At 34.0% G+C, this 115343-nt stretch carries 101 protein-coding genes, 4 tRNA genes and 2 pseudogenes (1 of these 107 cut by a window edge); 73 read left to right on the forward strand and 34 right to left on the reverse strand.

Annotation, left to right across the window (positions count from 1 at the left end; genetic code table 11):
• From gyrA to dnaA, 6 genes are all read right to left on the reverse strand, one after another.
• A protein-coding gene (gyrA, locus tag LMD38_RS26245; RefSeq protein ID WP_001282851.1) for a DNA gyrase subunit A crosses the window boundary here: on the reverse strand, positions 1-1169 show its beginning. It extends 1303 nt beyond the left edge of the window; only the first 1169 of its 2472 coding nucleotides appear in the window; its start codon is at positions 1167-1169; its stop codon lies off the left edge, out of view.
• 88 nt (positions 1170-1257) lie between these two features.
• Positions 1258-3180, reverse strand: coding sequence for a DNA topoisomerase (ATP-hydrolyzing) subunit B (gyrB, locus tag LMD38_RS26250; protein WP_000435991.1), 1923 nt, complete (start codon positions 3178-3180; stop codon positions 1258-1260).
• Positions 3181-3218: 38 nt separating this feature from the next.
• The gene (recF, locus tag LMD38_RS26255; RefSeq protein ID WP_000470750.1) at positions 3219-4346 is read right to left on the reverse strand and encodes a DNA replication/repair protein RecF; all 1128 of its coding nucleotides are present in this window, start codon (positions 4344-4346) and stop codon (positions 3219-3221) included.
• A gap of 12 nt (positions 4347-4358) precedes the next feature.
• The gene (yaaA, locus tag LMD38_RS26260) at positions 4359-4571 is read right to left on the reverse strand and encodes a S4 domain-containing protein YaaA (protein WP_000821367.1); all 213 of its coding nucleotides are present in this window, start codon (positions 4569-4571) and stop codon (positions 4359-4361) included.
• 127 nt (positions 4572-4698) lie between these two features.
• Positions 4699-5838 carry a DNA polymerase III subunit beta gene (gene dnaN, locus LMD38_RS26265; protein WP_001212895.1) on the reverse strand — a complete coding sequence of 380 codons (1140 nt, stop codon included), beginning with the start codon at positions 5836-5838 and terminating at the stop codon, positions 4699-4701.
• Positions 5839-6017: 179 nt separating this feature from the next.
• Positions 6018-7358, reverse strand: coding sequence for a chromosomal replication initiator protein DnaA (gene dnaA, locus LMD38_RS26270; protein WP_000428025.1), 1341 nt, complete (start codon positions 7356-7358; stop codon positions 6018-6020).
• 565 nt (positions 7359-7923) lie between these two features.
• On the opposite strand from dnaA, the gene rpmH reads away from it, so the two are divergent.
• The 10 genes from rpmH (at position 7924) to spo0J (ending at position 16967) form a co-directional block, all read left to right on the forward strand.
• The gene (rpmH, locus tag LMD38_RS26275) at positions 7924-8058 is read left to right on the forward strand and encodes a 50S ribosomal protein L34 (RefSeq protein ID WP_000831901.1); all 135 of its coding nucleotides are present in this window, start codon (positions 7924-7926) and stop codon (positions 8056-8058) included.
• Between the two features lie 76 nt (positions 8059-8134).
• On the forward strand, positions 8135-8482 hold the full coding sequence (gene rnpA, locus LMD38_RS26280; protein WP_000726627.1) for a ribonuclease P protein component: 348 nt from the start codon (positions 8135-8137) through the stop codon (positions 8480-8482).
• A gap of 52 nt (positions 8483-8534) precedes the next feature.
• The gene (spoIIIJ, locus tag LMD38_RS26285) at positions 8535-9302 is read left to right on the forward strand and encodes a YidC family membrane integrase SpoIIIJ (protein ID WP_000726761.1); all 768 of its coding nucleotides are present in this window, start codon (positions 8535-8537) and stop codon (positions 9300-9302) included.
• The gene (gene jag, locus LMD38_RS26290) at positions 9299-9916 is read left to right on the forward strand and encodes an RNA-binding cell elongation regulator Jag/EloR (RefSeq protein WP_227585677.1); all 618 of its coding nucleotides are present in this window, start codon (positions 9299-9301) and stop codon (positions 9914-9916) included. The genes spoIIIJ and jag overlap by 4 nt, the downstream gene beginning before the upstream one ends.
• Before the next feature lie 225 nt (positions 9917-10141).
• Complete coding sequence (gene mnmE / locus LMD38_RS26295; protein WP_000393772.1) at positions 10142-11518, forward strand: tRNA uridine-5-carboxymethylaminomethyl(34) synthesis GTPase MnmE; 1377 nt, start codon at positions 10142-10144, stop codon at positions 11516-11518.
• A gap of 46 nt (positions 11519-11564) precedes the next feature.
• Positions 11565-13454 (forward strand): tRNA uridine-5-carboxymethylaminomethyl(34) synthesis enzyme MnmG, encoded by a 1890-nt coding sequence (gene mnmG, locus LMD38_RS26300; RefSeq protein ID WP_061183116.1) that lies wholly within the window; start codon positions 11565-11567, stop codon positions 13452-13454.
• Positions 13455-13475: 21 nt separating this feature from the next.
• Positions 13476-14195, forward strand: coding sequence for a 16S rRNA (guanine(527)-N(7))-methyltransferase RsmG (gene rsmG, locus LMD38_RS26305; protein ID WP_001019615.1), 720 nt, complete (start codon positions 13476-13478; stop codon positions 14193-14195).
• 104 nt (positions 14196-14299) lie between these two features.
• The gene (gene noc, locus LMD38_RS26310) at positions 14300-15172 is read left to right on the forward strand and encodes a nucleoid occlusion protein (protein WP_000799023.1); all 873 of its coding nucleotides are present in this window, start codon (positions 14300-14302) and stop codon (positions 15170-15172) included.
• 189 nt (positions 15173-15361) lie between these two features.
• Positions 15362-16123: a sporulation initiation inhibitor protein Soj gene (gene soj / locus LMD38_RS26315; RefSeq protein WP_000516114.1), complete on the forward strand. Its 762-nt coding sequence runs from the start codon at positions 15362-15364 to the stop codon at positions 16121-16123.
• The gene (spo0J, locus tag LMD38_RS26320; protein ID WP_001051838.1) at positions 16116-16967 is read left to right on the forward strand and encodes a stage 0 sporulation protein Spo0J; all 852 of its coding nucleotides are present in this window, start codon (positions 16116-16118) and stop codon (positions 16965-16967) included. The genes soj and spo0J overlap by 8 nt, the downstream gene beginning before the upstream one ends.
• A 20-nt stretch (positions 16968-16987) precedes the next feature.
• Here the strand turns inward: spo0J and yyaC are convergent, their stop codons facing one another.
• Positions 16988-17584, reverse strand: a complete 597-nt coding sequence (yyaC, locus tag LMD38_RS26325; RefSeq protein WP_001020717.1) for a spore protease YyaC — start codon at positions 17582-17584, stop codon at positions 16988-16990.
• Positions 17585-17843: 259 nt separating this feature from the next.
• On the opposite strand from yyaC, the gene LMD38_RS26330 reads away from it, so the two are divergent.
• The 38 genes from LMD38_RS26330 (at position 17844) to LMD38_RS26515 (ending at position 53562) form a co-directional block, all read left to right on the forward strand.
• Positions 17844-18725 carry a mechanosensitive ion channel family protein gene (locus tag LMD38_RS26330; protein WP_000365102.1) on the forward strand — a complete coding sequence of 294 codons (882 nt, stop codon included), beginning with the start codon at positions 17844-17846 and terminating at the stop codon, positions 18723-18725.
• A 20-nt stretch (positions 18726-18745) separates the two neighbouring features.
• Positions 18746-18943 (forward strand): DUF951 domain-containing protein, encoded by a 198-nt coding sequence (locus tag LMD38_RS26335; protein WP_000436051.1) that lies wholly within the window; start codon positions 18746-18748, stop codon positions 18941-18943.
• A gap of 115 nt (positions 18944-19058) precedes the next feature.
• The gene (ychF, locus tag LMD38_RS26340) at positions 19059-20159 is read left to right on the forward strand and encodes a redox-regulated ATPase YchF (RefSeq protein ID WP_000524669.1); all 1101 of its coding nucleotides are present in this window, start codon (positions 19059-19061) and stop codon (positions 20157-20159) included.
• A gap of 191 nt (positions 20160-20350) precedes the next feature.
• On the forward strand, positions 20351-20641 hold the full coding sequence (gene rpsF / locus LMD38_RS26345; protein WP_001233778.1) for a 30S ribosomal protein S6: 291 nt from the start codon (positions 20351-20353) through the stop codon (positions 20639-20641).
• 26 nt (positions 20642-20667) lie between these two features.
• Positions 20668-21180, forward strand: coding sequence for a single-stranded DNA-binding protein (gene ssb / locus LMD38_RS26350; protein WP_000981966.1), 513 nt, complete (start codon positions 20668-20670; stop codon positions 21178-21180).
• Between the two features lie 45 nt (positions 21181-21225).
• Positions 21226-21459: a 30S ribosomal protein S18 gene (gene rpsR / locus LMD38_RS26355; protein ID WP_000918873.1), complete on the forward strand. Its 234-nt coding sequence runs from the start codon at positions 21226-21228 to the stop codon at positions 21457-21459.
• A 134-nt stretch (positions 21460-21593) separates the two neighbouring features.
• The gene (locus LMD38_RS26360) at positions 21594-22475 is read left to right on the forward strand and encodes a YybS family protein (RefSeq protein ID WP_074567402.1); all 882 of its coding nucleotides are present in this window, start codon (positions 21594-21596) and stop codon (positions 22473-22475) included.
• 78 nt (positions 22476-22553) lie between these two features.
• Positions 22554-24527 (forward strand): DHH family phosphoesterase, encoded by a 1974-nt coding sequence (locus LMD38_RS26365; protein WP_001113898.1) that lies wholly within the window; start codon positions 22554-22556, stop codon positions 24525-24527.
• Positions 24524-24970, forward strand: a complete 447-nt coding sequence (gene rplI, locus LMD38_RS26370) for a 50S ribosomal protein L9 (protein WP_000864231.1) — start codon at positions 24524-24526, stop codon at positions 24968-24970. Before LMD38_RS26365 ends, rplI begins: the two co-directional genes overlap by 4 nt.
• A 27-nt stretch (positions 24971-24997) precedes the next feature.
• Positions 24998-26359, forward strand: coding sequence for a replicative DNA helicase (gene dnaB / locus LMD38_RS26375; protein ID WP_001286244.1), 1362 nt, complete (start codon positions 24998-25000; stop codon positions 26357-26359).
• A gap of 215 nt (positions 26360-26574) precedes the next feature.
• The gene (locus LMD38_RS26380) at positions 26575-27864 is read left to right on the forward strand and encodes an adenylosuccinate synthase (RefSeq protein ID WP_000100224.1); all 1290 of its coding nucleotides are present in this window, start codon (positions 26575-26577) and stop codon (positions 27862-27864) included.
• Between the two features lie 140 nt (positions 27865-28004).
• Positions 28005-28080, forward strand: a tRNA-Lys gene (locus LMD38_RS26385).
• A 13-nt stretch (positions 28081-28093) separates the two neighbouring features.
• Positions 28094-28165, forward strand: a tRNA-Glu gene (locus tag LMD38_RS26390).
• A 21-nt stretch (positions 28166-28186) separates the two neighbouring features.
• Positions 28187-28262: transfer RNA gene (locus LMD38_RS26395), tRNA-Asp, on the forward strand.
• Positions 28263-28303: 41 nt separating this feature from the next.
• Positions 28304-28376: transfer RNA gene (locus tag LMD38_RS26400), tRNA-Phe, on the forward strand.
• 403 nt (positions 28377-28779) lie between these two features.
• A complete protein-coding gene (gene walR, locus LMD38_RS26405; protein WP_000971872.1) occupies positions 28780-29487 on the forward strand; it encodes a cell wall metabolism DNA-binding response regulator WalR in 708 nt (235 codons plus the stop codon).
• 3 nt (positions 29488-29490) lie between these two features.
• A complete protein-coding gene (gene walK, locus LMD38_RS26410) occupies positions 29491-31332 on the forward strand; it encodes a cell wall metabolism sensor histidine kinase WalK (RefSeq protein WP_000755380.1) in 1842 nt (613 codons plus the stop codon).
• Entirely contained in the window at positions 31329-32645 is a 1317-nt protein-coding gene (locus tag LMD38_RS26415; protein WP_029141246.1) for a YycH family regulatory protein, read from the forward strand. The genes walK and LMD38_RS26415 overlap by 4 nt, the downstream gene beginning before the upstream one ends.
• The gene (locus tag LMD38_RS26420; protein ID WP_000383736.1) at positions 32626-33468 is read left to right on the forward strand and encodes a two-component system regulatory protein YycI; all 843 of its coding nucleotides are present in this window, start codon (positions 32626-32628) and stop codon (positions 33466-33468) included. Before LMD38_RS26415 ends, LMD38_RS26420 begins: the two co-directional genes overlap by 20 nt.
• Complete coding sequence (locus LMD38_RS26425; protein ID WP_000522836.1) at positions 33452-34246, forward strand: MBL fold metallo-hydrolase; 795 nt, start codon at positions 33452-33454, stop codon at positions 34244-34246. Before LMD38_RS26420 ends, LMD38_RS26425 begins: the two co-directional genes overlap by 17 nt.
• 63 nt (positions 34247-34309) lie before the next feature.
• On the forward strand, positions 34310-35485 hold the full coding sequence (locus tag LMD38_RS26430; RefSeq protein ID WP_000008058.1) for a S1C family serine protease: 1176 nt from the start codon (positions 34310-34312) through the stop codon (positions 35483-35485).
• A gap of 53 nt (positions 35486-35538) precedes the next feature.
• Positions 35539-35724, forward strand: a complete 186-nt coding sequence (locus tag LMD38_RS26435; protein WP_001052835.1) for a CxxH/CxxC protein — start codon at positions 35539-35541, stop codon at positions 35722-35724.
• Positions 35725-35783: 59 nt separating this feature from the next.
• Positions 35784-36263 carry a 23S rRNA (pseudouridine(1915)-N(3))-methyltransferase RlmH gene (gene rlmH / locus LMD38_RS26440; RefSeq protein WP_001027003.1) on the forward strand — a complete coding sequence of 160 codons (480 nt, stop codon included), beginning with the start codon at positions 35784-35786 and terminating at the stop codon, positions 36261-36263.
• Positions 36264-36763: 500 nt separating this feature from the next.
• Positions 36764-38137: a reverse transcriptase domain-containing protein gene (locus tag LMD38_RS26445; RefSeq protein ID WP_228920041.1), complete on the forward strand. Its 1374-nt coding sequence runs from the start codon at positions 36764-36766 to the stop codon at positions 38135-38137.
• Between the two features lie 165 nt (positions 38138-38302).
• Positions 38303-39244, forward strand: coding sequence for a ParA family protein (locus tag LMD38_RS26450; RefSeq protein WP_098878661.1), 942 nt, complete (start codon positions 38303-38305; stop codon positions 39242-39244).
• A 15-nt stretch (positions 39245-39259) separates the two neighbouring features.
• Positions 39260-39646 carry a hypothetical protein gene (locus LMD38_RS26455; RefSeq protein WP_000507066.1) on the forward strand — a complete coding sequence of 129 codons (387 nt, stop codon included), beginning with the start codon at positions 39260-39262 and terminating at the stop codon, positions 39644-39646.
• 151 nt (positions 39647-39797) lie between these two features.
• Complete coding sequence (locus tag LMD38_RS26460; RefSeq protein ID WP_228920042.1) at positions 39798-40256, forward strand: hypothetical protein; 459 nt, start codon at positions 39798-39800, stop codon at positions 40254-40256.
• Positions 40257-40468: 212 nt separating this feature from the next.
• Positions 40469-41802, forward strand: a protein-coding gene (locus LMD38_RS26465; RefSeq protein ID WP_228920043.1) for an IS3 family transposase whose coding sequence is annotated in 2 segments (ribosomal slippage) — positions 40469-40856 and positions 40856-41802 — 1335 coding nt in all. Because the reading frame shifts where the segments join, the coding sequence is not laid out codon by codon here.
• Between the two features lie 502 nt (positions 41803-42304).
• Positions 42305-42676, forward strand: a complete 372-nt coding sequence (locus LMD38_RS26470; protein ID WP_228920045.1) for a helix-turn-helix domain-containing protein — start codon at positions 42305-42307, stop codon at positions 42674-42676.
• A gap of 74 nt (positions 42677-42750) precedes the next feature.
• Positions 42751-43950 (forward strand): hypothetical protein, encoded by a 1200-nt coding sequence (locus LMD38_RS26475; protein WP_228920046.1) that lies wholly within the window; start codon positions 42751-42753, stop codon positions 43948-43950.
• Positions 43951-44095: 145 nt separating this feature from the next.
• Positions 44096-45973: a hypothetical protein gene (locus LMD38_RS26480; protein WP_228920047.1), complete on the forward strand. Its 1878-nt coding sequence runs from the start codon at positions 44096-44098 to the stop codon at positions 45971-45973.
• Between the two features lie 136 nt (positions 45974-46109).
• Entirely contained in the window at positions 46110-47720 is a 1611-nt protein-coding gene (locus LMD38_RS26485) for a recombinase family protein (RefSeq protein WP_228920048.1), read from the forward strand.
• Positions 47721-47761: 41 nt separating this feature from the next.
• Positions 47762-48316 carry a lecithin retinol acyltransferase family protein gene (locus LMD38_RS26490; RefSeq protein ID WP_228920050.1) on the forward strand — a complete coding sequence of 185 codons (555 nt, stop codon included), beginning with the start codon at positions 47762-47764 and terminating at the stop codon, positions 48314-48316.
• A 447-nt stretch (positions 48317-48763) separates the two neighbouring features.
• Positions 48764-49333, forward strand: coding sequence for a hypothetical protein (locus LMD38_RS26495; protein ID WP_228920053.1), 570 nt, complete (start codon positions 48764-48766; stop codon positions 49331-49333).
• Between the two features lies 1 nt (position 49334).
• Positions 49335-49763: a hypothetical protein gene (locus LMD38_RS26500; RefSeq protein ID WP_228920054.1), complete on the forward strand. Its 429-nt coding sequence runs from the start codon at positions 49335-49337 to the stop codon at positions 49761-49763.
• Positions 49764-49781: 18 nt separating this feature from the next.
• Positions 49782-51116, forward strand: a complete 1335-nt coding sequence (locus LMD38_RS26505; protein WP_228920056.1) for a hypothetical protein — start codon at positions 49782-49784, stop codon at positions 51114-51116.
• A gap of 15 nt (positions 51117-51131) precedes the next feature.
• Positions 51132-52463 (forward strand): hypothetical protein, encoded by a 1332-nt coding sequence (locus tag LMD38_RS26510; RefSeq protein WP_228920057.1) that lies wholly within the window; start codon positions 51132-51134, stop codon positions 52461-52463.
• Between the two features lie 220 nt (positions 52464-52683).
• Positions 52684-53562: a radical SAM/SPASM domain-containing protein gene (locus LMD38_RS26515; protein ID WP_000713634.1), complete on the forward strand. Its 879-nt coding sequence runs from the start codon at positions 52684-52686 to the stop codon at positions 53560-53562.
• 37 nt (positions 53563-53599) lie between these two features.
• Here LMD38_RS26515 and pepF read toward each other — a convergent pair whose 3' ends face one another.
• Both pepF and guaC read right to left on the reverse strand, forming a co-directional pair.
• Complete coding sequence (gene pepF / locus LMD38_RS26520) at positions 53600-55417, reverse strand: oligoendopeptidase F (RefSeq protein ID WP_016719070.1); 1818 nt, start codon at positions 55415-55417, stop codon at positions 53600-53602.
• 137 nt (positions 55418-55554) lie between these two features.
• Entirely contained in the window at positions 55555-56538 is a 984-nt protein-coding gene (gene guaC, locus LMD38_RS26525; RefSeq protein ID WP_000432432.1) for a GMP reductase, read from the reverse strand.
• Between the two features lie 476 nt (positions 56539-57014).
• Between guaC and dbpA the strand changes: the two genes are divergently transcribed.
• Entirely contained in the window at positions 57015-58460 is a 1446-nt protein-coding gene (dbpA, locus tag LMD38_RS26530; protein WP_073530933.1) for an ATP-dependent RNA helicase DbpA, read from the forward strand.
• 39 nt (positions 58461-58499) lie between these two features.
• Here dbpA and LMD38_RS26535 read toward each other — a convergent pair whose 3' ends face one another.
• Positions 58500-59060, reverse strand: coding sequence for a DUF1836 domain-containing protein (locus LMD38_RS26535; protein ID WP_016719068.1), 561 nt, complete (start codon positions 59058-59060; stop codon positions 58500-58502).
• Positions 59061-59224: 164 nt separating this feature from the next.
• On the opposite strand from LMD38_RS26535, the gene trhA reads away from it, so the two are divergent.
• On the forward strand, positions 59225-59872 hold the full coding sequence (trhA, locus tag LMD38_RS26540) for a PAQR family membrane homeostasis protein TrhA (protein ID WP_000995364.1): 648 nt from the start codon (positions 59225-59227) through the stop codon (positions 59870-59872).
• A gap of 98 nt (positions 59873-59970) precedes the next feature.
• Here the strand turns inward: trhA and istB are convergent, their stop codons facing one another.
• Together istB and istA are read right to left on the reverse strand one after the other, a co-directional pair.
• On the reverse strand, positions 59971-60735 hold the full coding sequence (gene istB / locus LMD38_RS26545) for an IS21-like element helper ATPase IstB (protein ID WP_000980839.1): 765 nt from the start codon (positions 60733-60735) through the stop codon (positions 59971-59973).
• A complete protein-coding gene (gene istA / locus LMD38_RS26550; protein ID WP_002073783.1) occupies positions 60732-61994 on the reverse strand; it encodes an IS21 family transposase in 1263 nt (420 codons plus the stop codon). The genes istB and istA overlap by 4 nt, the downstream gene beginning before the upstream one ends.
• A gap of 255 nt (positions 61995-62249) precedes the next feature.
• On the opposite strand from istA, the gene galE reads away from it, so the two are divergent.
• A complete protein-coding gene (galE, locus tag LMD38_RS26555; RefSeq protein ID WP_000996533.1) occupies positions 62250-63266 on the forward strand; it encodes a UDP-glucose 4-epimerase GalE in 1017 nt (338 codons plus the stop codon).
• A gap of 50 nt (positions 63267-63316) precedes the next feature.
• Here galE and pelG read toward each other — a convergent pair whose 3' ends face one another.
• From pelG to LMD38_RS26580, 5 genes are read right to left on the reverse strand one after another with little or no spacing between them, the layout of a single operon-like run.
• The gene (gene pelG, locus LMD38_RS26560) at positions 63317-64771 is read right to left on the reverse strand and encodes an exopolysaccharide Pel transporter PelG (protein WP_016719067.1); all 1455 of its coding nucleotides are present in this window, start codon (positions 64769-64771) and stop codon (positions 63317-63319) included.
• Positions 64759-66180 (reverse strand): GT4 family glycosyltransferase PelF, encoded by a 1422-nt coding sequence (gene pelF / locus LMD38_RS26565; protein ID WP_016719066.1) that lies wholly within the window; start codon positions 66178-66180, stop codon positions 64759-64761. Before pelF ends, pelG begins: the two co-directional genes overlap by 13 nt.
• Before the next feature lie 3 nt (positions 66181-66183).
• The gene (locus tag LMD38_RS26570) at positions 66184-68016 is read right to left on the reverse strand and encodes a DUF2194 domain-containing protein (RefSeq protein ID WP_016719065.1); all 1833 of its coding nucleotides are present in this window, start codon (positions 68014-68016) and stop codon (positions 66184-66186) included.
• Entirely contained in the window at positions 68000-68920 is a 921-nt protein-coding gene (locus tag LMD38_RS26575) for a tetratricopeptide repeat protein (protein WP_044791870.1), read from the reverse strand. Before LMD38_RS26575 ends, LMD38_RS26570 begins: the two co-directional genes overlap by 17 nt.
• Entirely contained in the window at positions 68920-70143 is a 1224-nt protein-coding gene (locus tag LMD38_RS26580; protein ID WP_100633460.1) for a GAF domain-containing protein, read from the reverse strand. Before LMD38_RS26580 ends, LMD38_RS26575 begins: the two co-directional genes overlap by 1 nt.
• A 290-nt stretch (positions 70144-70433) precedes the next feature.
• Here LMD38_RS26580 and LMD38_RS26585 point away from each other — a divergent pair, with 290 nt between their 5' ends.
• The 3 genes from LMD38_RS26585 to LMD38_RS26595 all read left to right on the forward strand — a co-directional run bounded on the left by LMD38_RS26585 (position 70434) and on the right by LMD38_RS26595 (position 73265).
• Positions 70434-71252: an endo alpha-1,4 polygalactosaminidase gene (locus LMD38_RS26585; RefSeq protein WP_000455000.1), complete on the forward strand. Its 819-nt coding sequence runs from the start codon at positions 70434-70436 to the stop codon at positions 71250-71252.
• 435 nt (positions 71253-71687) lie between these two features.
• Positions 71688-72278 (forward strand): AmiS/UreI family transporter, encoded by a 591-nt coding sequence (locus tag LMD38_RS26590; RefSeq protein WP_000542569.1) that lies wholly within the window; start codon positions 71688-71690, stop codon positions 72276-72278.
• Positions 72279-72383: 105 nt separating this feature from the next.
• Positions 72384-73265, forward strand: a complete 882-nt coding sequence (locus LMD38_RS26595; RefSeq protein WP_033678606.1) for an NAD-dependent epimerase/dehydratase family protein — start codon at positions 72384-72386, stop codon at positions 73263-73265.
• Between the two features lie 88 nt (positions 73266-73353).
• Here the strand turns inward: LMD38_RS26595 and sodA are convergent, their stop codons facing one another.
• Positions 73354-73980: a superoxide dismutase [Mn] gene (gene sodA / locus LMD38_RS26600; RefSeq protein ID WP_073530936.1), complete on the reverse strand. Its 627-nt coding sequence runs from the start codon at positions 73978-73980 to the stop codon at positions 73354-73356.
• 215 nt (positions 73981-74195) lie between these two features.
• Here sodA and LMD38_RS26605 point away from each other — a divergent pair, with 215 nt between their 5' ends.
• Both LMD38_RS26605 and LMD38_RS26610 read left to right on the forward strand, forming a co-directional pair.
• Complete coding sequence (locus LMD38_RS26605) at positions 74196-75266, forward strand: nitric oxide synthase oxygenase (protein WP_016719061.1); 1071 nt, start codon at positions 74196-74198, stop codon at positions 75264-75266.
• 363 nt (positions 75267-75629) lie between these two features.
• Positions 75630-77198 carry a BCCT family transporter gene (locus tag LMD38_RS26610; protein WP_016719060.1) on the forward strand — a complete coding sequence of 523 codons (1569 nt, stop codon included), beginning with the start codon at positions 75630-75632 and terminating at the stop codon, positions 77196-77198.
• 108 nt (positions 77199-77306) lie between these two features.
• Here LMD38_RS26610 and LMD38_RS26615 read toward each other — a convergent pair whose 3' ends face one another.
• Entirely contained in the window at positions 77307-78605 is a 1299-nt protein-coding gene (locus LMD38_RS26615; RefSeq protein ID WP_029141244.1) for an MFS transporter, read from the reverse strand.
• Positions 78606-78933: 328 nt separating this feature from the next.
• On the opposite strand from LMD38_RS26615, the gene lytS reads away from it, so the two are divergent.
• From lytS to msrB, 6 genes are all read left to right on the forward strand, one after another.
• Entirely contained in the window at positions 78934-80703 is a 1770-nt protein-coding gene (gene lytS, locus LMD38_RS26620; RefSeq protein WP_061184143.1) for a two-component system sensor histidine kinase LytS, read from the forward strand.
• The gene (locus LMD38_RS26625) at positions 80681-81421 is read left to right on the forward strand and encodes a LytR/AlgR family response regulator transcription factor (RefSeq protein ID WP_000921835.1); all 741 of its coding nucleotides are present in this window, start codon (positions 80681-80683) and stop codon (positions 81419-81421) included. Before lytS ends, LMD38_RS26625 begins: the two co-directional genes overlap by 23 nt.
• Before the next feature lie 132 nt (positions 81422-81553).
• A complete protein-coding gene (gene lrgA, locus LMD38_RS26630) occupies positions 81554-81985 on the forward strand; it encodes an antiholin-like murein hydrolase modulator LrgA (RefSeq protein ID WP_000104901.1) in 432 nt (143 codons plus the stop codon).
• A 34-nt stretch (positions 81986-82019) separates the two neighbouring features.
• Entirely contained in the window at positions 82020-82712 is a 693-nt protein-coding gene (gene lrgB, locus LMD38_RS26635) for an antiholin-like protein LrgB (RefSeq protein WP_227585502.1), read from the forward strand.
• Between the two features lie 325 nt (positions 82713-83037).
• Positions 83038-84072 carry an AI-2E family transporter gene (locus LMD38_RS26640; RefSeq protein WP_001166015.1) on the forward strand — a complete coding sequence of 345 codons (1035 nt, stop codon included), beginning with the start codon at positions 83038-83040 and terminating at the stop codon, positions 84070-84072.
• 99 nt (positions 84073-84171) lie between these two features.
• A complete protein-coding gene (gene msrB, locus LMD38_RS26645) occupies positions 84172-85137 on the forward strand; it encodes a peptide-methionine (R)-S-oxide reductase MsrB (protein WP_227585501.1) in 966 nt (321 codons plus the stop codon).
• Between the two features lie 28 nt (positions 85138-85165).
• Here the strand turns inward: msrB and LMD38_RS26650 are convergent, their stop codons facing one another.
• Entirely contained in the window at positions 85166-88282 is a 3117-nt protein-coding gene (locus tag LMD38_RS26650; RefSeq protein WP_016719056.1) for an efflux RND transporter permease subunit, read from the reverse strand.
• A gap of 142 nt (positions 88283-88424) precedes the next feature.
• On the opposite strand from LMD38_RS26650, the gene LMD38_RS26655 reads away from it, so the two are divergent.
• Positions 88425-89297, forward strand: coding sequence for a TetR/AcrR family transcriptional regulator (locus LMD38_RS26655; RefSeq protein ID WP_061184145.1), 873 nt, complete (start codon positions 88425-88427; stop codon positions 89295-89297).
• Positions 89298-89326: 29 nt separating this feature from the next.
• On the opposite strand, the gene LMD38_RS26660 is transcribed toward LMD38_RS26655, so the two are convergent.
• From LMD38_RS26660 to LMD38_RS26675, 4 genes are all read right to left on the reverse strand, one after another.
• A complete protein-coding gene (locus LMD38_RS26660; RefSeq protein WP_016719054.1) occupies positions 89327-90298 on the reverse strand; it encodes a glycosyltransferase family 2 protein in 972 nt (323 codons plus the stop codon).
• A 36-nt stretch (positions 90299-90334) separates the two neighbouring features.
• Positions 90335-90724: a GtrA family protein gene (locus LMD38_RS26665; RefSeq protein WP_016719053.1), complete on the reverse strand. Its 390-nt coding sequence runs from the start codon at positions 90722-90724 to the stop codon at positions 90335-90337.
• A 201-nt stretch (positions 90725-90925) separates the two neighbouring features.
• Positions 90926-92377 (reverse strand): ArnT family glycosyltransferase, encoded by a 1452-nt coding sequence (locus tag LMD38_RS26670; RefSeq protein ID WP_016719052.1) that lies wholly within the window; start codon positions 92375-92377, stop codon positions 90926-90928.
• 92 nt (positions 92378-92469) lie between these two features.
• Entirely contained in the window at positions 92470-94023 is a 1554-nt protein-coding gene (locus LMD38_RS26675) for an ABC-F family ATP-binding cassette domain-containing protein (protein WP_029141243.1), read from the reverse strand.
• Positions 94024-94111: 88 nt separating this feature from the next.
• Here LMD38_RS26675 and LMD38_RS26680 point away from each other — a divergent pair.
• Positions 94112-94579: pseudogene (locus LMD38_RS26680) on the forward strand (short chain dehydrogenase); the annotation flags it as partial.
• Positions 94580-94641: 62 nt separating this feature from the next.
• On the opposite strand, the gene LMD38_RS26685 reads toward LMD38_RS26680, so the two are convergent.
• From LMD38_RS26685 to LMD38_RS26705, 5 genes are all read right to left on the reverse strand, one after another.
• A complete protein-coding gene (locus LMD38_RS26685) occupies positions 94642-96054 on the reverse strand; it encodes an oligosaccharide flippase family protein (RefSeq protein ID WP_016719048.1) in 1413 nt (470 codons plus the stop codon).
• A gap of 95 nt (positions 96055-96149) precedes the next feature.
• Positions 96150-97130, reverse strand: a complete 981-nt coding sequence (locus LMD38_RS26690; protein WP_016719047.1) for a glycosyltransferase family 2 protein — start codon at positions 97128-97130, stop codon at positions 96150-96152.
• A gap of 343 nt (positions 97131-97473) precedes the next feature.
• Positions 97474-97824 carry a DUF2304 domain-containing protein gene (locus tag LMD38_RS26695; protein WP_001121774.1) on the reverse strand — a complete coding sequence of 117 codons (351 nt, stop codon included), beginning with the start codon at positions 97822-97824 and terminating at the stop codon, positions 97474-97476.
• Between the two features lie 6 nt (positions 97825-97830).
• A complete protein-coding gene (locus tag LMD38_RS26700) occupies positions 97831-98559 on the reverse strand; it encodes a glycosyltransferase family 2 protein (RefSeq protein WP_000151538.1) in 729 nt (242 codons plus the stop codon).
• Between the two features lie 212 nt (positions 98560-98771).
• Positions 98772-99284, reverse strand: coding sequence for an acyl-CoA thioesterase (locus tag LMD38_RS26705; protein WP_000412121.1), 513 nt, complete (start codon positions 99282-99284; stop codon positions 98772-98774).
• A 298-nt stretch (positions 99285-99582) separates the two neighbouring features.
• On the opposite strand from LMD38_RS26705, the gene LMD38_RS26710 reads away from it, so the two are divergent.
• The 5 genes from LMD38_RS26710 (at position 99583) to LMD38_RS26730 (ending at position 105664) form a co-directional block, all read left to right on the forward strand.
• The gene (locus LMD38_RS26710; protein ID WP_073530942.1) at positions 99583-100896 is read left to right on the forward strand and encodes an ArnT family glycosyltransferase; all 1314 of its coding nucleotides are present in this window, start codon (positions 99583-99585) and stop codon (positions 100894-100896) included.
• A gap of 252 nt (positions 100897-101148) precedes the next feature.
• A complete protein-coding gene (locus tag LMD38_RS26715; RefSeq protein ID WP_061654197.1) occupies positions 101149-101700 on the forward strand; it encodes a helix-turn-helix domain-containing protein in 552 nt (183 codons plus the stop codon).
• Positions 101701-101734: 34 nt separating this feature from the next.
• The gene (locus LMD38_RS26720; RefSeq protein ID WP_061654196.1) at positions 101735-103081 is read left to right on the forward strand and encodes a tyrosine-type recombinase/integrase; all 1347 of its coding nucleotides are present in this window, start codon (positions 101735-101737) and stop codon (positions 103079-103081) included.
• 2 nt (positions 103082-103083) lie between these two features.
• A complete protein-coding gene (locus tag LMD38_RS26725) occupies positions 103084-105225 on the forward strand; it encodes a site-specific integrase (RefSeq protein ID WP_061654195.1) in 2142 nt (713 codons plus the stop codon).
• The gene (locus LMD38_RS26730) at positions 105191-105664 is read left to right on the forward strand and encodes a hypothetical protein (RefSeq protein WP_061654194.1); all 474 of its coding nucleotides are present in this window, start codon (positions 105191-105193) and stop codon (positions 105662-105664) included. Before LMD38_RS26725 ends, LMD38_RS26730 begins: the two co-directional genes overlap by 35 nt.
• Positions 105665-105902: 238 nt before the next feature.
• Here LMD38_RS26730 and tet read toward each other — a convergent pair whose 3' ends face one another.
• The 5 genes and pseudogenes from tet to LMD38_RS26745 form a co-directional block, all read right to left on the reverse strand.
• Complete coding sequence (tet, locus tag LMD38_RS26735; protein ID WP_061654193.1) at positions 105903-107279, reverse strand: Tet(L)/Tet(K)/Tet(45) family tetracycline efflux MFS transporter; 1377 nt, start codon at positions 107277-107279, stop codon at positions 105903-105905.
• Between the two features lie 37 nt (positions 107280-107316).
• Entirely contained in the window at positions 107317-107379 is a 63-nt protein-coding gene (locus tag LMD38_RS28870) for a tetracycline resistance efflux system leader peptide (RefSeq protein WP_106081929.1), read from the reverse strand.
• A 387-nt stretch (positions 107380-107766) separates the two neighbouring features.
• Positions 107767-108507, reverse strand: a complete 741-nt coding sequence (locus tag LMD38_RS28875) for a methyl-accepting chemotaxis protein (RefSeq protein WP_370530095.1) — start codon at positions 108505-108507, stop codon at positions 107767-107769.
• A 63-nt stretch (positions 108508-108570) separates the two neighbouring features.
• A pseudogene (locus LMD38_RS28880) lies at positions 108571-109101 on the reverse strand (protoglobin family protein); the annotation flags it as partial.
• Between the two features lie 98 nt (positions 109102-109199).
• On the reverse strand, positions 109200-109832 hold the full coding sequence (locus LMD38_RS26745) for a trimeric intracellular cation channel family protein (RefSeq protein ID WP_000924376.1): 633 nt from the start codon (positions 109830-109832) through the stop codon (positions 109200-109202).
• 494 nt (positions 109833-110326) lie between these two features.
• Here LMD38_RS26745 and LMD38_RS26750 point away from each other — a divergent pair, with 494 nt between their 5' ends.
• From LMD38_RS26750 to LMD38_RS26765, 4 genes are all read left to right on the forward strand, one after another.
• On the forward strand, positions 110327-111799 hold the full coding sequence (locus LMD38_RS26750) for an O-antigen ligase family protein (protein WP_228920058.1): 1473 nt from the start codon (positions 110327-110329) through the stop codon (positions 111797-111799).
• Between the two features lie 95 nt (positions 111800-111894).
• Complete coding sequence (locus tag LMD38_RS26755; RefSeq protein WP_227585500.1) at positions 111895-113004, forward strand: glycosyltransferase family 4 protein; 1110 nt, start codon at positions 111895-111897, stop codon at positions 113002-113004.
• A 21-nt stretch (positions 113005-113025) separates the two neighbouring features.
• Entirely contained in the window at positions 113026-113766 is a 741-nt protein-coding gene (locus LMD38_RS26760) for a WecB/TagA/CpsF family glycosyltransferase (RefSeq protein ID WP_073530943.1), read from the forward strand.
• Between the two features lie 293 nt (positions 113767-114059).
• Positions 114060-115259: an MFS transporter gene (locus LMD38_RS26765; protein ID WP_100633462.1), complete on the forward strand. Its 1200-nt coding sequence runs from the start codon at positions 114060-114062 to the stop codon at positions 115257-115259.
• Positions 115260-115343 lie beyond the last annotated feature (84 nt).

Consider the following 115343-nt stretch of genomic DNA (forward strand, 5'->3'; position numbering starts at 1 on the left):
TGGTCTAAGGCAATTCGTAATCCTTCTAAAATATGAGCACGCGCTTCTGCTTTTTCTAGTTCATAAGCTGTACGTCTACGAATTACTACCTTTTGATGTTCCAAGTAATGATATAAATTTTGTTTTAAGTTCAGTACTTGCGGCTCTCCATTTACAAGAGACAGCATGTTAATACCGAAACTTGTTTGAAGTGCTGTATGTTTATATAGGTTATTTAATAATACATTAGCATTGGCATCACGACGTACTTCCATAACAATACGCATACCATTTCGATCTGATTCATCACGTAAATCTGTAATACCTTCAATTTTCTTATCGCGAACTAATTCTGCAATTTTTTCAATTAATCGCGCCTTATTTACTTGATAAGGTAGTTCCGTTACGATAATAGATTGTTTGCCATTTGACTTCTCTTCAATTTCAACTTTAGCACGAAGTATAATAGAACCGCGTCCTGTTTCATAAGCTCTACGAATACCACTTCTTCCTAAAATTAAACCTGCCGTTGGGAAATCTGGTCCTGGAATGCACTCCATTAATTCTGCAATAGTAATATCGGGATTATGACTTAATGCCAATACGCCATCAATTACTTCGCCAAGTTGATGCGGCGGAATATTCGTTGCCATACCTACTGCAATACCTGTCGTACCATTTACTAGTAAGTTAGGAAAACGCGCTGGTAATACAATCGGCTCTCTTTCAGAACCATCGTAGTTATCTTGATAATCAATCGTATTTTTTGAAATATCTCGTATTAATTCCATAGAGATTTTAGACATTCTTGCTTCTGTATAACGCATTGCTGCCGCTGAATCACCATCGACAGATCCAAAGTTACCATGCCCATCAACAAGCATATAACGTTGACTGAAATCTTGCGCCATACGTACCATTGTTTCATAAACAGCTGAATCACCATGAGGGTGATACTTACCGATTACTTCACCAACAATACGTGCTGATTTCTTATACGCTTTATCAGCCGTAATTCCTAAATCATTCATCGCATATAAAACCCTACGATGCACAGGTTTTAATCCATCACGAACATCTGGTAATGCACGAGATACGATAACACTCATTGCGTAATCTAAAAATGAGGTACGCATTTCATGACTAATATTAATTTCTCGAATTCGTGCTTGTTGTTGATTGTCTGACATCAACGAGCACCTCCTCTTACATTTCCGTTACACATACATTGATTTATATGTAGAAGACAGGAATACTCAGATTCCTGTCATTACTCATTTAAATATCAAGGTTTTTCACGTATTTTGCATTTTCTTGGATAAAGTTACGACGTGGCTCTACTTTATCCCCCATTAAAATTTCAAATGTTTCATCTGCTTCAATTGCATCTTGAAGGGAAACTTGAAGTAATGAACGCACTTCTGGGTCCATTGTCGTTTCCCAAAGCTGGGTTGGGTTCATTTCTCCTAAACCTTTGTAACGTTGGATACCAGGTTTAGGTTGAGCTGGTAATTCAGCTAAAATCTTTTCAAGCTCTTTTTCATTATAAGCATATTGAATTTTTTTACCTTGTTGTATTTTAAACAACGGTGGCTGTGCAATATAGATATAACCATGTTCAATAATTTGACGCATATAACGATAGAAGAACGTTAATAATAGGGTACGAATATGCGCACCATCTACGTCGGCATCCGTCATAATAATAACTTTATGATAACGAGCTTTCTCGATATCAAAATCGCCGCCAATGTTCGTACCAATTGCAGTAATAATTGTACGCACTTCATCGTTAGATAAAATTTTATCCAATCTTGCTTTTTCAACGTTAATAATTTTACCTTTTAGCGGTAAAATCGCTTGGAAGTGACGATCACGCCCTTGTTTTGCTGATCCACCGGCAGAGTCACCCTCTACAATGTAAATTTCACTAATTGCTGGATCTTTCGAAGAGCAATCTGCTAATTTACCAGGTAAACTTGAAACTTCTAATGCGCTCTTGCGGCGTGTCAATTCACGCGCTTTTTTCGCTGCAACACGTGCACGTGCTGCCATCGTACCTTTTTCTACGATTTTTCGTGCAACATTCGGGTTTTCTAGTAAGAACTTTTCAAATGCCTCTGAAAACACAGACTCTGTAATCGTTCTTGCTTCACTATTCCCAAGTTTCGTCTTCGTTTGTCCTTCAAATTGTGGGTTTGGATGTTTAATTGATACAATTGCAGTTAAACCTTCACGAACATCCTCACCCGTTAAGTTACTGTCTGCATCTTTTAAAATACTATTTTTACGTCCATAATCGTTAATCACACGAGTTAAAGCTGTTTTAAACCCTACTTCATGTGTTCCACCTTCATACGTATGAATGTTATTCGTAAATGAGTAAATATTATTTGTATATCCTTCGTTATACTGTAAGGAAACCTCAACTTGAATACCATCTTTTGATCCTTCTACATATACAGGTTCTTCATGGATTGGTTGTTTTGAGCGATTTAAATGCTCGACGTATGATTTAATTCCACCTTCATAATGGAATTCTTTCTTTTGCTTATGTTCACGTTTATCTTCAATTGTTAATTTAATATTACGATTTAAAAATGCTAATTCACGCATACGAGTTGCGAGCGTATCAAATTCATATACTGTTGTTTCCTGAAAAATTTCTGGATCTGGTTTAAATCGAGTTATCGTTCCTGTTTGATCTGTGTCACCAATGACTTTTAAATCCGCAACCGGAATACCTCTTTCGTATTTTTGATAATGGATTTTACCTTCACGATGTACAAATACCTCTAGTTCTGTTGATAGGGCATTTACTACAGATGCCCCAACACCATGCAAACCACCAGAAACTTTATAACCGCCGCCGCCAAACTTACCACCAGCATGAAGAACGGTCATAATAACTTCTACAGCAGGACGTCCCATTTTTTCTTGTATACCAACTGGAATACCACGTCCATTATCCGTTACACGAATACTATTATCTTCTTCGATACTAACGTTAATTTCATCACAGTACCCTGCAAGTGCCTCATCAATACTATTATCGACGATTTCCCATACAAGATGGTGAAGTCCTTTTCCGCTTGTAGATCCAATATACATACCAGGGCGTTTTCGAACTGCTTCTAGTCCTTCAAGTACCTGTATTTGACTTTCATCATATGAATTTTCTTGCATTTGCTTTTGTTCCATTGACACAAAGATCACCTACTTTTCCATTTAAACAGGGATTACGCCCTATCTATTTCACAATCTACCGTGCCGTTCGTTACATGAATTGTTTTCGCTTCTTTTAATGTTTCGTGTTCAATTCCGTCGACACTCGTCGTTGTCACAAATGTTTGCACTTTTCCTTGAATTGTATTTAACAGATGCGATTGACGATAATCATCTAATTCTGATAATACATCATCTAATAGAAGAATCGGATATTCTTTAACTTCTGAGTAAATCAATTCAATTTCAGCTAATTTTAGGGACAGTGCGGTCGTTCGTTGTTGTCCTTGCGAACCAAAGACTTGAACATTTTTACTATTAACGAAGAATTGTAAATCATCACGATGAGGACCAATTAAAGTCGTACCACGGAAAATTTCACGTTGTTTCACGGATTGAAAACTTTCATAGTATACTTCTTTTATTTTCGACAAATCCATTGATTCTGATACATCTACACTCGGTTTATAGACAATTTCTAATTCTTCTAACCCACGGCTTATACCACGATGAATTGGAGCTGCCCATTCTTGTAGTAAATGCAAAAATTCAAAGCGTTTTTGCAAAATTTTTGTACCATGCTCAATAAGTTGAAGTGTAAATACATCCAACATCGTTTCCTCATTCTTACTATTCCCTTGCATCTTTTTTAGCAAGTGATTTCGTTGTGTGAGCACCTTTTGATATTGACTCAGTTCATACAAATAGACCGGAGCTATTTGGCCTAATTCCATATCTAAAAAGCGTCTTCTTACTTGAGGGCTTCCTTTTACAAGATTTAAATCTTCTGGGGCAAACATGACAACATTCATCACGCCAATATATTGACTCAATTTTTGTTGTTCAAGTTGATTTAATTTTGCCTTTTTACCTTTTTTCGAGATATTTAATTCCAAAGACAAAGAACTATTTCTCTTTTGTAGCTTTCCTTTAATTTGACCGAAATCTTCATCCCAACGGATAAGCTCGCGATCATTAGAGGTTCTATGAGATTTCGCCATCGCTAAAACATAAATAGCTTCCATCAAATTCGTTTTCCCTTGCGCATTCTCGCCGATAATTACATTTACCTTATCTTCAAAGGAAAGCTCTAACTTTTCATAATTGCGATAGTTTTTTAATTGTATTTCTGAAATAAACAAAGGGCTCCCCCTTTATGACTGAACTTGGAAACTTCCGCTTCCTGGAATTTCAATAATATCGTTCGCATATAGTTTGCGACCTCTTCTATTTTCAAGTTCTTGATTCACGTACACTTCATATTCTTGTAAAAACCATTTTACAGCGCCACCTGTATCAATTACATCGGCTAACTTTAAAAATTGCCCTAGTGTAATATACTCTGTTGAAATTTTAATACGTTTCATAAAATCGCTCACTTTCTGAAAGTGTTCATTCTTTCATTGTACTAAATAAACTAGCATTAGGAAAGTAATACCCAAAAATCAAATAAGGGCTACTAGCATCTGAAAACTAGCAACCCTTATTTCTTACTTAGTAAGTACGAACCGGTAAAATTAATTGAATAATGGATTCATCATTTACTGTACGAATTAAGAATGGTCTCATTGCTCCAGTAAAGCTAATCTTAATTTCAGTACTATCTAATGCTTTTAGTGCATCCATCATATATTTTGCACTAAAAGATATTTTTAACTCTTCCCCATCTACTTTTTCACATTGAACTTCTTCTACTACTTTTCCGATTTCTGGTGAATTCGAGGAAATTTCTAGCATTGCCTGCTCTAAAGTTGATAATTTTACAACATTATTACGACCATCTCTTGCTAAAAGAGATGCACGATCAATTGCTTGTAAAAATTCTTTTGTATTTACAAAAATATCTGTTTTGCTCTCCGCTGGAATTAAGCGAGTTGTATCAGGGTAATTTCCTTCTAACAATCTTGAGAAGAATAATAAATGTTTTGTACGGAATAATACTTGATACTCCGTAATAACGATATCTACCATTTCTTCAGACTCATCTAGAATTTTACTTAATTCATTTAAACTTTTTCCTGGAATAACAACATTTGCTTGGAACTCATCTGCAATGCCTTCGATTTTTGCTTTTCGAAGAGCTAGTCTGTGACTATCTGTAGCAATGCCAGTTAGTTCGCTGTTATATACCTTCCAGTTTACACCTGTCAAGATTGGTCTTGTTTCAGAAGTGGAAACTGCAAATACAGTTTGTCTAATCATATGTTTAAGTAAATCCGTTGGAATCTTAAAAACATGATGTTCTTCAATTTGTGGTAACAATGGATATTCTGCAGAATCTAAACCATTTAAATTAAACTCTGATTTTCCAGAAGTTATTTTTGTCATCAAATGATTTTCCACAGAAATTTCTACAGTTTCTTTAGGTAATTTCTTTACAATTTCACTAAAATATTTAGCCTGTAAAACAATACTTCCTGATTGTTTCACTTCTACGATTTCTTTTCCATTCTCTTCAACTGGAATGAAAGATTCAATTGAAATATCAGCATCGCTTCCTGTTAATGTAACTCCTTCTTCCGTAGCGACAACTTTAATCCCCGTAAGGATCGGAATTGTTGTACGAGAAGAAACAGCCTTCATTACATCTTGTACACTTCTTACAAGATAGTCTTTTTGTATTGTAAAACGCATAAAGAAAAACCTCCGGTAAGTATAAGATTTTATTTAATTAATAAAGATAAAAAAATAGTAGTAATAGTAATAGGGCTTGTGGATATGTGGATAACCCCGTTGAAGGATGTAAAAACAGTCTATCTACATGTGGATAGACTGTGCGTAAAACAAGGAAAGTTATTCACACTATTCAGCTACTACTTTAAAATATCGTTAATTTCTTCAACTTGCTTTTGTAATTGCGTATCCGTCTTAAGTAGCTTAGAAATTTTTTCATGAGCATGGATAACTGTTGTATGATCACGTCCACCGAATTCCTCACCTATTTTAGGTAAGGAGGAGTCTGTCAGTTCACGTGATAAATACATTGCAATTTGGCGAGGAAAGGCAACTGATTTCGTTCGCTTTTTCGCCTTGAAATCTTCCAATTTTACTTGATAAACATCTCCGACAGCTTTTTGAATATCATAAATGGAGATAATTTTTGGTTTAGAATTTGGAATAATATCTTTAAGTGCTTCGGCAGCTAAATCAGCATTAATATCTTTGTTAATTAAAGATGAATAAGCTACAACTCGGATGAGTGCACCTTCTAGTTCACGAATATTTGAATCGATTTGATTTGCAATATAAAGCATGACCTCATTTGGTATATCAAGTCCTTCAGCCTTTGCCTTTTTGCGCAAAATTGCAATCCGCGTTTCTAAATCTGGTGGCGTAATATCCGTAATGAGTCCCCATTCAAAGCGAGAACGAAGACGATCTTCTAAAGTTGGAATTTCTTTTGGTGGCCGATCACTGGAAATTACAATTTGTTTACTTTCTTCGTGTAATGCATTGAATGTATGGAAAAACTCTTCTTGAGTTTGTTCTTTTCCCGCTAAAAATTGAATATCATCTATCAATAAAACATCCACATTGCGGTATTTATTACGAAAATCGACAGCTTTATTATCACGAATAGAATTAATGAATTCATTTGTAAATTTTTCTGATGATAAATATACAACCTTGGCATTTGGGTTATGTTCAATTACATAATGACCAATTGCATGCATTAAATGGGTCTTTCCAAGTCCAACTCCCCCATAAATAAAGAGGGGATTATATGCTTTAGCTGGCGCTTCGGCTACGGCCAATGAAGCAGCGTGAGCAAAACGGTTACCAGAGCCAATAACAAACGTATCAAACGTATATTTTGGATTTAGCATACTCTGTGGTAAATGATTAGAATCATCTTGTGCTGAATTCGGTTTAGAAGGAGGAAGATCAATCTCCTCTTCAGCTTGACTTTGGGGAATAATAAAGCGAATAGCTAATTTTGCCCCTGTTAAATCATAAAGTGTTTCTGAAATTAGCTCTGAATAATGAGATTCTAGCCAATCGCGGGCGAATTCATTTGGAGCCGTAATTGTTAATACATCTTTCTTTAAATTATGTGCGGTCGTTGATTTTAACCATGTTTCATAACTTGGTTTACTGACCTTTTTTTCTAGTTCTTTTAAGGCGCTGTTCCATAAATCAGAGATGTTTTCCAAAGGTGTCCCTCCTTTACTAAGATGGTAAAAGAATAAGGTTGCGCAACAAATGTACAACCTAAATAAATATAAAATGTATATTTATACGAAACGTATTTTAAAACCTAAAAACGTCGTTTGTATATGAGATAGGGTTTTCGACAAAAAAAGCGAATGTGGATAATCATTTACCCACATGTGATTAAAACTGTCCACATGTTATACACAAATTGTGGATAAGATAAAGATGTGGAAAACTTATTCAAAGTGAAAACACAACTATAATATCAAAAAAAAGTAGCTATAGCAATGAAATTAAGAAAGTTATCCACAAAATCAATACCTTGTGGAATAAACTTGTCCACAACACGATATACTGTGTAAAAGTACGAAAAGAGTTTGTGGATATAAAAAACAAGAAAAATTATTTATCCACAAGGAAATATAGCGTCTGTGAAAAAGTATGTGAATAGGTTCAAAATGAATATTTGATGAAAATTTCTAGAACCATTGACATTTTCCTAGTTGATTAACTATAATTTATAAGACTGTCTTTAACAGATATTCCTCAGGGAGGTGTCATATAATGAAAAGAACTTACCAACCAAATAAACGTAAGCGCAGCAAAGTACATGGTTTCCGCAGCCGTATGAGCACAGCGAACGGACGTAAAGTGCTAGCAGCTCGTCGTCGTAAAGGAAGAAAAGTATTATCTGCGTAGACCACTGATCGTTCAGTGGTCTTTTTTTCTAATAATAGTGAATTTCCGCTGATGAACTACAGGAGTGTCAATTGATATGAAGAAAAAACATCGTATAAAAAAGAATGATGAATTCCAGACGGTTTTTCAAAAAGGAAAATCGAATGCAAATCGTCAATTTGTTGTCTATCAACTAGATAAAGAAGAACAGCCAAACTTTCGTATTGGCCTATCTGTCAGCAAGAAAATAGGAAATGCAGTAGTGCGTAATCGAATTAAACGTATGATTCGCCAGTCGATCACAGAATTAAAAGATGAGATAGATTCTGGAAAAGATTTTGTTATAATAGCAAGGAAGCCTTGTGCAGAGATGACATATGAAGAATTGAAGAAAAGCTTAATTCATGTCTTTAAACGCTCTGGTATGAAAAGAATAAAAAAGTAGCGTAAGGAAATGAATTACACTATATACATACCGAAACAAGGAGGAGCAGGCTTTGAAAAAGAAAATAGGTTTACTAGCCATGGTTATTGCATTAATGGCAATTGCTACTGGCTGTAGTGAAGTCAATCAGCCGATTACACCGAAAAGTACTGGAATTTGGAATGAATATTTCGTATACCCGCTTTCTCAGTTAATTACGTATTTTGCCAACTTATTTGGTAGTAATTACGGTTTAGCAATCGTTGTTACAACTCTTATTATTCGTTTTGCATTATTACCGTTAATGATTAAACAAACGAAGAGTACGAAAGCAATGCAATCGTTACAACCAGAAATGGTGAAGTTAAAAGAGAAATATAGTTCTAAAGATCAAGCGACACAGCAAAAATTACAACAGGAAATGATGCAGTTATATCAAAAAAATGGTGTAAATCCATTAGCCGGTTGTTTACCAATCTTCATTCAAATGCCAATTCTATTCGCTTTTTATCATGCGATTATGAGAACGGCTGAAATTAAGCAGCATAGTTTCTTATGGTTTGATTTGGGACATGCAGATCCGTACTATATCTTACCGATTGTTGCGGCAATCACAACATTTATTCAGCAAAAGCTTGCAATGGCAGGAACTGCTGGTCAAAACCCGCAAATGGCAATGATGATTTGGCTTATGCCTATCATGATTTTAATCTTTGCAATTAACTTCCCAGCTGCATTATCACTTTACTGGGTTGTTGGTAATATCTTTGGTATTGCTCAAATGTATTTTATCAAAGGGCCAGAAATTAAGGCTAGTAAGGCTGAGGGATCAGGCAAGTGAGTATAATCACTGCTAAAGGTCATACAGTCGAGCTGGCAGTAGAGGATGCTTTAAGACAATTAAATGCTTCAAAAGACCGAGTAGATATAAATATTATCGATGAGGGTAAGAGAGGTTTCTTAGGCTTATTTGGAAACCGACCTGCAGTAGTAGAAGTTGTATTGAAGAAAGATCCAATTCAAGAATGTGAAGAATATTTAAAAAATGTTATTCACGATATGGGTGTGGAAGCTGAGATTAGTAAAATTGTAAAAGGACGCGAAGTTGAATTTACAATTTACGGCGAAAATGTAGGTGTTTTAATTGGGAAAAGAGGAAACACCTTGAATTCTTTACAGTATTTAATAAAACTTGTGGCGAATCGTAATACGAAGCAGTACATTGGTATCACACTAGATGTGGAAAATTATCGTAGTAAAAGAAAAGCTACGTTAGAAGCACTTTCTTATCGATTAGCAAAACAAGTAGTAAGTACGAAAAAAAGAGTTGTGTTGGAGCCTATGCCATCTTTTGAACGAAAGATTATCCACCAAGCATTATCTAATCATCAAAATATCATTACAACTTCTGAAGGAAAAGAACCACATCGACATGTTGTAATATCTTCCAAGTGACCGGTTACTCAATTGAGTGCCGGTTTTTTTGAGGGGAAAATAGGTGTGGATAACTAAAAACACTAAACTTATCCACTGTGAATAAGTTTAGTGTTTTTTACATGAGGACATAATAAAATGAGTTATTATTCTTTTGTAGATAGGTTCGTTATGGTATTCTAATAATTTAGTGAAGAAAATAATCATGTTGAAATAGAGATAAATAAGCAAGTGAGGTGAAAGGACATGGAATTTGATACAATTGCCGCGATTTCCACAGCGCTTGGAGAGGGTGCAATTGCCATTGTTCGAGTAAGTGGGGATGATGCGGTTGAAAAAGTTAATCGTATTTTTAAAGGGAAGGATTTAACAGAGGTTCCTTCTCATACAATTCATTATGGTCATATTGTTGATTTAGATACAAATCAGGTTATTGAAGAAGTAATGGTGTCCATTATGCGTGCACCAAGGACTTTTACACGTGAAAATATAGTAGAAATTAACTGTCATGGTGGACTTGTTTCAGTAAATAAAGTATTGCAGCTTATTTTAGCGCAAGGAGTACGATTGGCGGAACCTGGTGAATTTACAAAACGTGCTTTTTTAAATGGCCGTATTGATTTATCACAAGCAGAAGCTGTTATGGACTTAATCCGTGCAAAAACAGATCGTGCAATGAATGTAGCAATTAATCAAATGGAAGGTCGATTATCTAAATTAATCGGCCGTTTGCGTCAGGACATATTAGAAACGTTAGCTCATGTTGAGGTAAACATAGATTACCCGGAATATGATGACGTGGAAGAAATGACACATAATATTTTAATTGAGAAAGCTACACATGTTCGTGCTGAAATTGCAAAAATATTAGAAACATCGAAGCAAGGAAAGATTTTACGTGAAGGTATTGCTACTGCAATCATCGGTAGACCTAATGTTGGGAAATCATCGCTATTAAATAGTCTCGTTCAGGAGAAAAAGGCAATTGTAACTGATATTGCAGGAACAACTCGTGATGTTATTGAAGAGTACGTTAATGTGCGTGGTGTACCACTTAAACTTATAGATACAGCCGGAATTCGTGAAACAGAAGATGTTGTTGAACGAATTGGTGTAGAGCGTTCAAAAGAAATGATGAGTCAAGCTGATTTAGTGTTAGTTGTCGTTAATTATAGCGAAGCTTTAACGAATGAGGATGAAGATCTATTCCGTGCCGTACAAGGAAAAGATTTCATTGTTATTGTAAATAAGACAGATTTACCGCAAGCAATTGATATGGAACGTGTTATAGAATTGGCAGCGGGGAATCGTATTATTACAACGTCGTTAATTGAGGAACAGGGGATAGATGAGCTTGAAACGGCAATCGCTGATTTATTCTTTGAAGGAACAATTGATTCTGCAGATGTAACATATGTTTCTAACGCGAGACATATTGGATTATTAACACAAGCAGGAAAAACAATTGGAGATGCAATTGAGGCGATAGAAAATGGTGTTCCAATTGATATGGTGCAGATTGATTTAACAAGAACGTGGGAAATACTTGGTGAAATTACTGGTGACACCGTTCATGAAAGCTTAATTGACCAGTTGTTCTCTCAATTTTGTTTAGGAAAATAATATAGTGATGTTTCAGAAAGATAGAGATTATTAGGAGGAATAAACAATGGGATACAATGCCGGTTCATACGATGTCATAGTAATCGGTGCAGGTCATGCAGGATGTGAAGCTGGTCTTGCGGCAGCACGAATGGGCTCCAAAACATTAATGTTAACAATTAACTTAGATATGGTAGCGTTTATGCCATGTAACCCTTCTGTTGGTGGACCAGCAAAAGGGATTGTTGTTCGTGAAATTGATGCATTAGGCGGAGAAATGGGACGCAACATTGATAAAACGCATATTCAAATGCGTATGTTAAATACAGGTAAAGGGCCAGCTGTACGTGCACTTCGAGCACAAGCAGATAAGTTCTCTTACCAGCATGAATTAAAGAAAACAATTGAAGAAACACCAAACTTAACGTTGTTCCAAGGAATGGTAGAGCGTTTAATCGTTGAAGACGGCGAATGTAAAGGGGTAATTACGCAAGCTGGTGCTGAATATACAGCAAAGACAGTCGTAATTACGACTGGAACGTTTTTACGTGGTGAGATTATTATGGGAGATTTAAAATATTCGAGTGGTCCAAATAATCAACAACCATCTATTACTTTATCGGAACATTTAGAGGAGCTTGGATTTGATCTTGTTAGATTTAAAACAGGTACACCTCCGCGCGTAAATAGTAATACGATTGATTACAGTAAAACAGAAATTCAGCCAGGTGATGATAAGCCACGAGCTTTCTCTTTTGAAACGACAAAGTTTATTATGGATCAAATTCCATGTTGGTTAACGTATACAAGTACGGAAACACATCGTTTAATAGATGAAAACCTACATCGCTCAGCTATGTATTCTGGTATGATTAAGGGAACAGGTCCTAGATATTGTCCTTCAATTGAAGACAAGGTAGTAAGGTTTAATGATAAACCACGTCATCAAATTTTCTTAGAGCCAGAAGGACGTAACACACAAGAAGTGTACGTACAAGGTTTATCCACAAGCTTACCAGAAGACGTACAGCGTGATATGCTTAGAACAATCCCTGGTCTAGAAAATGTTGAAATGATGCGTACAGGTTATGCAATTGAATATGATGCAATTGTGCCAACGCAACTATGGCCAACACTTGAAACGAAAAAAATTAAAAATTTATATACAGCAGGACAAATTAACGGAACTTCTGGTTACGAAGAGGCGGCAGGACAAGGGCTTATGGCCGGAATTAATGCAGCATGTCGTTCTTTAGGTAAAAAAGAAGTTATTTTAGGTCGTGAGGATGCTTATATTGGTGTCTTAATTGATGATCTTGTAACGAAAGGGACGAATGAACCATATCGTTTATTAACGTCTCGTGCAGAGTATCGTCTATTATTACGCCATGATAATGCGGATCTTCGTTTAACTGAAATTGGTCATGAAATTGGATTAATTAAAGAAGAACGCTATGAGCGATTTACAAATAAAAAATTAAAAATTGAACAGGAAAAGGAACGTTTAAGTAGCATTATTATTAAACCACGTCCTGAAGTTCAAGAATTAATTCGCAATATTGGTGGAAGTGAATTGAAAGATGGAATACGTGCAAGTGACTTATTACGTCGTCCAGAGATGACATATGAGCATATCCATCTTTTAGTACCAAGTGAAGTAGAATTAAGTGATGAAGTTACAGAACAAGTTGAAATTCAGATTAAGTACGAAGGATATATCGAAAAATCTTTACAGCAAGTAGAGCGTATGAAGAAGATGGAAAGCAAAAAAATTCCTGTCGATATTGATTATGATGCGATTTCTAGCCTTGCATCAGAAGCTAGACAGAAATTGAAAGATGTTCGTCCACTTTCAGTGGGGCAGGCTTCACGTATATCGGGCGTAAATCCAGCGGACATTTCCATTTTACTTGTGTATATTGAACAAGGAAAAATTGCGCGAGTATCGAACCAATAAATAGTAAGGAGATATTGTTAGATGAACATAGAACAATTTCAATCTATGCTAGAAGAGAAGGGTATCATCCTCTCTTCTAGACAGTTAGAGCAGTTCGAAATCTACTTCGAAACATTAGTAGAGTGGAATGAAAAAATGAACTTAACGGCTATTACGGAAAAAGAGGAAGTATATTTAAAACACTTTTTTGATTCTATTACAGCTGCTTTTTATTACGATTTTTCAAAACCATTCTCAATTTGTGATGTTGGCGCAGGAGCTGGATTCCCAAGTATTCCTTTAAAAATCTGTTTCCCGCATTTAAAAGTGACGATTGTAGATTCATTGCAAAAACGTATTAATTTCTTAAATCATTTAGCACAAAAGTTGGAATTGAGTGACGTCGCGTTTTGTCATGATCGTGCTGAAACATTTGGAAAAAAAGAAGGTGTACGTGAAGCGTACGACATTGTAATGGCACGTGCAGTCGCGCGTCTTTCAGTGTTAAGTGAGCTATGTTTACCACTTGTAAAAGTGGGGGGAACATTCATTGCAATGAAAGGTGCTGCAGCAAACGAAGAAATTGAAAATGGCAAGTATGCTTTAGAGGTGCTAGGCGGGGATTTAAAAGAAATGTCTACGTTCCAATTACCGTTTGAAGAAAGTGAACGTAATATTTTATTAATCGAGAAAAAGCGCAAGACACCAAAGAAATATCCACGCAAACCGGGAACACCCAATAAATTACCTATTGAAAAATAAATCTTATTAGACGTAAGATTAAATTATATAAATGAAAACGTAAATGTTTCATAGGAAACATTTTATGGAGAATAGTCAATAGGCCTAAAGGTGGTGGAATATGTATGAAAAATACGTTTTCTCGTTTATTTGGCTTTGGAGATAAAGAGAGCGAATTCGAATTACAAGACGAAAGCCATGAAGAAATAGATAAAAAGGTATATGAAGAAATACAAGAAATTCCGATAGTAAATATTACCCCTAACCGTTATCAACCACGAACAGTTTTTGATGATGCGCGTATTGAGGAACTAGCATTAACGATTCGTACACACGGACTTATTCAGCCAATTGTTGTGAGGCAATATGAGGATGATAAGTACGAGATTATTGCTGGAGAAAGGCGTTTCCGTGCAGCAACAAAGTTAGGGTGGGAAAAGGTTCCTGCAATTATAAAAAACTTAAATGATACAGAAACAGCTTCTGTGGCTTTAATTGAAAACTTGCAACGTGAGGAACTAACAGCAATCGAGGAAGCTGTGGCATATCAAAAGCTAATTGAGTTACATAATTTAACGCAAGAAGCATTGGCACAAAGACTCGGAAAAGGACAATCCACAATCGCAAATAAGTTGCGATTGTTAAAGTTGCCTGAAGAAATAAAAAATGCGTTATTAGAAAAAAGTATTACAGAACGCCATGCCCGTGCGCTCATCCCTTTAAAGAATGAGGAATTACAACTGAAGGTTTTACAGGAAATTGTGGAGAAACAACTGAATGTAAAGCAAACAGAGGAGCGAATTGCGAAATTACTAGAGGAAGCAAAACCGAAGCGTAAGGCAAAGCAAAAAGCAGTAAGTCGAGATACGAGAATTGCCATGAATACAATTAGGCAGTCATTACAAATGGTTGCTGACAGTGGTTTAAATGTTAATTCTGAGGAAGAAGAGTTTGACGAATACTATCAAATTACAATTCAAATTCCGAAGAAAAAATAATAATGGCGTGTTAGAGACCTGATCCTATTGGATAGGTCTCTTTTACTATATTTTCTTGTTAGATGAAGAAGGAGTTTACAAATAAATTTTGAAGTTTAATAAGGACGTAAAAGAAAAACTTTTATTTCATGTTACAATAAACGTAATTGTTACTAGAATAAGATAGAAAGGTTGAAAGTAGGTGACATCATGGGAAAAATCATTGCTATAGCCAATCAAAAGGGTGGCGTTGGAAAAACAACAACATCTGTTAATTTAGGGGCTGGATTGGCACAAGTAGGTAAAAAGGTCCTTCTTGTAGATATTGATGCTCAAGGAAATGCAACGACGGGTGTGGGAATTGAAAAATCCGAATTAGATCAATGTATTTACAATGTTCTTGTGGAAGATGCAGATGTTCAAGGGGTTATACAGAAAACCGCAACTGAAAACTTAGATGTTCTACCCGCTACAATTCAATTAGCAGGTGCTGAAATTGAATTGGTACCGACTATTTCCCGGGAAGTACGTTTGCAAAGGGCATTACAGCCAGTTCGTGATGAATATGATTATATTATTATCGACTGTCCCCCGTCCTTAGGGTTATTAACGATTAATGCATTAACTGCAGCAGATTCTGTTATTATTCCTGTTCAATGCGAATATTACGCACTAGAAGGGTTAAGTCAGCTATTAAATACAGTTCGACTTGTGCAAAAGCACTTAAATAAAAATCTAGCAATTCAAGGCGTATTGCTAACAATGTTAGATGCCCGTACAAATTTAGGGATTCAGGTTATAGATGAAGTGAAAAAATACTTTAGAGATAAAGTATACCGTTCGATTATCCCTCGTAATGTTCGTTTGAGTGAAGCACCAAGTCATGGGAAACCAATTATGCAGTATGACGCTAAATCAAGAGGGGCAGAAGTATATATAGATTTAGCAGAGGAAGTGATTGCAGGTGGCTAAAGGATTAGGAAGAGGAATCAATGTGTTTTTTCCTGATTTAGATGTGAAAGAAGAAGAGACAATTCAGGAGATTACGATAACTGAATTAAGACCGAATCCATATCAACCACGTAAACACTTTAATAAAGAGGCGATTCAGGAATTATCGGCCTCTATTAAAGAGCACGGCATATTACAACCATTAATTGCTAGAAAGAGTATTAAAGGATATGAAATTGTTGCAGGTGAAAGAAGATATCGTGCTGCTAAAGAGGCGGGACTCGAAAAAGTACCTGCCGTTGTAAGACAATTAAATGAGCAGCAAATGATGGAGTTTGCATTGCTTGAAAACTTACAACGAGAAGATTTAAATCCAATGGAAGAAGCAATGGCATATCAAATGTTAATGAATGAGCTAAATGTGACGCAAGAACAATTAGCAAAACGTCTTGGTAAGAGTAGACCTTACATTGCAAACTATACGCGATTATTAAGCCTCCCTTCTTTTGTGCAAGATATGATTGCAAATGGTCAACTTTCAATGGCTCATGGGAGAACTTTACTTACGATAAAAGATGAAGAGCAGTTGAAATCTTTACTGAAACGAATTGAAAAAGAAGGGTTAAATGTTCGTCAATTAGAGAAAATTGTTCAGGAGATTAATCAACGCGTTTCACGTGAAACAAAACAAGTAAAAAAAGAGAGAAATATATTTTTCGTAGAACGCGAAACGTTCTTAAGAGAAAAGTTTGGCACAGAGGTAAAAATTAAAGAAACAAAAAAGGAAAAAGGTAAAATCGAAATTGAATTTTTCAATAAAGAAGATTTAAATCGTATTTTAGAATTATTAGCGCAGCAAAACTAAAAAGCAAACCATCTTATTATTTATAGATGGTTTGCTTTTTTTAATACAGATAATTTTTGGTCTGTTTCTTTTATGCTTTGTGCAATTACGTCAGCCATTTTCATGACTAAACTTAATCTTGTATTTTGCAGGACGAAAAACTCCATAAAACCGTTCAGATTTACGATGCCATGAATATGTAAGTCACCAACTGCTGGTAATTTCTTATTCATCGCAGCTCCGGGTTTACTAGGTCCCATTCCGGTAGTGATGGAACCGATACTTTGAGATTTTCCTAAACAAGCATCAACCGCAATTATAAATGAAGCAGGATTATCTTTCTGTATATTCTGAATTTTTTCTTCTAAGTTTAGCGCATGTACTGGTTCATCCAGTGTGCCGAACACTTGGAAGTTTGTAATTCCTACTTGTTCTAGTTTCGTACCGACTAATGGCCCGAGTGCATCGCCTGTAGAACGATCTGTTCCGATACAAACGAGAATAATTGGTATATGGTTTTTAATAGGGATATGGGAAAGTAAGAAGTTACTAATTGTCTCGGAGGCTTCTAAATCTTGGTGCATAACATTTTGAGTTTCTTTTTCGAAAAAAGGTAAGCGAAAACTTCCAATATTCATGAAGCACCCATCCTTTTAATAAATTTTCAAAATATGTTATATGTTGAGTGAAATGGAAAACTATAAGTGCATATGTGATGTAAAACTTAAATGAAGACGGAAATAATAGTACTAGTATATATATATTTGTTCCATTTTATACCTGCATGGAAGTTAATAAATAGAATTAAAGTCATAAAATTTTTTCAGCAATTAGGAGACTTCTGATACAATAAGAAAGATAATTAAAAAGAAATTTTGGCTGGAGAGGTAGAGGTACATGGATTTATTAACGAAGTGGTTTAATGCTACGAAACAGTATTTACTAGATGCTGATCGTTGGGCTCATATTGGAATTGCGACATTAAAAATATGTATCATTTTAACAATTGGTGCAATTGTAGTACGAATTGCGAGAGCGGTTGTACGGAATGCGTTTCGTATGGGAAGTCGTTCGCCAATTCAAATTTCAGAACGTCGTACAGTTACAGTAGCGAAGTTACTTGAAAATATTGTGGCATACGTTGTTATGTTTATTATGTTAATTGCGATTTTAGGTGTGTTTGATATTAATGCATCAGGTTTATTAGCCGGTGCAGGGGTAATTGGTTTGGCAGTCGGATTTGGTGCTCAAAGTTTAGTGAAAGATGTTATTACAGGGCTATTTATCTTGCTAGAAGATCAATTTTCAGTCGGTGACTACGTAAAAATTGGTCAGTTTGAAGGAGTCGTTTTAGAGATTGGACTTCGTACAACAAAAGTAAAAAGTTGGACAGGTGAAATTCATACTTTACCAAATGGAAGTATCATTCAAGTTACGAACTATTCAGTTAGTAATAGTGTAGCATTTGTTGATGTATCTATTTCGTATGAGGCTGACATAGCGAAAGCAGAGCAAGTCATTGAAGACTTATTACAAGAATTACCTGCAAAGTACGAAAAAATGGTAACAACACCGCAATTGTTAGGTGTACAAACATTAGCTGCTTCAGAAGTTATATTACGTGTTATTGCTGAAGTAGAGCCAATGCAACATGCAGTTATTGCAAGAGCACTTCGTAAAGAAATTAAAAATCGTCTAGATCTACATGGTATTGAAATTCCGTATCCACGTATGGTTTTATATAATCGTGAAGAATTAGTGAGTGAAAAAGCAATTTAGTATGGAGAGGGGTTTGGAGAATGGAGCAAAAGCAGTATAACTTGTACGATGTTGTGGAAATGAAGAAAGCCCACCCATGTGGGGAGAATCGTTGGAAGATTATTCGTATGGGAATGGATATCCGCATTAAGTGCGAGGGATGTGACCATTCAGTAATGATTCCTCGAAGAGAGTTTGATCGTAAGGTGAAAAAAATACTTGTGAAGCACGAAGAATAGAGAGAAAGTAACAGTTGCAGTGGGTAGCTGTTACTTTTTTTCGTTTGGAGGAAACTTGTCATTTTTTTCGTTACTATCTATAATGATGAAAGATTGAGACATAGGAGTGAAAAATATGGGATTAACGGCTGGGATTGTTGGATTACCTAACGTAGGGAAGTCCACTTTATTTAATGCAATTACACAAGCAGGAGCAGAATCTGCAAACTATCCATTCTGTACAATTGATCCAAACGTAGGAATTGTAGAAGTACCAGATGAGCGTTTAAATAAATTAACGGAATTAGTAGAACCGAAAAAAACTGTTCCGACTGTATTTGAGTTTACTGATATTGCAGGTATCGTAAAAGGTGCTAGTAAAGGCGAAGGTTTAGGAAATAAATTCTTATCTCACATTCGCCAAGTAGATGCAATTTGCCAAGTTGTTCGTTGTTTTGAAGACGAAAATATTACGCACGTTTCAGGGAAAGTAGATCCAATTGATGATATTGAAACAATCAACCTAGAACTAATCTTAGCCGATTTAGAATCAGTTGATAAACGTATCGAACGTGTTGCGAAATTAGCAAGACAAAAGGATAAAGAAGCAGTATATGAGCATGAAATTTTAGTTCGTTTAAAAGAAGCTTTTGAAGAGGGAAAACCGGCTCGTACTGTTGAATTTACAGAAGAGCAAATGAAGATTGTTAAAGGCCTTCATTTACTGACAACGAAAGAAATGTTATATGTAGCAAACGTAAGCGAGGACGATGTAATCGATCCTTCTGAAAACAAATATGTACAAATGGTAAAAGAATTTGCTGCGAATGAAAACTCTCAAGTAATCGTTGTATGTGCAAAAATCGAATCAGAAATCGCCGAGCTAGACGAGGAAGAGAAAAAAGTATTCCTTGAAGAACTAGGTATTGAAGAATCTGGTTTAGATCAATTAATTCGTGCTGCATATGATTTATTAGGACTTGCTACTTACTTCACAGCTGGTGTACAAGAAGTACGTGCATGGACATTCAAACAAGGTATGAAAGCACCACAATGTGCTGGTGTAATTCATACAGACTTTGAGCGTGGATTTATTCGTGCAGAAACAGTTTCTTACGAAGACTTAATGACAAATGGTTCTATGACAGCTGCAAAAGAAGCTGGTAAAGTTCGTTTAGAAGGAAAAGAGTATATCGTAAAAGACGGAGATGTTATGCACTTCCGTTTTAACGTTTAATTTAATATTTCCTAGGAAAAATAAAGATATGAGCTTGGCAAATATATTATATGTTTGCCAAGTTTTTTATGTATGGGTGAGTTGATTCATCTAACTTACTATGATATAATCTAAACTCGTGAGTAATTACTATAAATTAATTGCTCCTTGCCCATTATGGGCCGTTTAGACCAAAAGGAGGTGAAAGTGTAATGAGAAAGTACGAAATTATGTACATCATTCGTCCTGGCGTTGAAGAAGAAGCTCAAAAAGCTTTAGTTGAACGTTTTGCAGGTGTTTTAACAAACAATGGTGCAGAAATCATTAACACGAAAGAGTGGGGTAAGCGTCGTTTAGCTTACGAAATCAACGACTTACGTGAAGGTTTCTACATGATCTTAAACGTGAAATCTAACGCAGAAGCGATTAACGAATTCGACCGTTTAGCTAAGATCAACGAAGACATCCTTCGTCATATCGTTGTTAAAGAAGAAGAAAAATAATTGATATATAAGGGAGAGTGGTTCGATTGATGAATCGTGTTATCCTCGTTGGTCGTTTAACTAAGGACCCTGACTTACGTTACACGCCCAATGGTGTTGCAGTAGCTACTTTTACGTTAGCTGTGAATCGCGCATTTGCCAATCAACAAGGTGAGCGTGAAGCTGACTTTATTAATTGTGTAATATGGCGTAAACAAGCAGAAAACGTAGCAAATTATTTGAAAAAAGGTAGCTTAGCAGGCGTAGATGGACGTCTTCAAACTCGTAATTACGAGGGACAAGATGGTAAACGTGTATACGTAACAGAAGTTCTTGCGGAAAGCGTACAATTTTTAGAGCCGCGTAATGGCGGTGGGGAGCAACGCGGTTCATTTAATCAGCAACCATCAGGAGCTGGTTTCGGTAACCAAGGCTCTAACCCATTTGGTCAATCTAGTAATTCAGGTAACCAAGGTAACTCTGGATTTACGAAGAATGACGATCCATTTTCAAATGTAGGTCAACCGATCGACATTTCCGACGACGATTTACCGTTCTAATACAGTAAATTTGTTAGTTTTAACAAAGAATGGAGGGAAATAGACATGGCAGGACGCAAAGGTGGACGTGCGAAACGTCGTAAGGTGTGTTTCTTCACAGCTAACGGCATCACTCGCATCGATTATAAAGATGTTGATTTATTAAAACGTTTCGTTTCTGAGCGTGGTAAAATTTTACCTCGTCGTGTAACAGGAACAAGCGCAAAATACCAACGCAAACTTACAGTTGCAATTAAACGTGCTCGTCAAATGGCACTTTTACCATATGTTGGTGAATAATAGCGTATGAAATGCACAGTAGAGTCGGACTCTACTGTGCATTTTGCTATGCTTTTCTTTTTTGAAAGAGAGGTTAAAATGTGAGGCAAGCGAGATTTATTACTGAAGGAGCCGCGTTGTTGGCTATATATGTAATGTTATTGTTTATATCTATGTATGTTCCGATTTTAGGTACAGTTGTAACGTTTGCATTGCCGTTGCCATTTATATTGTTAACGATAAGATATAAATTATCGAATGCATTTGTAATTTTTACGGCTGCATTTTTAATTGTTGTTTTTGTAAGTCAGCCGATAGGTCTAGTAAAGACGGTCGTATTTGGGTTGATGGGTATTGTTTTAGGGTGCATGTATAAAAAACAAAGAAAGCCATTGGAGATTTTAATAACCGGTTCACTTGCATACTTAATCAGTATTATGCTCATTTATGTTGCCAGTATAAAGTTTTTTAACATAGATTTTATAAAGCAAATACAAAATATGTTTAATAAAAGCGTAGTGCAAAGTGAAAAGATAGCAAGTGTTGCTGGTATGCCGATTAGTAAAGAGCAAAAAGAGTTATTTGTACAAATGAATGATATATTACAAGCGGTATTCCCGAGTATACTTGTGATGGTTTCTGTATGTCTTTCTTGGATTACCATAATAATATCAGGTAGTGCTTTAAAAAAGCTAAAGCATGATGTTATACCTTGGCCTAAGTTCAAAGATATACAATTACCAAAGAGTATTGTTTGGTATTACGTTATATTTATTTTGCTATCAACTTTTATAAAAGTAGAACCGACATCATATTTACATATGGTATTTTCTAACCTATATGTCATATTTGCTTTATTACTAGTGCTGCAAGGCCTGACGTTTATCACTTTTCTAGCGCATAGCAAAGGTTTTACGAAAGGGGTTCCTATTATTAGTTTTATCGCCTGCATGTTTATCCCGATGCTGTTTCCTCTTGTGACAATCTTAGGTATAATTGATTTAGGGATTTCATTGCGTTCTAAAATAGGAGGATAAAATAATATTCCTTATACTATTTTAATCTGTATTACTAACTGGAAGGTGAGTTAGTTTTACTTTATAGGAGTTGTATACATGCCTGAATTTTATAAGAAACAGTGGTTTTTATATCCTGTTTACGTATTGGCATTTTTTGTGTTTGTGCTCATTTCAATTCTCTGTTATTTTCATTTACTAATGGGGATAGTCTCCTTCTTTATTTTTTGTATCGTCCTTTTTGTTGTTGTACGATTTGAACTTACTTTCCAAAAGAATTTTGAAAAACATACGACAGATATGATTACAAGGGTAAAGAAAGTGAGTAATGAGGCATTTAACCAGATGCCAATTGGTATTTTGTTATACAATAAGGATTATGGGATTGATTGGGCAAATCCTTATTTATCTTCATGTCTGGGGCAGCATGCATTAGCTGGATGGCACCTTTATGATGTATCAGAAACGTTACTTCTTTTTATTAAGGGAGAAACGTCCGATGATATAGTCTCTTTAAATAATCGAAAGTTTCGTGTCTTTGTAAGGAAAGAAGAAAAGTTAATTTATTTCTTTGATGTAACAGAACAAACAGAGATTGAAAAGATGTACGAGGATCAACGTACTGTTTTAGCTGTCATTTATTTAGATAATTATGATGAAGTTACACAAGGGTTGGATGATCAATTACGTACGAATATAACAAGTCTTGTAACATCAAGACTAAATGAGTGGGCCGTTAAGTATGGGGCATATTTAAAACGTGCATCTTCAGAAAGATTCTTCGTTGTGTTAAATGAAAGTATTTTAGCGCAGATGGAGAAAGGGAAATTTAGCATTTTAGATCAAGTACGTGAAGAAACATCTAAAAGGAATATACCACTTACATTAAGTGTAGGTGTTGGATCCGGTGATTTACCTTTATCCGAGCTTGGGGCAATGGCTCAATCAGGTTTAGATCTTGCGCTTGGGCGTGGTGGAGATCAAGTAGCTATTAAACAAGCGACAGGTAAAGTTAAGTTTTATGGTGGTAAGACAAATCCGGTGGAAAAACGTACTCGTGTACGTGCCAGAGTGATTTCGCATGCATTAAAGGATTTAGTATTAGAAAGTAGCAATGTCATTATAATGGGGCATAGGGCTCCTGATATGGACGCAATTGGTGCTGCGATTGGTATTTTAAAGGTAGCGCAATTAAATGAGCGCAAAGGATATATTGTGCTCGATGAAAATGATTCTGATAAGGGAATTAAGCGTTTAATGGATAAAGTGAAACAAAATGAAGAGTTATGGTCTCACTTTATTACACCAGAACAAGCGATGGAATTTGCAAATGATGATTCCTTACTTGTTGTTGTTGATACGCATAAACCTTCAATGGTGATGGAAGAAAAGCTGTTACGCAAAATTGAAAATGTAGTTGTGATTGACCATCATCGCCGAGGAGAAGACTTTATTGAGGATCCGTTGCTTGTTTACATGGAGCCATATGCTTCTTCTACGGCAGAGCTTGTTACGGAATTACTTGAATACCAACCGAAAAATTTAAAAATGACAATGTTAGAAGCAACAGCATTATTAGCAGGTATTATTGTTGATACGAAAAGCTTTACATTCCGGACAGGTGCTCGTACGTTTGATGCGGCTTCTTATTTACGCTCACACGGTGCAGATACTGTACTTGTACAAGAGCTTTTAAAAGAAGATATGAATCAGTATTTACGGGTTGCAAAAGCTATTAAAAATGCGTACATTTATACAAATGGAATTGCGATTGCAAAAGTTGATAGCGATGATTACTACGATCAAGTGCTTATTGCGCAATCAGCGGACACATTATTAACAATGACAGGAATTATTGCATCGTTTGTTATTGCAAAACGTGGCGAGAATTTCATTGGAATTAGCGGCAGGTCTTTAGGTGAAGTGAATGTGCAGCTAATTATGGAAAACTTAGGTGGTGGCGGGCATTTAACGAATGCAGCCACACAAATGAAAAATGTTACAGTAGATGAAGCTGAGGAGAAGCTTCGATTTGTTATTGATGACTATTTACAGGGAGGCACACAATCATGAAAGTAATTTTTCTAAAAGACGTAAAAGGTAAAGGGAAAAAAGGGGAAGTAAAAAACGTACCAGATGGTTATGCAAATAACTTCTTACTAAAACAAGGATTAGCTGCTGAAGCGACAAATAGCAGTATGAAAACTTTAGAAGCTCAAAAGCGCAAAGAAGAAAAAGATGCAGCAGCAGAGCTTGAAAATGCAAAACAATTAAAAGAAACGTTAGAGAAATTAACTGTAGAATTAAAGGCTAAATCTGGAGAAGGCGGCCGTCTATTCGGTTCAATCACAAGTAAACAAATCGTAGATGCAATGCAAAAATCTCACAATATTAAACTTGATAAGCGTAAATTTGAAATGGATGATGCAATTCGTGCGTTAGGCTATACAAACGTTACTGTGAAATTGCATCCGCAAGTAACAGCAACAGTAAAAGTTCATGTTAGTGAACAATAAAACTAAGTTAAGCAAGGAGGATTGCGTATGAGTGATGTAATGGCTGATCGTACCCCTCCGCATAATATAGAAGCTGAGCAGGCAGTCTTAGGTGCTATATTGATTGATCAGGATGCATTAACTTCAGCATCGGAACTGTTGGTACCTGACTCATTTTATCGAACGAAACATCAAAAGATTTTTGAAGTCATGCTTGGGCTATCTGATAAGGGGGAGCCAATTGACTTAGTAATGATGACGTCAGCGATGGCTGATCAAGGATTACTAGAAGAAGTTGGTGGGGTTTCTTACTTAGCAGAATTAGCAGAAGTTGTTCCGACTGCTGCTAACGTAGAGTATTATGCAAGAATCATCGCTGAAAAAGCACTGTTACGTCGTTTAATTCGAACGGCGACTCATATTGTGTCTGATGGATATGAGAGAGAAGATGATGTGGATGGTCTTTTAAATGAGGCTGAGAAAAAAATATTAGAAGTATCTCATCAGACGAATGCGAAAGCATTCCAAAATATTAAAGACGTTCTTGTAGATGCTTACGATAAAATCGAACTTTTGCATAATCAAAAAGGTGAAGTGACCGGGATACCGACTGGATTTACTGAATTAGATAAGATGACGGCAGGGTTCCAACGAAATGATTTAATCATCGTGGCGGCACGTCCGTCGGTAGGTAAAACGGCATTTTCATTAAATATCGCACAAAACGTAGCGACGAAAACGGATGAAAATGTAGCGATTTTTAGTCTAGAGATGGGTGCTGATCAGCTTGTTATGCGTATGCTTTGTGCAGAAGGGAATATTGATGCACAAAGACTTCGTACCGGATCGTTAACTTCTGATGATTGGGCGAAATTAACGATGGCAATGGGTAGCCTTTCTAATGCTGGTATTTATATTGATGATACGCCGGGGATTAAAGTAAATGAGATTCGAGCAAAATGTCGTAGATTAAAACAGGAACAGGGTCTTGGTATGATCTTGATTGACTACTTACAGCTTATTCAAGGAAGTGGGAAATCAGGAGAGAACCGTCAGCAGGAAGTATCTGAGATTTCTCGTACACTAAAAGGGATTGCGCGTGAATTACAAGTTCCTGTTATTGCCTTGTCACAGTTATCTCGTGGTGTAGAATCTCGTCAAGATAAACGTCCGATGATGTCTGATATTCGTGAATCGGGAAGTATCGAGCAGGATGCCGATATCGTAGCCTTTCTATATCGTGAAGATTACTATGACCGAGAAACGGAAAATAAAAATACGATTGAAATTATTATTGCAAAGCAGCGTAATGGTCCAGTAGGCTCAGTAGAGCTCGCATTCGTTAAAGAGTTCAATAAGTTCGTTAACTTAGAACGTCGCTTCGAAGATGGACATGCGCCGCCGGCATAACGATAGTATAAAAAAGAAACGCATTTCTTATAATAAGATGTGTTTCTTTTTTTTTATAGAAAAGATAAGGCTTTCATAGTGTGAAAATATAATTCTTACGAACGAAAAAGTTTTTTGGTAAAAAAATGTTCGTTTTTTGGTTGACTTCTTTTTCGGTTTTGGTACAATTATATTGTTTGAATAGATCGTTTGAAAATTGCGGAGGTGCTTTAATAATGTCTTCAGTAGTAGTTGTAGGAACACAATGGGGCGACGAAGGAAAAGGTAAAATCACTGATTTTCTTTCTGAGCATGCGGAAGTAGTTGCAAGATATCAAGGTGGAAATAACGCAGGACATACAATTGTTTTTGGCGGAGTTAAATATAAATTACACTTAATTCCATCTGGTATTTTCTATAAAGAGAAAATTTGTGTAATCGGAAACGGCTTAGTAGTAGATCCGAAAGCATTACTTGAAGAGTTAAAATACTTACACGATCGTGGTGTAAGTACTGATAATTTACGCGTAAGTAACCGTGCGCACGTTATTTTGCCTTATCACTTAAAACAAGATGAGTTAGAAGAAGCAAGTAAAGGTGATAACAAAATCGGTACAACGAAAAAAGGTATCGGTCCTGCATATATGGACAAAGCTGCTCGTATTGGTATTCGTATGGCTGATCTTTTAGACCGTGAAGCATTTAAAGAGAAGCTTGAGCGCAATTTAGCACAAAAAAATCGTTTGTTTGAAAAAATGTACGATACAGAAGGTTTCAGTGTAGAAGAAATCTTCGAAGAGTACTTCGAGTACGGACAACAAATCGCGCAATATGTGTGTGATACGTCTGTTGTATTAAATGATGCATTAGATAATAATCACCGTGTATTATTTGAAGGTGCACAAGGTGTTATGCTTGATATCGACCACGGTACGTATCCGTTTGTTACATCTTCTAACCCAATTGCTGGTGGTGTAACAGTTGGAACTGGAGTTGGTCCTGCAAAAGTTACTCGCGTTGTAGGTGTATGTAAAGCATATACAAGCCGCGTAGGTGATGGTCCATTCCCTACGGAGCTTCATGACGAAATTGGTCATCAAATTCGTGAAGTTGGTCGTGAGTATGGAACGACAACTGGTCGTCCACGCCGCGTAGGTTGGTTTGATAGCGTTGTTGTAAGACATGCGCGTCGTGTTAGTGGTTTAACAGATTTATCATTAAACTCTATCGACGTTCTAACTGGTATTCCAACTCTTAAAATTTGTGTTGCTTACAAATACAATGGCGAAGTTATCGATGAAGTTCCAGCAAACTTAAACATTTTAGCGAAATGTGAGCCTGTATACGAAGAGCTTCCAGGTTGGACAGAAGATATTACTGGTGTAAGATCATTAGACGAGCTTCCTGAGAATGCAAGAAAATACGTAGAACGTGTTTCTGAGTTAACAGGAATTCAATTATCTATGTTCTCAGTTGGACCAGATCGTAACCAAACGAATATCGTTCGTAACGTATACGAAGCTTAATTGATATTTTTAAGAAAAAACTCATGTCCGCATGAGTTTTTTCTTATTTTTTATAAAAAAATAAAAAAGGTATTGCAAAAAATAAATAAAACATGTTATGATACATCTTGTCGTCACGAAAATATGACGTTGGTGAGTATGAGCCATTAGCTCAGTTGGTAGAGCATCTGACTTTTAATCAGAGGGTCGAAGGTTCGAGTCCTTCATGGCTCACCATTTTATTTTTCGTGGCCCGTTGGTCAAGTGGTTAAGACACCGCCCTTTCACGGCGGTAACACGGGTTCGAATCCCGTACGGGTCATGTTTTTTTATGTTCATTTTTGGTCCCGTGGTGTAGTGGTTAACATGCCTGCCTGTCACGCAGGAGATCGCCGGTTCGACCCCGGTCGGGACCGCCACTTTTGTTTATACCACCATTAGTGGTTTTATATATAGTTTTGGCTCGGTAGCTCAGTCGGTAGAGCAGAGGACTGAAAATCCTCGTGTCGGCGGTTCGATTCCGTCCCGAGCCACTCTCAGGATATTAAGTGGGCCCACTTAATATCCTTTTTATTTGTGTAATTTTACAAAATTGAGTAGTTATTTTAAAATAGAATGAGGAGCCTCTAGCAGTTGAAGCTAGAGGTTTTTCTATAGATCGTATAGGATTCCGTGTAAAAGTGGATCATACATGAGTCTGTGAGAATAGAGGAGAAAGTACTTAAGCAAAAGATGCGGTCATATAGGGACATACTATGTAGACATCAATGTGTTTAGGGATATTGACCATATTTTTACCCCGCTATTTAATGGGCAGTAAGGCCTCCACCTTAAAATTCAGCGAAAGCAAAGAAGCTAGGTGGAGGGAGGGCTGCCCGTAAAAGCCCAATTGGTGAGGGCTGATTAAAGCTTCACTTTATAAGGAGGAAATAAACGATGATGGGAAAGAAAATTTTAGTAGTTGATGATGAAAAGCCGATTGCAGATATTTTGAAGTTCAACCTAGAAAAAGAAGGTTTTGAAATTGTAATGGCGCATGATGGTGATGAAGCAATTGAAAAAGCAACTGAAGAACAACCAGATATGGTTTTATTAGATATTATGCTACCAGGTAAGGATGGCTTAGAGGTTTGCCGTGAAATACGTAAAAGCTCAGAAATGCCGATTATTATGCTTACAGCGAAGGACTCTGAAATCGATAAAGTATTAGGACTTGAGCTTGGGGCAGATGATTATGTAACGAAGCCATTTAGTACGAGGGAATTACTTGCTCGCGTGAAGGCGAATTTACGTCGCCATCAGCAAGGTGGTGCGGCAGAAAAAGAAGAAAATACGGAAATGGTTATTGGACCAATTGTTATCAATCCAAATGCGTATAGTGTAACGAAACGTGAGGAAAATATTGAGCTTACACACCGTGAATTTGAGCTATTACATTATTTAGCAAAACATTTAGGACAAGTTATGACACGTGAACATTTATTGCAAACAGTTTGGGGTTATGACTATTTTGGAGATGTACGTACAGTGGATGTAACAGTACGTCGTCTACGTGAAAAAATTGAAGATAATCCAAGTCATCCTACATTAATTGTCACTAGACGTGGAGTAGGGTATTACTTGCGTGACCCAGAGCAGGAATAGTATATGAAGAAAGTCGGTTTTTTTCAATCTATTCATTTAAAATTTGTACTCATATATATGCTATTAATATTGATAGCTATGCAAGTTATTGGGGTATATTTCGTAAGAGAGTTAGAAAAGAGTCTTGTACAAGGTTTTAGAGATTCTTTAACGCAACAAACGAACTTATTATCGTATAACTTGAAACAAGAGTTTAAAAAAAGTTATACAAAAGCAGAGACAGAATCAACAGGTGAAACGATTAAAACTTCCATTCGAAAATTTGCCTCTGATCGAAAGAAGGATATTCAAGAGGTAAGTGTATTTGATGCGAATAGAAAGCTGCTCGCTATTTCAGATGAGTCAAAGCAAAACAAGGTAAATAGAACGTCAACTGATATAGCTGTTCAGCGGGTATTGGTACAAAAAAAACCAGAAGTGAAAATTGAGAAGGATGGTCGTACAGGTCACCGTGTACAAGTTATGATTACTCCTATTATGGATGATAACAACAAAGATGCACTTGGTGCTATTTACGTTGTTGCATCCATGGAAGATGTTTATAAGCAGATGAAGGATATTAATCAAATCTTTGCGACTGGAACCGTTATTGCATTACTCGTAACAGCTGTACTTGGAATTTTGTTAGCTCAAACGATTACGAGACCAATCTCTGATATGCGAAGACAAGCAATTGAAATGGCAAAAGGAAACTATTCAAGAAAAGTAAAAGTGCATAGCCATGATGAAATTGGACAATTAGCATTATCTTTCAATAATTTATCAAAAAAATTACAACAAGCTCGTTCTTCAACAGAAAGTGAAAGACGCAAATTGTCATCCGTATTATCACATATGACAGATGGAGTAATTGCTACTGACCGAAAAGGGGACATTATTTTATTAAATGATCCTGCGGAAAAGATGCTAAATGTTTCGCGTGAAACGGCGCTCGATCAATCTGTTTTAGAAGTATTGGGAATACAAGAAGAATTTACGCTCGATCATTTATACGAAGAGCCGGATTCTGTTTTATTAGATTTTAGTACGAGAAATGAGCCATATATTTTACGCGCTAGTTTCTCTGTTATTCAAAAAGAGACAGGGAAAGCAAATGGTTTAATTGCCGTATTATATGATGTGACTGAGCAGGAGCGTATAGAAAGAGAACGCCGCGAGTTTGTAGCAAACGTCTCTCATGAATTAAGAACGCCATTAACGACAATGCGCAGTTACTTAGAGGCACTTACAGACGGTGCATGGCAAGATCCAAATATTGCACCACAATTTTTAACAGTTACACAAGAAGAAACAGAAAGAATGATTAGACTTGTAAATGCGTTATTGCAACTATCTAAACTCGATAGTACAGAACATCGTTTAATGAAAGAATGGGTCGACTTTACTGACTTCTTTAATAACATTATTGATCGTTTTGAAATGTCTAAAGAGCAAAACGTAAGCTTCAAACGATCTTTCTCTAAAAAATCTCGATTTATTGATATGGATACGGATAAAATTACGCAAGTATTGTATAACATTATTTCGAATGCATTAAAGTATTCGCCAGAAGGTGGAACCGTAACATATCGTTTACGTGATCGTGGAGAATTATTAGAGATTAGTGTAAGTGACCAAGGAATGGGTATTCCGAAAGAAAACGTTGATAAAATCTTTGAACGTTTTTATCGCGTAGATAAAGCACGTTCAAGACAAATGGGCGGTACAGGACTTGGATTAGCGATTGCGAAAGAAATGATTGAGGCACATGGTGGCTCGATTTGGGCAAAGAGTGAGGAAGGAAAAGGGACAACGATTTATTTCACATTGCCTATGGCAGCAGATGAAGAGGACGAATGGGAATGAGTATGGAGAATGTTAAAACGATAGTTTTAATTAATTTAGTTGTAATTAGTCTATTTCTTACTTTTAACTTATGGACGTATGTGCCAGATTCCACATCTATGCAAAATGCAAAATTTGTACAGGGGAATGAGGGAAATACTCAAACTAAAATCGCTGATGTTGTCCGTCCTACTTCTATCATCGTGCATAAAGATAAAAATCATTACGGGAGCAAAAGAGAGGGAGATATAGAATCAATCTATAGAACTTTGGAAGCAGGGGAATTACATGAGTTCAAAGAGATATCGATTGCTAAGGCTGACTTCCTTTCTTATGTTCATGGTGAAGGGAAAATTGAACTTATTTTCCCTACCAACATCCCATTTGATGCAGTTAAATCTATGTTTAGTATGAAAGAAAAAAGTATAGCTAAGCCTAAACACTTTAATCGAATTATTCTTGATCCTTCTAGAAGTAGGGATCAAGAAATTAAAATTAATTTTGTTTCTGATGGTGATAACTCTAGAATATATGAAGCAAAATTAAGTGGTGTGTATTTAAAAGATATTGTAAATGCACAAAATCAATTTATAGTATCAGCGAAACCTTATTTTGACTATCAAATTAATGATATGAAAAAGTTATTTTTACCAGATGGAACGACAGAATTAAGTAATATAACATATATTTCATCTAATTTGGCGGTTGATACATTTAAGAATGCTCTTTTTAGTGATCCACGTTATTTAAGCCCTATTATCGAGAGATCGAAAGAAATATTTACAGATGGTATTAGGTCTATGGAGATTGAAAACGATCAGCATATGCTAAAGTATAAAAATTCTTCTGTTTTAAGTGAGAAAAAGCCAGATAATTTAATGCTTTTACAAAAAAGTTTTGATTTTGTAAATGGTCACAGTGGGAGTTTGGATTCATATCGTTTGGACTATATGAATAAAGGACAGACAGTATTCCGCTTACAGGAAGATGGATATCCCGTATTCAATACAGATGGATTAGCTGAATTGAGACAAGTATGGGGATCGGAAGAAGTAATGGAATATGAAAGACCGTTGCTTTCTTTAAATACGAAAGGTATAGAGCAGAAGGTTACTCTTCCGTCAGGTCATGTTGTAATAGCATCCTTAGAAAATAATGCCGCGGTAGATAAAAGATCTATTAAAGATATTGGGATTGGATACAAATTATCACTAGATGGGCAAGTAGCGCGACTACAGCCAATTTGGTATGTAAAGTTTGTTGAAGATGAAGCTGGCAAACAAAAAATATATGAGTGGAATGAGGGAGGACTAAATGGATTGGGATCGGATTAAAACCATATTTATTGTGACCTTTTTTGTTTTGGACCTCTTTCTCATTTTTCAATTCATTCAAAAGCAAGATAGTAATCAATTGGAGCTTATTGCAGAAACAAAGATAGATCAAGAATTAAAAGCAAACAAAATTACTATGGGTAATTTTCCTAAAGAACCGAAAAAAGAGTCATTTATTAGGGCTGAAAACAAGACATTTAAAGAAGAAGACGTACAGTCTTTAAAAAATCAAACGGCGCATATACAAAATATGTACAAGATAGAAAGTAAGCTAAAAGAGCCCTTTTTAAATACAAAATCTTTATCCAAAGATAAGTATAATGATTTTTTGAAGAACTATGTATTAGATGGACAAAAGTATGAGTTTGGGGCGATGAAAGACTCTAAAATTTACTTCTTCCAAAAATATAAAGATAAGCCTATTTTCTATAACGATCAGGCAATGATTGTTGTGGAATTAAATGAAAAAAATGAACTTGTGTCGTACACGCAGACGATGCTAACAGGTTTAAAAGAAATGGGCGAAAGTGAAAAAACGAAACAGCAAGAAATTATTACTGCCCAAACTGCTTTAGAAAATCTGTATTTAAAAAATAAAATTCATGGTAATACACATGTAAAAGAAGCGCAAATTGGTTATGCAAACCTTACCGCATCTACTTCTAATAACCAAGTACTTGCTCCAACGTGGAACTTAAAGACGGAGCAGAAGCAGGACTTCTTTGTAAATGCAATTGAAGGACAAGTTATGGAATTAGGGGAAAAGGAAAATCAAGTGGTTGATGAACATACTGGAGTGAGAAAGAATGGGATTGCATTTTAGCGTACTTGCAAGTGGAAGTACAGGGAATATGCTATATGTAGGAACAGATGAAAAGAAGTTACTTGTCGATGCAGGTTTAAGTGGTAAAGCAACTGAGGCTTTATTTAAACAGGCAGAATTAAATATAAACGATGTATCGGGTATTCTTGTAACACATGAACATAGTGATCATATTAAAGGATTAGGTGTATTGGCACGTAAATATGATTTACCTGTTTATGCAAATGAGAAAACATGGAATGCAATGGAACACTTAATAGGAAATATCCCAACTGAGCAAAAGTTTATTTTCTCAGTTGGTGATGTAAAAACATTCGGTGATATTGAGGTCGAGTCATTTGGAGTTTCACATGACGCGGCAGAGCCGATGTTCTATGCTTTTCATAACAATAATAGAAAGTTAGCTCTTATTACAGATACAGGATACGTGAGTGACCGTATGAAAGGTGTTATTAAGGGGGCTAATGCTTTCGTGTTTGAAAGCAATCATGACGTGGAAATGCTTCGTATGGGACGCTATCCATGGAGTATTAAGCGACGTATTTTAAGCGATGTGGGGCACGTTTGTAATGAAGATGCTGCATTAGCGATGGCGGATGTAATTACAGATGAGACAAAGCATATTTATTTAGCCCATTTAAGTTTAGATAATAACATGAAAGAATTGGCGCGTATGTCAGTATCACAAGTATTAGAGGAAAAGGGATTTGGAGTGGGAGAAGCTTTTGAAATCCACGATACAGATCCAAAAATGCCTACAAAAATTCAATACGTATAATTCTCCATTTTAGTAAACAATAAAGGTGAATATAGTTGTTTTCAGGAAGATGGGTGAACAAATATGTCCTTTATTGATGGAGAAAATTATCGTATGAAACGTGCAAGGAAAAAGAAGCATAAAGGTATTGTTATTTCTAGCATAGCAGGAACAATTGTAGGAGCTTCGTTATTTGCATTTGGAGCTCCTTTATTTTCAAATGATACGGACGCGTTTCCGCAAGCTGAAGCAAGTGGAAGTAATATGGCGGAAGCTCAAGGCATTAAACAGATTAGTTTTGTGGATGCTGTTGATCGTGCGTCTGAAGCTGTTGTTGGAGTTATTAATATTCAACGAGATAATTTTTCAGAGGCAGATTCAGAAGCAGGTACGGGATCAGGTGTAATTTATAAGAAGACAGATGGTCAAGCTTATATTGTAACGAATAATCATGTTGTTGCTGGAGCAAATCGTATTGAAGTAAGTTTAAGTGACGGTAAGAAGGTTCCAGGAAAGGTATTAGGAACCGATGTAGTCACAGATTTGGCTGTACTAGAGATAGATGCAAAGCATGTGAAAAAAGTAATTGAGATTGGCGATTCTAATACTGTTCGTAGAGGAGAACCAGTCATTGCAATTGGAAACCCACTTGGGCTCCAATTTTCTGGAACTGTCACACAAGGTATTATTTCAGCTAATGAGCGTATTGTCCCTGTAGATTTAGATCAAGATGGACATTATGATTGGCAAGTAGAAGTGTTGCAAACAGACGCAGCAATCAATCCAGGTAATAGTGGTGGTGCGCTTGTAAATGCAGCGGGTCAATTAATTGGTATTAACTCAATGAAAATTGCGGCAAAAGAAGTAGAAGGAATTGGGCTAGCTATTCCTGTTACTAGAGCTGTTCCAATTATGAATGAATTAGAGAAGTACGGAAAAGTAAGAAGACCGTATGTTGGAATTGAACTGAGATCATTAAATGAAATTCCAAACTACTATTGGTCAAAAACATTGCATTTACCAGGCAATGTAACAGAGGGAGTTTGCATTTTAGATGTGAAAAGTCCTTCGCCAGGTACAGATGCTGGTTTGCGAGAACACGATGTGATTGTAGCAGTAGATGGGAAACCAGTTCGCGATATTATCGGATTCCGTACGGCCTTATATGATAAAAAAATTAATGATAAAATGACTCTTACGTTTTATCGTGGTACAAAACGAGCAACAACAACGGTTAAACTAGGCATTCAAAAGTATTAAAAACAGGAGGGCCTACCTCCTGTTTTCTATTGTAGAAAAGTGAGGTGAAGAATATGAACTTACCTTGTTGTTTAGAACATGTTGAATTAGCTTTAGATATTATTGTGGATGAGTGTGAAGTGCCACCGGTTATTAACAATGTGGATAACTCAGAAAAAGAGAAAAAAACATGTGAATTTTGTCAAAATGAGGCGACATATGTTGTATCGAACACAGATTCTCACACAATATGTGGGTAACAATTGTGGATATGTGGATAAGTTATGTGGATAACATGTTTGTAAGGTGGGGAATACGTGTGAATATCTCGATTATTTCAATTGGGAAATTAAAAGAAAAATATTTAAAACAAGGTATAGCAGAATACTTAAAACGATTATCTGCATACGCAAAAGTAGAAGTAATTGAATTGCCAGATGAAAAGGCACCAGAAAATTTAAGTGAAGCAGAAATGTTAATTGTAAAAGAAAAAGAAGGTATACGTATACTAGATAAAATTTCTGATGATACGCATGTCATTGCGTTAGCGATAGAAGGAAAGCAAAAATCATCAGAAGAATTTGCAGTAAGCTTAGATCGTCTTGCTACATATGGGAAGAGTAAAGTTGCCTTTGTAATTGGTGGATCACTTGGACTAAGTTCAGAAGTAATGAAACGTTCAAATGAATCTCTTTCTTTTTCAAAGATGACACTACCACATCAATTAATGCGATTAGTATTGCTTGAGCAAGTGTATAGAGCATTTCGTATTAATCGTGGGGAACCGTATCACAAATAACGGTAAACTTTACTTCTGTTCAATATGATGGTCAAACATACATTTTTATGGAACTGCCACTTTTTCGCAGGTTTCAAAAAGCACATCATTCTTTGATGTGCTTTTTGATTCGATTTAGATTTCTATATTTATTGTGGGAGAGTTAAATAAAATTTCTAGAGTCTAGTACCGATAAATAAATTTTTTAAGAAGGTTATAATTAAATATAATATTGCTTAAATTTAATGAAATATTTTGACTGTTACTAAAATAAAGTGCTAAAATTAGTATAGTTAATGCCTCATAAAAGTAGTTATGAGGGAAATTGGTGAACTTCTTGCAAGCCTTATCTCAATTGTCACGGTAAGATTTACCGAGCTAAGTACAATCGATAATGCTTCTAAGTAACTTGGCATTTGGAAACCTCCATTCGTCATAAGCAACCAATTCAGTATACTAAGTATAGTATAAACTGTTAGTGAGTTTAGTGGCCCATTTATAGGTTAGAAATAGTCTGTAATTTGAAAGGAGAGTATGCTTGCAAGGGTTTCTTAAAAAGAGTAATAGGCTACGATTACATACCCTTGTTAGCTCTACCAGATATGGACAAAAAAAAATACAGTATTAAGCGTTATAAACATCTTGATAAGAAGAAATCTATTGAAAAAGTTAAGGATAAAATTCAAGATCCTCAGTGGGTTGCTAAACATGGATTTTATCCATTTATTCATTTTGAGATTAAATTTCAAAAATATAGTAGAAAAGAGAAACAAGCAAAAGAAAAAGTTCGGAAAATTTTCTATGCTTCTCATATTGATAGCTATATTTACAAGTATTATGGTGATAAGCTAAATAATCATTATAATTGTATCGCTGATGAATTAGGTATTAGTGACATTGCAACTGCATATAGAAATAATTTATCTGGAAAAAGTAATATTGATTTCTCTAAAGAAGTCATTGATTTTATAAAGTCACAGAAGGCGGCATATATTTTTGTCGCTGACTTTACTAATTTTTTTGATACGCTAGATCATAAGTATCTTAAAAATAAAATCCGTCAGGTTCTTAAAGAGGATACTTTACCTGATGATTATTATAATGTCTTTAAAAATATAACGAGATTTAGCTACTTTTTTAAAGACGCAATTGAAATGGATCTAGAGACTAAATATACTGAAAGTGAAATTAAAGGAAGTTATAAGTATTTTACAGAAGAAGAATTTAGGGATTTTAAGCATAAGAATATTTATAGGAATACCAAGGGCTATGGAATTCCTCAGGGGGCAGGAATTAGTTCGGTTTGTTCAAATATTTATTTGTTAGATTTTGATAAAGAAATACAAAATTATATTAATGAACAGAATGGGATTTATAGAAGATATTGTGATGACTTAATAATAGTAATTCCGATCGAGGGGGAATTTAAAGATTATGATTATACAATTCCCCAAAAAATTGTGGAAAATATAAAGATGAAAATACCGAATTTAAAGATTCAACCTGAAAAGACAGGGAATTATTTCTATACTAATGATAAAATTATTGATTTAGAATTTAAAAATACAAAGTTAGATTATTTAGGATTTAGTTTTAATGGTGAGGAAGTTCGAATTAGAGAGAAAAGCCTTTTTAAATATTATACAAGAATGTATCGTAAAATAAGAATGTGCAACCGTAAATCAAAAGAGTTTGGACGCAAGTCTTATAGAAAAGCATTATATAGAAATTATTCACATCTTGGCAAGAAGAAAAAAGGATATGGAAACTTTCTTAGTTATGCGTCAAAGGCACAAGAAATTTTTGATAAAGAATCTAGTACTGTAAATCTTATGGAAACTCAAGTGAAAAAACATTGGAAAAATATTAATGCTCGATTAGAAGACCCAGAATGATGGATATAATTCTGGGTCTTTATTAATTACCGATCATCAATTTAACTCGGAGTAGTAATTTAGTAACTTTGTTTAATAGTAAATAGATCAAAATTAAGGTTGTTACGGGTATTTTTATAGTAAAATAAGATTAAAATTATAATTATAATATGGGGGGATTTGTTTATGACAAGAGTAATTTCAATTATAAACTATAAAGGTGGAGTGGGGAAAACTACCTTAACGGCTAACCTTGGGGCGGAATTAGCTTTTCAGGGTCATAAGGTATTATTAATTGACTTAGATCCCCAAACAAATTTAACATTCTCTTTTGTCCAAGTTGATGAATGGGAAAACAATTATGAAAATCGAACGATAAAAAAGTGGTTTGATGCCTTTATTGATGAAGACTCTGATTTTAATTTAAGGGATTTATTAATTAGCCCGGAACGTGTGAATAGAAGGCTCAATGAATTTAGAACTTCAGGATCCATTGATATTATATCTTCACATTTAGGTTTAATTAATGTTGACTTAGAGTTGAGCGCAAAATTATGGGGAGGAAGTGAGAGACAAAATCGTCGTAACTTTGTTAGAGTACACTCGCGTCTTAAAGATGGATTAAAACAGCTAGAAGAGTTAGAATATGATTTTGTATTAATTGATTGTCCTCCTAACTTTAATATAGTTACGAAAACAGCTATAGTTGCTAGTGACGTTGTATTATTGCCAGCTAAAGCAGACTATCTCTCAACTATCGGTATTACACAAGTTGATAAAAATGTAAATGAGCTAGTAGAAGAGTATAATGATAAAATTAAACTAGGCGAATTTAATGAATATGAACTAATTAATCCGGAGTTAATGGGTGTGGTATTTACCATGGTAGGTATCCGAAGTGGTGGCCCTATTAGTGCTCAGCAACAATATATTGCACAAGTTGAAAGGTTAGAGGGAATACGTGTATTTGAGACGAAACTACGTGAAAATAAAACATTGTATGCAAATGCACCAGAAGCTGGTATCCCAGTGGTGTTAAAAGATGTACAAGGTGGGGATACTTATTTAAATGTACGTACAGAATTAGAAGAGCTTGTGGTAGAATTACAAGACAAAATATTAAATTAGAAAAGGAGAGATTCTATGGGTTTCACCAAAACTGATTTTGATCTCCTATTTAGTATTATCAATAAAATGTTAACTGAATTAAAACCAGACCAAATTAAGGGCTTAATTGATGGTGATTTAGAAATTACTCTTAAAGAAAAGAGTAATGAACATGATCATCTAAGGGAATTAAAAGAGCTTGTTAATAATATTTCTACTTTTAGTAGTAGAAAAGCTGCGGAAGAATATTTATTAAAAAATAAATTATTAAAAAAGGATTTAGTTGCATTAGGAGAGTATCTACAGATACATGTAAGCGGTAGTGATACAAAAGAACAAATTATGGAGAAAATTATTGATGCTACCTATGGGGTCAAGTCACGTTCAAAGGCTATTAAAGGTTTGGATTTAAAAAGAAAATAATGTATAAAAATAGGTGTTAGATATTTTATTAACACCTATTTTCTATTTAGATTATGGACGTCTATAAATTTATTTATTTTTATATAAAGATTGAATTGTATATGGTATTTTTTGGGTTTTGAATATGTATTTAATGGATTGGGGGTATATTATGAATACTGATAAGATAATAAATAAAATTTTATTATCTTCTAATGAAGAGTTGATAGAATTTATAGAGACAAATTTTACACTTGAAAATATGGATGATTTTTTAGATATAAAAGAAAAAGAGGAAATGTTATTTAAATTAGATACAGATGTGATTAGACATTGTTTATTTAGACTAGAGAGTTTAGAGGAAATTTATGATACATCAAAGGGAGCATCTAGTGGATTTAGTTTAGTTGGTGTAATTTGTGGATTTATATTAAAGGATTACATTTCTATCTTTATAGATATTAAAGAACATCAAATATTATATGTTTTTGGTCAAATTGTAATGTTTGGTATGATTTCTTATTTGCTAGTTAATATATTGAGGACGATGGGAAGTAAAAGTAAAGATAAGTCTAAAATTATATATTTTAAGCGGTTATTAGAATATGTATTAAAAGAAAAGGAAAAATAAATTAAACAAAAAAGATTAATTACATACAATTGTCCTATAAATATTAAATGTACCGTACATAATTCTGCACTTCGTAATAAAGGATAAGCTAAATATAAAAAGGGAGTCTTTTAAATAAACTGTACCCTATAGAATAGACACTTAAAAAAAGTCTATTCTATAGGGTATTTCTTGTATAATGAGAGAAAAATGAGAATCGGAGAAATTTCAAAATGACGAAAAAATTGCTTACAGAAAAGGAAATTCAAATATTATCAAAAAATCGATACGTAAAATCGGTAAGCCAAAAAGGAATTACCTATACCGATGAATTCAAGCGTATTTTTATTAAGGAAAATGAACAGGGTAAACCACCTCGTATTATTTTTGAAGAATGTGGTTTTGATATAGATATCATCGGTCTACAACGTATTGTGTCATCAGGAAATAGATGGCGTACGTCCTATAAGCAAAACGGTGTATGGGGCTTAAGAGACACACGTAAGGAAAACTCAGGAAGAAAGTCAGAAAGAGAACTTACATTAGAGGAGAAATATGCACGTTTGGAAGCGGAACGAAACTTATTAAAAGCTGAAAATGAACTGTTAAAAAAGATCAAATTTATGGAAGGGAGGATGGGAAAGAAATAACGTTACACGCTAGTCAAAAGTACCTATTAATTCGTTCTATCATTGAAAAATACCGCCTGAAAAATATGGTGAGATATTTGTGTCAGGTCGCAGGCGTTTCACGTTCTGGATACTATAATTATTTTTTAGCCATTTCTCAAAGTCGGCGAGAGAAAAGAATACATCAAGATGAAATAGGGAAAGAGATTATATTAAAGGCATTTCGATTTAAAAACCGAAAAAAGGGGGCTCGTCAGATCAAAATGACATTGGCGGGTCAATTTCAAGTTGTCTACAATTTGAAACGCATCCGTAGAATCATGAAAAAATATGGGATAATCTGTCCTATTCGTAGAGAAAATCCCTATAAAAAAATGTTGAAAGCGACGAAAGAACACTTCGTGGTACCCAATCGATTAAAACGCGAATTTAGGCAAGGTGTACCGGGAAAGGTACTTCTTACAGATATCACATACCTGTTTTATGGTAAGAATCAAAAAGGATATTTATCTACTATTCTAGACGGGTCTACGAATGAAGTTTTGGCGTATCATGTTTCAGAACGACTTACCTTAGATATCGCAACGACGACGCTGCACAAACTAAAGAAGAATAAGAAGGTACGATTAACGCAAGATGCCTATATTCATTCTGATCAAGGTGCTCATTACACAAGTCCTACCTATCAAAAATTAGTCAAAAAATTAAAGCTGGGACAATCTATGTCAAGGCGAGGAAACTGTTGGGATAATGCCCCACAAGAATCTTTTTTCGGGCACTTTAAAGATGAAGCACACATCAAAACTTGTACATCTTTCACACAGTTAAAACAAGAAATTAAAGACTATATGAAATACTATAATCAGCACAGATATCAGTGGAATTTAAAGAAGATGACTCCTGTCGAATACAGAAACCATCTTCTTGATGCCGCCTAACTTTTTTTAAAATGTCCTTTACAAAGGGTACAGATTATAAATAAGGACTCCCTTTTTATATTTAAAATTCAACCCTCTTTTTGTTGAGAAAATAATTTAAAAATCATTATTAGTGTAAATAGTATAATTGCAAAAATAGGATGCATTTCAATTAGGATAAGGGTAATAAACCAAGTACCTAGTATACTACCGAGAATTCCCATAAAACTATCTAGTATTATGAAGTTACGAAAAATTATTTTCCAAATATAATACGTTAAAATTATGCTTGAAATTATTATAAACAGTCCATAGATCAAATTTTATCATTCCTTTATAATAATATTTTTTACTTATATAGCTGAATTTCTAACTATAAAATACTTAAAGATACTATTATATAAAATATTGTATATATAAATGCTTTTTTATATATTTATAGTATATATTTTGTTTCGTATAGTATCAATAGTATATCGAAAGTTTTACATTAAAAGGTTAATTTTAACCTGAGGTGTATTATATGGGAAACTTAATTGAAGCGGTTGGCTATAATATTAGAGTGATTAGGAAGGGCCAGGGGTTAAGTCAAGAAGGGCTAGCTTTTAAGGCTAATTTGCATCCTACTTATATAGGACAGGTTGAGAGAGGAGAAAAAAATATAACAATTACAACTCTAAGTGTAATTGTTAAAGCTTTAGGAATTACTTTAGGGGATTTTTTTTCCATTATAGAGCCTAATGATTTTAATAAGGGACTTTATACATTTTCAAAAGAAGATGAACATTATTTGCCCTATAAAGAACTTGTGAAAATATTACAAGGGTTAAATGAGAAAGATCAGGATAAAATATTGGAGATTGTGGGGCAATTAGTGGATTGGAAGAAAAATTAAATAAAGGTGCCCACTTGTCCACATTTTATTAATGTATATTATAAATATAATAGGTTTAAAAATGGAGAAAGTTAATGAGGAAAGCAAATTTAGTAAAATATATTAATGATACTTATAAGTTAGATATTAGTCAAAAAGTTATTCAGGAAAGAATTGATAAAATATATAAATTTATTAGGAAACAGATTATATCTAATAAGGATGAATTTAATATAAATGATTTAATGCTATTTCAAAAATATATAAAGGCTATTGAACAGAAAGATTTTAATTCTTATACTGGAGCGATATTTTATTCTTTATTACTTTTATATCAAAACGAGAGGCTTTTTAGGAGTAGATTAAAAGGAAAAATTATTAATAGCATATATATTGAAGATCTTGTAATCAGTCTTGATACCTATATAAGGAAATATTTAGCTGAAATTTATAAAAAAGAACCATATGAGGAATATGAGAATAATGGAACATACTTTATTTCTGCATTTAAGGAATTTTTTATCAAGATATTTGATACGGAGAAAATATTAGAAGAAGAATTGGATAACAAATTAAAGAGTAATGATATTTTTATGCAGAGGGTTAAAGAACTTCCGTTATATAGAAGGAATGTATTAATGGGAAAACTAAATAAGGGGTTAGAGAAACTCATTCAGAGGGAGGAATGGATTCTAAGGGAAGAGCTAAGGGAAGCCATTATATGCGATGACCCAATTGCTATTACAGGAATTATAGCAGAGTTGCGTGTATACCATTGCCTTGAGAAGAATAATATTGTAAGTGAACAAGAATTATTCGAGGAATTAGGAAAAGTCTTATCAAATTCCAAAATTTACAATCTAACTAAGGCAATGGAACAAATTAATCATTTTAGAAGAATTATTGCAACATATGAGGATGAAAAAGCTCTTCAGATTATAAATATTACAAAGGAATTATTATGTGAAAAAGAAGATATTCTTATTTCCTTTATAGAAGAAAATATTAGCTTGTATGAGCAAAATCAGGAAATTGAATCTCAGATTATAAAAGAACGACAAAATAGCATGAAAGATGCACTTTTTCGTTCTGGACGTCTTAGAAGTAAAACTGAATTGAAAGAGCTATTAGAGCAGAGAGAAGAGTATTTATATATAAGGGATAATGATAAACAGTTATTTGAAGCATTAAAGAAACTACAAAATAAAGTAACTGAATATGAAAATAAGGAAATGTTATTAAATATAGATTTTATTCTAAAAAACTATAAACAATTTTTAATGAAAAAGCACTAAGTGATACTTTTATATCACTTAGTGCTTTTTTGTATAAGGAAGATTCTATTTACTTTTTTAATTTAAATATTTTTAAAAAAGTAAATTTACTAGTGGCATTTAAGGGTTAACATTGAGTTATAAAGCAACTAGGAGGAGATAAATTATGGCAGATAAAAAAACTCGAAAAGTAATAGTAAAGCATTTAGATAAAAAAAATCAGGAAAACTCTAAAGAGCAGCCTGCATTGAAAAAATTAGAAGAAAATATCTTTAAAAATAAAAAACAAAATAAAGAGAAACTTAATTTCAAAAAGTTTAAAAATCTATATGAAGCCAATGAATACTTTATTAGTGAGGAAGGGATACTTTGTTATAAGAAAGATAAAAAAATGATTAAATTATGCAATGTGGTAATAATCCCCTTAGCACAACTTATTATTACTGATGGAATTCATGAAGAAAAGTATCTAGAATTAACAGGAATTTTAAATGGTGATAAGAAATTGCCGAATATTAGAGTGAAATTACATGATCTAAGAAATTCAAATTGGATAGAAAACAGATGGGGAATTCAATGTATCCTATTTCCCACAAGCAAGTGTTATGAAAAAATTTTATGTGCAATAAAAATTGCGTGTAAAGACATAGAGACCAAAAGTATATATAAAACTATCGGATGGTCTAAAATAGGGAAAGATTATTTTTATTTACATGGCCATGGTGCTATAGGAAAAGAAAATTCCATATTGGTACATGACAGTTTAAATAAATTTACTTTAGTTGTTGATGAGGAAGTTAATAAAAGTAAAGTATATAAAAAATCATTACAGTTGTTAGAAATAGCTCCTATAGATGTAACGTTACCTTTATTTTGTTTTACGATTCTTTCAACTATCAATACACTGTTAAAACTTAATAATTTAGAACCTAAATTCACCTTATGGCTATATGGAGAAACAGGGAGTAGGAAAACGACACTAGCAAGTTTGTTTTTTAATATATTTAATCAACAAATGGCTCCAGAGATATCAGCTAATTTTAAGGATACTAAGACGGCTTTAGAGATAAAGATGTTCGAATACAAAGATTGTGTGTTACTAGTAGATAATTACCATCCGACAGATAAATTATCTGAGAAAAAGGATATGGAGGATAAAGCAGAATTTATCTTAAGAATGTATGGGGATAGAATAAAAAAATCACGTAGTAATATTAATTTAACAAAACAGCGAGAATTTATGACAAGAGGATTATGTGCAATAACGGCTGAAGATGCAATTAGTATTCAATCTAATATGGCAAGGTGTATTAGTGTACCTTTGGAGAGAAATTGTGTGGATTTAGAAAAGTTAACCAAATTTCAAAAGAATTCTCTTATGTTTCCAACAGCAATTTATAATTTTATAAATTGGTTAACGGATTATTTAAATAAGGAAAAATGTTTACCTAATTTAGATTTAGATGAATTTCGAGATAAATATAGAAATACAGATATTCATGCTAGGTTAATAGATAGTGTATGGTCTTTAAAATATGCATATTATTTATATTTAAAATATGGGATAGCCATCGGGAAAATGGGGATAGATGAGGCAGAAAAAAGATTGGAAATAGCTGAAAAGATATTTATTAGTCTTATTGAGAGTCAGTACATAGAAATGAAAACAGAAAATCCTTTGAATATGTATTTAAATACAATTCAAGAATTAATAATTTCTAATAAAATGCCCTTAAGGAAATTAGGGAAAGAGAATGGATCACAACAATACGGTTGGTATGATGATGACTATTACTATTTGATACCTGGAATGACATATAATAATGTACTCGCGTTCTGGGAGAGGAGAAATAAGGTTTTCCCTTTAACAATAAAAAAGCTACATGATCGGTTATATCAAATGGGAATTATTGAGATTGATGAAAGTTCTAATAGAAAGTGTCCAAAAGTTACTGTAGCAAAAGGCGAAAGAATTAGGGTATTAAAAATAAATAGAAAAAGACTAGAGCTATATATAAATCAAAGTGGGCAAGTGGACTTATAAGTAACAATAGTATATTCAAGTAAATATTATATATGTGAAAGGTGATAAATTATGCAAGATCCTTCGTATAGTTTGTTAATTGACTTATTAAGTAATTTATTAGAGGAATCACTAAAAAAAACTGGGGGAGAGTAAGATGATACGAGTAGTAATTTATGCAAGGGTATCTACAGCTGAACAGGCCGAGGAAGGATATTCAATTGATGCACAATTAGATGTAGTAAAAAAGAGATGTGAACAGGAAGGAAGGATAGTGGTAGGACAGTACATTGATAGAGGGATTAGTGGAAAGGCCATGGAGAATCGTCCCGACTTACAAAGATTATTAAAGGATGCAAAAGAAGGTAAGTTTCAGGAAATATGGGTATGGAAAACTAACAGATTAGCCAGAAATCACTTAGATCTTTTAAAAATTGTAGATGAATTAGATAAAAATAATGTGGGCTTTAAGAGCTGTAGTGAAGCATTTGATACTGCTACTCCGACTGGAAAACTGCTTATGAATGTGCTAGCTTCTATAGGAGAATTTGAACGGGAAAGTATTGTAGAGAATGTAAAAATGGGGATGAAGCAACGGGCTAGGGAAGGAAAATGGAATGGAGGTATTGTATTAGGATATAAAACTGTAAAAATAAATGAGGCTGAAAATAAAACAAAATTAGAAATAGAAGAAGAGGAAGCATTTATTGTGAAGGAAATATTTAGGTTATATGTAGAGGGACGTGGCCTAAAATCAATTACAAACTTAGTGAATAAGTTGGGATATAGGACTAAGAAGGGGAATTTTTTCACACCTATTGCTATTCGTACCATTCTATTAAATCCTATTTATATAGGGAAGATAAGATATAATGTAAGGGAAAATTGGAGTGAGAAAAGACGTAAAGGAATAAATAAAAATCCCATTTATACCACTGGAAATCATGAGCCTATAATCCCAGTAGATTTATGGAATAAGGCACAAGAGTTATATAAGAAAAAATCTCAAAAACCTAAACGGTTATTTGATGGTACTTTTCCTTTAACAGGTTTAATTAAATGTCCGATGTGTGGGGCACCTATGGTAGCTGGTAGGGTGAAAAGAAGGTTAAAAAACGGGAACATAAATATTATTAGATATTATCAATGTGGAGCCTGGAGAAATAAGGGAACGGCAGTATGTCGCTCAAATGGGGTGAGAGCAGATAAAATAGAGGAAGTGGTTTTTAAAAGAATAAATCAAATAGTATCAAATGATAAAATCTTAAGAGATACTGTAAGTAAATTAAATGATAATGCACATAATAAGATTAAACCATTGGAAGAAGAATTGAATATATTTAACAAAAATATACGGAATTTTGAGAAAAAGAAGGATAGGATTTTTGACTTATATGAAGAAGGGATGATTGCGAAAGAGGTGCTAACAAGTAGACTCGAACATATTTCAAATAAAATAGAAATGAATTTTGCTCAGAAAGCTCGTATTGAAAAGGAATTACAGCAAAATACATCTAATCCAGTTTCTGCGGATGCTGTAAAAAAATTATTAACAAGATTTCATGATTTAATAGAGAAAGTAGAACCAATGAAACAAAAGTTAATATTACAGCTTATGATAACTAAAATAAATATCAATAGTAACAGAGAATTAGATTCTATAGTTATACATATTAATGAACAAATTGAAAAATATATTTTGGGTGTAGAAGAAGATGGGGCCTTACAACAGGTTCCATCTTCTTTTGGTTTTACGATAATAATTTAGGTTGTTTTTCAAATATAAGTGATAAGAAGGAGCGAATATTGATGAATAAGGGAACTATCATTAGGGTTTCAATTTTAAGGGGCACAAACTTACTTCCAGAACATTATGGTATATACGATGGTGATGGATGGGTGTATCATTTTACAGGGGATAGTATTGGCAATGCTAGAATCAAATTTACTACTTTAAAAGATTTTGAAAAAGGTGGAATAGCATATATAGAAAATGTATATGGTGCAAGATATGATGTAGAAGAAATTATTAGGAGAGCATCGAGTCAAGTAGGTAGTGATTTTGGTGGATATAATTTATTAAAAAATAATTGTGAGCACTTTGCATATTGGTGTGTGACAGGAATTAGACAGTCTAGGCAAACTTTTAATATGAATCCAGAAGATGATAAAAGGGATGTAGTAGAAAAGACAATAGATGCAGTTTTTGATCCTTTAATGCTCGTTGGTAAGGCTCTTGATAAAAAATTAGGGTTGGAAGATAAAGTAGGAGAAGAAAGAGATGTAGTAGAAAAAGCGATAGATGTAATTTTTAACCCTCTAATTAAATTGGGGCATCGATTAGACAATTTATTTAAGCTGTAAAAAAATACGGTTATATAAAGAGAACCTCTTTTATAAGATTCCCCTTTATATAACTAATGAAAAGGGGGGATTTCACAAAGAAATCATCTCCTTTTCAATTTTTTATACTCATAAATCATTATAAAGGGATGTAAAATTCAAAAAGGAATAAATGGAATTGATTAAAAGGGGAGCCCATAGATGGATTAAAAAGTTTAGTTTTAAGATAGAAATTTTATAAAACTTAATATCAATTTAATGATATTACCATTAGTTAGTTTTATTGAATAGAAAAAAGTATTAAAATTAGGTATGTTAAAGAATTTGTAATGAAAATATGAGGATGAATTTTAAGTTATAAGGTACATATAATTACCCCCTGTGAAGAATATGCTTATTCTTAAGTTTTAAGTGGTTAATAATATGTATCTAAAAGGACTAACACGTAAACACAAGAGGAGTGGTGTTATGGATAAAATGCTAAAGGGTGCAGATTACTTACTTCTTCTTTTTTATTTACCAGGTAAAACCTCAGTGAACTGTGAGCCTATTGAAGGAAGAACTCGTATTACTAAAATGATGTTTTTATTTAATGAAGAGGTGTACAAATATATTGATCTTTATACATTAACACCTAGTGAGTATCTACCTAAATTTGAGGCGTATCATTACGGGCCGTTTTCAAAAGATGTTCATCAACAATTAGACCTTTTTGTGAAAATAGGCTTCTTAGAGGAAAAAGAGCGAGAGATATCTAATGATGAAGAGGTAGATTTAATGGATGATCGTATGGAAATTGAGGATGATGATGATTTTCTTACTGATAAGTTATATGTGACTGAATACGTTTTAACGGATAAGGGGAAAAAATTTGTGGAAGAGAGAATATTAAACCAATTAGAGGAGTTTCAAATAGAGTATTTAACTATGTATAAGGAAAAGATAAACTCTATAGCACTTAGTGAACTTCTTAGTTATGTTTATAATAAGTATCCAAACTATGCTGAAAAATCAAGGATTCGTAATAAGGTGAAATGATGTGAGTAAAACACTATTTAATATATCAGAACAACAACTAGTAGAGACATCGGAAATGATTTTGAATAAGAAGGGTTTTCAAACCTTTAAGGAAGTACCATTATTTTCGTCTTCTATAGATATGATTGTAATAAAAGATCAAACCATAAATGCTATTGAATTTAAATTAAGAAATTGGAAAAAAGCAGTGCAACAAGTATTAAGGCACTCAATTTGTGTGGATTACATGTATGTATGTGTACCAAGATTTAAAAAAAAGGAAACAAGAGAGAATATTGAACAGACTGTATTAGTACATGGCGTAGGATTATTTTATTTTTATTATAATGAAAATGATGAAGCCATTTTAGAAGAGAAAATTAAGCCTCAGAAATCAAGAACTGTATGGGAAAAGAAAAAAAGTGATTTAATGACTACATTAATGAAATAAAAGTTGGGATGGGGAAATATGAAAAAAAATATGAAAATTATTAGATATGGGACTGTTGCTGAGCAAAAATATATTAACGAATTCTCGGATATGTTTGATTTGTTAGTAATAAATGCCAATATGATATCGTATGCTTCTGCTTCTATTTCAAAGTTTGTTTCAACTCAAAGCAATCTAAATTATATAATTGATCCCATCACACATGCTTTGCAACATAAGATAGAATTAATTACATCAAGTAAAGGGGAAATAAAAAAATCTTTTGCGAAAATGATTGGTAGTTATGCTGAATTTGTTCAAGAGAAAGTTTTAGAAAGAAAAAATGTTTTAACCCCACTTGATTTTGAAAAAGAGGATAATATAGAGAAATTCGTTGAAAGTGTAATTGATTTCCAGAAAAATCATGTGATAGAAAATGTAAGGGATCAAGATTTCTACGAGTATCTAGAATATGCGGGGGTTGACTTTCAACCACTATGGTATATTATCCCGTACTTTAGTATGAATACGTTAACAATGAATAAATGGTTACCTGTTAACTTGAGGCTTATTGAGTATGCAATTTCAAAGTATCCGAAAGATAAATTGGCAATGCAAATCGTGATTGAAAAAGATATTTTAAGAGAGAAAAGTAGTATTGAAGAATTAGTAGGTTATTACAAGGATACAGGTGTAGAAAGAGTCTTAATTTGGATAGATGATTTTTCAGCATTTGAATCATCAGAGGAATTAATTCATAATTTTTGTTATTTGATTAAACTATTTAATCAAGCCAATATAGCTGTATATAATTTATATGGAGATTTCTTCTCTATACTATTATGTCACGAGGACTCACCTTATCAGCTGAATGGGGTATGTCATGGTATTGAATATGGAGAAAAGCGAGCGGTAGTTCCTGTTGGTGGTGGAATACCAATCAACAAGTATTATTATTACCCACTACATCAGAGAATTTCATATGGAGAGAGTGCCACAGCTTTAACCGTGTTAGGATATATTCCAGATAATAACTATTTAGGGTACTACGATGATATATGTAGATGCGAAACTTGTAAAAGTGTTATAGGGAAAAATATGAATAACTTTGAACAATATGGGGGATCAAAAGCAATTGAAATAAAAAGGAAAAATGGGATAGTTAATAGGGAGTTTCCGACTACAGAAGCAAAAGGACTCTGTATTAAACATTTCTTAAATTCCAAGAATGAGGAATGGAAAGAACTTAATTTAAAGTCGTTAGATGAGATTTTAATGGAATTGTTAACGACAGGGGAGAAATATAAGGAAATTCGCTATGATACTTCTGTAATATTTGATTTATGGAATCGTAGTTTGAAGAGTGAAGAGTAATAGGGGGATATGGTTATGGGAAAAACCGTGTACGTTTTGGGAGCTGGGTTCTCAACTTTAGCTAAATTGCCTCCACAAGCAGATATTATAAACCGGATCTTTAGTCCTACTACTGAGCAGTTTATGTCAAATAAAATATTAATTAAAACTATTACTAGATTTGAAAATGCTAGGAAAAATATCGCAAAATTTTTATTGACACTTTTCTCCAATCAAAGTATAGAGAAATTTGCTGCTGAAAAAATAGGAAATAGTTTAGATGAGTTAAGTCCCTCGGAAAGAGAAGAGGTTTTTAATGCATTGGCAGAGGATTTATCATTTTGGCAGGAAATTTATAAATTTATTAGAGAGAAATTAAGTGGGGTTACATTGGAGGATATATTTACCATTCTGGATAAGGCAGTTGTATCTAATGAACATATACAAGGTTATAACTTATCAAAAATTATAGCTCTTAGGGAGGATATTATCTTTTGTATAATTAGGTTATTTGTGGCTGAATTAAGTGATTATAAATATGATACATCTGTATATATAGAGTTTGTGAAGAAAATTTTAAATTTAAGATTTAAGGAAGGACAAGAAAAGGATCCAGTTTCTATTATTACACTTAATTGGGATGCGCTTTTAGATATATATTTCAATGAGGTAATTAAAACAGATAAAAAGTATGAAAATGCTAGATTGGATTATTGCATATATGATTATGAATATGATCATTTTTGTGAAAAAAAGGGTGAGGAAAAACCTATTCCTTCAACTTTACTCAAAAACTTAAACTATTTTAACATTAAATATATTAAACTCCATGGATCAATGAATTGGTTAATTTGCAAAAATTGTAGGCGCCTTTTTTATTCAGTAGATGAGTATATAGCATTAAAGGAGTTTGAAAAAAATTCTCCTCAGTGTCCATTTTGTAAGGAAAATTACTCCTCTATAAGTAATGATGATCAAACAAATTTAAAAAGTGAGTTAATAACACCGACATTAATAAAAAATTTAGATAATGTAAACTTTAAAAGTATGTGGAAAAATGCTTTTGTAGAGCTCTCAGAGGCAGATAAAATTGTGTTTATAGGATATTCTTTACCACAAGCGGATTTTGAATTGAGATATATGTTGAAAAAATCCATAAAGCCGAATACAGAGATAGAGGTAGTATTATATTTATATGATGATCCTGATAGATTAAATACATATTTGAAAGATGAAGAGGGTATTAGGTTATATAATTCGTTAGCAGGAAATTTTGCTGGAACAAGGTTTACATCATTTTTCGGAGGGGAACAAATTAAATTTTATTATGAGGGTTTAGAAAGTTATGTTAGTGATTATATGGAATAGCATTGGAGTCTATTATAGGAATACAGATGCAATATCCTTATAGTTTACAGTTTGATATGATACGGTGAACCGTATCATAAATAGTAATAGTACATTCAAACGGCTACAGATGTGGCCGTTTTCTATATTTCCTAAAATAAGTATGTTTCTATTTCTAAAAAAGTATGCTGTAATATGAAGAGGAAAAAGTATAAGTAGTCATAGAAGTGAGGAGTTAAAGGTGAAGAAGTTTAAGAAATTTTACTTGGAGATTACGAGTGTATGTAATCTTGCGTGCAGCTTTTGTCCGCCGACGGAAAGACAGAAGCAATTCATTTCTGTGGAGGATTTTGCAAAAAGGTTAGACCAAATTAAACCACACACAGACTACATTTATTTGCACGTGAAGGGTGAGCCGTTGCTGCATCCAAAAATAGATCAATTGTTAGATTTAAGCCATGAAAAAGGGTTTAAAGTTAATATTACAACGAACGGAACGTTAATTAATAAGAGAAGGCATAGATTGTTAAATAAGCCTGCTTTAAGACAAATGAATTTTTCACTGCATAGTTTTGATGGGCACCCAGGTTCACAAGACAAAGAGGGGTATGTAAGAAGTATACTTTCCTTCATTAGAGAGGCGACAAGTCAATCAGATTTAATTGTTTCACTAAGATTATGGAATTTAACGCAGGATAATAAAACGAATGCTGAAATTCAGAAGAATAGAGAGTTATTATCCATCATTGAAAATGAGTTTGATCTATCTTATCAAATTGAAGAGAAGCTTACACCAGGAAAAGGTATAAAAATTGCGGAACGTGTCTTTATTAATCAAGACTATGAATTCCAGTGGCCAGCATTGCATGAAGAAGAGGATGATGGAAAAGGATTCTGTCACGGGCTTCGAAATCAAGCTGGTATTTTAGCGAACGGAACGGTTATTCCTTGTTGTTTAGATGGTGAGGGAATCATTAATCTTGGGAATATTAATAATGACTCATTTTCTAACATTATAGAAGGTGAAAGAGCAACAAACATTGTTGATGGATTTTCTAGAAGAGTTGCAGTTGAAGAGCTATGTAGAAAATGTGGATACCGTAAAAGATTTGGAAAGTAAATATGAAATAAGCCCTCATAAAGCGAGGGCTTATTTTTTATTCTTGATAAGAGCGCTCTAATTCATCAATTAAGGAACCAACGTAAGAAACAGCTCTGCGGATTGCATCTGGTTTTGACATATCGACTCCGGCATGTTTCATTAATTCAAGTGGTTTCATCGTACCACCAGCGCGAAGTACATCTAACCAGCGATCAACGGCAGGTTGTCCTTCTTCTTTAATCATTTGAGCTACTGCAGTAGATGCAGTGAGGCCTGCGGAATACGTGTAAGAATATAAGCCCATATAATAATGAGGTTGACGCATCCAAGTTAAGCCAGCACCTTCATCAATTTTTACGGAATCTCCCCAGAATGTTGAAAGGACATTTGTTTTTATTTCAGTTAAAGTTGTAGCTGTAAGTGCTCCACCTTCTTCTGCTAGGCTGTATACTCTTCTTTGATATTCTCCCTCAAGTAAGTGAGTAACAAAGTTGTGATAATATGTGCCAAGTAGTTGCAGGATTACCCATCTGCGCATTCTCTTATCGTCATTCGTCGCTAATAAATGCTGGGCTAATAGTAATTCATTCATTGTAGATGGTGCTTCAACGAAGTACATAGATGGACGTACATTCATAATACGCTGGTTTTTATTTGCTAAATAAAAATGACCAGCGTGCCCAAATTCATGAGCTAATGTGAAGCAGCCGCGCATCGTATTTTGCCATGTAATTAAAATGTATGGATGAGAACCGTATGGACTTGAACAAAATGCTCCAGTTGATTTTCCTACGTTATCTGCAAGGTCGACCCATCTTTCTTTGAATCCTTTTTCGATAATGGCACTATATTCATCGCCAAGTACTTGTAAAGATTCTTGAATGATTTTTCCTGCTTCTTCGTAAGTAATTGCTGGATTAAATTCGGGATCTAAAGGTGCATGTAAGTCGCAGAACAGCATTTGATCGAGTCCTAATACTTTCTTTTTTAAATTTGCAAAACGGCGCATATGAGGCGCCAATTCTTTATAAATAATATCGAGTTGATTGTTATACATTTCAAGTGGAACTTTTTGAGGTTCTAAAAGCATATGAGTAACAGATTCAAATTTGCGTAAACGAGAGAGTGTTACTTGTTTTTTTACCTCGGTAGCATATGTTGTTGCCACGGTATTTTTATATCGCTTCAAAGTGGACACAAATGATGAGTATGCCTTTCTGCGTATGTCTACGCTTGGAGAAAACTCATATTTACTTTCAAATAATGCAAATGAGACAGGAAGTTCATTTCCTTGTTCGTCTTGTATGGAGTTAAAATCCATATCGGCTAATTTAGTCATACCGTAAATTTTGTATGGAGAACTATGTACTTCGCCGAGTGCAGCAAGTGCTTCTTCAGTTTCAGGAGAGAGCGTGTGCTGCCTTTTTTGTAATATGTCTAGTAATGATTTACGGAAAGGTTCAAGTTTTGTTTCTTGAGTTAAATATTTTTCAATTGTTCCTTCTTCTAATGAGAGAATTTCATTATGAATAAAGGATAGCGCCGTATGTACTTTCGTCCATAAAGCGGAAATTTTGGAAGAGTTCGCTTGAATAACTGGATTTGTACGGTCGGTAGATTCTTTTAAATTTGCGTAGGAGTATAGTTTTGTTAACTTCATTAAAAGCTCTTCTTCTAAAAGTAGGCAATGTAATAAGGTCGTGGGACTAGTGTGTAATTGACCTTTAAACGCATCAAGTTTTTTTATATCATCTGTTAATACACGTAATGCAGTTTCCCACTCTTTATCAGATTCGTATAAATCAGAGAGGTCCCATGTTAATTCAGTAGGAACGTCTGCACGAATATGACGTTTCTCAATAGTTTTTTTCATTTGCTATATCCCCCTTATTATAAGTATTTAAAAACATAATACTAGAAAATTCAGTAAAATGAAAATATTTTACATTTCTATATATGAAAAAGAAGGACAAGCATAAAACTGCTTGTCCTTCGAGTTAAATTTAAAAATTAATATACTTTATCACCGTTGAAAATAGAGTTTTTCACGACTACATAATCCACAGTACGAATAGAGTCTAATTTTGTTCCACCAGCGTAAGAGATAGAAGATTGAAGATCTTGTTCCATTTCGATTAAAGTGTCTTCTAAAGAACCTTTATGCTCAACGAACATTTTCTTACCTTCAACGTTTTTCTTCTCACCTTTTTGGAATTCAGAAGCTGAACCGAAGTACTCTTTATAAAGTTTGCCGTCTTTTTCGATTGTTTCCCCTGGAGACTCTTCATGACCAGCGAATAGAGAACCGATCATAACCATAGTCGCCCCAAATCGAATAGATTTAGCTACGTCGCCATGTGTACGAATACCACCGTCAGCGATAATTGGTTTACTTGCAGCTTTTGCACACCAGCGAAGTGCAGCTAGTTGCCAACCACCAGTTCCAAAGCCTGTTTTAATTTTAGTAATACAAACTTTACCAGGTCCAATACCAACTTTTGTTGCGTCAGCACCAGCGTTTTCTAATTCTCTTACCGCTTCTGGAGTTCCAACGTTTCCAGCGATAACGAAGCTTTCTGGTAAATGCTTTTTAATATGTTGAATCATGTTGATTACAGCATTAGAATGTCCATGCGCGATATCAATCGTGATGTATTCAGGTGTAAGGTGTTCAGCAGCTAACTGTTGTACGAATTCATACTCGTCCGCTTTTACACCAACGCTAATAGAAGCGATTAATCCACGTGATTGCATATCTCTAATGAATGAGATTCGTTTCTCTGGTTGGAAACGATGCATGATATAGAAGTAATTATTTTCAGCTAAATAAGTTGCAATTCTTTCATCAATAATCGTTTGCATATTTGCAGGTACGACAGGTAATTTAAATTTATGTTTACCTAAAGTGACAGTTGTATCACATTCAGAGCGGCTGTTCACAATACATTTTGCAGGAATTAATTGAATATCTTCATAGTCGAATACGTTTTCCATCATTTACACCCCTAAAATACGAATATTTTATTTTTATTAATCAAAAATGTTCGTCCATATGATAATTTACATTGTTTTCATTAAAAAGTCAAAGGATTTCTTAACGTTTTTTTAAAAAGTAGATTTTATATCTAAAAAACAACGTTAAAAACGAATTTAAAACGTTTTTTTGTTTGTATTGTTCGTTTATAAAAAAGGTTGAAAAATTAAGATAATTATACAAGGGTGTATGTATTCTTTTTATTTTTTGGAGTGGATGTAGGATTCTATGAAAAGGTTAATGCTAACAATACGAGCAAAAGATGTTATCAAGTAGTTGAACAATATATGAAATGATAAGGTTTATTTCTATGTAAAAAGATGAATCTGGCATAATCCATCTTTTTATGTGAGGTTTCAAGTATAATAAGTAGGGCGATAGTAACGTATACAAAAGATAAAAAAGAAAATAATACAGAATAAAATGAGGTTAATATATGAGTAAAAAAGAGTTTTTTGAGTATAAATTAAGTAAAGAAATTGTAAGGGCACTTACTGGGTTAGGGTATGATCATCCAACAGAAGTACAAGGTGAGGTTATTCCAGTCGCATTACAAAAGAAGGATCTTGTTGTGAAGTCCCAGACGGGAAGTGGAAAAACAGCTTCATTTGGTATTCCACTTTGTGAGATGGTGGAGTGGGAAGAGAATAAACCACAAGCATTAGTTTTAACACCAACGAGAGAGCTTGCGGTACAGGTGAAAGAAGATATTACAAATATAGGGCGATTCAAAAGAATTAAAGCCGCCGCAATTTATGGTAAGTCCCCATTTGCACGTCAAAAATTAGAGTTAAAGCAAAAGACGCATATTGTAGTAGGGACTCCAGGGCGTGTATTGGATCATATTGAAAAAGGGACCCTTTCTTTAGAGCGATTAAAATATTTAGTGATTGATGAAGCGGACGAAATGCTAAACATGGGCTTTATCGATCAAGTAGAGGCAATTATTGATGAATTACCTACAAATAGAATGACAATGCTATTTTCAGCAACTTTACCGGAAGATGTTGAAAGGTTATCACGTACATATATGAATGCACCAACTCATATTGAAATTAAAGTGGCTGGGATTACGACGGATAAAATTGAACATACCCTTTTTGAGGCGATAGAAGACGAGAAGCTTTCACTACTTAAAGATGTAACAACGATTGAGAATCCTGATAGCTGTATTATTTTCTGCCGTACACAAGAAAATGTAGATCATGTATATAGACAATTAAAACGAGCTAACTATCCTTGTGACAAAATACATGGTGGTATGGTACAAGAAGATCGTTTTGAAGTCATGGATGATTTTAGAAAAGGAAAATTCCGTTATTTAGTAGCAACAGACGTAGCTGCGAGAGGAATTGATATTGATAATATTACACATGTTATTAATTATGATATTCCACTTGAAAAAGAAAGCTATGTACATCGTACTGGAAGAACGGGACGAGCTGGAAATAGTGGAAAAGCTATTACATTTATAACACCATATGAAAATAGATTTTTAGAAGAGATTGAGGAGTATATTGGCTTTGAAATTCCAAAGGCAATTGGACCTTCAAAAGAAGAAGTTATGAAAGGGAAAGCTGCATTTGAAGAAAAGATACATGCTAAACCAATTATAAAGAAAGATAAAAATGCAGACATCAACAAAGGCATTATGAAGCTGTACTTTAATGGCGGGAAGAAAAAGAAAATTAGGGCGGTAGATTTCGTCGGTACAATTGCTAAAATTAAAGGTGTTACAGCAGAAGATATAGGTATTATTACGATACAAGATAATGTTTCTTACGTCGAAATATTAAATGGAAAAGGACCACTTGTCTTGAAAGTCATGAAGACTACAACGATTAAAGGGAAACAACTAAAAGTTCATGAAGCAATTAAGTAAATAAAAACTATCCACTTTAATAGGTGGATAGTTTTTTATTTATGATTCTTTTAAATCATCCACTAGTTGCTCCGCTAAACGTCTATACATATTACTCATAGTCACGAAGGATGTTAGTAGTAGAAATTTTTCTAGCTTTGTGTCTTCTAAGGAAGAAATCTCATTTACTTCTGTAACACGGTTATTTACGTCTTGTTTAAAGCTTTCGACATTGCTTTTAGTAAGAGCAAGATAATTTTTGTATAACGTATTTAATTCGAATGAATCATCATTTAATAAGGAGTCATTTATAGTTTCTAATGAACTTTTTATGTCGTTAATGGAAAGAGCACCTTTTAATTGATAAATTAGGCTAATTAAAATCATATGCTCTTTTGAATATTTTTTATTTTTGATAGGGATGAATAGTTTCCCTTTTGCGTAATTATTAATCATCGTTTTTGTTAATACTTTTTCATCATCAGTTCTCGTTGTATCTGCATAAGTATTCTCAAATAGTTGGACAACTTGATCTACATATAAGTCAACATTTGGAATATCCTCAAGTTTAATATTTTTTTCTAAATGCAATGTCTCAAGTAATTCATTTATATTTTCCACGTAGAATCCCTCACTTTTATAACTTAGTGGAACTTAATGTCTAATACATCCTTAAATATGGTATTACGAAACAAATAAAATGTAAATGTTGACCTTAAAAAGAAATGTGTATATAATTACATGTAGTTATTGAAACTACATGTAATTATATGAGGGGTGTTATTATGAATGCTTATGTAAGGGAACCAGTTAATGCATTTACTCACTTAGGTGGAGCGATATTATCATTTATTGCCTTATTAGCTATGCTTGTGAAAGTTTCTATCAAGATGCCATCATTTGCTGCAATTACAGCTGTTATTTTGTTTGGGATTGGAATGATGGTCCTTTATACGGCATCAGCTGTATATCATAGTGTTGTGGCCAATGAACGTGTTATTTACTTCTTTAGAAAGCTAGATCATTCTATGATTTTTATATTAATTGCAGGTACATATGCACCCTTTTGCTTAATTACATTAAATTCAGCAAGTGGTTTGTTATTATTTTGTTTAGTCTATGCAACTGCGATTTGTGGCATTGTGTTTAAAATGTTTTGGTTTAATTGTCCAAGATGGTTATCGACAGCAATTTATATTACGATGGGTTGGTTAATTGTTTTATTCTTTGCACCGTTAGCTGAGAATTTAAGTACAGGAGGCATTGTTTTCTTAGTACTTGGGGGCATTTTTTATACAATTGGTGGATTTATTTATGGAACAAAGCCAAAATGGCTAGAGTTTAAATATATGGGACATCATGAAATTTTTCACGTTTTTGTATTATTAGGTAGTCTTGCACATTTTCTAAGTGTATATTGTTACGTAATTTAATAAGAAAAACGCCACATAACAAAAATTATGTGGCATTTTGTCAACAACGATTCAAATTTCCCCAATTTCAACGAAATGAAATTCCCCATTATGAACGGCTAAATCGTTGTTTGGGCAGGATAAATTCCTGCTTTTTTCTTTTCTCGCAAACGGTAGGAGTCACCCTTGATGTTAAATGTAATCGCATGATGTAAGAGGCGATCCAAGATAGCCGTTGCCAATACATCGTCACCAAAAACTTTTCCCCATTCAAGGTACGATTTATTAGATGTTAAAATCATTGCTCCTTGTTCGTATCGCTTTGAAACAACCTGGAAGAAAACATTGGCGGTTAGTTCATCAAAAGGAAAATAACCTACTTCATCTACAATTAACACGTCTGGACGACTCCAACGATTTACGAGTCGCTGGAGTGTCCCTTTATCATTGGCCTTGCGGCACTGAGCCACTAAGTCGTCGGCCGACAAAAATAGGGCTGTATATCCTTGGGTAATCGCTTCAATCGCAAAGGAGACGGCTAAATGAGTTTTTCCTACACCCGGAGGACCCAGTAATATGCGATTTTCCCCATTGGCAATAAAGCGACATGTTAAGGTTTCCTTGACCCTTTTCTCGCTCAGACTTGGTTGAAATGTAAAGTCAAAATCATGAATCGTTTTGGTGTAAGGCAGCTTTGCCCGTTTCATTCGCTTTTCTAGTTGATCAGAATCTTGTTGCTCCGTTTCATGCAAAACGATAGTGTGAAGAAACTCAGAATATGATACATTATCCTTAGAAGCGTCTTCTAGTAAACTATCAAGTTGGTTGGCTGTATGATGCCAGCCGAGCTTCTTTAAACGCTCCAATAAGAGTTCGTTCATCATACAGACTCACCTTCTTCCAGTGCTGCGTAAGCAGCGAGAGGGCGTTTTTCCACATTTGGAGATGGGGTATGAGAGTGAAGACCGTCGGTCGCCAAATCTTCAACGTTCTTCGCTTTCTGCCCTTTTTCTTTTGTATGTAGCCCATCATAGTGTTCCATTCGGATATGAGTAGTTGCTTTTCCTGTAAGAACCGGATGTTTTGCGATACATTCACGTTCATCGTAAATCTCTAAATGATGATCGAGTGTTTCTTTAATCTTAACCATTTGTCCAGCGTAACGGTAAGGAACTGAATACCTTTTTCCGCGGTACGACACCACACAGTCCCGACTGACTTCTCTGGTTTCCCAATGTGAAGTGGGAAACAGAGGCTTCACTCCCCATATCTGCAGGAACTTCTGTTCCTGCTCAAATCGTTGAAATGGTGACTCATTAGTAGTCTGATTGGTTTTCTTGTTAGCTATCTGATCCAACCATGTACGTACGGCTTCATTTAATGCATGTAAAGTTGGTTCGTGTTTTCGCTGAAAGAAGTTATCTTTCAAATACTTAATGGTTCTTTCTACTTTCCCCTTTGTTTGCGGACGTTTAGGACGACAGGCTTTTGGCACAATCCCATAGTAGGCTAAGAAATCCTCAAACTTGCGATTGAAACGAATCTCTACAGGACTATGCTTGATTACAACGGTTTTCATATTATCATAGAGAATTTGTTCTGGTACCCCATTAAAGTAAGAAAAAGCATTCATATGACACTTCATGAGGGTTTCGAGATTCATGTTGGTTGTAAACTCTACGTACTTCATTCGGGAATAACCTAATATCATCACAAATGCATAAATGTCTTGCAGATTGCCATTCACTAAGTATTTTCCCACGTACGCCCAATCCATTTGGGCTTGTTTCCCTGGTGGTGTTTCAAACCGTAAGGTTGCCTGTTTCTTTGGCTGTTGACGAAGAGGACGAACAAAGTCTCTTAAAATTGTCATCTTCCCCTCGTAACCCATCGTTTGAATTTCCTCTAACAGTACGACACAGTTGGTTGTTCCTTCTTTGACTCGTTGAAGGATGTAGGACTTATAGGGTTCGAGCTTACTCTCTTTCTGCTGCTCGCTTGCCTTACGTTCCGGCAACTGATTGCTTTTTAGATATTTGCTGATCGTTTTACGATCGAAGCCTGTTGCTTCTGCAATGGCTGTTTTCGTCCACCCTTTCTGAAATAACTCTCTAATCATAAAAAACTCCCCAATCTTCAGCACCGTTTCTTCACTCCATCTTTGATGTTTGTTTCGAAACGATTATCTGTTATTTTTGGGGAATTTAAAACCGTTGTTATTGGGTATTTTACAATCGTTGATTACAATTTTTCTTATTACTTGATTGGAATCGTATATGTTATAAAATTATTATGGGATAAAATGTAAGTTTCTGTGTTCGCATATTAAACATAGGATAAGAAATATGTGATATACTTTGAGAAGTTTATAATGAATGAAATATGGAGGACTATAATTATGGCAATACTTGTAACAGGTGGAGCAGGGTATATTGGTAGTCATACATGTGTAGAATTACTAAATAGCGGTTACGAAATTATAGTAGTTGATAATCTTTCGAATAGCTCGGTAGAATCTATAAATCGAGTGAAAGAAATAACAGGAAAACAATTTAAGTTTTATAAAGAAGATGTTTTAAATCAAGAAGCACTTGACGCAATTTTTGAAGAAAATGCAATCGAAGCAGTTATTCACTTTGCAGGATTTAAAGCTGTAGGGGAATCAGTAGCAATTCCATTAACATATTATCATAACAACATTACGAGCACTTTAGTGCTATGTGAAGTAATGCAGAAACATAATGTAAAGAAGATGATTTTTAGTTCATCCGCAACTGTATATGGTATCCCGGAAACGTCACCGATTACAGAGGAGTTTCCATTAAGTGCAACAAATCCATATGGTCAAACGAAATTAATGATTGAGCAAATTATGCGTGATGTAGCATTTGCAGATAGAGAATGGAGTATCGCGTTACTCCGCTATTTCAACCCATTTGGTGCACATGAAAGTGGACGTATTGGAGAGGATCCAAATGGAATTCCAAATAACTTAATGCCATATGTTACACAAGTGGCAGTAGGTAAGCTAAAAGAATTAAGTGTATTTGGAAATGACTACCCAACGAAAGATGGAACAGGCATCCGTGACTACATACATGTTGTAGACTTAGCAAAAGGTCACGTAAAAGCGCTAGAGAAAGTACTGAATACAACAGGAGTAGATGCTTATAATTTGGGCACAGGTACAGGGTATAGTGTACTTGAGATGGTTGAAGCATTTGAAAGGGTTTCAGGAAAAAAAGTTCCTTATAAAATTACAGAGCGTCGTCCTGGTGATGTGGCAATATGTTTTGCAGATGCATCAAAGGCAAAACGTGAACTAGGATGGGAAGCAAAACGTGGATTAGAAGAAATGTGTGCAGATTCTTGGAGATGGCAATCAAATAATAAAAATGGCTATTTGGAAGTTTAATATGTAGATACAAAAAATGCCCTTTGCATGAGCAAAGGGCATTTTTGTATTTATTTCCCGTTAAGTTTATTAGCTAATTTAGTAAAAAAGGTCCGCTGTTTTATAGGAATATTTGACTGGCAAAATGTATAATAATCAATATCTTTAATGTAAGTAAAGAGCCTAGAAATAGCATATAGGAATGTAATAGAAGATCCAACTGCGAAACTAATGCCGTAACCATTGAATCCAAATGGAAGCAGGATAAGGCTTAATAACAAGTTTGTAAAAAAGAAAATAGCTGATGTTCGAAATGCCCCTTTACGATCCTCAAAGTATAGGAGTAGTAATGTAATAACGAGCACCATTCCATTTGCATAAGCACCAACTATAGTTAATTGCAGAATAGAGTAATTAAGTGTTGTCTTTCCAGATTGCGAACTAAACATCCATATTATAAAAATAATAAGTAAGGAAAAAATACCTTGATTACGAAGTATACGTTCCATTTCCTGCTTTAAGACAAAGTTCATGGAATCTTTCAATTGTAAAAGCGTATGTAATGTTCCACCATTGTTTACCGAACCGAAGAACTTTTTATATCTTTCATAAAACCTCGTTTCAATGGATACTACAAAGAAAATATAGGTTGGGATAATACTTAAATACGCCCAGAAAACAGAAGTATCATAAATTTGATGATAAATAAATGTGTCTTCAATATTTCCCCGACCGTCTCCAAACCAAATAACAAAATTACATACCCAAATACCCACATTGTAAAAGAGGCTTGACCAAAATAATTCTGGATATTTATCTAAATAAGACAGAAAGGTAAATTGTTCAGTAGCATCACTATTTGGAAACATTCGTACAATAACGATACTTAACCATACTAGTGTAATGAAAGTACCGAGTGTAAAAGAAATTAAAAGCAATAGGGCAGATCCATGTTCTAACCCAAGTGTAGGGTGCCAGTAAGCTACTAGGATAATTCCTAATAGGGAAAAAATGGATCCGATTAAAAATGCCAGTGCAATTGATTGATAATCTTTAGCTGCTGTTAAATAAATGGACTGAATCCAGATGATATTTAAAGCTAAAAATAAAAATAGCATCACGATTTTATAATATAAAGCTAACGGTGTGAAAAATGCAAACAAAAGCCATAACATAATAGCTAAAAAAAGTGTGATCTTCGTCATTCCTAAAAATGAAGAAAATACTTTATCAGCTTTTTGTTCGTATAAAAGGTCAGCTACATATCTAGTTACAATGAGCTGCAATGCTCCGTAAATAATTTGAGAAAAAATAAAGCAATATGAAATTGAAATAGTGAAAAGGCGCTGTTCTTCAATTGAAATAGAATGAAATAAATTCAAAATGAATCGAATAGTTGTTACTGCTAAAATAACGACTAACCAAGGACCAGCTGTAACAAATAACGAAAATCCATAAGCTTTTACCCTTGAAGAATAGTAGTCTTCCTGAAATAATTTTTGTAATCGAAATCCTATACCTGCCATGTTTTCGCACCCCTTTCTAAATAAAGCTTACGATAACTATCAACAACACCTGATAATTGATAATATGCTTCAATACGATTACGCCCATTGTTTCCGAATTGTTGAATGGATTCAGGGTGGCGATAATACCATTCTAAGTGGGTGGCAACTTGTTCAGGAGATACAGGTGGTACAACAAAGCCACATTGGCCGTAAGGATCTTCATCTTGTCCATAAATTAACTCCTTACAAGAACCAACGTCTGTAACAACCCATGGTAATCCCGATGCCATTCCTTCTAACATAGCTAGTGGTTGCCCTTCAGATATGCTAGTTAATACGAGAATATCCGTTTGTTTTAAGTAATCTTTAATGTTTACTCTGCCAGTCATTATTACATGTTCTTTTAATCCAAGTTGCTGAATTAAATCACGACATTCTTGGGCATACTCTGGTTCTTCTGTATCAGGACCTAATAAGTAGAAGATAAACGGAATATCTTTTTCTAATAATAATTTAGCTGCATAAATCATTGTTTTTACGTCTTTAATTGGCACAACTCGTATAATAGCAGAAATAATGAGTTTATCTGAATTATGTTTTGGCTTACGTAGCCCCTTATAGTCAGATAAAGTAACACCATTTGGAACAATTTTTAGTTTATGGGCCGGAGCTCCTAGTTCTTTTTGATATGCACTATTCCGTCCGAATAACGTAATCACATCAGCAGCTTGTTCATATGCTTGGTGAGATAAATGATGGAAGAAAGAAACCCATCTTTTTTTGTATTCGATTGGTATCCAAGTTGATTGGAGTATTTCCTCTTCACGTTCCCGAGAATAAATACCATGCTCTGTTAGAATAAATGGTATGTCAGATTTGGCACTAATTGCAGCTCCAAGAAGCCCACCATAGCCTGTAGATACAGAATGGATAAGATCTAATTCAGGAAAATCAATTTGTAAAATTTGAATGATTGGTGTGAACATAGATCTCCACATCCAAAAGTAATTTAAGAAAGAACCGCTACTTTCTTCATACAAATAGCTTTCTTTCACTATTTCATAAAATTCACGACTTTCGAAGAAGGAATGTAGTGTTCCTAGCTTTTGCTTGTTCCCTAATATTTGTAATGCTTCTGTGTCGTTAGCTTGGAATGTAAACCATTTTTGAAGTGTTTGTACTTCATCAGTCGTTAAATTGGTTTTTATATGTTTTGGGTCACTTTCTGATTGTAAGGGAATCATAATGATATCTTTTACATTGTTAGGAATTTCATATTGATATTCCTCTTCTGTTTTTATTTGCGGTACGATCGCAAAAATGGTGAATTCATGTTCTTTAAATTGTTGGATGATCATTTGTACCCAACTTGCTACTCCGCCACTGACAAAAGGATAACTTCCTTCAACGACTAAACCTATTCTCATCTGCTATACCCCTTTAATTGGAATTGTAGCGTTAGCTTGTTTTAATATAACGCTATAAATTTGTGAATCTAGCTTTGTAACTGTGCCGTATGGGAATGAACCGGTTTTCAATTTTTTCCCTTCTTCCACACGTATAATCGTTGCAGTGTGGTTTGGTAATCCTTTATATGCAATGTGAACAGCATCATCTTCATAAGAAACAGTTAAATCACCAGTTTGATAAATTTTCATGGAAGCAGTTGCTTCACTTTGTGTCATACTTTTTATATAAGGATATCTTTCTCGTATTTCTTTAATTGTCGTTTTATAAGCTTTAAATAATTCTTCCCACGTTAAATTACCCGAACGTTTTTCATCAAGGATATCATCTGGATGGACGAAATGTGAGATAACCCCTAAATTTGCGGTAACATCAGCTAAAATAAATTGTTCTTCATCTGAAATAGCATAGCCACTCGTAATACGTGGGAAGTGATAAATATTTTTGTTGTGCTCGTCTGGTCCAAATTCTTGAATTAAACTGCCGTTACTTTTACTTCCCACATATAGGGAAGCAACTGTTTCCATAGTTGGAACTGCGTCGTTTAATGCACTTAATCCAGTTGTATTTATAATATTGGATGGTGGTACATAGGTTTTTAGTTTTTCGTTTGGAAAGAAGTTATACACGAGTTTTTGTAAAGCATCTAAGGATCTCTCCATGTCCTCTTTTGAATTCCATGGAACATATTCAAGTGCTTTATCTACTGGGTCTGGTGGTAATAATAAAGGTTGATGGTTATAGCCATGAATACCGATTTCTCCACCGTGACTTAATAATTCTCTCCCAAATAATAAATAGGTATTTCTATTTTTACCTGTAAAATTTTCAAAGGGTGGCGTTACTTTATTTTGGTATGTGCCAATTGCAACCCCTGTATATTTAATATCAAGCTCTTCAGAGATATCCTTCATATTTTTCCACCAATGTTTTTTATAAAATTCTTCAACAGAAATTTTTTCTGTTGTTAAGTTTTTTAGTTCTCCACTTGGAATTGGAGATGGGAAGTCATCGATATACATAATCTCCGCTCCAAGTTGTACTGTAGCGAAAGTCGGGAAAATAGTACCCAGTGATTGAACGAACATACCTCTACCTAATTTATCGTTCAATGCTGTTGTATTCCAATATAAGACTTTTCCTTCACCGTAGTCATTGGTCCAAAGGATGGGAGTATCTTCTGCAGTAATCCAAGTATTAGTTGTATTCTCATCTAGCGTAATATTCATTGAGCTATGAGTGAACAATGGAGAAGAACTTGAGAGATCAGGATAACCAGGGAATAAAACTTCTTCAAAGGTTAATCCTTTCACATCTTTGAAGCCTTCTTTTTTTGTAATACCAAATAATGTGTTCCAGGAAGGATCTGAATCAAGTCGGTTTGCGATAATAATCCTTCCGCCCATTTGTACAAAATTTTGAATATCAGCTTGTGGAAGTTGTGCCATTATTTCACCTGTAATAATAATTCCTGTATAGGGAGAGGGAGTAAGTCCCTTAATTTCATTAGCTGTAATATCTTTGTAGTGTAGGTGTGCGTAATCCATTGCCTTTTTCGTATTAAATTCGACTTGTTGCCCTAATGTATTATCCGTTTTTAAAACGTATAATTGCATTTTTTGTCCATTTTGGGCTACATCTTTTGCTTTGAGTGTTTTAACAGTATCTGTTTCTTTAGTTTTAGGAACAGAAAACTTTTGATAGAAATTTTCTGTTCGATATATAAGGATAGATATAATTAAGAGAAATAAAATGATACTAACAATTCCGATATATATATTAATCCCCTTTTTCAATGTGTGCGCCTCCAAACTGTCTTACAAATAATTGATATTTACGCGGTAGTATATGAACTCTTTTTGCAGCTGCTAGATTATTGATTAAGTTATAGAGCTCGTCCCATAACTTTTGTTCATAATATATTTCAAGTAACCCAACGTAACCGTAATATGATTCAGGATAGAAATGAATAAGATTTAAAAATTGTTCTTCAGACTTTGCATATTGTTTTGTATGTAGAAACAGATTTCCAAGGTGGAAAGGATAAAGAGGTTCGGTAGGGAATAGTTCTACACTTTGTGTAATAAAATTCATAAATTCGGCGATTATTTTTTCCTTTTGCTGATTAGAAAGAAGACCACTGTCTATATATCTTAAATAGTTAGAAACCAACTCTTTTGCAATTTCATTTTGTGGATTTTGTAGAAATTGCTTATTTAAGTATTCGATCTGTTTTTCGTACCGTTCATTTAGTAAATTAATAGTAGTTGCTGCGTAATGTACAGTTTCAGGATCTTTATGATGAATGGCTTCTTTCAATAAGCCTCCTTCATTGGAAATAGGGGAGGAGCTTAACTGTACAATGAGTTGTTTATGTAATTCAGGCTTATCTAGTTCTAATCCAGAAGAAAATGAAATTAGGTCCATATCTTGTTTTGCTGATGCCAAAATATCTTCATAATGATCAACTTGAAAGGAAACATACTCAGAGTATTGCTGTAACCACTCGGTCTTGGAGCGTCTTATATTCAGTAATAACATGATTGCTGATACAATAAGTCCGACAAGCGGGAAAAGGAGAGAGATAATCAAGCAAAACTCAATAATTCCTTTCTTATCTTCAGTAATCAAACCTTTCGTAAATCGAAATAAAAGAAAAACCAAAATAGCATAAATAAAGTAAAGAAGGAGTAAAATCATTAGCATAGCACTCCTTTAGAAGAAAGAGCGTTTTGTATACGAGTTTGGACTGGTAATAAAAACTTTTCTTCAGTGCCAGGTAATAGAATCATAACTTTTTGTTTGGTCGTGCTATAACCGAATATATCAATATCACGCAAATGATCTTTTAAAATAGAATTTATCATTTCTAAAGAATCTTGTGGAACAGTAAATTCAAAATAGGAATATGGATAAGATAATGTTTCGTACCGTTTCTTTTCTATTTTTAGTAAATGTTCAAATTCATCTTCATAATAAATACTCGTTTTAGGGAATGTACGATCCTCTTGACTTGATAGCCAAAGATTAGAAGCGTTTTGTAAACGATCACCCATCCAGCGCAAATACCATGTGAAAAGTTCGAATTGCTCAGAAGTTACTTTTGAAAATTCAATTTCGTCTAATATAATGACGTATTGTACATCATCTTGGAATAGGACGGGACCAACTAAAAGTGGAGCGTCTTGAAAATCCTCTTCTGTACGGAAAAAAGGTCGATTATGCGCTAGAGCGTTTTTGATGACTAGCGAAGCATTTTTAACAAAAATGGATTGAGGTAAGGTATTTTTACCAGTTTCTGCTCTTAATTTAATACGAAGTGATTGTTTATTGTTATCGACGTGATAGATACCAATTTTTTTTGCTCCGAAATACATTTTTAATACATTTATTCCCTCATCGAGTACAATTTCAGGATGTGTATGATTTAAAGCTTTAAACATATGATACATTTTAGATAAGTGATTATTTGATTCAAGTACACGAGAACGTAGTGTAATACGTGTTTCATCCAATTGTTTCACAACATATTTTAATTCTTTATTTTCGGCTTTTAGCTCATTATTTATCATATGTACATCTTCATACCGTTCTTTTTGTGCAGTACTCATTAGTCCACAACATAAACTAATAACAAGTAAGAAAATCCAATTAATCCAGTAATCTAATGAATAAAAGTACAGTAATATATCATCTTCTTTATATATACCGCTTATAAAAATATAAATCATTGCTTCTAGAAAGGTGAAAAGGGCGATAGATATGCCATACCGGCTAGAAATAATTAATGTAATAAATAAGAGTAAGAAGTATTCATACGTTGGTGTTAGAAAATCAGTTAGTATTGAGAGAAAAAATAGAGCAATAAAGAGAATCGTAGGTTCAATCATTTTTTGTAATAAATTAGATTGTCTATAGTGCATAAAAAATCCCTTCTTTCGTTTGCAAATTTAATTTTGAGGAATAGTACACTGAAATAAAATACATAATTTAAAAGAATTATTTTAAATTATATAAAGCCCAAATCATTTTATCAACAGAGATGTAGTAAATTCAAGTGAAATAAATTCTAATTTTTGTTAATGTATTGTATTTATTGGAATTTTTTATTAAATATCGAGCTTGAAAAAATGTAAAATGTTATTGTATTACTATACTTGTATTAATATATAAAATGATAAAAAATTACAGTTTTATAGGGGGTAATATTATTATGGAGTGGAAACGTTCCATGTACTTTTTAGCTATATTTTCTTTTATTTTTTCCTCAAGTACATCCGCCCAAGCAAATGTCGTGGAACCAGTTTTAAAAAATGTACGAAGTTATAAAATTTATTATGGTGAAGCAAATGAGCAAGTAATTGAGGGACTTTCAAAGTATGACATGGTCATTATAGAGCCATATGCATTTACGAAAGAGCAAGTTCAGCAATTAAAAAAATCCGGAACAGTAGTCCTTGGGTATGTTAGTGTTTTAGAATTAGAATCGTGGCATAAATCGCAAGTAGTTGAATCAGACTATTATTATCGAGACGGTAAGAAAATGAAGATTGAGCAGTGGGATACATATATTATGAATTTAGCTGATGAACATTACCGGCGGATTGTTGTAAATAAAGTGAAACAGCAAGTTATTGGAAAAGGAATAGACGGTGTGTTTTTAGATACCGCTGGTGATATTGATGACTATTTTTATGATCAGCCAGTTACACAAGGGAAATTTCGCGAAGCATATGTAAATTTATTAAAAGAAATAAAAGGTGTTGATTCTGATTTGCTTCTTATACAGAATTGGGGATTTGACACAATCAAAAATACATCCTTGAATTTTATACATGGTGTATTGTGGGAGGACTTCAATAAACAAGTTATTACGAAAGATGAATGGAGTCAAAATTGGATGCGCTATTTTAAACAACAAAGTAATAAGATTGTAACGTTTACCGTTACTCCAAATACCGTATCTAAAAAATATAGTTCTATAAATGGATTTATTCCTACAATTAATCCGAATGATATTTATGATAAATAGCAATTATTAGGGATGAGAAACTATCAATATTGACTATGAAAGTTTAGGTCAGTATACGATTATCTTATAAAGATGAATGTATTACTGACTAGCTCATTTTATAATATTCCATGTTAGAAATTAGTAGAATAAGATAGAAAAAGTGCATTATCCTATTAATTTTTATAGAAATAAAAAACGTGATATTTAAAATAACATCAATACTTGTGTCATGGTTAGAGTACGTTTATAATCAAGGAATCCTATTAATGTTCTGATAGGGTTATTTATGATTGAAAGCGTTTTAAATTTGGCGTTCTTCAAGGTAGGAAGTCTGACCTATTTAGATTAAAAATTATGTATGTAGTTTGAAATAGGAAGAAAAATAATAAAGAATCACTTTATATTGTGGGGAGGTTAAAAGTGTGAAAGGGAAAGAATTTCACACGAATACATATGGGTTACGTAGGATTATTACTTTCGGGTGCAGCTTTATTTTTAAATAGTCTTGTTATATTAGGAAAAGCAGAGATGAAAAGTGCAGGTGTTTTTAATTTATTTGTGGGTGCACTACAAATTATTATTCCGTTCTATTTAATCATGATTTCTGATCAAAGTAATTGGACGGTATATTCATATGCAGCTACTTTCTTATTCGGATTAACCTATTTATATGTAGGTGTTACTTTTATAAAAGGAATGGACAGTAGCGGTTTAGGGTGGTTCTGCATTTGGGTAGCAATTATTGCTTTATTCTATATGGTTGTTTCATTTGTTCAATTCCACGATGTTGTGAATGCGTTAACGTGGTTTATGTGGGCATTACTTTGGTATTTATTCTTTGTATTAAATACACAAAAAAAGAACATCAATCAATATCTTGGAAGGATTGCCTTCGTACAATCATGGGTAACATTGACGTTACCTTCACTCTTTTATTTTATGGGAGTATGGGGAGAGGGATTCGTATATGAATTATGGGTTTATGTATCTGTAATTTCTATTTTATACTTCTGTTATTGTATTTATAAATATCGAGTACGTTAATATATTTTTTGTAGAAAAGCATGGAATCGTTAAACGAGTTCCATGCTTTTTATATGTTAGCATTTATAATAGAGAGGTAGTATTTTACAATTTATCGAAATGGGGATGATAAAGTTGAAAAAAGTATTGGTGCTAGGGGGAACAAGATTTTTTGGTAAACATTTAGTAGAAGCACTTTTGCAAGATGGGCACGATGTAACGATTGCGACGAGAGGAATTACGGAAGATTCTTTTGGGAGTAGAGTAAAAAGACTTATTGTAGATAGAGAAGATGAAAAACAACTAGCAGAGCGTCTAGCAGATAAAAGTTATGATATTGTATACGATAATTTATGCTATAGCTCGAACGCAGCGAAGATAATATGTGAAGTGTTACGAGGGAAAACGACAAAATACGTTATGACATCTTCAATGGCTGTCTATGAACCAGCACTAAGTTTATCAGAAGAGGACTTCGATCCGTACGAGTATGCAATTGCGTATGGAGATAGGAATGACTTCAATTATGGTGAAGGAAAGAGGTTAGCCGAAGCAGTTGTATTTCAGCAAGCAACATTTCCAGTTGTTGCAGTTCGTTTTCCAGTTGTTATTGGAGAAAACGATTATACGAAAAGGTTACAATTTTACGTTGAACATATTGTGAGAGAAGAACCTGTCGCAGTGAATCATCTAGATGGAAAATTGTCGTTTATACATGAAGAAGAAGCCGGGGAATTTTTAGCTTGGTGTGGGATGAAAGACATAGAAGGGCCAATTAATGCTTGTAGCAACGGGGTAGTTTCTACTCGGGAAATTATTCATTTTATAGAAGAGAATACGGGAATAAAATCACTCATTCAAGAAGTAGGAGATCATGTAGCACCTTATAATGAATTGACTAATTGTACATTACATAATGGAAAAGCTAATGAATTAGGGTTCCCGTTCCGAGGGTTGAAAATAGAAATAGAAAAAGTATTACATTATTACATACATGCAATGAAATGATCATAAATCCCCCGGTGGCAATCCGGGGGATTCTGGAGGATTTCGACAATACTAATTTTACATTACCAAACTTACCTTATACGCACGACTAATGTTTTTGTGATTGAATTGCTTGTAAATACTTTTCATTTACCCGGTCCCAGTTCACTGTATGCCACCAGTTGGTAACAAATTCTGGGCGACGATTTTGGTACTTTAAATAATAGGCATGTTCCCATACATCAATGACAAGTAATGGAATTTTGCCTTCTTGCAAAGGTGTATCTTGATTAGGTGTACTCATTACAGTAAGTTCTTCACCATCAAGGACAAGCCATCCATAACCACTTCCAAAACGGCTAATTGCTGCTTTAGACAGTTGATCTTTTAAGTTGTCAAAGGTATTGAAATAATAATCAATTACTTTTGCAACGTCTCCATTAGGCTCGCCGCCACCCCGTGGGCTCATTACTTCCCAAAAAAGACTATGACAATAATGTCCACCACCGTTATTTCTGACAGCTGTAACAATTTCCTTTGGTAAAGCTTCTAAATTACATAGTAACTCTTCTAAAGATTTATTATGTAATTCCGAATGGTTTTCTAATGCGGCATTCAAATTATTTACGTATGTCGCATGGTGCTTTCCATGATGAATAGAAAGTGTATTGCTATCGATATATGGCTCTAGTTCATCATAGTCATATGAAAGCTTTGGCAATTGAAATGAAGACATGACATTTCCTCCTTTCTCTCTAAAAGTTGGTCTAGGTAAAAATAATTTACATGAGTAAAAAATACACCTATTTTTCATGAAAGTCAATAGTAATCTCTTAATTTTCTGAAAGATAGTACAATAAAAGTAACACTTCGACTTTCGTTTGTGACTCTTATTCTTTTTGCTTATACTGTAAAGTAGTAACGTTTTGTTGAAATAGAAGGAGATCGCTTATGAGTAAAACGAAGCAATTAATAGAGGAAGCGAGTCATTTTATTACGATTTGCTATAAAGAGCTTAATAAAGAACAATTCATAGAAGAACGCATGAAAGAAATTCGAGTTGAAATAGAGAAGACGGGGACGTATGAACATACATTTGAAGAACTTGTTCACGGATCGCGAATGGCATGGCGCAATAGTAATCGATGTATCGGAAGACTATTTTGGAGTAAGATGCACATATTAGATGCACGTGAAGTAAATGATGAGGAAGGTGTATATAATGCATTAATTCATCATATTAAATATGCAACGAACGACGGAAAAGTGAAACCGACCATTACAATTTTTAAGCAATATCAAGGTGAAGAAAATAATATACGAATTTATAATCACCAATTGATTCGGTATGCAGGATATAAAACAGAAATGGGAGTGATTGGTGACTCTCATTCCGCTGTGTTTACAGATTTTTGTCAAGAACTTGGCTGGCAAGGAGAAGGTACGAATTTCGATGTATTACCACTTGTGTTTTCTATAGATGGAAAAGCGCCTATATATAAAGAAATTCCGAAAGAAGAAGTAAAAGAGGTACCAATTGAACACCCAGAATACCCAATTTCGTCACTTGGAGCAAAATGGTACGGGGTTCCAATGATTTCAGATATGCGCTTAGAAATTGGCGGTATTTCCTATACAGCAGCTCCGTTTAATGGATGGTATATGGGAACAGAGATTGGGGCACGTAACTTAGCGGATCATGATCGCTATAATTTACTTCCAGCAGTTGCGGAAATGATGGATTTGGATACATCGAGAAACGGTACGTTATGGAAAGACAAGGCGTTAGTTGAATTAAACGTGGCTGTTTTATATTCCTTTAAAAAACAAGGAGTGAGTATTGTTGACCATCATACTGCGGCACAACAATTTCAGCAATTTGAGAAGCAAGAAGCTGCCTGTGGTCGTGTTGTAACGGGCAATTGGGTGTGGCTCATTCCGCCGTTATCTCCAGCTACCACTCATATTTATCATAAACCGTATTCGAATGAAATTTTGAAGCCGAATTTTTTTCATAAATAGTTTGTAGTATAGGGCATTTTCTGTAAAAATATAAATTTTTTTAACTACTGTTACGTAGCAAATGGAAGCCTTTACCCTCGGTTATTTTTGGAAGGAGCTTTTTGAACCAAGGAGTTCCTTATGTTATAATCAAATTTCTGTTTCGAAGACCTTATAGAAATATAAGGTCTTTTATTTTGCTTTTTTATGTAAGAGGAATAGAAATTTTCTTTTAAATAAGGGATTTAGCATATTTTTAGGGACAACATAAGTGTGTAGGAAATAGATGAATTATTATGCTTATATAATCATTGTGTTTTGGGTGTAAACAATAAAACATAATAAAGTTGTTTTTTTAGATTGCTGAGGAAGGAGGAAGTGTAAATGAGGATGAAGAGTCGAAAAACGGATTGGCCTGTATTTCTTATTAGTGGTGGTTCGCTTTTATTATTTGTAATTGCAGTTTTCTTAAATAAAAATTATGTAGAGGGAGTCATTAATAGCAGTTTTGCAGCTTCAATTAAATATTTTGGTGCCTTCTGGCAAGTTTTGTTAATTGGTACATTTATTGTTGCAATGTGTATGGCATTCTCGAAATATGGAAGAGTTAAACTTGGGGGATTAGAAAAACCTGAGATTAGTACGGCAAAGTGGCTTGCTATTATTATGTCGACATTACTTGCCGGAGGTGGCGTTTTTTGGGCAGCTGCAGAGCCAATGTACCACTTGATGACGGTGCCGCCGATACATGAAGGTATATCTGCTGGAACGAAAGAAGCAGTAATGCCTGCTTTAGCACAAAGTTATATGCATTGGGGTTTCTTGGCTTGGACGATTTTAGGTACAATCAGTGCGGTAGTTATGATGTATGGGCATTATCATAAAGGTATGCCGTTAAAACCTCGAACGCTTTTATATCCTATTTTTGGTGAGAAATTGCGAAAGAGTTTGCTTGGAACAATGATTGATGCATTTGCCATTATTGCGGTAGCTGCAGGGACGATTGGACCGATCGGATTTTTAGGCTTACAAGCAAGTTATGGCCTACAGGCATTGTTTAATATTCCTGATGTTTTTACTACTCAATTAACAATTATTATTTGTGTAGTTGCGGTTTCTACTATATCTGCAGTAACAGGAATTAATAAAGGGATTCAAATTATAAGCGATTTAAATGTTAAATTAGCGATTTTATTAATGGTATTTGTATTATTATGTGGACCAGGTGGATTTATTATTGATTCGTTTGTATCTTCGTTTGGATTTTATATAAATGAATTTATTCCAATGAGCACATACCGCGGTGATACAGGTTGGTTAGGATCGTGGACAATCTTTTTCTGGGGATGGTTTATTGGATATGGACCGATGATGGCAATTTTAGTGAGCCGTATTTCAAGAGGAAGAACGATTCGAGAAATCATCGTTGCAATTGGAATTATTGCACCTATTATTACAACATTTTGGTTTACAATTCTGGGAGGATCAGGTGTGTTTTATGAATTAATGAAGCCTGGTTCTATTTCAAGCGCATTAAGTGAATCGGGTATGCCAGCTGCTATGATTGCAATTACAGAACAACTGCCACTCTCTCATATTATTGGACCGGCATTTCTTTTACTAACAATTTTATTTGTAGTGACAACAGGAGATTCAATGGCTTATTCGATTTCGATGGCAGTGACTGGAGACGGAGATCCTAGAATTAGCTTACGAATTTTTTGGTCGCTTATTATGGGAGCAGTTGCGGCAATTCTGTTATACATGGGTGAGGGAAGTATTAACGCCTTGCAATCATTCATCGTAGTAACAGCTGTCCCGGTATCCATTCTGTTACTCCCAATGCTATGGCTAGCGCCTAAAGTTGCAGGGGAACTAGCATTAAAACAAGGCATTGTAAAAGAAGAAGATAAAACTAGCTTCTTGTTCCAAAAAGCTAGTAGATCAAAATAAATAATTGTATTTATATAAAAAGAGGAAGCATTTCATTTGAAATGCTTCCTCTTTATTATTTATTTAACTACTTTTCTCGAAGTGGATAGTACTCTGTACAGTTTCAATCTATTCTAATACTTTATCTTTCGTCTCTGGGACACATAGTAGCATTGTAATTAAACCGATTGGATAGATAATGAAGATAAGAGATAATGCGCCCATTAAATTACCACCTGCAGCAAGTAATCCGATAATAACAGGTCCAAAGCCAGCTAAACCACGTCCTGTACCGAAAATAAAGTTTTCTGCTGTAGAGCGAGCTTCAGCAGGATAGTTTTCAGCTAAAATTGCTCCGAATCCTCCCATCATGCCATTTGCGAAGAATCCAAGCAATGCGCTGCCCCATAACAATAATGTTGGATTTGTGAATAAGAAGAAGTAAATGAGACAGTATATAGTACCACCGACATAATAGATTGTAAAAGTTTTACGGCGACCAATTTTATCAGCTAGAATTCCAAAAATTGCAATTCCAATTAACATACCGATCGTAGAGATGAACATCCAACCACTAGCTTTTGCTAATGTATAGTTATATTTATTCGCTAAAATAGTTGGCATCCATGTAAAGATACCATAATATCCGAAGTTCTGGATGAATGACATAATAATAAGGCCAATAGTTGTTACTGTTACTTTTTTATTTGCAAATAGCTTTCGAAGTGGGAACTTTTTCATTTGTTTTAGTTGTTCAGCCTCAGTAGTTGTTAAACTGCCTTCAACCTCTTTTTGTAACAATTCTTTTTTGTATCGTTGTTTTTGTTCCCATATTTTCGGTTCACTTAAACTTTTTCGTACATAAACAGCTAATAAAGCGGGAATAAGTCCAAATAGGAAAACAGCTCTCCATCCAAAATGCGGGACGATAAATGCTGGAAGGAGTGAAGCTACTAGTACGCCAAATTGCCATCCAAGTGCAACAACAGATGTCGCCTTAGCACGCATTTCTTTAGACCATGTTTCAGTTACGATGGCCATTCCAATCCCGAATTCACCACCAACTCCCATCCCCACTAAAAAGCGAAGAATTAATAATTGCCAATAATCTGTTGCGAAATAAATAAGTGCTGTTGCGAGTGAAAATAGTAAGATTGTGAAGGCCATCGTACGGATACGCCCAAATAAATCAGCAATAAATCCAAATAAATAAGACCCAATTAGCATTCCTATTGTGGTAGCTAAAGTTAAGTTTCCACCTTCAACAGGGCTTAAATGAAATTCTTTTAAAATGTAGACGAGTACGAAAGATAAGAGCAACATATCTAAGCCTTCTGCTGCATATCCTAACGCAGACCCAAATAATGTTTTATATCTTTTCTCTTTCGTTTCCTCTGTTGTTGATTGTACATCAGTAGTGACGTCCATCATTACTCCCCCTTATTTTCTTCTACAGTCGCTATGGAAGAATAACAAAAGGCCTTCTCACCTGATATGATGAGAAGGCCAAAAAAGCATACGTATTCCTAAAATAGGTCATACGTATAGTATATTCCGACTTCCTTCTCAACCTCACGGGGTTGGGTTAAAGGACTGTATTATATTACTTTATTTTTAGCACTCTTCTATTAGATTGTCAAATAGAGCGGGAATTGTTATGTGTAAAATATTGCAAAAGATATTTCATTCTTCTTGACGCCCACTTCATTATTTTCCGATAATAAAACTAACTCATATAAAAAGGAATGAATCACAGATGCTAAATTTAGTACTTATGATGATTGAACGTGTCGGGCTTATTGTTATTTTAGGGTTTTTACTTTCTCATATTAAAACGTTCAGGCGCCTTCTTCATAAGCAAGATGGGTATGTAGATAAGCTTAAGCTTATTTGTATTTTTTCAGTGTTTACAATTGTAAGCAATTACACGGGAATTGAAATTGCTGGGAATACGATTATGAATGAAAATTGGTTACAAGGTGTTTCATCATCGAGTACCATTGCGAATACACGTATTATGGGTGTTGGAATTAGTGGCTTGCTTGGTGGCCCTATCGTCGGAATTGGAGTAGGATCAATTGCTGGTATTCACCGTTATATGCTTGGCGGGACGACTGCACTAAGTTGTGCAATCTCTTCAATTTTAGCGGGGGTTATAACAGGTTATATTGGATACATTTTTAAAAAGTATAATCGTACAATTACGCCTAAATTTTCAGCGGTTTTAAGTGTGTTTATCGTTTCTTTAGAAATGATTATGATCTTATTAATTGTAGAGGATGGAATGAGTATTGTGAAAACAATTGCGATACCAATGATCCTTGTAAATAGTTTTGGAAGTTTTATTTTACTTTCTATGATACAAGCTATATTGCGTCAGGAAGAGAACGCAAAGGCACTTCAGACTCATAAGGTATTACGTATTGCAGATAAAACGTTACCGTATTTTCGCCAAGGCTTAACAGAAAAATCATGTAAGCATGTGGCACAAATTATTCACCGTTTTACAGGAACAGATGCGGTATCCTTAACAGATACAGAGAAAATATTAGCTCATGTTGGATTAGCATCAGATCACCATATTCCTTCACATAGTTTAATAACTGGTTTGTCGAAAGAAGTGTTACAAACAGGGAAAATAATGAAAGCAAAATCACGTGAGGTCATTAATTGTCAACATGAAGGATGCCCTTTGCAAGCGGCGATTGTTATTCCGCTAACTTCACATGGAAATACGATAGGGACATTAAAACTGTATTTCAAAAATCCTAATCAGTTAAGTCGTGTGGAAGAGGAATTAGCAGAAGGGTTAGCAAAAATATTCTCTACACAACTTGAATTAGGGGAAGCCGAGTTGCAAAGTAAATTATTGCAAGATGCGGAAATAAAGGCATTACAAGCACAAATTAACCCGCACTTTTTATTTAATGCGATTAATACAGTATCAGCTTTATGCCGAACAGATGTAGAGAAGGCAAGGAAGTTATTATTACAACTTAGCGTGTATTTCCGTTGTAATTTGCAAGGCGCACGTCAGTTACTGATTCCACTAGAACAAGAATTAAACCATGTACAGGCATACCTATCGCTAGAACAAGCAAGGTTCCCAAATAAGTATGAAGTAAAGATGTATATGGAGGATGAGCTAAAGACAACTTTAGTACCACCATTTGTTCTTCAACTATTGGTTGAAAATGCGTTGCGACACGCTTTCCCGAAGAAGCAACCAGTGTGCGAAGTGGAAGTGCATGTTTTTGAAAAAGAGGGTATGGTTCATTTTGAAGTAAAAGATAATGGGCAAGGAATTGAGGAAGAACGTTTAGAACAATTAGGAAAGATGGTAGTTTCGTCCAAGAAAGGGACTGGAACAGCTTTATATAATATTAATGAACGTCTTATTGGGTTATTTGGAAAAGAAACGATGCTTCATATCGAAAGTAAATTAAATGAGGGGACAGAGATTACTTTTGTTATTCCAAAAAAAGTAGGGGAGGAAGAGCAGATTGTTAAAAGTACTAGTAGTTGATGATGAAATGTTAGCACGCGATGAACTAAAGTATTTATTAGAAAGAACGAAGGAAGTTGAGATAATTGGTGAGGCTGATTGTGTAGAGGATGCATTAGAAGAGCTAATGAAAAACAAACCAGATATTGTTTTCCTAGACATTCAGTTATCTGATGATAACGGATTTGAAATTGCGAATATATTAAAGAAGATGAAAAATCCACCTGCCATTGTATTTGCGACTGCCTATGATCAATACGCGTTGCAAGCATTTGAAGTAGATGCGTTAGACTATATTTTAAAGCCATTTGATGAAGAACGTATTGTACAAACATTAAAGAAGTATAAAAAACAAAAGCAGTCGCAAATAGAAACGAAGCAAGAAATAAAAGGGGCAGATGTAACGGCAGAGATGCATAAATTAGCATTACCAATTGAAGAATCAATTGTACTTGTAAATATTGAAGATATTATATATGTAGGGCTTGTGGATGGAAAAGTGACAGTAAAAACAATGAGGGACACATATATAACACACGATACACTTGTGATTTTGGAAAAGAAGTTGCCGCAAGCAAGTTTTATGCGTGTACATCGTAGCTTTATTGCAAATATTAATCATATTACTGAAATCCAGCCGTGGTTCAATTCTACGTATAATTTAATTATGAAAGAAGGATCAAAAGTACCTGTTAGTCGTACATATGCAAAAGAACTCAAGAAGCTGCTTCGTATTTAAGAAGCAGCTTTTGTATTTCATCCTTTTATATTTGTAACTGATTCTGTATATTTGACGTTCTGTTATGTAAACGCTTACCAAGGCGGTTATATCCTATACAATAAAGGTACCAAATCGAAAGAGGTGGCCAAAATGAGTACGAAAAAAGTATATAGTTTCTTATCACAAGCATTCATATTCTCAGCTATTATGTTAATTTCTAATATTATTGCAACACATTTACCAATTCCGATGCCTTCATCGGTAATCGGGTTAGTCATTTTATTTAGTCTATTATGTTTAAAGGTTATTAAATTGGAACAAGTTGAATCACTTGGAACAGCTTTAACGGGTATTATCGGATTCCTTTTCGTCCCATCAGGTATTTCGGTTATTAATTCTCTTGGTGTAATGGGACAATATTTTGTACAAATTTTAACTGTAATTGTTGTCGCGACAGTTATTTTACTCGCTGTAACAGGATTATTTGCACAATTTATTTTAGGAAAAGATGAAAAAGAAACAGAAGATACAAAAGAATTGAAAGTAGTAAATAAAGGACGCAAGCACGGAAAAGTTGCGTAACCATTTTAGTATATATTGTTAGGAGGGAATGAACATGGCAAGCACAATGACTCCATATTTCGGAATCGTCGTTTCATTAATCGCATACGGAATCGGAACATTATTATTCAAGCATTCAAAAGGGTTCTTCTTATTCACACCATTATTCGTAGCGATGGTATTAGGGATTGTCTTTTTAAAAATAGGTAACTTTACTTTCGAAGAATATAATACTGGTGGAAAAATGATTAGCTTTTTCTTAGAGCCAGCAACAATCGCGTTTGCAATTCCATTATATAAACAAGTGGATAAGTTGAAAAAATATTGGTGGCAAATTTTATCAGCTATCGTGGTTGGATCTATTTGTTCAGTAATTGTCGTGTTCATTGTTGCAAAAGCAATTGGCCTAGATACAGCAGTAATGAATTCAATGTTACCACAAGCGGCAACAACAGCAATTGCGTTACCAATCTCTGAAAGTATTGGTGGTATACCAGCAATTACATCGTTTGCAGTAATCTTTAACGCAGTTATCGTATACGCATTAGGAGCGTTATTCTTAAAAACATTTAGAGTGAAACATCCAATTGCAAAAGGTTTAGCACTGGGAACAGCAGGTCATGCATTAGGAGTGGCAGTAGGAATTGAAATGGGTGAAGTAGAGGCAGCTATGGCAAGTATTGCTGTAACAGTAGTTGGAGTTGTAACGGTAGTTGTCATACCGATGTTCATGCCATTCATTGGATAGTAAAACTTACTTAAAAAATGAGAAAAGCAAGCTATTTGTAGGACAGATTTCTACTGATAGCTTGCTTTTTATGTTACAGTAGTGGTAAGACCTATTTTGAAAAAATGTAAGTTTCCTTAAATCTTCATTAATACTGTGTAGAATACGTTTTGAATTAGGTCATTGTATTGTAAAATAAGAAGTAAGCTACTATAGATCTGCTAAGGTAGGCGTATAATGAGCTTATAAAAATCTTAATATGAATGAATAATTAAAAGTAGAAAAGAGAGAAAAATCTACTTATTAACGTTTTACTTTATAGGACAGGAGAGAGTACTCGTCGATTATGCAAATAAAAAACCTGTTTCAAAGCAAAGGATTTCAGAGGTTACTCGTATTAGTAATACTTGCTCTCGTATTATATGGGCTGCAAAGTATGTTGAATTTAATATTAATTACGTTTATTCTTACGTATTTAATGGATCGATTCCAAAAGTTTATTTCTCGCAAATTAGACCACTTTATGCCCATTAATCGAAAGCTCATTATAGCATTTCTATATGTTATGTTAATTGGCGGAATTGCTATTACGCTATTTAAATATTTACCAGTATTAACGATACAAATTTCACAATTGATTTATCAATTTAACGTATTTTTAAGAAACCCACCGGACAGTGAATTAATTAAGTATGCAGTTAATGCTGTTAATCATATGGAACTTTCGAAGTATGTAGGACAAGGCGTTGACATTTTGTATAAATCGATTACGAATGTTGGGAAATTTGGCCTTCAAGTGTTACTTTCTTTAATTTTAAGTTTATTTTTCTTATTGGAGAAAGCTCGTATCGTTGCTTTTACTGCAAAATTTAAAGAGAGCAGACTTGCAATTTTCTATACTGAAATCGAGTACTTCGGTAAGAAATTTGCACGTTCATTCGGAAAAGTAATCGAAGCACAATTTTTAATTGCAGTTGTTAACTGCGTTTTATCCGTTATTGCATTATGGATATTAGGATTCCCACAATTATTAGGTTTAGCGTTAATGATCTTCTTACTTGGTTTAATTCCAGTAGCTGGGGTTATCATTTCGTTATTCCCGCTTTGTATGATTGCTTACAATATCGGCGGTATTATGTACGTTGTTTATATTTTAGTTATCGTAACAGTCATTCATGCGCTTGAAAGTTACGTGTTAAATCCGAAGTTTATGTCGCAAAAAACAAACTTACCAATTTTCTATACGTTTATGGTATTAATCTTCTCGGAACACTTCTTAGGTGTATGGGGATTAATTATCGGTATTCCAATCTTCATTTTCTTATTAGATGTCTTAGATGTGACAAGTGATGAAATGGAGAAGGACGCTGGGAAAAAATAAAGTGAAGAGAAAAAAGCATCGATGTTCGATGCTTTTTCTTTTATAACATGATGTTTCTTATGCCATACTGTAAGGAGAAGATAGAATAGGGGTGAAAGAATGGCTGTAAATGAAAAGGTAGAATTAGCTACATTTGCTGGAGGGTGCTTCTGGTGTATGGTTTCGCCATTTGAAGAGATGGAAGGAATTATAAAGGTTGTTTCTGGCTATACAGGTGGTCATAAAGAGAATCCAACATATAAAGAAGTATGTTCAGAAACGACGGGACATTATGAGGCAGTACAAATTACATTTGATGCAAATAAAATGCCGTATGAAGAGTTATTAAATATATATTGGAGACAAATTGATCCGACTGATGTAGGTGGGCAATTCCACGATCGCGGACAGTCTTACGAAACAGTGATTTTTTATCATAATGAAGAACAACATAAAAAAGCAGAGGCTTCAAAAGAAGGGCTTGCAAGGAGTGGGCGCTTTTCAAAGCCGATTGCGACAAAAATATTGCCAGCTGCTACGTTTTATCCCGCAGAGGAATATCACCAAGGATATCATAAGAAAAATGAATTCCGCTACGAGTTATACCGTAAGGGCTCAGGGCGAGAGGCGTTTATTAAGCAACATTGGCCAAAGGATAATGCTCATTTAAAGGAAAAACTGAATGAGATGCAATTTTATGTAACACAGGAAAATGGTACAGAACCACCATTTCGAAATGAGTATTGGAATCATAAAGAAGAAGGTCTTTATGTAGATATCGTTTCAGGTGAACCTTTGTTTACTTCTCTAGATAAATTTGATAGTGGATGTGGATGGCCTAGTTTTACGAAGCCAGTTATGTCAGCTAGTGTGAAGGAAAAAATGGATGTGAGTCATAATATGACGCGTACAGAAGTGAGAAGTAAGGAAGGAGATTCACATCTCGGGCACGTATTTCCAGATGGTCCAGGACCGAATGGACTTCGCTATTGTATAAATTCAGCAGCTCTTCGATTTATTCCAAAAGAGGAATTAGAAAAAGAAGGCTATGGTGATTTCCTAATCTTGTTTGGAAATAAAAAATAACCTCGCAGTTAGCGAGGTTATTTTTTTGTTATTTTACTTTTTTCTTTTTAAACTTGCTTAATACTTCATAAACGATTGGAACAATAAGAAGTGTTAATAATGTTGAACTTGTTAATCCACCAATTACTGTTACACCAAGTCCTTTAGAAATTAAGCCGCTACCTTCAAATCCTAATGCGAGCGGGATAAGAGCACCGATTGTTGCAATTGCAGTCATTAAAATCGGGCGAAGGCGTGTTGCACCAGCCTCTAATAAAGCTTCACGTGTTGATAGACCTTCATTTTCTTTATGAATAACGCGGTCGATAAGCACGATTGCGTTTGTTACAACGATACCGATTAACATAAGGGCACCGATCATTGCAGAGACACTTAACGTTTCACCAGAGATTAATAAGGCAACAAGAGCTCCAATGATTGTAAATGGTAGCGAGAATAAAATTGCGAATGGTGCAAGAGCACCGCCAAATGTAACGACAAGAACGAAGTATACAATAGCAATCGCAGCTAACATCGCTAAGCCAAGTTGCTTGAATGATTCTTCAATATCTTTTGTAACGCCTCCCATAGAAACATCTACGCCAGAAGGAAGATCCATTTTATCTACTTCTTTTTGAACTGCGGCTGATGCTTTTGAAACGTCATCAGATGTTAGTTTTGCACTTACTTCCGCATAAACACGGCCATCGCGGTGTTTCACTGTATTCGAAGTTTCTCCTTCTTTTACAGTCATCACATCTTTTACAGCCACTTCATTACCAAGCGGCGTTGTAATTTTACGATTTGTTAAGTCATCGATTGTTTCATAATTTTGTTTTTCAGCTTCTACATATACATTGATATCTTTACCGTCTTTTTTAATTGTTGTCAGAACAGGGCGATCATGTTGATTAGAAAGTCCCATTCCAATTTGTGCAGCCGTTAGACCCATTTTACTTAGCTTTTCCTGATCTGCGACTAAAGTGTATTCTGCGTATGTTTTTGCAATACTAGAGTCTATATCTTTTAAGTCTTTGTTTTTCTTCATTATGTTTTGAATATCTTTTACGACAGGCTTAATGTCTTCTGAGCTATCTCCGTAAACGTATAACTTGATTTCGTTACTACCGCCACTTGCCCCGAAGTCTTGGTTTTTCCATTCACCTTTTCCAGACATCTTCTGTAAATCTTTAACGACTTGTTCTTTCTCTTTTTCGAAGTTTTTCGTGTCGTTATCATATTGTACGAAGAACATTGCTTGATTTGATTGACCAGGACTCATTGGGTTTTCGCCACCTAATGAGAATTGAATTGTTTTGACGTTTTTATTATCTTGGAAGTGCTTCTCAGCTTTCGTTGCAATTTTTTCAACGTCTTCTAACGTTTGACCTGGTTCAGGGTTGTATGTTGCAATGATCATTTTTTCTTCTTCAGATGGTAAGAAACTTACACCAATGATTGGCACAAGTGCAAGACTACCAACTAATAGAAGGATAGCGATACTTGATGTAATAATTTTGTGATTTAAAGCCCATGCAAGTATGCGTTTATAAATATTTGCTAATTTACTTGGTTTTTCTTCATGATGTACTTCTTTTTCTCTCATGCTCTCTTTCTTAAATAAAGAGTGAGCTAGCATCGGTACGATTGTAACTGCTACTAGCAACGATGCTAATAAAGCGAAGACGATAGTTAAAGCGAATGGTAAGAACATTTCACCAATCATACCTTTTACTAGTCCAAGCGGTAAAAATACAGCAATTGTTACAATGGTAGAAGACATAATCGGAATAAACATTTCTTTTGTAGCTTCACGAATTAAATCTTTCCCGCGTAGTTTCTCTCCTGATAACGACATACGTCGGTAAATATTTTCGATAACAACAATGGAGTCATCCACAACGCGCCCGATAGCGACTGTCATTGCTCCGAGCGTCATAATGTTAAGTGTAATATCCATTTGCTTGATGACTAATACAGCAATTAATAAAGAAAGTGGTATGGAAACGACAGAGATTAATGTTGTTCGGATATTTCGTAGGAACAACATAATAATAACAATCGCAAAGATAGCACCAAAAATGGCTTTGCTCAGCATTGTTTCTACTGATTTCTCAATAGGTGCACCTTGGTCGAATGTTGAAATAATCTCTAAGTCTTTATATTTTTTCTCAAGTTCTTTTACTTTATCTTTAACAGCATTTACAACATCAACTGTGTTCGCGTCAGCAGCTTTGACAATTTGAATTCCAATTGCTTCTTTTCCATTTGTTCGAGAAATAGATTCTGCTTTTCCAACTTCCTTAATGTCAGCAATTTCGTCTAATGTAACTGTCGGAATCCCGTTCATAGCGGCTGGATTCATTTGCGGCACTTGTGTACCAGCTCCGGCATTTTGACTACTTTGACCGCTTGCTGATGAAGGAACGGCAGGGATTTTTAATTCTTTTAATGCTTTCATTGTTGTAATATTTCCATCTACAACAACTGACTTTTCTGTGTCTTTAAATGTATATAAACCAAGTGGTAAAGATACGTCCGATCCTTTAATTACATTTTTTACAGTATCTTCACTTAAACCTAATTCTTTCATCTTATCTTTTTTGAAGACAAGTTGTACTTCATCTACTTGTTGACCTGAAATTTGAACAGATGCGACCCCATCAAGTCCTTTTAATCCTGGAACAACATTTTTTTCTACATTTTCAGTTAAGGTAGCTAAAGATTCATTTTTACTTGCTACGCTTAATGAAATTACAGGAAAGGCATTGAAGTTCACACGTGAAACTTTCGGGTCCTTTACGCCTTCTGGCAGTTTCACATTTGCGAGAGCTTCTTTTATTTCTGTTTCAGCCTTTTCCATATTTTTATCAAAATCATATTCTACCTGAATGGAAGATGCATTTTGAAAAGATGATGAACTAACAATGTTTACACCACTTAAATTTTGCAGTTGCTCTTCCATCGGTTTTGAAACTTTATCAGCTACTTCTTCTGGTGTAGCACCAGGATAAACCGTGGTTACTGTTACAACAGGTGTTGTAATATCAGGAATTGTTTCCAGCTTCATATTCAGCCCAGAATAAATACCTGCAATGGTAACGATAATGGTTAGTAGCCAAACTGCGAACTTATTTTTTAACGAAAAATTAATAATTTTGTTCATGTTTGCGCTCCCTTTGTATTATATTGACCAACTGGTCAGTCTAATACATAATATAACTGACTGATTGGTCAGCCGTCAATGAAAAGGGATGGTATAATACATTCATAATAAGATGCGAGATTAAATTTAGGAGAGACATGATATGAAAGAAAAAGAGCGCTTAATTATAGAGATGGCTATGAAGTTATTTGCGACTAAGGGTGTAAATGCGACATCAGTGCAGGAAATTGTGACAGCTTGTGGCATATCTAAGGGAGCCTTTTATTTATACTTTAAATCAAAAGAGGAACTTTTATTAGCGACACTTCGATATTACTATGACAAGATTCAAAACAAAATGATGGATATTGAAAAAGAGTCGTTATTGCCACGTGAAAAATTTGCAAAACAATTGCATTGTCAGTTTAATGATATACAAAAGCATAAAGAATTTATTATTATGCATGCAAGGGAAAATGCGATTCCTTTTAATAAAGAAGTAGAAGAATTTATGATGCGGATGAAGTTAGAGTCTCACGCATTTTATCGGAATAGTTTACTGTCTATTTATGGTAATAAGGTTATGCCATATTTATTGGATTTAGTCATTATGGTAGAAGGCATATGCCGTGGATATTTAGAACTAATTATTTTACAAGCGCCAGAAATAGACTTATCTTACGTCTCTGCTTTTATTTTGAAAAGAGTGGATCATTTAGTAGATGGATTGGTAGAATCTTCAGAAGAACCTGTGTTACATGAAGAAAAGCTTGGAGAATTTCTTTGTAAATCAGAGCTTATTAAGGAGCAGGTTAAGGAACATTTTTTAAAAGAAATTATTGTGTTTAAACGTACTTTAGCGGATCAATTAGAAGATGAGGAATTGCTTGTTACATTAGATGTTTTGGAGGCAGAAATGAGGATGCAAAATCCAAGAATTCCGGTTATCCAAGGGATGTTGTTTAATTTAAAGGCATATCCAACTTTAAAAGAATTTCGTTTGAGGCTTATGAGCTATTACAATATAAAAAGGTAACAATGATAGTTTTCATTGTTACCTTTTTATTATGCATTCACTTTTTCTTTTTGCAGTGCAGTCTCTTCTTCATCAATGTTAATTGTTTCTTTTACGATATAAATCGGACGGTTTTTACTTTCGTCATAAATACGAGCAATATACTGGCCAACGATTCCAAGACCAAGTAATTGAATACCGCTAAAGAATGTAATAGCAACCATAATAGACGCCCAACCTGTTTGCGTTCCATGTCCAAAGACTTTCACAGTAACTGTATATAGTAAGACAATTATAGAAATAAGAACTGATAATAAACCTAAAGACATAACGATGCGTAATGGCTTTGTCGAAAATGCAATAATGCCATCAGATGCAAATTTAATCATTTTCTTTAATGGGTATTTTGTTTCACCAGCAAAGCGCTCATCACGTTCATATTCAACATACGTTTGGCGGAAGCCAACCCAAGACATCATACCGCGGATGAAGCGATTTCGCTCAGTCATTTGATTGAAAACATCAGCTATTTTACGGTCGATGATTCGGAAATCACCAGTATCTTTTGGGATATCGATATCAGACATGTAGTTTAAGAACTTATAGAAATACTTAGCTGTTAAAAGTTTGAACCAAGTTTCACCTTTACGTTGCTTACGTTTTGCATAAACAACTTCATATCCTTCTTCCCATTTTGCAATAAGTTCAGGAATAACTTCAGGTGGATCTTGTAAGTCTGCATCTATAATTACAATAGCATCACCTTTTGCGGCAGCAATACCAGCTGTAACAGCTACTTGGTGACCAAAGTTACGTGCGAAATTAACAATTTTTGTACGGTAATCATTTGCTGCAATCTCAGATAAGATTTCCATTGTGCGATCTGTACTACCGTCGTTTACAAAGACAAACTCGTAATTAATGTTATTTTGAAGCATAACGGACTTTAAACGGTTATAACATTCTTGTGCTACTTCTTCCTCGAAGTACATAGGAACTACAACCGAAATTAATTTTTGCATGTTGCATCCTCCGTATTTTTAATAAGTTGTTCAAATTTAATTAGTCACCTTTTTAGTTTGGTTGAATGTCCAAATTTTATTAAGGACAAAATTTATAACCATTCCGAAACCAATTGCGAAGATCTGTGCAATTAATGCATTAAAGGTAAGTTTATTTACTAATATAAATAAACATAATGTATTAAAAGCATATACAATTAAATTTACAGTTAGAAATTTAAAGAACATTGACGAGCCTTTACCTTTATTATTAGGTTTAAACACCCAATTTTTATTCCAATAGTAGCTATTGGCAACACCAATTGAATAGGCAATGGTATTCGCAATAAGGTAGTTCATACCGAATTTTAATAATATCCAAAAGCTAATAATTGTAATGAGTGTATTAAAGATCCCTACTAAGCCAAACTTTAAGAGTTTTTCCATAATAATATCCTCATGTTTATAATAATATATAAGTAAAACAAAAAATATAGAAGTGTTATTCATATACAACAAATAAAAATTATACCATATTTTCAAGTTTTAAATGAAATTAATCATAAAAAATTTGCCCTCAAAATGTAAATTATAAGTAAAATTGAGGGCAATTATAAATATTTTGAAAGGTATTTTCCTATTTTCTTTTTATGAGAATTTCTTTTTCGATATTAGACTATAAAAAATATATATTCCGTAGCCTTGAATTATTGTAAAGCTAGGGATAATGAAGTATCGGTACCTTGTTTGGTATTCGATTAAGAAATGAATAGCTACATAACCGATTATTAGTAATAAAAATAGAGTGTAATGTGTTTTATTTTGTTTAGTTAGGATGAGATAAAGGAGTGATAATGTGCTAAATATCATAGCGGCAGTATACATATACTTTTCATATTTTGTAAGATCCTCTTTTAATGACACCATATCCTTATCTGTCTTTTCCAATGTTACTAGGCTCCATAATGGTGCGGAGTCATAATCTGCCCACATGAGTACAAATTTATCCCCAAATAAAGATAAAACCTTCTGTGGATCAGATAGTCGCTCTTGAATTAGCTTTTTTTGAGCCGCAGTTCGTTCTTCGCCAAGTTTAAGGGACATAATATATTCCGCATCTGTACCAGAATAGCCACCTTTTGTTTCATGATTAAATCCTACTGTGAATTTCCAAAGCGGATCACGATTAGATAGAGGATATTGTGTGATTCCGGAATATATAAATGAATAACTTACAATTTGATGTAAAAGGAAAAATACAATCAAAATGCCACCAAGTTTTTTTACAGAAGTAAAAATTTCTTTTCTTGATTTTCCTAATATACCTTGCAAAAAGACATATATAGTTATTGCAATTAAGATTATAGCACCAAGTGGACGCATGATGTCTCCTAAAGCTAGGATAGCCCCTATAAAAATCCACGTATACTTATTGCTTAGGCCTTTTGTAATTAATAAATAGAAGCCTAGATAAAATAAAAATACAGCAAGGTGTTGATTTGTTAGTACAGAACTCAATACAATACTTGGGATATAAAATGCATATAGTAATCCAGCTATTCGTCCAGACCACTCATTAAATATATAAGAAGTTATTTTATAAATTAGTAATGTTGTTCCTGTACAATAGATTATATTTAAAAATTTTAAGAGAAACGTCCCTTCGCCAAATAACTTAATAATAAAGGCTTGGTACATTGTAAATCCAAGTTGGTAAACCCATGAAGTATAATAAGTATTTTGTGCGAAACTAAAGTCTCCTTTAGCAGCTTGTATAGCGCTATGGTACATCATTGCAAAGTCTGTTTCTACAGGAGTTTGAATATTGAGCACCCAAATTAATCGAATAGAAAAAGTCAAAATGATTAGTGAGATAGAAAATGCCAATTTTGACATATATTTATTCGAAATATAGCCAAAAAGTAAAAATACAAGACCTATTAGAATAAGGACTGGTACTAAAACTAAGAGGCGAGTATCATCATGTTCTTTAATCACTGCTACCGAATGCCATGTGATAGCACCAGAAATAATTAGACATAGTACTAATAAAATTTTCACAAAAAACGTATTAAGTTTGAGAGAGAACGTACTTTCCATTATATTTGAAAACCCCTTATCAAAATTTATTACTGATTCAACTTAACTGCCCTTTGTACGTTAAGTTACAGTATAAAGGGCAGGTTAGGTAATTAAGAGTTTTGTTGTGCCCATTCTTCTATGTTCCAAACCTTTGTAATCCAATCTTCATAAAAGTCCGGTTCGTGACATACAAGAAGAATTGTTCCTTTATATGCTTTCATAGCCTTCTTAAGTTCCGCTTTTGCTGTAACATCAAGATGGTTTGTCGGCTCATCAAATAGTAGCCAGTTACTTTCTTCACCCATTAGCTTACATAAACGAACCTTTGCTTGTTCTCCACCACTTAATTGACTTAATGGGCGAGAAATATGTTCATTTTTTAATCCGCATTTTGCTAACATCGCACGAATTTGATGCTGGTCTAGGCCAGGGAATGTATTCCATACATCATCAATTGGTGTTATATTATCAGCTTTAACTTCTTGCTCAAAGTATGCTGGCTCTAAGAAGTCACCAAGACTTGTTTTACCACTTAAAGGTTTAATTTTACCTAAAATTGTTTTTAGTAACGTTGATTTACCAACACCATTACATCCAACGATAGCAATTTTTTCACCGCGTTCAATTGTCATTGATAGCTTTGGTAGTAGCGGATGTGTATATCCAATTTCTACATTTTCACCTTCAAAGACGAAGCGACTACTTGCACGACTTTCTTTAAATGAGAATTCAGGTTTAATTGCTGTTTCAGGGCGATCAATAAGTTCCATGCGATCAAGTTGTTTTTGACGACTCTTTGCACGACCTGTTGTTGAATAACGGGCTTTGTTCTTTGCAATGAAATCTTCTTGCTTTTTGATAAACTCGCGCTGCTTTTCATAAGCGTTTATATGTTGATTTTTATTGATTTCTGCTAGTTCTAGGAATTTTTCATATGTCGCTGTATAGCGTGTCATTTTTGTGAATTCTAGATGGAAAATAACATCAACACATTTGTTCATAAATTCCGTATCGTGAGAAATTAATAAGAATGCATGTGGGTATTCTTTTAAATAATTTGTTAACCAATGAATATGTTCAACGTCTAAATAGTTAGTAGGCTCATCAAGTAATAACACTTCTGGTTGTTCAAGTAATAGCTTTGCAAGCAATACTTTTGTACGTTGTCCACCGCTTAGTGCTGAAACATCACGATCTAAACCAATTGCATCAATTCCAAGACCACGTGCAGCCTCTTCAATTTTCATATCTAGTAAATAGAAACCACCTGCTTCAAGTGCATCTTGTATTTCTGCCATTTGCTCAAGAAGTTCTTCTAGTTCTTCTGGTGTAGCAGTTCCCATTTTTTCTGTAACTTCATTTAAAGCTTTTTCCTTTTCAAATAGCGGTAAAAATGCATCCGCTAGTATGTCACGAATTGTACGTCCAGGCGTTAAAACCGTATGTTGATCTAAGTAACCGTAATGTGTGCCCGGTGTCCATTCTACACGACCTTGGTCATGAATAAGCTGACCAGTAATGATATTCATGAATGTTGATTTACCAACACCGTTTGCACCAACTAATCCAACGTGCTCACCTGCTAGTAATCGCATAGATACATCTTTAAATAATGTACGATCGCCAAATGTATGTCCTAATTTTTCAACTGTTAATAAGCTCATAGTATCCTCCGTCCAACTTGAAATAGTACCTTGAATCATGATACTAAATTCTTTCATATAATGCCATCATTTCAAAATGTATATATTTTCAAAACAAGCTAATGTACGAATGTTTATTGCTCATTTCCCAGACTTTTATGGTCCAAATGCAGAAAACACACTTGTCCATCATACATTAAAAGGAATACTTGCAAATAAAATGTCTAGCTTTGTTGAAGATAAAAAGATTGCCCGTGAATATATTTTTACACCAGATGGTGCAAAAGCAATAGTTGAATTAGCTTCACATGACGAGGCCTATGGACAAAATTGGAACATATCAGGTTATGGTGCCATTACAGGTGAGGAATTGATTTAACACATACGGGAATTAACGGGATATACAAAACGAATAATAACTGTAAAAAGAGGAATGATCTAGTTCATTGATCTGTTTGATAAGCAGATCAATGAATTTGTGGAAATACTATATTTGACGGAAAAATCAGTTGTATTAAGTGGAGAGAAGTACGAGAAATATATTGGGGTTGTACCTAGAACCTTTTATTATGAAGGGGAATTGTATATAAGTAAAAAACAAGCTTCTATTTACAATTTAGAAGCTTGCCTTGTTATTGTTTATCTACCTAGCTTTTTATTTACAAACCCTAAAATTAATCCACGTATTTGTGGATCAATTGCAAGGCCAATAATGCCATACAATATACCAGTAAGTACTAAAGCTACTAGTGGTGGTAAGCTAATTAGTACTGTGCGGTATATTGCATAACTAATTATAAATGCTAGTGTATTGAATATTATTCCTTTGAATAGTAATGAAAATCCTTTACGAACGAATAATGAAAATCCGATTAATAATGTAATCTCAGTGAGGATAGCAGCTACAGCAGCTCCCATCATTCCAAATTGGCTACCTAATATGATGTAACTTATGATAGCGACAGCTAATCCAATTGCCATAGTTGTTGCACGTTTCCATTGTTGACCAGCTGTTGTTAAATTATCAGCAAGCGGATAGTTGATAGATTGTAAAATGACCATAAAGGCTAAAATTGCAAGGGCATCACCAGCTGGTGCATATTTTTCACCTAATAGAGTTACAATCCAAAAACTTGGATCGGCAATAAACGGGATAGAAATTCCCATCCCTAAGAAAGACATAAGCTTTAATTCGAATTGAGATAGCTTTCTATGTTCATCAATATTATTTTCGTTTCCAAAAGCAAACAATTTTGGATAAAAGGCTGCTGCAATTACACCAGGTATTTGGTAAAGTACAGCAGGTATTTTATAGGCAGCCCCAAAGAATCCAACTTGTGCTTTCGTTGAAACTTTTTCTAAGATAATAGGACCTAACTGCGGTAAAAGCATAATGATAACGCCATTGACTGTGAAAATAAGTAATTGATCTAAAATGCCTTTATTCCAACCCTTATGAATTGTTGTATAGCGGATTGTCATTATAAAGGCAATGACTCCTGTTACAAGGCTAGATATTCCGTACATAGCAGCAACCATCATAAGTGACCATTTAAATGACATCCCTAGCAGAAGAGCAGCTGCGGCCGTCACACCTTGTAGTACAGAAATAATCGCTGTGAATTGCATACGCTCTGTTACTTGGAAATAGGCCATCCCAACCCCTTGTAAAGTAGCTCCAAACATAGTTGGTAGTACGACCCAATATACCATGGCACGTAAGTAAGCATCAGTGTAGAAGAACTGAGCGAAAATGGCGAAGAGCACAGAAATTACGATAGCTAATACTAAACGAATTCGTAAATAACTGCTTATTAATACGCTAATGTTCGCGTTGCTTCTTGTTCCTTCACGCATAAACGTATGTGTCAAACCTGCATCCGTAAAATAGCAAATGACAGCGGAAACTGCTAATGCAACTGTAAACATCCCGTACTCATCTGGTGAAACATATCTTGCAAAGAGAATTGTTGCAATAGCCAGTACAAAACGAACAGTAATGTTTCCTACAAAGAGGTAGGATGCATTTTTTAGAATTTTATTTGTTTTCATGAGAAAAGACCTTTCTATTCTTTAGGACCCGGTTAGCTTGTCCTATTTGTAATTTTAATTTGTTCACAGAAAGAGAGTATCGTTATATTTTCAGTTTAAGAAAACAGAAATTTAATTCGTACAAACCAAAGCATTGCATATAGTTTTTTACTACGCTTTCCATTCTTTGAATAGATTTTACGGCAATATTTCTTTATATCTTTTTTGATTAATTGAACTTGTGATTTATCTAATTGAGAGTTTTCTTTAATATATATACAAGAGTTATTGATGACTGTATAAGGAAATAAATAAGTCTCAAGAATTTCAATAAGTGACTGAGGGTCTTTTGTAATGAAATCTTGAGATTTATTATGTACCCAGTCTTTCATACGATTGAATACTTCCAGCTCTTTTGCCGTTTTTAATTCATAATCTTTATATTTAGAAGAAAGATTTCCTTCTGATAAGATTCTGTAATATGTTAAGTATTCATCGACATAGCATACATTTGTCACACTCATAAGTTTAAATAAAAACTCCAAGTCTTCGCCCCAACTACATCCTGGTGTAAAACGAATGTTATGATCTATTACGATAGATTTTTTGAAAATCCAAGTACTTGTTTGAGCAACAACTTGATGTGTTAGGAATGCTTTTGTCATATCACCTTTAACAAAGTTTGTTGTATGTTCAACCTTCTCGCCTGTTTCTTCGTAGAAATTCATATAACCACAATAGCACGCGTCCATTTCGTTTTTATGCATACTTTCGACTTGCTTCTCAATTTTAGTTGGATGCCATAAGTCATCGCTATCAAGGAAAGCGACATATTCTCCGCTAGCATTTTCTATACCTGTATTACGGGCTACTGAAACGCCTTGGTTTTTTTGATGAACGTATTTTACTTGCCCTGGGTATTTTTCAGCAAGATTTTTTACGATAGAAGGTGACTGATCTTTACTCCCATCATCTACAATTACAATTTCGATATTTTTATATGTTTGATCTAATATTGACTGCATCGTTTCTTCAATATATTTTTCCGTGTTATACAGAGGTATGACAACAGAAACAAGTTGTTTTTGTTCCATCATAGAATTTTTATCTCCTCAAGTTTTTTATGTCTTGCACCATATATACAAGCCTTTTGAAAGGAAGAAGATTACAAGAACATCTGTATAATTTTAACGCATATAAACTTTGTAAATCAACTTTCTATTAAAAAGGTGGTGGCTTATGGTTAATTCTCGTATTTCAAACGGCTTTAATATGTTTATTGCATAGAAATTCTTATTTATACTATTTTTACTTAGTTAGTAAGTAGGGTATATTTATCGGAACGATTGTGAAGGGGAATAAATTATTATTGAGAATAAAAAACCTCTTAATTTTTGAAATAAATTAAGAGGTTTTTTATATTGGCTTTGAACTATTAGATTAGTCTTTGTCTGGCTCAGTTGCATTTAATTTTTGCTTTAGTAACGCATAATCTTGCGTTAATGTTACAAGTTGATGATGTTGTTTAGAAATTTTTCTTGTTAGGTCAAAAATTAAGATGAAACAGAATAATAATCCAAATAAAAATAAAATGGAAGGGGGGTATTCTACTTTTAATAGTTTTCCAATCCAGTTTATAATTTTATCGGTAGAACTTAAAATAGCCATTGCAATACAAACGAAAATCCATAAAACAGCATATTTCGTTTCTAAAGTTCCGCGACGAATAGAATTAATAATTAATAATAATAATAATAAAATAAAGATGAATGAAAAGGTAATTATAGGCATTTATTATCAACCTTTCACGATTTTTTGCATCAATATAGCAAGACTTACCTTAATCATGTAATATGCAGATTTAAAAGGTGTGATAGAAGATTGTCCACCTTGTCGCTCTTGCATATTTACAGATATTTCATTAATGCGAAGTTTTTTCTTTTTTAAATGAATAAGAACTTCTGGTTCTGGATAATCTTTTGGATAATTGTGTGCAAAAATTGTAATTACTTCTCGATTGATAGCACGATATCCAGAAGTTGGATCCATAAATGTTTGTTTTGTTAGTACTTTCAATAGGGCAGTAAAATAAAAAATACCGATTCTTCTGGAAATACTACCTTTATATGCTGTTTTTTCTGTAAAACGTGACCCTAGTACCATATCGCATTCATCTTCAGCGATAGGCTTTATAATTTTATATAAATCATCTGGGTTATGTTGTCCATCAGCATCGAACTGAATCGCAATATCATATCCATTCTCATATGCGTATTTATATCCAGTTTGTACAGCTGAGCCAATACCTAGATTATAGGGTAAATTCACAAGGTGAACAGGAAATTCTTTTACGATTTGAGCTGTTTTATCGTGTGATCCATCATTAATAACGCAAATGCTTAATCCAGTAAAATGCTGTTTTAGTTTTAATAATCTTGTTAATGTATCTGCAATTGCTTCTTCCTCGTTATACGCTGGAATAATAATTAACGTTTTTGGTATTGAAATTGGTACTTCAATAGTCATTACCGCACCATCCCTTATATACTTAATCATATTATGGTTATTTTTAAACGAACTTTATTTAATATACCATTAACAGTATAACAAAATAAAGGAAAAGCTGGTGCATGATTTAAGAGAACAGATTGAGAATAAAAGGATAAGAGAGAATATTTTGTATAAAAAATACATGCAAGGAAGAAAGAACCTATGCATGTATATGGAAGAGTATCGTATTAAATATTCCAAGGTTTATTTAAAGTTAAAACCTCAGCCATTTCTTTACTTTTTAAACGTCCTTTTTTTCTATTTTCCGCGCGTTCTGAACCGGTTGTGTGTAACCAATGTTCTTCCTCAGTTTCAGGAAGTACTTGTGGTACGGACGAAGGTTTTCCATCTTTTATTGCCACAAATGTAATGAAGCAAGTGGCGGCAATTCTACGCTCGCCTGCTAATAAATTTTCTGCGATTACTTTTACGAAAACTTCCATTGAAGATTTCCCTGTATAACATACAAATGCTTCATAACAAACAGAATCAGCTTGGTGAATTGGAGTTAAAAAATCAACTGAATCAATAGATGCTGTTACGCAATGTTTACGACTATGTCTTGCAGCCGCAATTGAAGCAATACTATCAATTTCTGCTAATAATTTCCCTCCAAACAGTGTTTGGTGATTATTTAAATCGTTAGGAAAAACACGTGTTGTTTTAATTGCTTTTGATTCTCGCATGAATTTCTTTTCCATATATTCAGCCCCTATAGTCTGTTTTCAATCAGAATAATATGTGTAAGTGGATTACTCATATTAGATATTTAATAAAGTAAAGCGTATTCCAAAAGAGGATTATTTAAACGTCTGTATTTGTATTCATGTAACGGAAAGAAAATTTATTTTATCTAAAATGTAGTGTAAAAGAGGATTCGCTTACATTGCAAGTAAAAAGTAATGACTATGTATTTGTCATAGAAATTCCCTATCAGCCGTGTACCCATTCATGATAGAATCGTTTTGTTATGAATGGAAATAGAGGTGCAATGGACATATGAATCATATACAAACAAATTTTTCATCTTTCTTCAATAAAATTACGATTGGTGCGATGCTCGCATTTTTTGTTTATAGTTGTTGGACAGCATTTGAGACAAGTAAGCAATTTTTTGGAGGAAGTACAACAAGTGTAACAATCATATTGGCAATTTTCGTCATACTCATTTTGTTAGTGGCATCAATTTTACAATATCGTTTTACAGACAAACAATTTCTTATTTTTCTTATAAGTATATCTATAGTTGTGAGGCTTAGTATGCTGTTATTTGTAGATGCTCCAATAATTGGTGATATGAAAATGATGTATGAGTCTGCAAAGGAGATTGCAATTGGTAATAATATAGGGAATATAACTCATTTGCCGTTTATTATATATGAGTCAGTAATTATTCGTATATTTGGTGATACATTATTTGCTTTACAACTATTTAATGTGTTATTTTGCGCAGGAACTGCACTTTTTATTTATCGTATTGCGGCAATGGTTTTTGGAGAAGAATGCGGTCGTATTGCTTCCACATTTTATGCTCTGTATATTCCAAATATATTCATGAGTTCCGTATTAACTCCTGAGTCACTTGCAATGTTTTTATTTTATTTTGCTTGCTACATACTTTTATATAAAGGATTAGATCATCCTTATATGTGGGTGTTTTCAGCGATTTTATTTGCATGTAGTAATATGATTTTCCCAATGGGATTATTTCTTCCTATTTTTATCACGATATATGTATTATTAATTGAAGTGTTTCAATCAGCAACGAAACAAAAAGTGTTACTAAAGACGATAGGGATACTTATTCTGTTTTATAGTGCTCATTTTAGTGTGAATTATGGAATTAAGACAATGGGACTGTCACAATATACGATTACGAATGAGACGTATGTTCAATCTGTCTTAATTGGAAAAACGCAACGTGAGGAAAAAGTATCGAAAAATCAAAGTGTAACAGAGCATATTGATCAAAAGTTAAAAGAGATTGAGGGAGAAAGATTTAAACTTTTAGAACCGGTGATAAATCAGTTTTCAGATGAGGGAATAAATTCTATTCTTTTTAAATGTGAAAAACTGATATATATAGCGGTAACATTATTTATGACTATAGCTCTATTACACTTCCTTATTAAGAAACAACAAAACGAGGGATATATGTTGTTCTTATTGTTAATTAGCGGATACGTATTGTTAAAGCTCTTCCAAGTCGATATGGCATATTATAATCTTATTGTGCCAGCATTGTTTATTTTGCAAAGCTTTGGTGTTTATATGAGTTATGTGTATTGTCAAAAAATATTCTTTAGAAAATAAAAAGAATCTACTATGTAATATTAAAGTAGGTTCTAACACACAAGGCTTTTATAAGCCTTAATGTTAATGAAATGTTGCACATTTTACTAACGAAAATACATCACTAATTACTAGTGGTGTATTTTTCTTTTAGAAGACCTCTTTATGACCTCATTTACTACCACAACAAAAAATAGATTTACTACAGCATTCATTTTCTGTATAATTAAAATAGAATATTCTGGAAATCAAAACTTTTAATGAGGTGTGTTTATGAAAATATACACAGTCAAAGAAGTGTCCTCCCTCATAGGGAAGCATGAAGAAACGATTAAAAGGTGGATACGTTCTGGTAGACTGCCTAATTCGTATCGCAATAGTGATAAAGAAGGATGGCGGATACTTGAAAGTGATTTGCTTCATATTACAGAGATCGTTCCCACAAAAGAAGAACCCCATCAAGAATCCCACATAAAGTCATTTGAAAATGAAGAAGCTACGCTAATAAAATTAGCATACGAAGCTGTTACACTTATCTCACCTACGAAAGAAATTCATTCACTCTTATCCATTGTTGGAATTAAACGTACTTTAGAAATACTACTTATTATGCAGCAATCTAATACAAAAGTGAAAAACCCTAATGGATTTATTAAAAAAGCGATTCGTGAAAATTGGAGTCCAACTACTCTTCCCGTTAAAATACCTAAAAAACAAAATAAACACTTATCTGATCTTACACAGCAAGACTACGATGCGATGCAAAACAAAGTAGAAAACACATATCAATCAAAGATTGCATTCTACAACTGGTTAGAAGACTAATTTTATTTAAAGTTGCTGGAAGGTGATTTGCACAATGGGCCAAGGATATTATTATGCATATTGTCCAAAGGATGTTGAGAGTCGATATGAATTGTTAGTTTTTAATAGCAATAATGAACCATTTTTACCTTTAACGGACTTTTACCAAGATAGTATAGGAAGAATATCAAAAAGTTCAGCTTTATCTTATTTACAATGTCTGTTACCTTTTTTTTATTGGTTAGAAAAGCATAGCAACTATCAAGAAAGACATGTGAAATGGAATGATTCACCAGACATTATACGAATAGCCATTGAAGATTATTTAAAAAGCGAAATGAAATGTAGAGTTCGTGAAAAGGATAGTTTTTGCTTTGTTAATTTAACAAGCAAAAGCCCCAATACCGTAAATCGTTTTTTATCTGCGATTAAATCATTCTATAAATCGCTTATTCGTTTAAACCAGTATAATCATCTCAATCCATTAATAGATTCTAAAGCAATCCTCAATGAATATCGTAGTCATATTGAAGGTGTTAGAAAGGACAAACCACGCATGCCCGCTATAAGCGGAACAGAAGACCCCTTAGAACATCGTAGATTAACAGATTCTTATTTCAAAATTATCAATGAAGAATGGCAGCCTAAGATTATTGACGATCCCCACTTACCCTTCCAAGTTTATCAAGCGGGGAAAAATATAAATTGGTCTCAAAGGGAAATGATTATATCACGAATGCTTTTTGAAACAGGAGCTAGGGCTTCCGAAATCATTGAATTAACAATTGGAGATTATCGTTCAAGAAAAAGCCACCAAGAAGTCATTACATTCAGTAAAGGTAGCTATGGAAGAAAGGTAAAGTTTCTTCGATTTAGCAAAGACACTGTAAAACGCCTTTTTCAATATATTAATAGCGAAAGAATGAAATATGATATAAACCATTTTAATTATGAACAACTATCTGATGAAGATCCTATATTCCTTTCAGAGTTTGGTACACCTTTAACGTATCATGCTTGGTATTATCATTGGAACACGGCAATGAAATATGCTGATATTAAGTTGAATCCACATAAAGCAAGGCATTGGTTTGTCACAACTAGACTTAGAGAGATTCATAACATTTCTAAACATGATTCCGAAATCCAACAACGAAAGAATGAACTTATCAAATATATGAAATGGAAAAATCCAGATACCATTAGAGTGTATGAGCATTATTTCGATGAGGAAAAACATCGAGAATCACATGATCAAATGTTTGAAAACATGCAAAAAAATGAAATCGAATATGAACAAAGTAAAAAGATAAAGAAAAAAATCGAACTCCAACATACAACAATTGAAGTCCAAAAAGAAATAGATCATGATTTACAAGAACTGTTAGAGGGGCTGGAGTAAGTATGTCAACAATGATTAGAGATGTACCAAATAACGAATGGTATGATAAATTAAAGGGAAAAGTGGATGGGGAAATTCTTCATTTAAAAGACTCAAGGGGTGTTTTTCTTTTGGATAAGTTAGATGAAAGACACTTAAAGTATTTCTTAAGTGCTTGTGTTAATAAACCTTGGGCAAATCATCTCTTATTAGGGATACTTACTAGTGCAGAAAAAAATCTAGATTCGCATACAATTAGAAATATATTAATAAATATTAATTCAAGATTCCAAGATGTTTTTTTAGCATTCAACTTGAATATGATGTCAGAATTTGATGTTATGGAACATTTATATAAATATTTTAAAGGAACAGTCTATCCAAAACATTCTAATTCTATGAGAATGAGTTTTTTAAAAACTTATAAGGCAATTTCCTCTCGAATGAAAAAATGGTTAATTCATACCTTATCAATCGAGCAACAAGAATATTTTGAGCAATTCCTTTTTCCTATACCTTTATTTAACTCAAGTGATTTTCCATTTGAAAAATTAGCGACAGAACATGCACAAAGTAGTCGGAAAGATGAAACAGATGCTATCGTTCCTTTTTTGCCAAAAATTCGGTCGGAAGCCCATTTTCGCTGGAATCAAATAAAACGTATAAAGGAAAGTTTTCAAAAAACAATAGAACGTGTTAAAGAACAAAACTTATCACTTCCACTAGAATTTCACTACGAAGAGCCGACACGAATTGGAGAACGTTTTTACTTTCGTCTATGGGACAAGCGATCATTTATATTACACCACGAAGAACAGTTTCCTGAAACAATAGTTAAACAAGCACAAAAGCGCAAATTAACCTATTCGGAAAAAAATAACCATCATTTCTTAGAATTTATAAATTCTGAATCTATTCATGGAAATGATGAAACAGAAGGCTTATGGTTTACTGAATTAATTGAAAAAGGTTTGTTAGGACAATGTTATCAAAGAACCACCGAAGAAGAGATGAAAAAAAAGCAGGATTATTTTAAATTATGGGGATACATTGATGTGAATTCTGAAAGTAAATCTCCTCCTTTTTTTAGTGGACATAAAGATGTAATAAGTTCTTCCGTTTTTTTAGGGCGCTATAAAAATAATGTAAGAGGTATTTTCTTCGATGTAGAACCTTTTTATGTTGGATGTACATTCGGATTATTAGCGATAGATATTCTTACAACAACTGGAGCAAGAATAAATGAACTATTGCAAATTAGCAACACAAAAGAATGTATACAAACCAAAATGGTAAAAGAAAAACTCCATTATTCGTTTTATGCAATTCCAAAAGGAAGAGATGGAGTAGAAGAATTTTATGTGAGTAAACAAACAATGCAAATTATTCAAACTGTCTCACGAATGCTAAAGGATCATTATGGGGGCAAGATTCCAAGTATTGAATATCGTCATGATAGAAAGCACTTATTTCCAGAACTCAAGCCTTATTATTTTCAATATAATCACAAAGCCTTTAAAGTTCATGCAGTGTATGCCTGTATTCGATTTTTACTACATGGTTTAAGATTTGAAACGCAAAGTGGTTCTCCAGTAATTATAAAAACACACTTATTACGCCATGCATTTGCAACAGAAGCTGTACAACGTCAAAAGATGCCTATTGATATTTTAGCGAAAATTCTACATCAACGAGACTTAACTGTAACTGAATACTATTCCGCTCCAACTCCAAGTCAAATTGCTGAATCGGTCGGTGAACTTCAAGATGTGATTTCAAGTTATGTTGACATAGATGATGCGTTATTACGAAGTCCAAAACAACTTCAAAAAGAACTTACAGAGTATAGTGAAAAAGTTGGAGTTTTTAATAACGTTTTAGGTGGTACTTGTGTGACAGATTATGTATGTCCGACGAAGATGGCATGTTTAGGGTGCAAAGCAAAAATCCCACAACCAGAACAAGAACATGAACTATTAGAAGCTATTAAGGTTGCAGAGGACATGGAAAAACGTTTCAAAAAAATTGGGCTCGAAATTGAAGTAAGAAAAGCAAAAGAAATGCGGAAACAAGCAAAGATTGAATTGAAAGAAATTGATTTAATCAAAAAATATAGAGAGGAACAGAGATATGAACCAGTTATCAAATCTAACACCTTCTGGTAATCGTTCTTGGTTGAGGTCTGTTCATGAACAAAGAAAAAATCGTTCTATTCAATTAGGCATGTTGACAATTGATACTCTCGTTTCAAATGGAATTCCTGTAACTTACAAAAACATTCATGAAAAATCAAAGGAACTTGATGTAACAGGAAAAGGTATCCATGCTAATACAATAAAAAGAAATGAGGAACTGTATGCTTATTACAAACAATATAGTAAGACTTTTAAAATAAAACAAAACAAGAAAAAGGCTGTACCACAGAGCACATTTGACGAATCGACTATCAGAAATATTTCACCTAGTCGTAATATTTTAAAAGTAAGAAGTAAATATATGAAATTATCTAAAGAAGAACTTGTAGATAAACTTATTCAGACGGAACAATACCTTGCTCGTAATCATCAAAAGTGGGTTACAGGTCATTTTGAAATGTTTAAATAATTAGTTGTTTAATGGATAATAACTTCTCGGAATCTTTTTTTATTGTATAAATGTAAAATAACAATAAAGTTATTAAATTTTAAAAGCTCAAATAAATATAACCCCGTTCTAAATTTAGGACGGGGTTATACTTAAAGTTGTTTAATTTTTGATGTAAGATATTTCACTACACTAAAAAAATAACGATAAAGTCATTTAAAAATCTAAGTTTTATTCAACAATAGCGGCCCAGTCAAGTTCAGCTATTTCTTCTTGAACGCTTATACATATTCATAGTAACCAACCAGCTAATGACGATGATCCCCGCAAAAAGAAATAGCATATTACTGTACAAATGAGTAGGTAAATCAGCGTTTATAGGTAGCAATTTTCGATTTAGCAAAGGTATCGATAATAATCCACCTACAATTGCAATACCCATTCCTTCCGATAGAAAGCTTGTGAAGTTAAGCAAGCTCATGCCAGCACCAGCTTCCTTTTGTTCCAAACTACTTGAAACAATGGTGGAGATAACTGTTTTCGTAAAAGAAAGTCCCCCAAAAACAAAAATTAATATAATTGTCATGAGCCATGGTGTTGTTTCTATAAAAAGGGCAGCTACTAAAAAGCTGATAGAAAGAAATCCAACTCCAGTTGTTAACACAAATAAAGAACCTTTCTTATCAACAAGCACTCCACCAATATAACCGAAAACAATAACACTCATTGCACCAGGGAAAATAATTCCACTTCCAATTGCAGCAGTACTTAATTGATACACATCTTTCATCATATAAGGAACCATAGAAAGAAATCCTGCTACAGTTCCAAATATAAGTCCTCCACAAATGATTCCAATCATAAATGGGACATTTCTTCCTAGCGCAGGATCAACAAAAGGATTAGATACTTTCCTAATATGTTTAACAAATATCAGGAAACATATAATGCTAAAGATTAGAAAGAAAATTCTATAAGATGTCGTAAACATCATAAAAAATACAATACCTACGGACATGAATATTATTCCTACAGTATCAAAAGAGCCTTTTATTACGTCTTCCTGTTTCATTAATTTTGCAAGGAATGGAACAGTGATAATCGTCACAAGTGGTAAGAGCAGTAAATAAGACCAATGGATATATTCAGCAATAACTCCACCAATAAATGGCCCTACACCTTCTCCCATTGCTACAATAGACCCAATAAGTCCAAATGCTTTACCCCTATCTTCTTTTGGAATATAACGCGCCACAACAACCATCACAAGTGCTGGAAATGCAGCTGCACCCGCCCCCTGAATAAGCCGAGCCAAAATAATTACAGAAAAGAACGAATGCCCAACAAATCCGATAACTGATCCGATGCAGTTCACTATAATTCCAAATAGGAGTAGCTTTTTGATACCTAGCTGATCCGATAGCTTTCCATATATAGCTGTTCCTATGGAAAAAGTTAATATGAACGCTGTGTTTACCCAGTTTACACTTGCTGGTTCCTTATTAAAATCGCTAGCAATATCAGGTAATGAAACATTTAAAACCATTTCATTTAAAACGCTGAAAAAAGAAAGAACACAAAGCCATAATAAAACTTGATTATGGCGTAAATTTGACTGTGAATGAGATGTATTCACATTTAACCCTCCAATAAATAATGAGGGTAGACGTAGTTTATAGGGTCATTGATACGCTTTCCCTCTTTAAATGTACCCAATTATATTTATTGCACTTCATAAATAACTCCTCCTAAATTTGATTTGTATATTTTATCACATATAGCTTAAAATGACTCTCATTTTTTTAGCAACTTTACTATTTTTTAAACGACTTTATTGTAACTCAAACAACTTGTCCGTCACTTTACAATAAAATTATTTATGATAAAACTCAAATGTTGTAGTAGTAAATGAGGTCATATAGAGGTCTTTTAAAAGAAAAATACACCACTATTCAATAGTGATGTACTTTCCTTAATAAAATGTGTAACATTTTATTGAATCCCTTGTTTATTATAGGACTTACTAATTATCTGTCCTTTTAATAAAACAATTTGGATTCTTTTTTTGATGGAAGATGAATACTAAGAGCTAGTAGAGATAAAAAATCGCTACTGTAATCGCTCTATCGGTTCAGTTCTAGTTGTAAACTATCAGCTGTTAGAGCCATTTTTGAGGAATCGTCTTGAATTCCTTTCATTACTTGTGAAATGGTTTCTAACTCATTTTCAATTTTTTTATTCTGTTCTTTTGAGTTAGACATGTCTTTTACGATTTCTTGGAAGTATTGATCCGTTGCAGACATACTATCAGTTCCTTCAGATACGAGAGAGCTAATTTGTTTCACGGAAGAAGAGACACGAACAATCTGTTCATTTGTTTTTTCAACGAGCTTTGTAACGTTAAATATAGATTCTTTCGTTTGCTCTGATAACTTTCTAATTTCTCCAGCTACAACAGAAAAGCCTTTGCCAAATTCCCCAGCACGCGCAGATTCAATTGCAGCGTTTAGTGCGAGTAAATTTGTTTGCTCGGCAATTGATTTTACAATATCTATAATTTCGTTAATTTTGTTAGAAATATCGAGAAGTTCATGTGTATCTGTAATAATCGTTTCCATGTTCGTTTGAATGTATTCCATTCGTTTATTTTGCTCATTTAATTGTTCTTTACCTTTATTTGCTTTTTCTTCTGATGTTGTAGCTAATGACGTACCTGTTTTAGCAATTTCTACAATCGTTTCAGATTTAGCGGTTAACTGCTGAATAGAAGCACTTGTTTTTTCAGATACAGATGCTAGTTCTGTTGCAATATGCGTAATGGTCATAGCTGTTATTTCTTTTTCTTTTTCAAGTTCTTTTTGCATTCTTTCATATTCAGATTCATAAGACGCAATAACGAGTTCTTGTTCAAGAGTAAGTAATTTGTTTATTACGTTTATAGAATAAGAAAAATCGTCAATTGTTGTAATTTTCGTTTTTAAAATCTTCATGATAGAGCGGAATAATTCTTGATAAGCGGCAGTATACCATTTTCTATGTAACCCAATTTGTACATGTCTTTTTGCAATTCTAACACGTTGTTCAATAAAGTCTTCATGCATATCTCCGCTAAATAATTCTTTTATATGTGTTTTTAAAGTTTGCTTTAGTTTTGGAATAGAGCTATAACGTTCGATAATCGTAATTAAATTAGGCTGTTTTGTAATATTGGAATAGAATTTTTCAGTAATCCAATCAATTTCTTCATAAATAAAAGGCTGTAGTACCTTTACGATTTGTAAATCTTCTTTTGAAATATGTAGCATATCCATTTGAATTTTCAGTTCAGAATTAGTAGGAACGTTAAAAGTGATTTGTTGATTCTTACTTAATTCAAGTATACTTACGTTTGTTTTATTGTTATGTTTTTTAAAAACCCCAAGCATCGTTCTTCCCCCTTGTTTGTAAAGCGTTTTCATTTTTTAGTTCTAATATAATTATATATATTTATATACAATTACTCTATATTAGTGTGTAGAATAGTATATAAATTAAGAGAATTCCATATAGAATTCTCTTAATGACCTTTATTAATTTTAGCATGTGTTTTAAAGAAAACTGGGAAATGTACATTATATATGACAGTGACAACACGAATAATGAAAGTTACCAATAAACAAACATAGAAAGCCAATACGTGTGCCCCCATTGCATATGTGATTAGGAAACTAATTGCCCCTAAAATAGAAGCGATTGCGTAAATTTCTTTTCGGAAGACGTAGGGGATATCTTGAGCGCAAATGTCACGTAAAATACCGCCTCCAATACCTGTAATGACTCCCATTGAAACAACTAAAAATGAGGCGTCAACATGATGTGACATTGCCGCATTTGCACCAATAGCTGTAAAAACGCCTAAGCCAACAGCATCTGAAAGCATAATAACAACTTGAAGTTTATTGATACGCTCAAAAAACATACAAGTAAATAATGCTGATAATACGCTTACGAAAAAGTAAATGGGTTTAACAAATGCGACGGGAGGCAGGTTACCGATCATAATATCACGAATAATACCGCCGCCGAGCGCAGTAGCTACAGCTAAACAAAGGACACCGAATAAATCTAAATCTTTTTTTAAACCAACTAATGTACCAGAAATGGCAGCGGCGATAATGCCAAGAAACGTAAATATATCGATTAATAACATGGCCTTAATCCCTTCCTCTTAAAGATGTTCCAGAGAAAAAATATACACTAAAGTATTGGAAATAACAATTACTTTTCGCTACATGTAGAAAAACGGATAAAATACATAAAGAAAGCGTTTGAAAATGTTTGGAAAATAGCTATAAAGTAATTTGAAGAAGATATGAAAAGATTAATTTTACATTTTTTTGGTGTTACCTAATTGGTGAAATGTTACAATGTTAGGTATGTTGTTTACATCTGTATAAAATGATAAAAAAATATGTATATACTGACAAAAATAAGGGGATGGTTGTTAGATAGTTTTTGTAAAAATAGGGAGTATAGCGAAAGGACAGTAATTTCTATTACTGATTAATACTTGTCCTGGCTAGTTTTAGCTGGAAAAATAGTTCTCGATTTGAATATGAGTTATGTTATAATTGCTAGGTGTGTTTGAATGATAAAAAATTATGATTAAAAGATAATGTTAAGATTTTGTATGGAGGTCTTGGAATGTTAGCAAATCAAGCTAGGGTTAGATTTGAGCGGTTTTTGCTCTTTTTTATTATTTTACAGCCTGTTTTAGATTTATTAACGTCTCTTAGCATCACTTTATTAAAATCAAGTGCTACCGTTGGAATTTTAGTAAGATTCCTTATTATGGCTGTTGGTGGTATTTACATTTTAATTCAGGCAAAAGAGAAGGAAAATAGAAAGTTTTTAATTTATCTTATATTATTAGCCGGAGTTTTAGGGGTAGGATTTATTAATAACAAACTAGTTAAGGATCCTATTGTACTTGGTGAAGAAGTTAAATTCGTTGCGAAAGCATTATATATATATATCATGCTGGGTTCATACATTTTAGCTTTAAAATCATTGAAAAAGAAAGTTAATATTAGTGATAAGGTTCGAAATAGTATTGTATATTCTACATTAATCATTAACGCAATTATGGTTATTTCTATTTCAACATCTACTGACTTTGGTAGTTATGAATGGATGAAGGTAGGTTCTCGAGGTTGGTTCTATGCAGGGAATGAACTAGGTTCAATCTTAGCTATTATTTTCCCTATTGTGGTACTATATTCTATTCAAAAGACAAAGAGCTGGAAACACGTTTTATATTGGATTCCATCGTTTTTAATGATTTACTCATTAATTCAGGTCGGTACGAAAGTAGGAATGGGCTCAATTGGTGCTACGTTAGCGGCAGCAATCGGGATCATTGTACTACAATTATTATTTGATAGAAAAAATCCGAACAAAAAATCCCTTGCGCTTAATGCAGTAATTGCTATTGTCCTATTAGCTGGTGTAGTTGGAACGTTTAAACAAACGCCATTAGCACAAAATATGGGCATTCACAATAACTATTTATCAGAGCAAAATGTGGCACAGCAAGGTCAAAAAGAAAAAGAAATTAAAGAGAAGCTGAAAAAAGAGCAAGAACTTAAAGCAAAAGAAGAAACTCATCATAAAGGTGAAAGGCCAGAAGAAAAGGCAAAGATAGAAGAGGAAGTTAAGAAAGAGCTTGAGAAAGAGCAAAAGAAAGAAAATCAAGAAAATCTTATTTTCAGCGGACGTCAAGTATATGAAGAAAGACATAAGCAGTTCTTTAAAGAAGCGCCAACGTCACAAAAGTTATTAGGAATGGGTTATGCAGGTAATTTTAAATATAATGAACAAAAGCAGCCAGATCCAAAGCTAATTGAAATGGACTTCCATGATTGGTTTTATGACTTTGGGATTATTGGTTTTGCATTACTAATGATTCCATTTGTTTATTACGGCTTAAGAATCCTACTAGTATTTATTACAAGGTTTAAAGAGATATTTAATATAAAATATGGAATGATTGCAGCAAGCTTATTGTTAGCATTAGGTATTGCTTATATTGCAGGACATATTTTAACAGCACCAGGAGTTGGGATCTACTTTGTAGTGGTGTTAGCTTATCTAATTGTAGACTTAGAAATTGAATGATTAAAATAAAAGCTAACTTTTGTTAGCTTTTATTTTTTAGTACAGTAAAATAAAGATAGATGGAAATGTGGCGAGGATTTAAAGGAGGAAAAAATATGAGGATATTGCATATGAATGCAGGAGCAGAAGATGGGGGAGGGAAAACACATATTATTTCACTTCTCGATCAGTTTCCAACTGGTGAAGTAGAATTAGCGGTATTTGAAGATGGGATTGTTGCGAAAGAAGCAAGAGAGTTAGGGATAAAAGTCCATGTGTTTTCACAAAAATCCCGCTATGATTTATCTATTTTAAAGAATATAAGCGAATTCATTAATAATGAAAAATTTGATATAGTTCATACGCATGGTCCTAGGGCTAATTTCTATGTTTCTTTAATGAAAAAGAGAATAACGGCAAAATGGGTAACGACTATTCATAGTGATCCATTTGAAGACTTTACTAAACAAGGCTTAAAAGGTTGGATTTTTACGAAATTGAATTTGAAAGCCTTAAAAAATGTAGATTTATTTTTTGTTGTAACAAATAGATTAAAGAAAACTTTAGCTGCTTTAGGCATTTCTAATGAAAAGATGCATGTTATTTATAATGGAATTGAATACGATAAGGAAAAAGCAGAAGGTTATAATAAAAAAGAAATGTTCAATATTGATGAAGATGTATTTACGGCAATCCAAGTAGCACGATTGCATCCTGTGAAAGGACATGAAGTTCTATTTGATGCGTTACAACGAACAAAATTAGAGAAAATTAAAGTATTGTTAGTTGGTGATGGCCCGTTAGAAGAAAATCTAAAGTCATTGGCTACTGAAAAAGGGATTAATAATAAAGTTGAGTTTTTAGGGCATCGTCAAGATGTAAAACAATTATTTGCGTCGTCACATGTGAATTTATTAACCTCCCATAGTGAAGGGTTCCCACTAGTTTTATTAGAAGCGGCAAATCAACGCGTACCATCAATTGTGACTAGGGCTGGAGAGATTGAACCATTAATTGTAGATGAAACGTACGGATGGATTGTGCCAACAGATGATGGAAGGGCATTAGCATTAGCTTTAGAAGAAGCGTATGATAAGTGGAAAACTGGAGAATTAGCAGCAATGGGGAAACATATTTATGAGCATGCTATTATGAACTTCTCACTTCAAAAACTATATGAAGATACAAAGGAAACATATAAGCAATTAATAGCGAAAAACTTGTAATGATAGAGAGGATAGTTAACTATGGCAGTACAAACAGTTGATATTCTAGGCGTTCCTTTTTCTACAATGACAATGGATGAAACGGTCCAATATTTAAAAGAACAACTAGAAGTGGAGCGAACACATACTTTTCAGGTAGTAACAGCAAATCCTGAAATTGTTATGTGTGCAAAAAAGGATGAAGCATTCCATCAAACATTATTACATGCAGATTTAATTACACCTGATGGTATTGGAGTCGTAAAAGCAAGTGGTATGTTAGGTACACCTGTAAAGGAACGTGTAGCAGGTTTTGATTTAATGTGTAATTTACTTGCGTCGTTATCAGAAGACAATAAACCAGTATCAGTTTTCTTATTAGGTGCAAAACCGCATGTTGTACAAGCTGCAGCAGATCATTTAACGAAGACGTATTCAGCTGTATCTATTGTGGGTATACAAGATGGGTATTTTAAACAAGAAGAAGAAGAGAATATTGTTTCTCGTATTCAAAAGGCAAAACCAGACTTATTGCTTGTTGCACTTGGTTTCCCGAGACAAGAGAACTTTATCCAAACGAATAAGCATCGTTTAGAAACGAAAATGGCCGTTGGAGTAGGCGGAAGTTTAGATGTATGGGCTGGAGAGGTAAAACGTGCACCAAAATGGATTCAAGCGATCCATTTAGAGTGGTTTTATAGATTGTGTAGCAATCCAACGCGTTGGCGTCGTCAGTTAGTATTAGCGGAATTTTTAAAAGAAGTCATGCGTTCAAAAAAGTAGCGTTCTATCGCTACTTTTTTATTTGTCCATTTTTAATAAAGTGCGTTTTTATTCATCTACTACCGATTGCGGACACTCACTAATCGGGTGTTTAATGGCCATGGTTTTTTTATCTATCTCTCTTTGCTTCAGCTGAATTTTGAGGTGAGGGGCCTTACTGCCCTCAAATAGTCGGATAAGTATTTTACTTTTTGGGAATGATGAAGGAGAATTTTTTGCACGAAAGTATTTTACTTATACAATTCACACATGTAAAATGATGTGTAAAGACAGTTGTGTAAGGAGGACTTCTTGTGGGCAAGGTGAAAGAAATTTCGAAGCGAAAGCTACTTAGTATAGCGGGGCTTGGATGGTTATTTGATGCAATGGATGTTGGAATGCTTTCATTTGTAATGGTAGCGCTGCAAAAAGATTGGGGATTAAGTACCCAAGAAATGGGCTGGATAGGCAGCATTAATTCAATTGGTATGGCGGTCGGGGCGCTCGTTTTTGGAATACTATCAGATAAAATAGGGCGAAAATCAGTCTTTATTATTACATTATTATTATTTTCTATCGGTAGTGGTTTAACGGCTTTAACGACGACACTTGCTATGTTCCTTGTTTTACGATTTTTAATTGGTATGGGGCTTGGTGGAGAACTTCCAGTTGCTTCTACATTAGTATCGGAGAGTGTTGAAGCACATGAACGTGGCAAAATAGTTGTGCTATTAGAAAGTTTTTGGGCAGGTGGATGGCTAATCGCAGCTCTTATCTCGTATTTTGTTATACCGAAATATGGTTGGGAAGTTGCGATGATATTGAGTGCGGTTCCGGCGCTATATGCTTTATATTTAAGATGGAATTTACCGGATTCTCCAAGATTCCAAAAGGTTGAAAAAAGGCCATCCGTTATCGAAAATATAAAGTCAGTTTGGTCTGGGGAATATCGTAAGGCAACAATTATGTTATGGATTTTATGGTTTTCTGTTGTTTTCTCCTATTATGGCATGTTCCTTTGGTTACCTAGTGTAATGGTATTAAAAGGATTTAGTTTAATAAAAAGTTTCCAATACGTACTTATTATGACGTTAGCTCAATTGCCAGGTTATTTCACAGCTGCTTGGTTTATTGAACGTCTTGGTCGTAAGTTTGTTTTAGTTACGTATTTAATTGGTACAGCTTGCAGTGCTTACTTATTTGGAGTAGCAGAGTCATTAACGGTATTAATCGTAGCAGGCATGTTACTATCATTCTTTAATTTAGGTGCTTGGGGTGCATTATATGCTTATACACCTGAACAATACCCAACAGTTATTCGTGGTACAGGTGCAGGGATGGCGGCAGCATTCGGTCGTATTGGTGGTATTCTTGGACCGCTATTAGTAGGATATTTAGTTGCTTTACAGGCTTCACTATCACTAATATTTACGATTTTCTGTGGATCAATTTTAATAGGCGTATTTGCTGTAATTATACTTGGGCAAGAAACGAAACAACGAGAATTAGTATAAGGTAAAACTTTAATCGGTAAGTGATCTCAATTATTGGTCCGTACTAATTATGTTTTAGAGTAGTAAAACTAAGAGCTCATGTTT

This window comes from Bacillus pacificus, from assembly GCF_020861345.1.
In the GTDB taxonomy this organism is placed as follows: domain Bacteria; phylum Bacillota; class Bacilli; order Bacillales; family Bacillaceae_G; genus Bacillus_A; species Bacillus_A pacificus.

What these genes read in the sequence shown, in the direction of transcription:
- gyrB (WP_000435991.1), bottom strand. Translation starts at nt 3,180, where the DNA reads ATGGAACAAAAGCAAATGCAAGAAAATTCATATGATGAAAGTCAAATA.
- yaaA (WP_000821367.1), bottom strand. Translation starts at nt 4,571, where the DNA reads ATGAAACGTATTAAAATTTCAACAGAGTATATTACACTAGGGCAATTT.
- dnaN (WP_001212895.1), bottom strand. Translation starts at nt 5,838, where the DNA reads ATGCGTTTTACAATACAAAAAGACTATCTTGTAAGAAGTGTACAAGAT.
- rpmH (WP_000831901.1), top strand. Translation starts at nt 7,924, where the DNA reads ATGAAAAGAACTTACCAACCAAATAAACGTAAGCGCAGCAAAGTACAT.
- rnpA (WP_000726627.1), top strand. Translation starts at nt 8,135, where the DNA reads ATGAAGAAAAAACATCGTATAAAAAAGAATGATGAATTCCAGACGGTT.
- mnmE (WP_000393772.1), top strand. Translation starts at nt 10,142, where the DNA reads ATGGAATTTGATACAATTGCCGCGATTTCCACAGCGCTTGGAGAGGGT.
- mnmG (WP_061183116.1), top strand. Translation starts at nt 11,565, where the DNA reads ATGGGATACAATGCCGGTTCATACGATGTCATAGTAATCGGTGCAGGT.
- rsmG (WP_001019615.1), top strand. Translation starts at nt 13,476, where the DNA reads ATGAACATAGAACAATTTCAATCTATGCTAGAAGAGAAGGGTATCATC.
- noc (WP_000799023.1), top strand. Translation starts at nt 14,300, where the DNA reads ATGAAAAATACGTTTTCTCGTTTATTTGGCTTTGGAGATAAAGAGAGC.
- soj (WP_000516114.1), top strand. Translation starts at nt 15,362, where the DNA reads ATGGGAAAAATCATTGCTATAGCCAATCAAAAGGGTGGCGTTGGAAAA.
- yyaC (WP_001020717.1), bottom strand. Translation starts at nt 17,584, where the DNA reads ATGAATATTGGAAGTTTTCGCTTACCTTTTTTCGAAAAAGAAACTCAA.
- LMD38_RS26330 (WP_000365102.1), top strand. Translation starts at nt 17,844, where the DNA reads ATGGATTTATTAACGAAGTGGTTTAATGCTACGAAACAGTATTTACTA.
- LMD38_RS26335 (WP_000436051.1), top strand. Translation starts at nt 18,746, where the DNA reads ATGGAGCAAAAGCAGTATAACTTGTACGATGTTGTGGAAATGAAGAAA.
- ychF (WP_000524669.1), top strand. Translation starts at nt 19,059, where the DNA reads ATGGGATTAACGGCTGGGATTGTTGGATTACCTAACGTAGGGAAGTCC.
- rpsF (WP_001233778.1), top strand. Translation starts at nt 20,351, where the DNA reads ATGAGAAAGTACGAAATTATGTACATCATTCGTCCTGGCGTTGAAGAA.
- rpsR (WP_000918873.1), top strand. Translation starts at nt 21,226, where the DNA reads ATGGCAGGACGCAAAGGTGGACGTGCGAAACGTCGTAAGGTGTGTTTC.
- LMD38_RS26360 (WP_074567402.1), top strand. Translation starts at nt 21,594, where the DNA reads ATGTTATTGTTTATATCTATGTATGTTCCGATTTTAGGTACAGTTGTA.
- LMD38_RS26365 (WP_001113898.1), top strand. Translation starts at nt 22,554, where the DNA reads ATGCCTGAATTTTATAAGAAACAGTGGTTTTTATATCCTGTTTACGTA.
- rplI (WP_000864231.1), top strand. Translation starts at nt 24,524, where the DNA reads ATGAAAGTAATTTTTCTAAAAGACGTAAAAGGTAAAGGGAAAAAAGGG.
- dnaB (WP_001286244.1), top strand. Translation starts at nt 24,998, where the DNA reads ATGAGTGATGTAATGGCTGATCGTACCCCTCCGCATAATATAGAAGCT.
- LMD38_RS26380 (WP_000100224.1), top strand. Translation starts at nt 26,575, where the DNA reads ATGTCTTCAGTAGTAGTTGTAGGAACACAATGGGGCGACGAAGGAAAA.
- walR (WP_000971872.1), top strand. Translation starts at nt 28,780, where the DNA reads ATGATGGGAAAGAAAATTTTAGTAGTTGATGATGAAAAGCCGATTGCA.
- walK (WP_000755380.1), top strand. Translation starts at nt 29,491, where the DNA reads ATGAAGAAAGTCGGTTTTTTTCAATCTATTCATTTAAAATTTGTACTC.
- LMD38_RS26415 (WP_029141246.1), top strand. Translation starts at nt 31,329, where the DNA reads ATGAGTATGGAGAATGTTAAAACGATAGTTTTAATTAATTTAGTTGTA.
- LMD38_RS26420 (WP_000383736.1), top strand. Translation starts at nt 32,626, where the DNA reads ATGGATTGGGATCGGATTAAAACCATATTTATTGTGACCTTTTTTGTT.
- LMD38_RS26425 (WP_000522836.1), top strand. Translation starts at nt 33,452, where the DNA reads ATGGGATTGCATTTTAGCGTACTTGCAAGTGGAAGTACAGGGAATATG.
- LMD38_RS26430 (WP_000008058.1), top strand. Translation starts at nt 34,310, where the DNA reads ATGTCCTTTATTGATGGAGAAAATTATCGTATGAAACGTGCAAGGAAA.
- LMD38_RS26435 (WP_001052835.1), top strand. Translation starts at nt 35,539, where the DNA reads ATGAACTTACCTTGTTGTTTAGAACATGTTGAATTAGCTTTAGATATT.
- LMD38_RS26450 (WP_098878661.1), top strand. Translation starts at nt 38,303, where the DNA reads ATGACAAGAGTAATTTCAATTATAAACTATAAAGGTGGAGTGGGGAAA.
- LMD38_RS26455 (WP_000507066.1), top strand. Translation starts at nt 39,260, where the DNA reads ATGGGTTTCACCAAAACTGATTTTGATCTCCTATTTAGTATTATCAAT.
- LMD38_RS26460 (WP_228920042.1), top strand. Translation starts at nt 39,798, where the DNA reads ATGAATACTGATAAGATAATAAATAAAATTTTATTATCTTCTAATGAA.
- LMD38_RS26470 (WP_228920045.1), top strand. Translation starts at nt 42,305, where the DNA reads ATGGGAAACTTAATTGAAGCGGTTGGCTATAATATTAGAGTGATTAGG.
- LMD38_RS26475 (WP_228920046.1), top strand. Translation starts at nt 42,751, where the DNA reads ATGAGGAAAGCAAATTTAGTAAAATATATTAATGATACTTATAAGTTA.
- LMD38_RS26480 (WP_228920047.1), top strand. Translation starts at nt 44,096, where the DNA reads ATGGCAGATAAAAAAACTCGAAAAGTAATAGTAAAGCATTTAGATAAA.
- LMD38_RS26485 (WP_228920048.1), top strand. Translation starts at nt 46,110, where the DNA reads ATGATACGAGTAGTAATTTATGCAAGGGTATCTACAGCTGAACAGGCC.
- LMD38_RS26490 (WP_228920050.1), top strand. Translation starts at nt 47,762, where the DNA reads ATGAATAAGGGAACTATCATTAGGGTTTCAATTTTAAGGGGCACAAAC.
- LMD38_RS26495 (WP_228920053.1), top strand. Translation starts at nt 48,764, where the DNA reads ATGGATAAAATGCTAAAGGGTGCAGATTACTTACTTCTTCTTTTTTAT.
- LMD38_RS26505 (WP_228920056.1), top strand. Translation starts at nt 49,782, where the DNA reads ATGAAAAAAAATATGAAAATTATTAGATATGGGACTGTTGCTGAGCAA.
- LMD38_RS26510 (WP_228920057.1), top strand. Translation starts at nt 51,132, where the DNA reads ATGGGAAAAACCGTGTACGTTTTGGGAGCTGGGTTCTCAACTTTAGCT.
- pepF (WP_016719070.1), bottom strand. Translation starts at nt 55,417, where the DNA reads ATGAAAAAAACTATTGAGAAACGTCATATTCGTGCAGACGTTCCTACT.
- guaC (WP_000432432.1), bottom strand. Translation starts at nt 56,538, where the DNA reads ATGGAAAACGTATTCGACTATGAAGATATTCAATTAATTCCTGCAAAA.
- dbpA (WP_073530933.1), top strand. Translation starts at nt 57,015, where the DNA reads ATGAGTAAAAAAGAGTTTTTTGAGTATAAATTAAGTAAAGAAATTGTA.
- trhA (WP_000995364.1), top strand. Translation starts at nt 59,225, where the DNA reads ATGAATGCTTATGTAAGGGAACCAGTTAATGCATTTACTCACTTAGGT.
- istB (WP_000980839.1), bottom strand. Translation starts at nt 60,735, where the DNA reads ATGATGAACGAACTCTTATTGGAGCGTTTAAAGAAGCTCGGCTGGCAT.
- galE (WP_000996533.1), top strand. Translation starts at nt 62,250, where the DNA reads ATGGCAATACTTGTAACAGGTGGAGCAGGGTATATTGGTAGTCATACA.
- pelG (WP_016719067.1), bottom strand. Translation starts at nt 64,771, where the DNA reads ATGGCAGGTATAGGATTTCGATTACAAAAATTATTTCAGGAAGACTAC.
- pelF (WP_016719066.1), bottom strand. Translation starts at nt 66,180, where the DNA reads ATGAGAATAGGTTTAGTCGTTGAAGGAAGTTATCCTTTTGTCAGTGGC.
- LMD38_RS26575 (WP_044791870.1), bottom strand. Translation starts at nt 68,920, where the DNA reads ATGATTTTACTCCTTCTTTACTTTATTTATGCTATTTTGGTTTTTCTT.
- LMD38_RS26580 (WP_100633460.1), bottom strand. Translation starts at nt 70,143, where the DNA reads ATGCACTATAGACAATCTAATTTATTACAAAAAATGATTGAACCTACG.
- LMD38_RS26585 (WP_000455000.1), top strand. Translation starts at nt 70,434, where the DNA reads ATGGAGTGGAAACGTTCCATGTACTTTTTAGCTATATTTTCTTTTATT.
- LMD38_RS26590 (WP_000542569.1), top strand. Translation starts at nt 71,688, where the DNA reads ATGGGTTACGTAGGATTATTACTTTCGGGTGCAGCTTTATTTTTAAAT.
- LMD38_RS26595 (WP_033678606.1), top strand. Translation starts at nt 72,384, where the DNA reads ATGATAAAGTTGAAAAAAGTATTGGTGCTAGGGGGAACAAGATTTTTT.
- sodA (WP_073530936.1), bottom strand. Translation starts at nt 73,980, where the DNA reads ATGTCTTCATTTCAATTGCCAAAGCTTTCATATGACTATGATGAACTA.
- LMD38_RS26605 (WP_016719061.1), top strand. Translation starts at nt 74,196, where the DNA reads ATGAGTAAAACGAAGCAATTAATAGAGGAAGCGAGTCATTTTATTACG.
- LMD38_RS26610 (WP_016719060.1), top strand. Translation starts at nt 75,630, where the DNA reads ATGAGGATGAAGAGTCGAAAAACGGATTGGCCTGTATTTCTTATTAGT.
- LMD38_RS26615 (WP_029141244.1), bottom strand. Translation starts at nt 78,605, where the DNA reads ATGGACGTCACTACTGATGTACAATCAACAACAGAGGAAACGAAAGAG.
- lytS (WP_061184143.1), top strand. Translation starts at nt 78,934, where the DNA reads ATGCTAAATTTAGTACTTATGATGATTGAACGTGTCGGGCTTATTGTT.
- lrgA (WP_000104901.1), top strand. Translation starts at nt 81,554, where the DNA reads ATGAGTACGAAAAAAGTATATAGTTTCTTATCACAAGCATTCATATTC.
- lrgB (WP_227585502.1), top strand. Translation starts at nt 82,020, where the DNA reads ATGGCAAGCACAATGACTCCATATTTCGGAATCGTCGTTTCATTAATC.
- LMD38_RS26640 (WP_001166015.1), top strand. Translation starts at nt 83,038, where the DNA reads ATGCAAATAAAAAACCTGTTTCAAAGCAAAGGATTTCAGAGGTTACTC.
- msrB (WP_227585501.1), top strand. Translation starts at nt 84,172, where the DNA reads ATGGCTGTAAATGAAAAGGTAGAATTAGCTACATTTGCTGGAGGGTGC.
- LMD38_RS26650 (WP_016719056.1), bottom strand. Translation starts at nt 88,282, where the DNA reads ATGAACAAAATTATTAATTTTTCGTTAAAAAATAAGTTCGCAGTTTGG.
- LMD38_RS26655 (WP_061184145.1), top strand. Translation starts at nt 88,425, where the DNA reads ATGAAAGAAAAAGAGCGCTTAATTATAGAGATGGCTATGAAGTTATTT.
- LMD38_RS26660 (WP_016719054.1), bottom strand. Translation starts at nt 90,298, where the DNA reads ATGCAAAAATTAATTTCGGTTGTAGTTCCTATGTACTTCGAGGAAGAA.
- LMD38_RS26665 (WP_016719053.1), bottom strand. Translation starts at nt 90,724, where the DNA reads ATGGAAAAACTCTTAAAGTTTGGCTTAGTAGGGATCTTTAATACACTC.
- LMD38_RS26670 (WP_016719052.1), bottom strand. Translation starts at nt 92,377, where the DNA reads ATGGAAAGTACGTTCTCTCTCAAACTTAATACGTTTTTTGTGAAAATT.
- LMD38_RS26675 (WP_029141243.1), bottom strand. Translation starts at nt 94,023, where the DNA reads ATGAGCTTATTAACAGTTGAAAAATTAGGACATACATTTGGCGATCGT.
- LMD38_RS26685 (WP_016719048.1), bottom strand. Translation starts at nt 96,054, where the DNA reads ATGAAAACAAATAAAATTCTAAAAAATGCATCCTACCTCTTTGTAGGA.
- LMD38_RS26690 (WP_016719047.1), bottom strand. Translation starts at nt 97,130, where the DNA reads ATGATGGAACAAAAACAACTTGTTTCTGTTGTCATACCTCTGTATAAC.
- LMD38_RS26695 (WP_001121774.1), bottom strand. Translation starts at nt 97,824, where the DNA reads ATGCCTATAATTACCTTTTCATTCATCTTTATTTTATTATTATTATTA.
- LMD38_RS26700 (WP_000151538.1), bottom strand. Translation starts at nt 98,559, where the DNA reads ATGACTATTGAAGTACCAATTTCAATACCAAAAACGTTAATTATTATT.
- LMD38_RS26705 (WP_000412121.1), bottom strand. Translation starts at nt 99,284, where the DNA reads ATGGAAAAGAAATTCATGCGAGAATCAAAAGCAATTAAAACAACACGT.
- LMD38_RS26710 (WP_073530942.1), top strand. Translation starts at nt 99,583, where the DNA reads ATGAATCATATACAAACAAATTTTTCATCTTTCTTCAATAAAATTACG.
- LMD38_RS26715 (WP_061654197.1), top strand. Translation starts at nt 101,149, where the DNA reads ATGAAAATATACACAGTCAAAGAAGTGTCCTCCCTCATAGGGAAGCAT.
- LMD38_RS26720 (WP_061654196.1), top strand. Translation starts at nt 101,735, where the DNA reads ATGGGCCAAGGATATTATTATGCATATTGTCCAAAGGATGTTGAGAGT.
- LMD38_RS26725 (WP_061654195.1), top strand. Translation starts at nt 103,084, where the DNA reads ATGTCAACAATGATTAGAGATGTACCAAATAACGAATGGTATGATAAA.
- LMD38_RS26730 (WP_061654194.1), top strand. Translation starts at nt 105,191, where the DNA reads ATGAACCAGTTATCAAATCTAACACCTTCTGGTAATCGTTCTTGGTTG.
- LMD38_RS28875 (WP_370530095.1), bottom strand. Translation starts at nt 108,507, where the DNA reads ATGCAAAAAGAACTTGAAAAAGAAAAAGAAATAACAGCTATGACCATT.
- LMD38_RS26745 (WP_000924376.1), bottom strand. Translation starts at nt 109,832, where the DNA reads ATGTTATTAATCGATATATTTACGTTTCTTGGCATTATCGCCGCTGCC.
- LMD38_RS26750 (WP_228920058.1), top strand. Translation starts at nt 110,327, where the DNA reads ATGTTAGCAAATCAAGCTAGGGTTAGATTTGAGCGGTTTTTGCTCTTT.
- LMD38_RS26755 (WP_227585500.1), top strand. Translation starts at nt 111,895, where the DNA reads ATGAGGATATTGCATATGAATGCAGGAGCAGAAGATGGGGGAGGGAAA.
- LMD38_RS26760 (WP_073530943.1), top strand. Translation starts at nt 113,026, where the DNA reads ATGGCAGTACAAACAGTTGATATTCTAGGCGTTCCTTTTTCTACAATG.